Source organism: Spongiibacter taiwanensis (assembly GCF_023702635.1).
GTDB lineage: Bacteria > Pseudomonadota > Gammaproteobacteria > Pseudomonadales > Spongiibacteraceae > Spongiibacter > Spongiibacter taiwanensis.
The window spans coordinates 3,102,255-3,217,597 of record NZ_CP098455.1 but is presented as its reverse complement, the minus strand read 5'-3'; the positions used below and the strand labels follow the sequence as shown (position 1 = coordinate 3,217,597).

At 56.5% G+C, this 115,343-nt stretch carries 106 protein-coding genes and 1 tRNA gene (2 of these 107 cut by a window edge); 37 read left to right on the top strand and 70 right to left on the bottom strand.

Features of this window, described 5'->3' with window-relative positions; genetic code table 11:
- The 5 genes from NCG89_RS16895 to NCG89_RS14595 form a co-directional block, all read right to left on the bottom strand.
- Positions 1 to 956 carry the 5' portion of a methyl-accepting chemotaxis protein gene (locus NCG89_RS16895; RefSeq protein WP_285236379.1) on the bottom strand. Its footprint begins 1,870 nt before the window's first position, so 956 of the gene's 2,826 nt are visible here — the first part of the coding sequence; it begins with the start codon at positions 954 to 956; the stop codon falls past the left edge of the window.
- A 263-nt stretch (positions 957 to 1,219) separates the two neighbouring features.
- Entirely contained in the window at positions 1,220 to 2,059 is an 840-nt protein-coding gene (locus tag NCG89_RS14610) for a CheR family methyltransferase (protein WP_251087299.1), read from the bottom strand.
- 107 nt (positions 2,060 to 2,166) lie between these two features.
- On the bottom strand, positions 2,167 to 2,556 hold the full coding sequence (locus NCG89_RS14605) for a YbaN family protein (RefSeq protein WP_251087298.1): 390 nt from the start codon (positions 2,554 to 2,556) through the stop codon (positions 2,167 to 2,169).
- A 7-nt stretch (positions 2,557 to 2,563) separates the two neighbouring features.
- On the bottom strand, positions 2,564 to 3,031 hold the full coding sequence (locus NCG89_RS14600) for a hypothetical protein (protein ID WP_251087297.1): 468 nt from the start codon (positions 3,029 to 3,031) through the stop codon (positions 2,564 to 2,566).
- A 48-nt stretch (positions 3,032 to 3,079) separates the two neighbouring features.
- Positions 3,080 to 3,439, bottom strand: coding sequence for a response regulator (locus NCG89_RS14595; RefSeq protein WP_251087296.1), 360 nt, complete (start codon positions 3,437 to 3,439; stop codon positions 3,080 to 3,082).
- A gap of 168 nt (positions 3,440 to 3,607) precedes the next feature.
- Between NCG89_RS14595 and NCG89_RS14590 the strand changes: the two genes are divergently transcribed.
- Entirely contained in the window at positions 3,608 to 4,459 is an 852-nt protein-coding gene (locus tag NCG89_RS14590; protein ID WP_251087295.1) for an HDOD domain-containing protein, read from the top strand.
- A 158-nt stretch (positions 4,460 to 4,617) separates the two neighbouring features.
- On the opposite strand, the gene cheD is transcribed toward NCG89_RS14590, so the two are convergent.
- From cheD to NCG89_RS14555, 7 genes are all read right to left on the bottom strand, one after another.
- Positions 4,618 to 5,202 carry a chemoreceptor glutamine deamidase CheD gene (gene cheD, locus NCG89_RS14585; protein WP_251087294.1) on the bottom strand — a complete coding sequence of 195 codons (585 nt, stop codon included), beginning with the start codon at positions 5,200 to 5,202 and terminating at the stop codon, positions 4,618 to 4,620.
- Between the two features lie 26 nt (positions 5,203 to 5,228).
- On the bottom strand, positions 5,229 to 5,705 hold the full coding sequence (locus NCG89_RS14580) for a hypothetical protein (protein ID WP_251087293.1): 477 nt from the start codon (positions 5,703 to 5,705) through the stop codon (positions 5,229 to 5,231).
- Positions 5,695 to 6,117 carry an STAS domain-containing protein gene (locus NCG89_RS14575; protein WP_251087292.1) on the bottom strand — a complete coding sequence of 141 codons (423 nt, stop codon included), beginning with the start codon at positions 6,115 to 6,117 and terminating at the stop codon, positions 5,695 to 5,697. The genes NCG89_RS14580 and NCG89_RS14575 overlap by 11 nt, the downstream gene beginning before the upstream one ends.
- A 32-nt stretch (positions 6,118 to 6,149) precedes the next feature.
- A complete protein-coding gene (locus NCG89_RS14570) occupies positions 6,150 to 6,674 on the bottom strand; it encodes a chemotaxis protein CheW (RefSeq protein WP_251087291.1) in 525 nt (174 codons plus the stop codon).
- Positions 6,675 to 6,689: 15 nt separating this feature from the next.
- Entirely contained in the window at positions 6,690 to 8,771 is a 2,082-nt protein-coding gene (locus NCG89_RS14565; protein ID WP_251087290.1) for a chemotaxis protein CheA, read from the bottom strand.
- A 1-nt stretch (position 8,772) separates the two neighbouring features.
- Positions 8,773 to 9,147, bottom strand: coding sequence for a response regulator (locus tag NCG89_RS14560; protein ID WP_251087289.1), 375 nt, complete (start codon positions 9,145 to 9,147; stop codon positions 8,773 to 8,775).
- A gap of 181 nt (positions 9,148 to 9,328) precedes the next feature.
- On the bottom strand, positions 9,329 to 10,087 hold the full coding sequence (locus NCG89_RS14555; RefSeq protein WP_251087288.1) for a sulfite exporter TauE/SafE family protein: 759 nt from the start codon (positions 10,085 to 10,087) through the stop codon (positions 9,329 to 9,331).
- A gap of 383 nt (positions 10,088 to 10,470) precedes the next feature.
- Here NCG89_RS14555 and NCG89_RS14550 point away from each other — a divergent pair, with 383 nt between their 5' ends.
- The 3 genes from NCG89_RS14550 (at position 10,471) to NCG89_RS14540 (ending at position 14,285) form a co-directional block, all read left to right on the top strand.
- Positions 10,471 to 10,617, top strand: a complete 147-nt coding sequence (locus NCG89_RS14550; protein WP_251087287.1) for a hypothetical protein — start codon at positions 10,471 to 10,473, stop codon at positions 10,615 to 10,617.
- A gap of 167 nt (positions 10,618 to 10,784) precedes the next feature.
- Positions 10,785 to 13,394 carry a hybrid sensor histidine kinase/response regulator gene (locus tag NCG89_RS14545; RefSeq protein ID WP_251087286.1) on the top strand — a complete coding sequence of 870 codons (2,610 nt, stop codon included), beginning with the start codon at positions 10,785 to 10,787 and terminating at the stop codon, positions 13,392 to 13,394.
- A 3-nt stretch (positions 13,395 to 13,397) separates the two neighbouring features.
- Positions 13,398 to 14,285, top strand: coding sequence for a GGDEF domain-containing response regulator (locus tag NCG89_RS14540; RefSeq protein WP_251087285.1), 888 nt, complete (start codon positions 13,398 to 13,400; stop codon positions 14,283 to 14,285).
- A 172-nt stretch (positions 14,286 to 14,457) separates the two neighbouring features.
- Here the strand turns inward: NCG89_RS14540 and NCG89_RS14535 are convergent, their stop codons facing one another.
- Entirely contained in the window at positions 14,458 to 15,150 is a 693-nt protein-coding gene (locus NCG89_RS14535; RefSeq protein ID WP_251087284.1) for a ChrR family anti-sigma-E factor, read from the bottom strand.
- Positions 15,147 to 15,716: a sigma-70 family RNA polymerase sigma factor gene (locus NCG89_RS14530; protein ID WP_251087283.1), complete on the bottom strand. Its 570-nt coding sequence runs from the start codon at positions 15,714 to 15,716 to the stop codon at positions 15,147 to 15,149. Before NCG89_RS14530 ends, NCG89_RS14535 begins: the two co-directional genes overlap by 4 nt.
- Before the next feature lie 226 nt (positions 15,717 to 15,942).
- On the opposite strand from NCG89_RS14530, the gene NCG89_RS14525 reads away from it, so the two are divergent.
- From NCG89_RS14525 to NCG89_RS14510, 4 genes are all read left to right on the top strand, one after another.
- Positions 15,943 to 16,953, top strand: coding sequence for a cysteine synthase A (locus NCG89_RS14525; protein ID WP_251087282.1), 1,011 nt, complete (start codon positions 15,943 to 15,945; stop codon positions 16,951 to 16,953).
- 81 nt (positions 16,954 to 17,034) lie between these two features.
- The gene (locus tag NCG89_RS14520; RefSeq protein WP_251087281.1) at positions 17,035 to 17,607 is read left to right on the top strand and encodes a LemA family protein; all 573 of its coding nucleotides are present in this window, start codon (positions 17,035 to 17,037) and stop codon (positions 17,605 to 17,607) included.
- A gap of 14 nt (positions 17,608 to 17,621) precedes the next feature.
- Positions 17,622 to 18,509 carry an E3 ubiquitin ligase family protein gene (locus NCG89_RS14515; RefSeq protein WP_251087280.1) on the top strand — a complete coding sequence of 296 codons (888 nt, stop codon included), beginning with the start codon at positions 17,622 to 17,624 and terminating at the stop codon, positions 18,507 to 18,509.
- 13 nt (positions 18,510 to 18,522) lie between these two features.
- Entirely contained in the window at positions 18,523 to 19,128 is a 606-nt protein-coding gene (locus NCG89_RS14510) for a TetR/AcrR family transcriptional regulator (protein ID WP_251087279.1), read from the top strand.
- Positions 19,129 to 19,144: 16 nt separating this feature from the next.
- Here the strand turns inward: NCG89_RS14510 and NCG89_RS14505 are convergent, their stop codons facing one another.
- Entirely contained in the window at positions 19,145 to 19,594 is a 450-nt protein-coding gene (locus NCG89_RS14505; protein WP_251087278.1) for a DUF2489 domain-containing protein, read from the bottom strand.
- 92 nt (positions 19,595 to 19,686) lie between these two features.
- On the opposite strand from NCG89_RS14505, the gene mtnA reads away from it, so the two are divergent.
- From mtnA to mtnC, 4 genes are read left to right on the top strand one after another with little or no spacing between them, the layout of a single operon-like run.
- The gene (gene mtnA / locus NCG89_RS14500) at positions 19,687 to 20,745 is read left to right on the top strand and encodes an S-methyl-5-thioribose-1-phosphate isomerase (protein ID WP_251087277.1); all 1,059 of its coding nucleotides are present in this window, start codon (positions 19,687 to 19,689) and stop codon (positions 20,743 to 20,745) included.
- The gene (locus NCG89_RS14495; protein ID WP_251087276.1) at positions 20,742 to 21,374 is read left to right on the top strand and encodes a methylthioribulose 1-phosphate dehydratase; all 633 of its coding nucleotides are present in this window, start codon (positions 20,742 to 20,744) and stop codon (positions 21,372 to 21,374) included. The genes mtnA and NCG89_RS14495 overlap by 4 nt, the downstream gene beginning before the upstream one ends.
- Positions 21,375 to 21,398: 24 nt before the next feature.
- Positions 21,399 to 21,944, top strand: a complete 546-nt coding sequence (locus NCG89_RS14490; RefSeq protein WP_251087275.1) for a 1,2-dihydroxy-3-keto-5-methylthiopentene dioxygenase — start codon at positions 21,399 to 21,401, stop codon at positions 21,942 to 21,944.
- 2 nt (positions 21,945 to 21,946) lie between these two features.
- Positions 21,947 to 22,642 (top strand): acireductone synthase, encoded by a 696-nt coding sequence (gene mtnC / locus NCG89_RS14485; RefSeq protein ID WP_251087274.1) that lies wholly within the window; start codon positions 21,947 to 21,949, stop codon positions 22,640 to 22,642.
- 19 nt (positions 22,643 to 22,661) lie between these two features.
- Here the strand turns inward: mtnC and NCG89_RS14480 are convergent, their stop codons facing one another.
- The 5 genes from NCG89_RS14480 to NCG89_RS14460 form a co-directional block, all read right to left on the bottom strand.
- Complete coding sequence (locus NCG89_RS14480) at positions 22,662 to 23,003, bottom strand: hypothetical protein (protein WP_251087273.1); 342 nt, start codon at positions 23,001 to 23,003, stop codon at positions 22,662 to 22,664.
- A gap of 214 nt (positions 23,004 to 23,217) precedes the next feature.
- Complete coding sequence (locus tag NCG89_RS14475; RefSeq protein WP_251087272.1) at positions 23,218 to 24,555, bottom strand: MFS transporter; 1,338 nt, start codon at positions 24,553 to 24,555, stop codon at positions 23,218 to 23,220.
- A 114-nt stretch (positions 24,556 to 24,669) separates the two neighbouring features.
- Positions 24,670 to 25,722, bottom strand: a complete 1,053-nt coding sequence (locus tag NCG89_RS14470; protein ID WP_251087271.1) for a 2-oxoacid:ferredoxin oxidoreductase subunit beta — start codon at positions 25,720 to 25,722, stop codon at positions 24,670 to 24,672.
- The gene (locus tag NCG89_RS14465; protein WP_251087270.1) at positions 25,719 to 27,578 is read right to left on the bottom strand and encodes a 2-oxoacid:acceptor oxidoreductase subunit alpha; all 1,860 of its coding nucleotides are present in this window, start codon (positions 27,576 to 27,578) and stop codon (positions 25,719 to 25,721) included. The genes NCG89_RS14470 and NCG89_RS14465 overlap by 4 nt, the downstream gene beginning before the upstream one ends.
- Positions 27,575 to 29,362, bottom strand: a complete 1,788-nt coding sequence (locus tag NCG89_RS14460; RefSeq protein ID WP_251087269.1) for an FAD-dependent oxidoreductase — start codon at positions 29,360 to 29,362, stop codon at positions 27,575 to 27,577. Before NCG89_RS14460 ends, NCG89_RS14465 begins: the two co-directional genes overlap by 4 nt.
- 310 nt (positions 29,363 to 29,672) lie before the next feature.
- On the opposite strand from NCG89_RS14460, the gene NCG89_RS14455 reads away from it, so the two are divergent.
- Positions 29,673 to 30,503: an alpha/beta fold hydrolase gene (locus tag NCG89_RS14455; protein ID WP_251087268.1), complete on the top strand. Its 831-nt coding sequence runs from the start codon at positions 29,673 to 29,675 to the stop codon at positions 30,501 to 30,503.
- Positions 30,504 to 30,536: 33 nt separating this feature from the next.
- On the top strand, positions 30,537 to 31,682 hold the full coding sequence (locus NCG89_RS14450) for an epoxide hydrolase family protein (RefSeq protein ID WP_251087267.1): 1,146 nt from the start codon (positions 30,537 to 30,539) through the stop codon (positions 31,680 to 31,682).
- 47 nt (positions 31,683 to 31,729) lie between these two features.
- On the opposite strand, the gene NCG89_RS14445 is transcribed toward NCG89_RS14450, so the two are convergent.
- A complete protein-coding gene (locus NCG89_RS14445; RefSeq protein WP_251087266.1) occupies positions 31,730 to 32,443 on the bottom strand; it encodes an SDR family oxidoreductase in 714 nt (237 codons plus the stop codon).
- Positions 32,444 to 32,547: 104 nt separating this feature from the next.
- On the opposite strand from NCG89_RS14445, the gene NCG89_RS14440 reads away from it, so the two are divergent.
- Positions 32,548 to 33,360 (top strand): queuosine precursor transporter, encoded by an 813-nt coding sequence (locus tag NCG89_RS14440; RefSeq protein WP_251087265.1) that lies wholly within the window; start codon positions 32,548 to 32,550, stop codon positions 33,358 to 33,360.
- A gap of 10 nt (positions 33,361 to 33,370) precedes the next feature.
- On the opposite strand, the gene NCG89_RS14435 is transcribed toward NCG89_RS14440, so the two are convergent.
- Positions 33,371 to 34,936 carry an AMP-binding protein gene (locus NCG89_RS14435; RefSeq protein WP_251087264.1) on the bottom strand — a complete coding sequence of 522 codons (1,566 nt, stop codon included), beginning with the start codon at positions 34,934 to 34,936 and terminating at the stop codon, positions 33,371 to 33,373.
- A 457-nt stretch (positions 34,937 to 35,393) separates the two neighbouring features.
- Here NCG89_RS14435 and NCG89_RS14430 point away from each other — a divergent pair, with 457 nt between their 5' ends.
- Both NCG89_RS14430 and NCG89_RS14425 read left to right on the top strand, forming a co-directional pair.
- Positions 35,394 to 36,617 (top strand): acetyl-CoA hydrolase/transferase family protein, encoded by a 1,224-nt coding sequence (locus NCG89_RS14430; protein WP_251087263.1) that lies wholly within the window; start codon positions 35,394 to 35,396, stop codon positions 36,615 to 36,617.
- Between the two features lie 92 nt (positions 36,618 to 36,709).
- Positions 36,710 to 37,876 (top strand): acyl-CoA dehydrogenase family protein, encoded by a 1,167-nt coding sequence (locus tag NCG89_RS14425; protein WP_251087262.1) that lies wholly within the window; start codon positions 36,710 to 36,712, stop codon positions 37,874 to 37,876.
- Positions 37,877 to 37,987: 111 nt separating this feature from the next.
- Here NCG89_RS14425 and NCG89_RS14420 read toward each other — a convergent pair whose 3' ends face one another.
- Positions 37,988 to 38,488 (bottom strand): MarR family winged helix-turn-helix transcriptional regulator, encoded by a 501-nt coding sequence (locus NCG89_RS14420; protein ID WP_251087261.1) that lies wholly within the window; start codon positions 38,486 to 38,488, stop codon positions 37,988 to 37,990.
- A gap of 282 nt (positions 38,489 to 38,770) precedes the next feature.
- Here NCG89_RS14420 and NCG89_RS14415 point away from each other — a divergent pair, with 282 nt between their 5' ends.
- Positions 38,771 to 39,682, top strand: a complete 912-nt coding sequence (locus NCG89_RS14415; RefSeq protein WP_251087260.1) for an SDR family NAD(P)-dependent oxidoreductase — start codon at positions 38,771 to 38,773, stop codon at positions 39,680 to 39,682.
- 472 nt (positions 39,683 to 40,154) lie between these two features.
- Here the strand turns inward: NCG89_RS14415 and NCG89_RS14410 are convergent, their stop codons facing one another.
- Both NCG89_RS14410 and NCG89_RS14405 read right to left on the bottom strand, forming a co-directional pair.
- The gene (locus NCG89_RS14410; protein WP_251087259.1) at positions 40,155 to 40,946 is read right to left on the bottom strand and encodes an enoyl-CoA hydratase-related protein; all 792 of its coding nucleotides are present in this window, start codon (positions 40,944 to 40,946) and stop codon (positions 40,155 to 40,157) included.
- Between the two features lie 37 nt (positions 40,947 to 40,983).
- Positions 40,984 to 41,754, bottom strand: a complete 771-nt coding sequence (locus NCG89_RS14405) for an SDR family NAD(P)-dependent oxidoreductase (protein WP_251087258.1) — start codon at positions 41,752 to 41,754, stop codon at positions 40,984 to 40,986.
- A 428-nt stretch (positions 41,755 to 42,182) separates the two neighbouring features.
- On the opposite strand from NCG89_RS14405, the gene NCG89_RS14400 reads away from it, so the two are divergent.
- The 5 genes from NCG89_RS14400 to NCG89_RS14380 all read left to right on the top strand — a co-directional run bounded on the left by NCG89_RS14400 (position 42,183) and on the right by NCG89_RS14380 (position 49,994).
- Entirely contained in the window at positions 42,183 to 43,643 is a 1,461-nt protein-coding gene (locus NCG89_RS14400; protein WP_251087257.1) for an HAD-IB family hydrolase, read from the top strand.
- Positions 43,644 to 43,691: 48 nt separating this feature from the next.
- Positions 43,692 to 45,170 carry a wax ester/triacylglycerol synthase family O-acyltransferase gene (locus NCG89_RS14395; protein ID WP_251087256.1) on the top strand — a complete coding sequence of 493 codons (1,479 nt, stop codon included), beginning with the start codon at positions 43,692 to 43,694 and terminating at the stop codon, positions 45,168 to 45,170.
- Positions 45,171 to 45,174: 4 nt separating this feature from the next.
- Positions 45,175 to 46,692, top strand: a complete 1,518-nt coding sequence (locus NCG89_RS14390; RefSeq protein WP_251087255.1) for a DUF3336 domain-containing protein — start codon at positions 45,175 to 45,177, stop codon at positions 46,690 to 46,692.
- Complete coding sequence (locus NCG89_RS14385; RefSeq protein ID WP_251087254.1) at positions 46,689 to 47,522, top strand: alpha/beta hydrolase; 834 nt, start codon at positions 46,689 to 46,691, stop codon at positions 47,520 to 47,522. Before NCG89_RS14390 ends, NCG89_RS14385 begins: the two co-directional genes overlap by 4 nt.
- A 117-nt stretch (positions 47,523 to 47,639) precedes the next feature.
- A complete protein-coding gene (locus tag NCG89_RS14380; RefSeq protein ID WP_251087253.1) occupies positions 47,640 to 49,994 on the top strand; it encodes a 1-acyl-sn-glycerol-3-phosphate acyltransferase in 2,355 nt (784 codons plus the stop codon).
- Positions 49,995 to 50,137: 143 nt separating this feature from the next.
- Here the strand turns inward: NCG89_RS14380 and NCG89_RS14375 are convergent, their stop codons facing one another.
- The 4 genes from NCG89_RS14375 to NCG89_RS14360 all read right to left on the bottom strand — a co-directional run bounded on the left by NCG89_RS14375 (position 50,138) and on the right by NCG89_RS14360 (position 55,900).
- A complete protein-coding gene (locus NCG89_RS14375; protein WP_251087252.1) occupies positions 50,138 to 51,292 on the bottom strand; it encodes an acyl-CoA dehydrogenase family protein in 1,155 nt (384 codons plus the stop codon).
- 217 nt (positions 51,293 to 51,509) lie between these two features.
- Entirely contained in the window at positions 51,510 to 53,213 is a 1,704-nt protein-coding gene (locus NCG89_RS14370) for an enoyl-CoA hydratase-related protein (RefSeq protein ID WP_251087251.1), read from the bottom strand.
- A 300-nt stretch (positions 53,214 to 53,513) separates the two neighbouring features.
- Positions 53,514 to 54,617 (bottom strand): NAD(P)-dependent alcohol dehydrogenase, encoded by a 1,104-nt coding sequence (locus NCG89_RS14365; RefSeq protein WP_251087250.1) that lies wholly within the window; start codon positions 54,615 to 54,617, stop codon positions 53,514 to 53,516.
- A 215-nt stretch (positions 54,618 to 54,832) separates the two neighbouring features.
- Complete coding sequence (locus tag NCG89_RS14360) at positions 54,833 to 55,900, bottom strand: NADH:ubiquinone reductase (Na(+)-transporting) subunit F (RefSeq protein WP_251087249.1); 1,068 nt, start codon at positions 55,898 to 55,900, stop codon at positions 54,833 to 54,835.
- A 313-nt stretch (positions 55,901 to 56,213) separates the two neighbouring features.
- Here NCG89_RS14360 and NCG89_RS14355 point away from each other — a divergent pair, with 313 nt between their 5' ends.
- From NCG89_RS14355 to NCG89_RS14340, 4 genes are all read left to right on the top strand, one after another.
- Positions 56,214 to 57,095, top strand: a complete 882-nt coding sequence (locus NCG89_RS14355) for an SDR family oxidoreductase (protein WP_251087248.1) — start codon at positions 56,214 to 56,216, stop codon at positions 57,093 to 57,095.
- A gap of 36 nt (positions 57,096 to 57,131) precedes the next feature.
- Complete coding sequence (locus tag NCG89_RS14350) at positions 57,132 to 57,923, top strand: enoyl-CoA hydratase/isomerase family protein (protein WP_251087247.1); 792 nt, start codon at positions 57,132 to 57,134, stop codon at positions 57,921 to 57,923.
- Positions 57,924 to 57,950: 27 nt separating this feature from the next.
- A complete protein-coding gene (locus NCG89_RS14345) occupies positions 57,951 to 59,522 on the top strand; it encodes a long-chain-fatty-acid--CoA ligase (RefSeq protein ID WP_251087246.1) in 1,572 nt (523 codons plus the stop codon).
- Between the two features lie 126 nt (positions 59,523 to 59,648).
- The gene (locus tag NCG89_RS14340) at positions 59,649 to 60,881 is read left to right on the top strand and encodes a thiolase family protein (RefSeq protein WP_251087245.1); all 1,233 of its coding nucleotides are present in this window, start codon (positions 59,649 to 59,651) and stop codon (positions 60,879 to 60,881) included.
- A gap of 82 nt (positions 60,882 to 60,963) precedes the next feature.
- Here NCG89_RS14340 and NCG89_RS14335 read toward each other — a convergent pair whose 3' ends face one another.
- From NCG89_RS14335 to NCG89_RS14315, 5 genes are all read right to left on the bottom strand, one after another.
- Positions 60,964 to 61,443: a hypothetical protein gene (locus NCG89_RS14335; RefSeq protein WP_251087244.1), complete on the bottom strand. Its 480-nt coding sequence runs from the start codon at positions 61,441 to 61,443 to the stop codon at positions 60,964 to 60,966.
- A complete protein-coding gene (locus tag NCG89_RS14330; protein WP_251087243.1) occupies positions 61,440 to 62,594 on the bottom strand; it encodes a phosphotransferase family protein in 1,155 nt (384 codons plus the stop codon). The genes NCG89_RS14335 and NCG89_RS14330 overlap by 4 nt, the downstream gene beginning before the upstream one ends.
- Complete coding sequence (locus NCG89_RS14325) at positions 62,591 to 63,535, bottom strand: DUF7064 domain-containing protein (RefSeq protein ID WP_251087242.1); 945 nt, start codon at positions 63,533 to 63,535, stop codon at positions 62,591 to 62,593. The genes NCG89_RS14330 and NCG89_RS14325 overlap by 4 nt, the downstream gene beginning before the upstream one ends.
- Positions 63,536 to 63,657: 122 nt before the next feature.
- Entirely contained in the window at positions 63,658 to 64,365 is a 708-nt protein-coding gene (locus tag NCG89_RS14320) for a response regulator transcription factor (RefSeq protein ID WP_251087241.1), read from the bottom strand.
- A gap of 123 nt (positions 64,366 to 64,488) precedes the next feature.
- Positions 64,489 to 66,534, bottom strand: a complete 2,046-nt coding sequence (locus NCG89_RS14315; RefSeq protein ID WP_251087240.1) for a TonB-dependent receptor — start codon at positions 66,532 to 66,534, stop codon at positions 64,489 to 64,491.
- A 655-nt stretch (positions 66,535 to 67,189) separates the two neighbouring features.
- On the opposite strand from NCG89_RS14315, the gene NCG89_RS14310 reads away from it, so the two are divergent.
- On the top strand, positions 67,190 to 67,804 hold the full coding sequence (locus NCG89_RS14310) for a TetR/AcrR family transcriptional regulator (protein ID WP_251087239.1): 615 nt from the start codon (positions 67,190 to 67,192) through the stop codon (positions 67,802 to 67,804).
- A gap of 33 nt (positions 67,805 to 67,837) precedes the next feature.
- Here the strand turns inward: NCG89_RS14310 and NCG89_RS14305 are convergent, their stop codons facing one another.
- The 12 genes from NCG89_RS14305 to NCG89_RS14250 all read right to left on the bottom strand — a co-directional run bounded on the left by NCG89_RS14305 (position 67,838) and on the right by NCG89_RS14250 (position 78,846).
- Positions 67,838 to 69,688 (bottom strand): AMP-binding protein, encoded by a 1,851-nt coding sequence (locus NCG89_RS14305; RefSeq protein WP_251087238.1) that lies wholly within the window; start codon positions 69,686 to 69,688, stop codon positions 67,838 to 67,840.
- Between the two features lie 22 nt (positions 69,689 to 69,710).
- Positions 69,711 to 70,490: a fumarylacetoacetate hydrolase family protein gene (locus tag NCG89_RS14300; RefSeq protein WP_251087237.1), complete on the bottom strand. Its 780-nt coding sequence runs from the start codon at positions 70,488 to 70,490 to the stop codon at positions 69,711 to 69,713.
- An 18-nt stretch (positions 70,491 to 70,508) separates the two neighbouring features.
- Positions 70,509 to 71,021 (bottom strand): aromatic-ring-hydroxylating dioxygenase subunit beta, encoded by a 513-nt coding sequence (locus NCG89_RS14295; protein WP_251087236.1) that lies wholly within the window; start codon positions 71,019 to 71,021, stop codon positions 70,509 to 70,511.
- 2 nt (positions 71,022 to 71,023) lie between these two features.
- Complete coding sequence (locus NCG89_RS14290) at positions 71,024 to 72,280, bottom strand: aromatic ring-hydroxylating oxygenase subunit alpha (RefSeq protein WP_251087235.1); 1,257 nt, start codon at positions 72,278 to 72,280, stop codon at positions 71,024 to 71,026.
- A gap of 55 nt (positions 72,281 to 72,335) precedes the next feature.
- Positions 72,336 to 73,025: a class II aldolase/adducin family protein gene (locus NCG89_RS14285; RefSeq protein WP_251087234.1), complete on the bottom strand. Its 690-nt coding sequence runs from the start codon at positions 73,023 to 73,025 to the stop codon at positions 72,336 to 72,338.
- 3 nt (positions 73,026 to 73,028) lie between these two features.
- Positions 73,029 to 74,057, bottom strand: coding sequence for a 4-hydroxy-2-oxovalerate aldolase (gene dmpG, locus NCG89_RS14280; protein WP_251087233.1), 1,029 nt, complete (start codon positions 74,055 to 74,057; stop codon positions 73,029 to 73,031).
- 14 nt (positions 74,058 to 74,071) lie between these two features.
- Positions 74,072 to 74,968, bottom strand: coding sequence for an acetaldehyde dehydrogenase (acetylating) (locus tag NCG89_RS14275; protein ID WP_251087232.1), 897 nt, complete (start codon positions 74,966 to 74,968; stop codon positions 74,072 to 74,074).
- Positions 74,969 to 75,006: 38 nt separating this feature from the next.
- The gene (locus NCG89_RS14270; protein ID WP_251087231.1) at positions 75,007 to 75,837 is read right to left on the bottom strand and encodes an alpha/beta fold hydrolase; all 831 of its coding nucleotides are present in this window, start codon (positions 75,835 to 75,837) and stop codon (positions 75,007 to 75,009) included.
- Between the two features lie 33 nt (positions 75,838 to 75,870).
- Positions 75,871 to 76,236 carry a non-heme iron oxygenase ferredoxin subunit gene (locus tag NCG89_RS14265; protein ID WP_251087230.1) on the bottom strand — a complete coding sequence of 122 codons (366 nt, stop codon included), beginning with the start codon at positions 76,234 to 76,236 and terminating at the stop codon, positions 75,871 to 75,873.
- Positions 76,237 to 76,248: 12 nt separating this feature from the next.
- On the bottom strand, positions 76,249 to 77,004 hold the full coding sequence (locus NCG89_RS14260; RefSeq protein ID WP_251087229.1) for an SDR family NAD(P)-dependent oxidoreductase: 756 nt from the start codon (positions 77,002 to 77,004) through the stop codon (positions 76,249 to 76,251).
- Entirely contained in the window at positions 77,001 to 77,909 is a 909-nt protein-coding gene (locus NCG89_RS14255) for a VOC family protein (protein ID WP_251087228.1), read from the bottom strand. The genes NCG89_RS14260 and NCG89_RS14255 overlap by 4 nt, the downstream gene beginning before the upstream one ends.
- Positions 77,910 to 78,327: 418 nt before the next feature.
- Positions 78,328 to 78,846 (bottom strand): MarR family winged helix-turn-helix transcriptional regulator, encoded by a 519-nt coding sequence (locus NCG89_RS14250; RefSeq protein ID WP_251087227.1) that lies wholly within the window; start codon positions 78,844 to 78,846, stop codon positions 78,328 to 78,330.
- A 292-nt stretch (positions 78,847 to 79,138) separates the two neighbouring features.
- On the opposite strand from NCG89_RS14250, the gene NCG89_RS14245 reads away from it, so the two are divergent.
- A tRNA-Pro gene (locus tag NCG89_RS14245) sits at positions 79,139 to 79,215 on the top strand.
- Between the two features lie 176 nt (positions 79,216 to 79,391).
- Here NCG89_RS14245 and NCG89_RS14240 read toward each other — a convergent pair.
- From NCG89_RS14240 to speA, 16 genes are all read right to left on the bottom strand, one after another.
- Positions 79,392 to 79,850 carry a Fur family transcriptional regulator gene (locus tag NCG89_RS14240; RefSeq protein ID WP_251087226.1) on the bottom strand — a complete coding sequence of 153 codons (459 nt, stop codon included), beginning with the start codon at positions 79,848 to 79,850 and terminating at the stop codon, positions 79,392 to 79,394.
- Positions 79,851 to 79,878: 28 nt separating this feature from the next.
- Positions 79,879 to 80,682 carry a siderophore-interacting protein gene (locus tag NCG89_RS14235; protein WP_251087225.1) on the bottom strand — a complete coding sequence of 268 codons (804 nt, stop codon included), beginning with the start codon at positions 80,680 to 80,682 and terminating at the stop codon, positions 79,879 to 79,881.
- Between the two features lie 36 nt (positions 80,683 to 80,718).
- Positions 80,719 to 81,624: a carbon-nitrogen hydrolase gene (locus NCG89_RS14230; RefSeq protein WP_251087224.1), complete on the bottom strand. Its 906-nt coding sequence runs from the start codon at positions 81,622 to 81,624 to the stop codon at positions 80,719 to 80,721.
- A 10-nt stretch (positions 81,625 to 81,634) separates the two neighbouring features.
- Positions 81,635 to 82,681, bottom strand: a complete 1,047-nt coding sequence (locus tag NCG89_RS14225) for an agmatine deiminase family protein (protein ID WP_251087223.1) — start codon at positions 82,679 to 82,681, stop codon at positions 81,635 to 81,637.
- A gap of 37 nt (positions 82,682 to 82,718) precedes the next feature.
- Positions 82,719 to 83,993 carry a saccharopine dehydrogenase family protein gene (locus tag NCG89_RS14220; protein ID WP_251087222.1) on the bottom strand — a complete coding sequence of 425 codons (1,275 nt, stop codon included), beginning with the start codon at positions 83,991 to 83,993 and terminating at the stop codon, positions 82,719 to 82,721.
- Positions 83,994 to 84,086: 93 nt separating this feature from the next.
- Positions 84,087 to 85,220 (bottom strand): carboxynorspermidine decarboxylase, encoded by a 1,134-nt coding sequence (nspC, locus tag NCG89_RS14215; RefSeq protein WP_251087221.1) that lies wholly within the window; start codon positions 85,218 to 85,220, stop codon positions 84,087 to 84,089.
- A gap of 15 nt (positions 85,221 to 85,235) precedes the next feature.
- Positions 85,236 to 86,114, bottom strand: a complete 879-nt coding sequence (locus NCG89_RS14210; protein ID WP_251087220.1) for a sugar phosphate isomerase/epimerase family protein — start codon at positions 86,112 to 86,114, stop codon at positions 85,236 to 85,238.
- Positions 86,114 to 87,403: a DUF6005 family protein gene (locus NCG89_RS14205; RefSeq protein WP_251087219.1), complete on the bottom strand. Its 1,290-nt coding sequence runs from the start codon at positions 87,401 to 87,403 to the stop codon at positions 86,114 to 86,116. The genes NCG89_RS14210 and NCG89_RS14205 overlap by 1 nt, the downstream gene beginning before the upstream one ends.
- A 49-nt stretch (positions 87,404 to 87,452) precedes the next feature.
- Positions 87,453 to 88,721, bottom strand: a complete 1,269-nt coding sequence (locus NCG89_RS14200; protein WP_251087218.1) for an AMP-binding protein — start codon at positions 88,719 to 88,721, stop codon at positions 87,453 to 87,455.
- Positions 88,708 to 90,609: an IucA/IucC family protein gene (locus NCG89_RS14195; protein WP_251087217.1), complete on the bottom strand. Its 1,902-nt coding sequence runs from the start codon at positions 90,607 to 90,609 to the stop codon at positions 88,708 to 88,710. The genes NCG89_RS14200 and NCG89_RS14195 overlap by 14 nt, the downstream gene beginning before the upstream one ends.
- Entirely contained in the window at positions 90,599 to 92,479 is a 1,881-nt protein-coding gene (locus NCG89_RS14190; RefSeq protein ID WP_251087216.1) for an IucA/IucC family protein, read from the bottom strand. The genes NCG89_RS14195 and NCG89_RS14190 overlap by 11 nt, the downstream gene beginning before the upstream one ends.
- Positions 92,480 to 92,600: 121 nt before the next feature.
- Positions 92,601 to 93,956, bottom strand: a complete 1,356-nt coding sequence (locus NCG89_RS14185; protein WP_251087215.1) for an MATE family efflux transporter — start codon at positions 93,954 to 93,956, stop codon at positions 92,601 to 92,603.
- Positions 93,953 to 94,729: a 4'-phosphopantetheinyl transferase family protein gene (locus NCG89_RS14180; RefSeq protein ID WP_251087214.1), complete on the bottom strand. Its 777-nt coding sequence runs from the start codon at positions 94,727 to 94,729 to the stop codon at positions 93,953 to 93,955. The genes NCG89_RS14185 and NCG89_RS14180 overlap by 4 nt, the downstream gene beginning before the upstream one ends.
- Positions 94,726 to 95,481 (bottom strand): outer membrane protein OmpK, encoded by a 756-nt coding sequence (locus NCG89_RS14175; RefSeq protein ID WP_251087213.1) that lies wholly within the window; start codon positions 95,479 to 95,481, stop codon positions 94,726 to 94,728. The genes NCG89_RS14180 and NCG89_RS14175 overlap by 4 nt, the downstream gene beginning before the upstream one ends.
- Before the next feature lie 44 nt (positions 95,482 to 95,525).
- A complete protein-coding gene (locus NCG89_RS14170; protein ID WP_251087212.1) occupies positions 95,526 to 96,734 on the bottom strand; it encodes a saccharopine dehydrogenase family protein in 1,209 nt (402 codons plus the stop codon).
- A gap of 35 nt (positions 96,735 to 96,769) precedes the next feature.
- Entirely contained in the window at positions 96,770 to 98,755 is a 1,986-nt protein-coding gene (gene speA / locus NCG89_RS14165) for a biosynthetic arginine decarboxylase (protein WP_251087211.1), read from the bottom strand.
- Positions 98,756 to 99,133: 378 nt separating this feature from the next.
- On the opposite strand from speA, the gene NCG89_RS14160 reads away from it, so the two are divergent.
- From NCG89_RS14160 to NCG89_RS14135, 6 genes are all read left to right on the top strand, one after another.
- The gene (locus tag NCG89_RS14160) at positions 99,134 to 99,391 is read left to right on the top strand and encodes a hypothetical protein (protein WP_251087210.1); all 258 of its coding nucleotides are present in this window, start codon (positions 99,134 to 99,136) and stop codon (positions 99,389 to 99,391) included.
- Positions 99,388 to 101,007, top strand: coding sequence for a PepSY-associated TM helix domain-containing protein (locus NCG89_RS14155; protein WP_251087209.1), 1,620 nt, complete (start codon positions 99,388 to 99,390; stop codon positions 101,005 to 101,007). Before NCG89_RS14160 ends, NCG89_RS14155 begins: the two co-directional genes overlap by 4 nt.
- Positions 100,998 to 101,330, top strand: coding sequence for a DUF3325 family protein (locus tag NCG89_RS14150; protein ID WP_251087208.1), 333 nt, complete (start codon positions 100,998 to 101,000; stop codon positions 101,328 to 101,330). The genes NCG89_RS14155 and NCG89_RS14150 overlap by 10 nt, the downstream gene beginning before the upstream one ends.
- Before the next feature lie 2 nt (positions 101,331 to 101,332).
- Entirely contained in the window at positions 101,333 to 102,031 is a 699-nt protein-coding gene (locus tag NCG89_RS14145) for a response regulator transcription factor (RefSeq protein WP_251087207.1), read from the top strand.
- An 81-nt stretch (positions 102,032 to 102,112) separates the two neighbouring features.
- Complete coding sequence (locus tag NCG89_RS14140) at positions 102,113 to 103,456, top strand: histidine kinase sensor domain-containing protein (RefSeq protein ID WP_251087206.1); 1,344 nt, start codon at positions 102,113 to 102,115, stop codon at positions 103,454 to 103,456.
- 110 nt (positions 103,457 to 103,566) lie between these two features.
- Complete coding sequence (locus NCG89_RS14135; protein ID WP_251087205.1) at positions 103,567 to 105,645, top strand: TonB-dependent receptor plug domain-containing protein; 2,079 nt, start codon at positions 103,567 to 103,569, stop codon at positions 105,643 to 105,645.
- 178 nt (positions 105,646 to 105,823) lie between these two features.
- Here the strand turns inward: NCG89_RS14135 and NCG89_RS14130 are convergent, their stop codons facing one another.
- The 3 genes from NCG89_RS14130 to NCG89_RS14120 form a co-directional block, all read right to left on the bottom strand.
- Positions 105,824 to 106,759 carry a LysR family transcriptional regulator gene (locus NCG89_RS14130; protein WP_251087204.1) on the bottom strand — a complete coding sequence of 312 codons (936 nt, stop codon included), beginning with the start codon at positions 106,757 to 106,759 and terminating at the stop codon, positions 105,824 to 105,826.
- A 94-nt stretch (positions 106,760 to 106,853) separates the two neighbouring features.
- Complete coding sequence (locus tag NCG89_RS14125; RefSeq protein ID WP_251087203.1) at positions 106,854 to 107,594, bottom strand: SDR family NAD(P)-dependent oxidoreductase; 741 nt, start codon at positions 107,592 to 107,594, stop codon at positions 106,854 to 106,856.
- 4 nt (positions 107,595 to 107,598) lie between these two features.
- Positions 107,599 to 108,024 (bottom strand): nuclear transport factor 2 family protein, encoded by a 426-nt coding sequence (locus NCG89_RS14120; protein ID WP_251087202.1) that lies wholly within the window; start codon positions 108,022 to 108,024, stop codon positions 107,599 to 107,601.
- Between the two features lie 222 nt (positions 108,025 to 108,246).
- On the opposite strand from NCG89_RS14120, the gene NCG89_RS14115 reads away from it, so the two are divergent.
- Positions 108,247 to 109,566 (top strand): protoporphyrinogen/coproporphyrinogen oxidase, encoded by a 1,320-nt coding sequence (locus NCG89_RS14115; RefSeq protein ID WP_251087201.1) that lies wholly within the window; start codon positions 108,247 to 108,249, stop codon positions 109,564 to 109,566.
- 71 nt (positions 109,567 to 109,637) lie between these two features.
- Here the strand turns inward: NCG89_RS14115 and NCG89_RS14110 are convergent, their stop codons facing one another.
- Complete coding sequence (locus tag NCG89_RS14110) at positions 109,638 to 110,675, bottom strand: hypothetical protein (protein WP_251087200.1); 1,038 nt, start codon at positions 110,673 to 110,675, stop codon at positions 109,638 to 109,640.
- 12 nt (positions 110,676 to 110,687) lie between these two features.
- Complete coding sequence (locus tag NCG89_RS14105) at positions 110,688 to 111,959, bottom strand: sulfotransferase family protein (protein ID WP_251087199.1); 1,272 nt, start codon at positions 111,957 to 111,959, stop codon at positions 110,688 to 110,690.
- Positions 111,960 to 112,232: 273 nt separating this feature from the next.
- Between NCG89_RS14105 and NCG89_RS14100 the strand changes: the two genes are divergently transcribed.
- Positions 112,233 to 112,856 carry a TetR/AcrR family transcriptional regulator gene (locus NCG89_RS14100; RefSeq protein ID WP_251087198.1) on the top strand — a complete coding sequence of 208 codons (624 nt, stop codon included), beginning with the start codon at positions 112,233 to 112,235 and terminating at the stop codon, positions 112,854 to 112,856.
- A 5-nt stretch (positions 112,857 to 112,861) separates the two neighbouring features.
- Here the strand turns inward: NCG89_RS14100 and NCG89_RS14095 are convergent, their stop codons facing one another.
- From NCG89_RS14095 to NCG89_RS14085, 3 genes are all read right to left on the bottom strand, one after another.
- The gene (locus NCG89_RS14095; protein ID WP_251087197.1) at positions 112,862 to 114,070 is read right to left on the bottom strand and encodes a hypothetical protein; all 1,209 of its coding nucleotides are present in this window, start codon (positions 114,068 to 114,070) and stop codon (positions 112,862 to 112,864) included.
- A gap of 108 nt (positions 114,071 to 114,178) precedes the next feature.
- Complete coding sequence (locus NCG89_RS14090; protein WP_251087196.1) at positions 114,179 to 115,303, bottom strand: NAD(P)H-dependent amine dehydrogenase family protein; 1,125 nt, start codon at positions 115,301 to 115,303, stop codon at positions 114,179 to 114,181.
- Positions 115,304 to 115,320: 17 nt separating this feature from the next.
- On the bottom strand, positions 115,321 to 115,343 hold the 3' end of the coding sequence (locus NCG89_RS14085; RefSeq protein WP_251087195.1) for a TonB-dependent receptor. The gene runs 2,305 nt beyond the window's last position; the window shows 23 of its 2,328 coding nt (coding positions 2,306-2,328); the start codon falls outside the window, past its right edge; it ends in the stop codon at positions 115,321 to 115,323.

The following is a 115,343-nucleotide window of genomic DNA, read 5'->3' as shown; positions in this document are numbered from 1 at the left end:
GGCAGGTTGGCCGGGTCTGCCAACATTTTGCGCTGATGCTCGGGGCGCTTGTGGAAGATATCGATACAAGTGCCGACAATGTTATCGACATCAAAGCCGGGGTATACCGTAGCCAGCGCCTCGCGGTGACCTTCAAGCAGTGTTTGGGTGGAGGCGTTGACGTAAGTCACATTGAAGTCGCGATCGATCATCATGATGGCGGTCATCGCGCTGTCAACCGCAGTCTGCAGTCGGGCGACTTCAGTCTCGCGCGCACGTTGCTCGGTTACATCCAGCCATTCCAGCGTGTTACCGATGTAATTGCCTTTGCTGTCCACCTGGGCGGTAACGTTAATATTGAACACCAGCTCGCCAACATGAATATCTGCCGAGTGGGGCAGGTTAGCCGGATTGGCCAGCAGACCGCGCTGATGGGCGGGATTTTTGTGGAAGATATCGATACAGGTGCCGACAATCTGGTTGGCATCAAAGCCGGGGTAGACCGCCGCCAGAGCCTTGGCGTGTTTGCCAAGCAGCGCTCGTGTGGATTCGTTAACGTAGGTCACGTTAAGATCGCGATCCACCATCATGATGGCAGTCATCGCGCTGTCTACCGCCGTTTGCAATCGGGCCACTTCGTTTTCCTTGGCCCGCACGGCCGTCACATCCAGCCACTCCAGGGTATTGCCAATGTAGGCACCGCTGTCGTCGATCTGCGCGGTGACATTGATATTAAAAATCAAATTGCCCACATGAATATCGGCTGAGTGAGGCAGGTTGGCCGGATCGGCCAGCAAACCACGCTGATGGGCCGGATCTTTGTGGAAGATGTCGATACAGGTGCCAACAATGTTATCGACATTAAAGCCGGGATAGACCTTCTCCAGCGCCTCTTTATGCTGATCCATCAGGGATTGAGTGGCGTCATTGACATAGGTGACCACCAGCTCCCGATCTACCATCATGATCGCCGTCATGGCCCCGCCTACCGCCGTACGCCAGCGCGCCAATTCCTGTTTCAGCGCATTGGCACTAGCAGCCGTTGACCTAGCCGCCCTCGGCTTTGCCGCAACCGCCTTTACAGCGCTGGTTTTGCGCGGCGCCGCGGTTTTTTTGGTTGTACTTACCCGAGCATTTGCACCCCGCCCTGCAGCGGCTTTTTTCGCTGAACCCACACTGTTTGACTTTGCTGCCATGACCTTACTCCAATACCAACTATGTCAGCGAATGACGCTGATCGTTATTTCTTCTGATAAATCGTTCTACCGACAATGCGATAGTCGTCCGATACATTTGCCAGATTTTCCGAGTGGCCAATCACCAGATGGGCACCGGAAACCTGGCGCTGAGAAAATTTCTTGAACAGCTTTTTTTGCACTTCCTTGTCGAAATAAATCACCACGTTGCGGCAAAAAATTACGTCGAATGCGGCCTTCATCGGCCAATCGTGCAGTAGGTTTAGCTGGCGAAAATGAATCAGGTTGGCGACTTCGCTGCGCACCTTTACAAAACCGGCATTGGCACCGCTACCCTTCACAAAACCCCGGCGCTTTACCTCCAGCGGCAGGTTCTGCAGCTTTTCCAGCGGGTAGCGCCCTTCCGCCGCTGTTGCCAGCACTTTCTTATCGAGATCCGTGGCCAGAATTTTGCAGTCATAGCGACCGATATTGGGCACCGCCTCAAGCAAAGTCATGGCAATGGTGTAAGGCTCTTCACCGGTGGAGCAACCCGCTGACCAAATACGCAGCTGGGATTTCTTCGCGAGCAGTTCCTTAACATGCTGCTTCAAAAATTCAAAATGGTGGGGCTCACGAAAAAAGCCGGTAAAATTCGTAGTGATGGCAGAGATAAAATGATCAAGCTCGGCGCTGTCTTCCTGCTCGACCAAGCACAGGTAATCATCAAAATTATTCAGGTTCAGCGCGCGCAATCTTTTGGCGTAACGCCCATAGGCAAGCTGCCGCTTTTCCTCGGTAAGATGAATGCCGGTAAGCTTCAGCACCAAAGCCCGAATACGCTGGAACTGACCTGAGGTCAGGTTAAACTCCGACGCATGGCTTGCAGTCTCGACAGCATTCACAACAACGCACCTCAACGAGGGACAGTCCCTCCACTGTGCTAATACATCATACAAATTGCGGTGAACGTATACGGACTCACCACTATAATTATTCGTTATATTTTAAATTACACCCGCGCCGGCGAATCAACCGAGACCGGGCAGCGCTTAAGACGCAACACCACCACCGCGCCAATCAGAATTAAGGCAATGCCAAATAAGCGCAGTCCGGCACTCATGTCGTGAGCGCCCAATGAGACAGATCCGCACACTAGCATGCTGCCAAGAGCCACCCATTTGGTTCGACAGTTGACACAGCGCTGAGACTCCCAGCGACTCAAGAAGGGACCAAACAGGCGGCTGCTAAGTAGCCATTGATGCCAGCGTTCGGAGCCTCTCGCAAAGCAAGCCGCCGCGAGCAGCAGAAATGGCGTGGTCGGCAACAGGGGTAGAACGACACCGAGTGTGGCGAGCAGCAAAAATAACGCACCGAACACCCGCATTAGCAGGGCTGTCATGGCGGCGTTACTTGGTAAGGAAGAACAGCTGTCCCTTGCCATAGCGAGGGATAGCAATATCAAAGGCGCGCTGCAGACGCGGCGCACCCAGCTCGGCGATCTTGGCCGGCGTATCGGCCTGCTTGTGCACCGCGCTGAGCTTGAGATGCGGAGAACTGTCAGACATGAACAGTCGCGAGCAGACATTCATGACTTCATAGAAGTTTTCCAACAGGGTTTTTGAGAGGTCATTTTCGTCGATCATGTCTTTTGCGGCACCGGCTGGCATCATCGACAGTGCTGCGCCGGAATAGCCCACGAATGGCAAACTGGCAACACACAATGAAGTCAACGCACCGCCGTCATCAATAAAGCTGCCGCAGAAACAATGGGCATCGGGTGTCGCTGTGATTGGAGTTGCATCAACGTCGCCGCCGAACAACATGCTTAACATCTCTACAACGTCGTCGACGTCGGGCACCAGAAAACCAGCCATGATACAACCTCTATTATTCGAATTACCGCAATGCCTCGACCGAGACGCTTACATCACTGCGCCGAGCACTTTTTCAAATGACTCAACAGAGAAAGGTTTTGAAATCAGAAACTTTGCACCCCCTGCGGAGGCTTTGGCCCGCATTTCAGCGGTGGCTTCTGTGGTAATAAATCCAAAGATGGTTTTGATGCCCTCTTCCTTGAGCGCCTCAAGCAATTCAATGCCGGTCATATTTGGCATATTCCAGTCGGCAAGCACCAAATCTGGGGTAGACTTGCGAATAGCCTCCAGCGCAATCGCGCCGTCTTCTGCCTGACTGACATCGTGACCGCCAAAACCCGCCTGACGCAATGTTCTGATAATCATGTTGCGCATGGCTGTACTGTCGTCAACAACTAGAATATTCATAAGACTATTATCACTCGTTAGATCAACTTTAGTTACTTACCTACCGTGCATCATTGGCTAGCAGTGATCTAATTCAAATCGCTAATACTACCTATTGTGACCAGGTCCTTTTCACCACATTCTCTAAGGCGTCTCGCGACACTTAGCATTCCATAACAGGCACGGCCAATGACATCGCTGGATGAACTGCTACAAGACGTTCCCAACCTGGTATCTCTACCCCACGTTGCCCTGCGCATCGATAAGGTTTTAGCAGATGAAAACGCCTCTCTCGATGACGCCGCCAGAATTATCGAAGCTGACCCGGCACTGACCTCCAAGTTACTTCAAGTTGCCAACAGCGCCCTATTTGGCGGCGGCGGTGATATCGACACACTGAATCGGGCGATTTCCCGGGTCGGCACCCGCCAGGCGCGGCAAATTGTCATGGGCCTCGAATTGGCTTCCAGTTTTGCTGGACTGCCGAGCGAATTGATCTCAGTGGAGGATTTCTGGCGCCATAGCCTTTATTGCGCCACCCTCTGCCGACTCGTGGCAGACCATTTAAAGCTCCCCGGTCGCGATGCCGCCTTTACTGCGGGTTTGCTGCACGACATTGGTCAGCTGGTTTTATTTATCCGCTGCCCAGAGGAATCGCGCCAGGCGCTGTGGCGCAGCCTGGATGAATCCGACGGCCGCGAAACCTTTGCCGCCGAGTTTGCAGAGTTTGGCTTCGACCACACTGATGTCGGGCTCGCCGTGGCCAGGTTATGGGGCTTTCCCGACATTCTGCAGTGCTGTATTTACGGTCACCACCACCCCGAACGCATCGACAATGCCCCGTCACTGGTATACCTGGTTCATTTGGCAAGCAGCCTGGCGGTGCTGGTGGAACTGGAGACCGATGATTGGAGTTCTGCGCCGCCGGTGGCGCCCGAGACCTGGACCGTGCTCGGCATACAGGCTGATGCGCTTGGCCATTTTCTCACATCGGCTAAGGAAGACACCCAGGAGTTACTCGCCCTGTTTACTCAGCAATAAACCAGCAACACGTCTCTTCTGGGGCCATAGTCGTACTTTCGCCCGACGCACATTTATTCGAAGTCATAGCACGTCGGATGCTTCACCCCGGCGCGCTTCGACTACGCCCGCTATCAGCATGCGCAAAGTGATACGCAAGTTCTGACACCCAAGTGCGATCAGGTGAACAGCTCGATATCGCCGCCGCTGGGCTGCTCTTTCAGGGTCTTCGAATAGGCCTGCTCTTCGGCCTGAATCGTGGAGGCATGCATCGAGCGAAGCCGCTTTACCAACACCCGGCCGGTGGTGGGAAAGTAATTCACCTTGCGAGAGAATTCGCCACCAAGATCTTCCGCGGCAATGTTAAGCCCTTCTGTGGCAAGGAATTGCCGAACAAACACAATATTCTTGTTGCCAATATCGGTCATGCCGCGGAGCATTTTTCCCCCGCCGAAGACTTTAACTTCAAGATTTTCCCGGCGACCGCCGAGCTTGAGAATATCGTTGATCAGGTGCTCCATCGCATACAAGCCATAGCGGGTTGCCGCGCTGTCATCCCCGCCCGACTCGGGCAGCATAAAGTGATTCAGGCCACCAATGTTCAGCCGGGTGTCGCGAATACAGGCCGCGATACAGGAACCCAGAACCGTGCTGATCATCTCGCTGTCGGATTGGGTGACGTAATACTGCCCCGGTAACACCCGCATGGCGTAGACGTTATGGAGTCCATCCCAATGCTTGTGTATCCCCGGATAATTTGACACCGCTTTACCGCTACCTATTGAACCCTTCAGTTGATATCAAATGAAAGGGATGGGAAATCATCATCTGCCAAGCGGCAGCCCGCAGTGCGATTGGTGAGAAAAGCCTTGTGCAGATTCTGCTCCTGGGCGCAGCTATACTGTTGTTTGAGCAGTGCAACCAGTACATCAAAGCTGGGCAGCATCTCCCCCGGCAAGCCGTCAGCGCCGGCGATAGCATCAAGCACATTGGCAATATGCTGAATACGCTGGCTCAGCAAATCGAAGAACTGTAAGTGACTGATCATTTGAAATGCCACCTCGGTAAGTTCCGGTGATTCATCATTGCCGGCTTGCTGTGCCATTAACGACTCCAGCAGCGCGGACATCGCGCCAACATCCCCGGATGCGTCAGTCACCGCCGCCCGCAACTGCTCAGCCATCAGCTCGGTGGCCATGGTTGCCGACGGGCAGTTACCGGGAACACCGGTTTCCCGCTTGCACTGATATCGCACTTTAGGCTGCATGTTGATCGCCGCCCTCCTGCAATAATTGCGTGGCCACAGCGATGCGCTCGCAGACATTGACCATAGCCGGACTTGCTTCAACAATGCGGTAAGGCCGAGACAATTGGGCGCATTTTCTGCTGGCCGCCATCAGCAGCTGCGCAAAGGCGGTATCAAACTGCTCCACTTCGGCGCCATCAAGGACCACTTCATGGCCAGCTTCAATGTGCTCCGCCAGCACCTGATAAAAGGCGCTGACTTGAGCGATGGTCGCCGATGCCGGCAAGGGCAGGCTCGCGCTTTCAGTGGTTTCACCCGGCGCCTCGTCGAGAAGAATGACGAACTCTTCTGCAGGAGCAGCTACCGATGCTTCTGCAGCCGGCGCGTTGCTGTCTTCTTCGCCGAGCAAGATCACAAACTCTTCTTGCGCCATGGATTACCTCCGTTACCGCTGGACGGTATAACTTAGACCAGCGCCGCCGACAGACTTCTCTGCTCAGCGGCGATATCTCTGATCGATAGCAATTTATCGACATCGAGCAGGATCAGCATCTTGTCATCAACTGTAGACAACCCTTTGATAAAGTCGCTGGTCACCGCGGAATTGATCTCGGGAAAATCCTGAATCGATTCCTGATCCAGCCGATACACTTCCGATACCGCGTCAACGACCATGCCAATCACCTGGGATCGGTCATTGTTTTCTACTCGCACCACGATAATCACGGTGGTTGGACCGACATCCAGGGTGGGCATATTAAAGCGCTTGCGCAGATCAATAATCGGCACGATAGCACCGCGCAGATTCATGACCCCCAGCACGTAGCCAGGGGAATTGGGAATGGGCGTAACGTTATCCCACCCCTGAATACCCTGTACCCGCAATATCTCAACGCCGTACTCTTCGCCATTGAGCAAAAATGTCAGATACTGATTGCTGTCCGCATGAAGCATATCGCTCGCCATGGTATTTCCGGATTCCTGTGTCATTGTCTATTCCTCTAGCTACGCCGCTTTAATTTGCGTGCCGCGGCTGGCGATCGATTGATGTACATCTTGAATCAGGCCGGGTACATCGATAATTAATGCCACATTCCCGTCGCCGAGAATGGTCGCACCTGACAGGCCTTTGACGGCAATGTAATTCTCCTCAAGACTTTTGATCACCACTTGCTGCTGTTCCAGCAACTCGTCAACAAAGAGCCCCATTTTTTCGCCATCGCACTCGACCACCACCAACAGCTCACCGTCGATCCCCTCCCGGGTACTCGCCGCTTGGCCGGCAACGCTGGCAAAGGCCTCCCGCAAGCTGATAACCGGGATATATTCATCCCGCAGGCGATAAACATCGCCCTTGCCCACCACGTGACTGACATCTTTCGGTGACGCCAATACGGTTTCAACAATCGACAACAGCGAGAAGATGTAAATATCCTCGCCAACACGAACCAGCTGGCCATCGAGAATGGCCAGGGTCAGCGGCAGGCGAATTTTCAATGACGAGCCCTTGCCGGGCCGTGAGTTGATATCGATGCGACCGCCAAGATCGGTAATATTGCGACGCACCACGTCCATCCCTACACCACGACCGGAAACATCACTGACTTGCTCGGCGGTGGAGAAGCCCGGTTGGAAGATCAGGTTGTACACCTGCTCGTCATTGAGCAACTCGCCCTCTTTTACCAGACCACGCTCAATCGCTTTACTCAAAATGCGATCGCGATTGAGACCGGCGCCATCGTCCTCAACCAGAATCACGATATTGCCACCCTCGTGGTAAGCGCTGAGGTGCAAGGTACCGGTTTCGGGTTTGCCTGCAGCCCGGCGTACATCGGGCATTTCAATACCGTGATCCAGGGAATTGCGCACCAGATGGACCAGCGGGTCGCTCATCTTCTCCAGTACGGTTTTGTCCAGCTCGGTGTTTTCGCCAGACAGTTTCAGCTCGACTTTTTTACCCAGTTTGGTGCTCAGGTCTCGTACCAGGCGTTTAAAGCGGCTGAAGCTGGCACCAATGGGCAGCATGCGAATTTGCATGGCGCTTTCTTGCAACTCCCGGGTATGCCGCTCCAGCACCAGCAAGCCATCGCGAAGGCCCTGGGTTTTGGGATCGTTTTGATCGCCGTCGCCGAAGCGGGCCAACATGGATTGGGTAATGACCAGCTCACCAACCAGATTTAGAAGTGCGTCTATCTTGTCGATACTGACCCGGATAGAACCCGCGTCCTTGCCAGCACTTGCCTGCTTTGCCGGTGGCGTATTGGCGGGCACTGTATTCGCGGCAGCATTGATGACCGTCGTTGCCTCCTCGGAAGCAACAGCAGGTGCTGAGGGGGGCTCGACAGAATCAGCTTGCTCGATCACGCCATCGAGGGGCTCAACCGCAAGCTGACACTGCCCAGTAACCCAGTCAAAGGCCTCCATCACCGCGGCCTTGCTGACCTCACCGCGCAATTCAAGGTCCCATTTGAGGTAACACTGTTCCGGGTCGAGCAGATCAAAGTCGGGTAGGGCCTCGGTATGACAGCATACCGACAGCTCGCCGAGGGATTCCAGCTCCCGGAAAATGCGAGCTGGCTCATTGCCGGTGACCAGTACATCGACGTTGGGAGCAAATTGAATTCGCCACCCCGCTCCGCCTGCTTTCGTAACCGCTTGCTGCATTTCCTTCTCTGGTGCTGCCGACGCATCGGCCGCCAACAGTGCGTCAATACGAGCCTGGGTTTGGGCGATCGCATTCTGGTCAAAATCCTGACTGCCCTGCAACGCATCCACCATGCTGCGGATACCGTCCACAGAAGCGAGCAACACCTCAACCAGCTCTTCGCACACCGAGCGTTGGTTGTTGCGCAGCTGATCCAGCAGAGTTTCGACGCCGTGGGTAAAACTGGAAATGGCGGAGAAGCCAAATGTGCCCGCGCCGCCCTTGATGGAGTGGGCCGCACGAAAAATGGTGTTAATTCCTTCGGGGTCAACCGCTTCGCCGGGGCTGAGCGTTAACAGCCCGGCCTCCATGATTTCCAGCCCCTCGGCACACTCCTCGAAGAAGATGCTGTGGATTTCTTTCATGTCCATATCGAGTGCCATATCAACCCCTCGCCGGTTCCAGCACCCGGTCAAGCACCTTGAGCAAGGCATCGGCATTGAACGGCTTTACGATCCAACCTGTTGCGCCAGCTTCTTTACCTGCCATTTTCATGTCACCCGCCGACTCGGTGGTTAACACCAGGATGGGCGTAAAACGATAGCTCGGCATGCCGCGCAGCTCGCGGATCAAACGAATCCCATCCATCTGGGGCATGTGAACGTCGGTAATAACCAGATCTACATCCTGGTCTGATGCGACCCGAATGGCATCCAGGCCATCTTCGGCAAGAACGACATCGTGGCCGGCGCGCCGCAGCGTCATGGCCACCAACTGACGCATAGAAGGAGAATCATCGACTGCAAGAATGCTGGCCATGAGGTTGTGCACCACCCTTTACCTTGCAGCAAAAACCGACAACCACTTACTCTAATTGTTAGATTTTTTACCGCATTTTTAGATGCCTCTAGTAGATATTCCGGGCCGGTTTGGTCCTATTCGTAATTGTACTGAGCGATCTGCGCCATTGGCGGGGCCACGGCGCGGCGAGGACAGATAATCAAAAAAACATGGCCGCGGCGGAGGCGACCAGCGTCATAATGAACAGAAACCATTTCAGGTACTTCTGATCAATTTTGACGGCCATCGACACGCCGAAGCGCGTCCCGATTACACTCCCCAAGCCCAGCACCAAACCCGGCCCCCAGGCCACCAGGTCTTGCCACACGAAGACCACCAATGCCAGGGCAGTCAAGAATCCGGTGCACAGCATTTTCAGCGCGTTAGTTCGGATCAAGTCATAGCGCAGGCTACCAGCCAACGCAGCAATCAAAATAAACCCCACCCCCGCCTGGACGAAGCCGCCATAGACCCCGGCCGCAAACAGCAAGCCCTTGGACTGCCAGGAATCGGCCACACGACGCACCGGCGTGCCCGGCTCGGGAACGACCACCGCGGGAAAGAACAGAATGATTGCCGCCATAGACAGCATTGCCAGTAGCAATATCGGCTTTAGCACACTTACCGGCAGGGCAACCGCCAACAGAGCACCGAACAGGGATCCCGCCAGCGTCAGCAGCACGATGGCTTTCAGGTCAGTCGTGGGCAGTCGGCCATGTTCGCGAAAGCCTCTTACCCCGGCAATGGATTGCAGCAGCACCGCCACCCGATTGGTCGCATTGGCAATATCCGCGGGCAACCCCATCACCATCAGCGCGGGTAGCGTCAGGTTGGAGCCTCCCCCAGCAAGGGTATTCACCACGCCGGCGATGCCGCCAACCACCAAGAGCATCACCACATAAGCGGGATCAAGCTGCATATTCATCTCTCAATAAATCCATCGGTATCGCCGCGTTTCGTGCACTCTCTAAATGGCAACCACAGTGGAAAGTGCAACGCAAATCACAACAAAACCACTATGACACGAGCATTATTTTCGTGACAATCCGCCCTAACAACGGCAGTATAAATCGTGCCGATGATTATTTGAGTGGCACTCAAATAATCATCGGCACGGCTGGCGAGAGTGCGCATTGAAAGGGGTTGCGCACGATCAACAAAGCAGGACGCGGGAGCCGCCCAAGTTTAGGGCAACTCAACTAAACATGAAAAGGATACGTATAACTTCGCATCGCCCATTTGCCGGTACCTAATACAATAACGGGTGTTCACCGAACACTTTATAACAAGGTAGGGAAAATTATGACCAAGTCTCGCAGCGTGAACCTGTTTGTCCCCCTGATTGCAAATATCGCCCTGGTTGCGGCCTCCAGCAGCAGCATCGGCCTCATGCCTGCCCTCGCCCTGACCGTGGTACTCCTTCTCAGCGCCGCCGCACTCAGCCAATGACAGGACCGGCCACAGCAGCCCTGTGGCCTTTCTCATCCGCTATCGCCAAACCCGTCTGCAAGCACCAGTAAGGGCATTTACTTAAGCTCCTTCGGCAAGCCCCAGCACTGCTCCCCTGCACTTTACATTACCCTAGGCAAAGCCTAACCGCCGGAGTTGTTCACTGCATGACGCTGTTCAGAAAACTGGTGCTCAGCCTGAGCTTGTTCGCGCTGTTGCCGATTATTTTCCTCGGTGTTCTCAACTACTCCAACACCGTGACCGTGCTGAAAGCTGGTGCCATTTCCGAGCTCGAGTCAATCTCTGAAGTCCAAGGGCACAAACTGGAAGCCGCCCACAACAGCGTTGTCAGTGCCCTTGCCCACCTTGCCGAAAACGACGATTTACACGCGCTCATCCCCGACCTTTTCAGCGAGGCGCCTACCACCACAGCCACTGCTATCGCGCTGTTCCAGCGTGAGCTGGGCACCCTCAATCCCAGCTTGGTTGCGCTGCTCCACTCCGCCGATGGCTCCCTAATCGCCAGCAGCAGTCCTGTCAGCTTTAACGCCGCTGCATCCTCAACATCCACTCAGGCGATCATCCGCAAGAGCGAGGAAGGCAGTCATTACATTGTCCAATCGCGCTCTCTGGGTGACGGTAGCTTGCAAGTGCAAAGCAACATCGACCACCTGCTCCTCCACGGAGATGCACTTCATTTCGGCCGCTCAGGCGAAGTGACACTGGTCAGCCAACAGCCGGACACCTTCGAAAGCACCTCTTCGACAGCTAAACGCCCAAGCCAGAAGGAGGAAACCGGGAAGGTATTTCGCGTTCAGTACGCCCTTCCTTCACTGGGGGCCACCGTGGTGGCCAGCAAGAGTCTGGAGGAAATCATCAGTCCAGCCAAGGGCCAACTGGCGCAAATGGCCGGACTGGCAGTGTTGATTGCCTTAATCGCGCTGGGCATGGCACTGGTATTTTCACGGCGGATACACGCACCTTTAACCGCACTGGCCGAGATTGCAGAGCAGATTGACAATGGCCACATGGACCGACGTTTGCCTGAAAGCGCGCCCAGCCAGGAGCTGGTTACCCTCGCGACCACGTTCAACAAGATCATGGACCGTCTGTGTGGCTACAATGCTACGCTGGAAGAAGCCGTTGCCGAGCGCACCCGGGAGTTGGAAGAAGCGCGTGTCCGCGCCGAAGAAAAAAGCCGGGTACAGAGTGATTTCCTGGCCAACATGAGTCACGAGATTCGCACCCCCATGAACGGCATTTTGGGGATCAGCACCCTGTTGGGCAACACCCCCCTGGATGCTCGTCAGCAGGAATATCTCAACATCATTCGCCGCTCTGCCCGATCACTGCTGGTGATCCTCAACGACATCCTGGACCTGTCCAAAATGCGGGCAGGCAAACTCTTCATCAATCCGGCGCGTTTCAACCTGAGCGAGCTGACAAAAGACTTGATTGAAGAAGCCAAGACAGCCGTGAGTGAGCGCCCCATTACTGTGACCCGCAAAAATCAGGGGCCGGTTCCCGACTGGGTCGTGGCAGATCCGGTGCGCATCAAACAGATTCTGAACAACTTGTTGGCCAACGCGGTAAAATTTACTGAGCGTGGCAGTGTCACCCTAGAAGTATCCTACACGCGGATAAATGACGATCAGGGAGATTTGCAATTCTGCGTCGCTGACACCGGCATTGGCATTCCGCTTAAAAAGCAGAATTCCATTTTTGAAGCTTTTTCTCAGGCCGACAACAGCACCACACGCCGTTTCGGCGGCACCGGTCTGGGGCTGACCATCGTCGCCAAATTGAGCGAACTGATGAAAGGACGGGTGTGGCTGGAGAGCCAGGTCAGTAAGGGAAGCCGCTTTTTCGTGGCCATCCCCGTTCAGGCCAATGCTCACATTGGCGACAACCCGAAAGCCACTACCAATAGCGCGCCACAGGATGCCAGCGACGAGCTGTTTAACAGCCGCATTCTCCAGTCAAGCACTAACTTGGATGATCTGGCGCCCGTGCCCCTGTCGATTCTGGTGGCCGAAGACAACAAGACCAATCAGCGGGTGCTGTTGGATCTTTTATCCGCCAGAGGGCACCACTTGACGGTGGTCGACAACGGCCTGGCCGCCGTACAAGCCTTTCGCAACGGCCACTATGACCAGATCCTGATGGACGTTCAGATGCCGGTGATGGACGGCTTTGAAGCAGCAGAGAAAATTCGTGAAATTGAGGGAAAAACCGGGCATCCTATTCCTATAGTGGCGTTGACGGCGCATGCGCTGCGTGGCGATGATCAGCGCTGCTTTTCCGCAGGAATGAGTGATTATCTGGCCAAGCCCATCGACCCGGCGCAGCTAATAAACAAAATTGAAGGTGGCACGATGGATTATGTATCCGAAACCACCCGCGCTCAACGCCCTGCAAATGAGGAGACTGGTCGGAACAATATGGTCCTTGATAAAAGCCGTTTAATTGACATCACCCGGAACAACACCGCATTGATGCGGTCCATTGCCCAGCTGTTTCTGGACGAACTACCAGAAATGCTCAGTGGCATTGAGGACGCCCAGAAGGAGGGTGATCCGCAGGCACTGTCCCAGGCTATTCATCGACTGAAAAGCGCGTTAGGGAACTTCGTCATCAGTGACTATTACAAAGAGATAGCCCACTTGGAATCACTGGCGATTAGTGCACCCACACAACAATGGCAGGAGAGCTGGCACGACAGTCAACTTCGTCTCAATCAGCTAATCACTGAGCTTAAAGAAGCGACTGGCCTGTAAACTATGGATGTTTTGCTTGTTGATGATGACCCCATCACCCGCCTGGCAGTCTGTGCCGCGCTAGAGGAATGGGGCTTTGTGCCAGTAGTCGCAGAAGACGGCCACCAGGCGCTGAAACACCTAGAAGGAAAAAACCCCCCTCACTTGCTGGTTATCGACTGGTCGATGCCTGGCATGACCGGCCCGGAATTGTGCAAGAACATTCGCGATCGCAGCGACGGACAGTTTTTCTACATCCTCATGCTAACGGGCAAAGAAGGTAGCGAAGCCATTGTTGAAGCGATGGAGTCTGGCGCCGATGATTTTGTCAGCAAACCCTTTGACCACCGGGTATTGAAGGTTCGTATTGCTGCCGGTAGCCGCATTGTCAGACTGGAGCAAACCTTAAACCAGCTCGCATCACGGGATGCGCTGACCCAATGTTGGAACCGCCGCATGATCGATGAGCTGTTCCACAAGTCGATCCTTGAATCCCGCCGCAAGAGCACTAACCTGTCGCTGATGGTGCTCGATATCGATCACTTCAAGAAAATCAACGACACCCATGGCCACAGCATCGGCGATATCGCCCTGAAGCATCTGGTCACGGTCCTGAACAACAATCTGCGGGAATATGACCAGGTTGGCCGCTATGGTGGTGAGGAATTTGTGGTGGTGCTGCCCAACACCGGCATTGAAGAAGCCTGGGGCATTGCCGAACGGGTTCGCTCAGCGGTGCAATTCCAGCCGGCCTTTGTCAACCGCGACCTGAGCATCCCGCTCACCATCAGTATCGGTCTGGCCCAGTGCAACCATGCGGAAAAAGAAGATCAACACCGCCTGTTCCAGCGCGCGGATGAAGCCCTGTATAACGCCAAGGCCTCGGGTCGGAATCGCATCGTGACGATCTAACGCCGATCACCCCCGATTCAATCAGCCACCGCTTGCGGTGCGCGTAGCACCCTGTGAAGGGTGACACTGGATCACAACAAAAGCCGAGGAAGCATGCCGGGGAAAAATCGCCAGATACAAAAAGGGCGCCCAGAATTTGAGCGCCCCCTGAAACACCGCTGATAATCAGAAATTACATGCCAACGAACGGCTGCATCAATTTCGCGATCCAGCCCTGGAATTTCAACGGTGCATCCATTCCCGCCAGGCAGATACAATCTTCGTCCGCATCAGCTATCGGCTGATGCTCTACACTGGCGTCCAGATCGGCCACGTCTCCAGCATTAAATTTACCGATAACGTCGCTGTAACCGCCCCGCAGAATCATCGTTAATTCACTGCCCCGATGGCTGTGCACCGGCATCTTGCGACCAGCGCCAATTCGCAGCAGCCGCGAATTGCCTTCCCCTGTATGCAACACGATCTGGCGGACCCCCGGCCCTACCGTCTTCCAGGGCAATGCATCCAGATCATCGCTGCCCGTCAGTTTGGCAAGCAATCGCGGAACGCTGCTTGGCGCCACCGGCTTCTCGGCACGGGTATTTTCCCCCGCGCCGTTGCCATCGAGGTCGCCACTGCCAGGAAAGCCTTCTGTCTGCTCATCCAGCAGCGCCAGCATTCGCGCCTTCGCTGTTTCCGAAAGGGGTTTTGGCGCAAGCGCAGAGAGCAGCTCACCGCCGACACCATCCAGGGCGCTCAGTTCTCGCCGACACCGACCACACTCCTCCAAATGGCACCCCACCACCAGCGCCAACGCTGCCGGCAGCGCGCCAGCGCTGTAGCTGGCCAGGGTATCGTCACTGGGGTGATGTTGTATTTGGCTCATTCGCCCTGCTCTCCAAACTGCTCTCGGAAGGCCTTGATCGCCAACCGCAAACTTGATTTTACGCTGCCCAGTGGCATGCCGGTTTCCGCAGCAATTTCACTGTGGCTTTTGCCTTCGTAGTACGACTTGAACACCACTTGCGCCTGATTAACAGGCAAGGCTTCCATCGCCGCTCGCAAACGATCGCCATCGGGTGCCATGGTTGGCTCTTCCGTCAGCTCATCTGCCAGCCGATCGTCCTGCTCATAGGCAATGCCGCGCTGCTTACGCAATTTATCTATCCATAGATTTCGAGCAACGCGAAAAAGCCAGGTACTGACGGCCGCCTTTTCCGGGCGGTATAGATGCGCCTTGTTCCACAGTGCCAAAAGCGCTTCCTGCGTGATATCTTCGGCGGTGGCACTGTCCACCCCCTGCCCCAGTAAATAGGCGTTAACCCGGGGAGAAAAGTGGTCGAACAGCAACAAAAAACTGCGCTTATCCCGCTCCTGCGCAATCTTTTCCATGCACTCGGCCCAGAACTTTCCGCTGGGAGCTTGCTCTTGTCCGGTGGCGTTATCTGCCATCAATTGACCTCAATAACCAGAAATACGTTCCTGCACAGCGGGTGGATCAGCAGGTATTTACCGAAGGCCCTCCCGACTCAGGCTTTGAGAAAATATCAGACCTGCGCCGGTTTCTGTAGCCCTGGGGCTGCGATAGCGCCGCAAAATCATTCACTTAGCATGCCTAGGTCGTTGCCCCTGCCACAGTGCGGATATACCATTGAACTATAAGTGGATGGAGTACCCCATGACCCTCAGTCTCGCCAAGTCGATGCCGGACCTGATCGGCAACACCCCCCTGATCTACCTCAAGTCGGTCTCTGAACTCACTGGCTGCGAAATTTACGGCAAAGCGGAGTTCCTCAATCCGGGCGGGTCCGTTAAAGACCGCACAGCACTGGGTATTATTCGCCATGCCGAAGCAGATGGCAGCCTGCGCCCGGGTGGCACCATTGTGGAAGGCACCGCTGGCAATACCGGCATCGGCCTGACCCTGATCGCCAACGCCCTTGGCTACAAAAGCGTGGTGGTGATGCCCCAAAGTCAGAGCCGGGAGAAGATTGAGCTGCTCGATTTGTATGGCGCTGATCTGCGCCTGGTGCCCGCTACCAACTACAACGACCCCAACCACTACATTCACACCGCCCGCCGCTTGGCTGAGCAGCTCAACGAGACCGAGGCCAATGGCGCGATCTGGGCACGTCAGTTCGACAATCTGGCTAACGCTCGCATTCACGAGCAGACCACCGGCCAGGAAATCTGGGCCCAGACGGACGGCAAGATAGACGGTTTTATCTGCGCAGTGGGTACCGGCGGCACCCTGGCTGGGGTGAGCCGAGCGCTCAAAACCCACAACCCCGATGTCACCATCGGCATTGCTGACCCCCAGGGTTCGTCGCTGTTTAGCTATTACACCACCGGCGAGTTGGCCGGCGACGGCCGGTCGATTACCGAGGGAATCGGGATCAGTTTGATCACCGACAATCTTCGCCAGGCCCAGGTTGATAAGGCCTACCAGATCAGCGACCGCGATGCCCTGCCATACATTTTCGAGCTGCTTCGCCACGAGGGCCTGTGTCTTGGCGGCTCTTCGGCAATCAATATTGCCGGCGCGGTGTCCTTGGCCCGGGAACTTGGCCCCGGCCACAAGATCGTCACGATCCTTTGCGACTATGGCGACCGCTATAAGAGCAAGCTGTTCAACCCGGTATTTCTGGAAAACATGGGACTGCCGGCCCCCGACTGGATGCGCAATTGATCGCGCTATCCGCTTTCAACCAAACTCAGGCGCACAGACGGCACCATTGCGCCGCCCCAGCATAACCGAGGGAACCCGCCCATGCTGATCGGACTCGCTGTTGTATCGGGAATTATCATCTTTTTGCTGATCTACGTGATCACCATTTATAACGGGCTGGTCAACCTGAAGCACAACGTGTCGCGCAACTTTGCCAACATTGATGTGCTCCTCAAACAGCGCCACGACGAACTGCCCAAACTGGTCGAAACCTGCAAGCAGTACATGGGCTACGAGCAGGAAACCCTGACCCGGGTGATCGAAGCCCGCCAGCAGGTCGCCAGCGCCCAGGCCAGCGGCGACATCAAAGCCCTCGGCGCTGCGGAAACCCAAATGCGCCTGGGGCTGGGTAACCTGTTTGCCGTCGCCGAAGATTACCCCGAGCTGAAAGCCGACGACGCCTTTGCCAAGCTACAGCAGCGAATTTCCGGGCTGGAGAGCGCCATCGCCGACCGTCGCGAGGTCTATAACGAAGCGGTAAACAATAACAATGTCCGCATTGAGCAGTTCCCCGACGTGATTGTGGCCCGACTGTTCAACTTCCAGGCCTTTGACCTGCTGAGCTTTCGGGAAGAAGAACTGGCCGACGTCGATATCAAAGCCCTGTTCAGCTAGGCGGTTCATGGCCGATGGATTACCTGGCCTTGGCCTTCAGTGGGGTGGTTGCCTTAGCTAGCGGCGGCGCCAGTTTTGCCCGCCTGCGCCGGGCACGAATTATTGAAGACACCCCCACTTCCAAAATTCGCTCAGCCCACCAGGGCTACGTCGAACTGATCGGTATTGCCAAAGAAGACGGCGGCGTTCCCGTATTCAGCCCGCTAAGTCAGACCCCCTGCTTGTGGTACCGTTTTAAGGTGGAGGAATATCGCCGCAGCGGCAAAAACAGCCGTTGGCACGTACTCCGCAAAGGCAGCAGCGACGCGCCCTTTATGATGGAAGACGGCACCGGTACTTGCTTTCTGTTCCCAGAGGGGGCGGAGGTCCGCAGTCACCGCCGTAAGCAATGGCGGGGTAGCAGTCGCCTCCCCGTTGCATCGGAGGCTGCCGAGAGCCTTTTTTCCCTCGGCGGTCGCTATCGCTTTACCGAGGAGCTGCTTCAGCACGACGATCCAATCTATGCACTGGGCGAATTCGGCAGCCATCACCCACCCAACCCGGAAACCCTGGCCAGTGAGGCCCAAGGCCGCATTCTCAACGAGTGGAAGCAAAACTATCAGTCGCTGCTGAACCGTTTTGACCGGGACGGCGACGGCCAACTCGACCTGGCCGAATGGGAACTGGCGCGGGCCGAAGCCCTGCGCAAAGTTCGCCGGGAGCTCGATAACAGCCCGCCCATAACCGTCATTCATAGCATGGCCGCCACCGGTGATCGCCGCCGCCCCTATATTATTGCCACCTCCGATCCGAAGGTACTCAGCCGCCGCTTTCGCTGGCAGGCCCTCGGCCTGTGCCTGGTCAGCCTTGCTGCACTGGCGGCGCTTGTGTGGCAAATTAGCCAGGCAACCTGGGGGGCATAACGCCGACATCGTCATGAGCCGAACCAACACCAAAACGCAGATTGTGGCCGCGGCGGAAAACCTCTTCGCCCAGCAAGGTTTTGCCGCGACGTCGGTGAGCGAGATCGCGGCTGCGGTGGGGGTTAGCAGCCCCGCCATCTACAAGCACTTCCGCAATAAACTGGCGATTTATGAAGCGGTGTGCGACTCCCTGTTCACACCCCTGGCCGAGGCGACCAAACACCTTAATGCCGCTGCCGACTTCAGCGAAACCCGCCAGCAATTGCAGCAGGTGCTGGCGTTATTGGCAGACAACCCCAACGCCGCGCGGCTGGTTCAGTACGCCACTCTGGCCAAGGACGAAACGTTGGAGCTCATCAGTGAAAAATGGTATCGGCGCTTTTTTGCCTTTGCCAGCCGCGCCGCCGATGATCCCAGTGTGGAGTGGCTGACGGCACCAACGGTGATGGCCTTTCACTGCATGATTCTGGGCTACGTTACCCTGGCACCGCTGCACGAATCCATTTTTCACACCAATCCGCTCAGCAGCGAAAACAGAGAAGCGCAAATGCAGTTTCAAGAGAATCTGGTAAACGGCCTCAATGCCCTTTACCAAGCCGGCAAGCTCTCGACCAAGTGAGCTGAAAGCCACTGCACTAGTCCTGGCCGAGCACCGCCAGCAGCTCTTCAGCCGCTCCCTTTAACGCGCTTTGATAGCGCGATTCCAACGTTTCCATTTGCGCCCTGAATGCCCGGCGCTGATCAGCGGGCAGGTCTTTCCAGGCCTGATGGGTGGGAATATGTGCCAACTCCCCAGCCAGTCCCACAAAGGGCTGACCCCGCTGCTTTACCTCGTTGGCAACGCCGGGTTGATCTAACAATACCGCAATGCGCAGAGACACCTCGCTGGATTCCACTTGTCCGGCAAGATAACTCCCTGCCAGCACCCGGATGCCGTCCTGTGCCTGCAGCGCGGTTTCGTTTACCCGCTGCTGCTGGGCCCGCTGCTGCACGCGCAATTGCCATAACAACCGCCCGGCAATCACCGCCAGGACGCCGACCACCGCCACTGCTGCGGCCAGCAGCCACCACCAATTCGTCACCATTACTCTCCACATACTCAGTAAATATCCCGACTGCCATCGGCAAGCCGCACCCCCTGCATTATAATGGCCGCCCTAAAAATGGGAGAGACCATGTGAGCACACCGGAAGCCATCCTTTGGCGCGACAATCGGCTACACCTGCTGGATCAACGCATCCTGCCGGGCGAGGTTACGTACCTGCCCTACCGCGATGCGGCAGGTGTTGCCGCGGCCATCAAGGATATGGTCGTCCGCGGCGCGCCCGCCATTGGCATCAGCGCCGCCTACGGTATGGCCCTGGCAGCCCTCGCCGCCAGCGAAGGCCCGGGGGAAGCGGGTTGGCAAGCCACCCTCGCCCCGGCCCGACATCTTTTGGCCGAATCCCGGCCCACCGCCGTCAACCTGTTTTGGGCGCTGGCCCGCTGCGATGACACCATTGCCCGCCACAATACCAGTACGGCGCTTCCCCGCCACTTGATCGAGCTGGCTCAGCGATTACACCGGGAAGACCTCGACATTAACCGCCGCATCGGTGACCACGGCGCCACCCTACTCGACCACCCCCAGCAGGTCTACACCCACTGCAACGCGGGCGCGCTGGCCACCGGCGGCTACGGCACTGCCCTCGGCGTCATTCGCTCGGCCTTTCGGGACGGCAATATCACCGGGGTGTTTGCCGGTGAGACCCGGCCCTGGCTTCAGGGTGCACGGCTCACCAGCTGGGAGCTCATGCAAGACAATATCCCCGTGACCCTGGCCATTGAGGGCGCTGCGGCCCAATTGATGCGCCAGCATAAACCGGGCTGGGTGATTGTCGGCGCTGACCGCATTGCTGCCAACGGTGACGTGGCCAACAAGATTGGCACCTACAATCTGGCAATCATCGCCCGACACCACGGCGTAAAATTCATGGTCGCCGCGCCAATTTCAACCTTTGATGGCGAGATTGATGGCGACGCCATTCCGATCGAGCAGCGCCCAGCAACAGAAATCAGCCACCAGGGTGATCGGCCGATTGCCCCCGAGGGGGTGAACTGCAGCAACCCCGCTTTTGACGTCACCCCAGCCGAGCTGGTCGATGCCATCGTCACCGAGCATGGCGTGATTCGCAGCCCCACCCGCGACAAGGTGCTCGCCCACTTAGCGGCAGCGCGACAGGAAACCGATCAATGACGGCGATAGACAGCAAACGCTTTTACCAGCAGGCCATTGCCCTCGCCGCTGCCGGTGAAGCGCTCTACCAGCGCGGCTGGGTGCCGGCAACCAGCGGCAACTTTTCAATGCGCCTGAGCGACAGCAGTGCCACCCTGACGGCGTCGGGCAAACACAAGGGGCGACTGGCGCTCACCGATTTTATTGCAGTGGATCTGGCAGGAAAACCGCTCAGTGAGGGCAATCCTTCCGCCGAAACCCTGTTGCACACCCAGCTCTATGCCCGCTTTGCCGACATTGGCGCTGTGCTTCACTGCCACTCGCCCAAAGCCACGGTGTTGTCGCGCCTACTGACTGGTAAAGCCGAAGTAGTCCTGGAGGATTACGAGTTACAGAAGGCCTTTGCCGGGGTCACCACCCACGAGGGCCAGCTAGTCATCCCGATATTTGAAAATACCCAGGATATTGCCGCCCTCGCCACCGAAGTGGATGGCTACCTGGCAAATCAGCCAAGCTGCCCCGGATACTTGATTCGCGGCCACGGCATTTACTGCTGGGCAGATACACTGGATAACTGCATGCACCGCCTGGAAGCGCTGGATTTTCTGCTTACCTGCGAGCTGGAAACTCTGCGACATCGCCCGCGTTAATCGCCCGTCTCAACAGGAGCCCCCATGACCACATTGACCATTTTTGTTGATACCAATCACCAGGACGCAATTTGGCAAGGTAACGAGCCTGAGGCTATCGCCGCCCAGTTGGGTGAGGTTGGTGTGCGCTTTGAACAATGGCAAACCCGGGACGATATCGTCGCCGGCGCAGAATCCGACACTGTCATCGCCGCTTATCAACGGGAAATCGACAAACTGGTCGATGAAGAAGGCTACCAGACCGTAGATGTGATCAGCCTGGACGCCAATAATCCCCAGAAGGACGCGCTGCGGCAAAAGTTCTTATCAGAGCACACCCACAGTGAAGACGAGGTTCGCTTCTTTGTTCAGGGTCAGGGCCTGTTTGCCCTGCACATTGGCGATAAAGTATTTGAAGTGCTGTGTGAAAAGGGCGACCTACTCAGCGTGCCGGCGAACACGCCCCACTGGTTTGACCTGGGACCAGCGCCCGACCTGGTGGCCATCCGCTTCTTTAACAACCCCGACGGCTGGGTTGCCCACTACACCGGCAGCGCCATTGCCGATCACTACTCACGCATTGAGGCCTGAGCGTGGTCAGGGCCATTGTCACCGATATTGAAGGCACCACCAGCGCCATCGATTTCGTTCATAACGTGCTGTTCCCCTACGCCAAAGAGCGGCTCCCCACCTTTGTGAGAGCAAATGGCGAACTGGCGGCGGTGTCGCAGGCACTCGCCGATACCGCCGAGCTCAGCGGCCTGCCCGCAGATAATCACGACGCGCTGATTACCCAGCTACTGCAATGGATTGCCGAGGACAAAAAGGTCACGCCCCTTAAATCACTGCAGGGTTTGATCTGGGAGCGGGGCTACCGGGAAGGCGATTACCAGGCACACATCTACCCGGATGCAGCAGAACGCTTGCGTCAGTGGCATGATCAGGGCTTGGCGCTGTACGTATACTCGTCCGGCTCGATCTATGCGCAAAAGCTGTTTTTTGAGTTTAGCCTGGCGGGCAATTTGCTGCCGCTATTCAGCGGCCATTTCGATACCACAACCGGCCCCAAACAGGCCCCGGCGTCATACCGGGCCATCTGCAATGCGCTTGGCCTACCGGCCGAAGAGATATTATTTTTATCAGACGTGGTCGCTGAGCTGGATGCCGCCGCAGCCACCGGGATGCAGACAATTCATGTGGTGCGCCCCCAAGACGGCACCCTGGCCAACCCCCGGCAACAACACCGGAAGGTGGCCTCCTTTCGCGAGATCGATGTGGACGATCTCTAGGGCCTGCGCTTAAACAGGGCTAGCCGGCGTTGGCCAGGGAGCCTTTCTGAAAGGCCGCCAGGCGCGACAGCGATTCGTGCAAATGCTCCCGGTACTCAATTTCGAGCACCCGAAGAATCTCGATGGCCCACACGGACAGCTCCTCATCAAAGCCGTATTTTTTGGGCTCGCCAGCATCAACAACACTCAATACCCCGCCCGACACCAGGGTGTCCAGGGTGAGTCGGATGCCATCATCGCTGAGGGCGAGTGCGGCCTGGAGCTCATCGTTATGCAGTTCTCCTTCCCGAACGATGAGCAAACCCGCCAACAATCTGTCGTTGGCTGACATAAGTTCAAAAAACTGCTCTGGATTTAACATATTAAACACCTGCTGGTCGTAGTTTAGTTACCACGGTCCATGCGAGCCCCTTTCTTCGTCGTGGACAGCTTGTTATTTATTTCTTTTTACTTCACTTCTATGGCCCCCTGATCATACCGCACCGGCGCCCCGTCACCCCCATCAGCACCACGCTTTGTTCTTATATTTTGCAAAAAATCAGAAAAATTGCATTTTGGGTCTGCAGACACTACACCTAGTCCGACTGGGAGTCGGCAACCAGGGCTTGTTCCCGCCTTACCAGCAAAAAAATCACCGCCATGCCCGCCAGAAAGGAACCCGCTGCCATCACAGCAGCAACAACCGACAGGGACAGTCCCGCGGTAAAGAGAAAGCCGGGAATCATCGGGCCAAGCACCGCGCCGCCACGGCCCAAGCCAAGCACCAGACCCGACCCGGACCCCAGATGAGACGAGGGAAAGGAGACCGCAAATAACCCGAAAAATCCGGAAATGGCGGCAAAGATAAAGGCCCCTGTGGCAAAGCCCAGCATTTTCATATTCGTCAAGCTGTCTGTGACTGCGGGAAACAACGCCACCCCCAGAGAGGCCAGCACCAGGCTTGCCACCATCAGCGGCCGAATTGGCAGATAGGCCGAAATAATACTGATCCCGATCGACCCGATAACCCCACCCAAACTGATAATGCCAAGCACCTCGGTGGCCAATGAGGCCGAATGACCGAGATCCGCGACAATGGTGGGCATCCACTTCACGAAGTAGTAATAGGTACCCACATTGGCAAAATAGGCAAAAATCAGAATGCCCGTGACCAGGGCCAACGGCCCATTAAACAGGGTTTTTACCCCGGGCGCCGCGGCAGAGGCATTATCGAAGGGAGACAGCGCCGTGGGTTCGGGGTGGCCGAGGCGGCGCATCACTGTCTGCAGCTTCTCCAACACGCCATCTGGCCGTTTGCGCTCCAGAAACGACACGCTTTCCGGTACAAAGCAATACACTAGCGGCAGGAACACCAGGCTCAACCCAGCACCGAGTAAAAAGGTAATTCGCCAGTCAAATTCCTTGAGCAGGGGTGCGAGGAAAGTGGCACCAAGATAAACCCCGAGAGGAAAGCCCCCCGCCACCAAGACAACGGCCAGGGCCCGGTTCTTGGCATTGCAAAAATCCGACGACGTTGCGGTCGCCGTCGCCAGCAAACCGCCAATACCGATCCCGGTAAATACCCGAGACGCGCCGAGGATATACACATTCGGCGCCAATCCAGCGACCAGCATACCCAGGGTCAGAATCACCAGCCCCACCAACATGGTGGGACGGCGCCCGTGCGAGTCCGCAAAGGCGCCCATGAAAATCGACCCCAGCGCCATGCCCACCAACTCGAGCGGCAAAATCATGCCGAGCACCGCTTTTGACAGCCCCCATTCAGCGGTCATACCCGGCGCGGCAAAGGCGATGGAAAGGACGTCGTAGCCGTCCAGGGCGAGCACGCCAATGCAGATGGTCACCACCAACCACTGGGCCCGATTCATAGGGGATTCTTGCAGAATCTGCAACGAACTCTGGTGAGTACTCATAGTGTTATTCTCATTATTCAGTGTGTTTCGGTATGCAATACCCTGCCCCCACTGGCACAGCCAACCCGCCAGCAACCGGCAATGTCCAGGGCCTCAATAGCGGCCAAATCAGGTTTAACGCAGACTGTCGTTCAGCTTGTCGAGCACATTCTGGCCCGGGCACAACTCGGTCTCGGTCAGCGACCGAAGGGGCGTCTTGCAAGTGCCGACAATGTCGTGGAGGTCCTGGGAATCCTCATCCATAAACAGCAGACCGGTGAGAATCTGATCCTTGGCTTTATAGTCTTTGATCAAACGCAACGCACTGCGGCGGCTCGCCAAATCCAGGTGCGGATCCGCCTTGTGCAGATGCACGACTGAGCCATCATGAAGGGAGACTTCCTTGGACTGCCCCGGGTCATAGCTGGTGGTGATTTCCTGCTTGAAGGGCACGTAATCCACCGTGCCGGTGGCCGCCAGGTGATCACGCACATAGGCATAACCCTTGGTTGATCCGGGGTTATTGTTAAAGGTCACACAGGGCGATATCACGTCAATAAAGGCAAATCCCCGGTGGCTGATTGCGGCTTTGATCAGCGGCACCAACTGCTCCCGATCACCGGAGAAACTGCGGGCAACAAAGGTCGCGCCGAGCTGCAAGGCAACGCTGACCAGGTCAATGGGTTCAAAGGGATTGGGCTCCCCTTTCTTGCTGGTTGACCCCCGGTCGGCGGTAGCTGAGTCCTGGCCTTTGGTGAGGCCATAGCAGCCGTTGTTCTCCACCACATACATCATATTTAAGTTGCGGCGCACCGCGTGGGTGAACTGGCCCATGCCGATGGAGGCGCTGTCGCCGTCGCCGGAAACCCCCACGTAGATCATGTCCCGATTGGCCAGGTTGGCACCGGTGGCCACCGAGGGCATGCGCCCGTGAACCGAATTAAAGCCGTGGGAATTGCCAAGAAAGTAGGTGGGTGTTTTTGAAGAACAACCGATACCCGACAGTTTGGCCACATTGTGAGGCTCAATCGACATTTCAAAACAGGCCTGCACAATGGCGGCACTGATGGAATCGTGGCCGCAGCCGGCGCACAGGGTCGACAGGGCGCCCTCGTAGTTCTTGCGGGTGTAGCCCAGCGCATTGACCGGCAGCTCGGGGTGACGGAAATTGGGACGGACGTAGGTCATCGGTTTGTCTCCTTGCTGCCAGTCTTCTTATGCAGGGGCGTGACGTTATCGCCCTTCACCACCGCGGCGATTTTTTCGCGAATGAAGCGGGCGGTGACCGGCATGCCGCCGTAATGCAGAATGGGTAACAGGCGCTTGGGGTCGATTTCGCACTCATTCACAATCAGCGAGCGCAACTGGCCATCCCGGTTTTGCTCCACCACAAACACGATGTCGTGACTGTCGATAAAGGCATCGACCACCTGGCTGAAGGGAAAGGCGCGAATCCGCAAGCTATCCACCGCCACCCCTTCATCGGCGAGCATATCAATCGCCTCCAGCGTCGCGTCCCGGCTGGTGCCAAAGTGAATCACCCCAACGCGACTGCTCTGCCCGGCTTCAATCAACTCGGGTGCCGGCACTTCTTGCTTGGCCGTTTCCCACTTCAGCAACAGACGCTGCATGTTGCGCTCATAGGCCTCGCTGTCTTCGGTGTAAACCGCGTACTCATCCCGTGAGGTTCCCCGGGTGAAAAAGCTGCCCTTGGTGGCATGGGTGCCGGGATAGGTGCGATAGGGAATACCGTCGCCGTCCACGTCCAGATAACGCCCAAAGCGCTCAGACATCGACTCCAGTTGTTCTTCGGTCAACACCTTGCCCCGCCGGTAGTGGCGTTTATCGTCCCAGCGCAGGGGCTCGGACATATTGTCGTTCATGCCCAGGTCGAGGTCGGTCAGCATTATCACCGGTGTTTGCAGCACTTCGGCCAGATCAAAGGCCTCGGCGGTCATGTCGAAGCACTCCTTGGGTGTGGCCGGAAACAGCAAGACGTGTTTGGTATCGCCGTGGGAGGCATGGGCGCAGGCCAATATATCGGACTGCTGAGTGCGGGTTGGCATCCCAGTGGAAGGCCCGGCGCGCTGCACATCAATCAGCACCGTCGGGATTTCAGCAAAGTAAGCCAGGCCGAGAAACTCACTCATCAGCGAAATGCCGGGACCGCTAGTGGCGGTAAAGGAGCGGGCGCCATTCCAGGCAGCGCCGATCACCATGCCGATGGCGGCCAGCTCGTCCTCGGCCTGCACGATGGCGTAATTCTTGTGGCCGCTGCCCGGATCGATTCGCAGGCGTTTACAGTATTTTTCGTAGGCATCCACCACCGAAGTCGATGGCGTTATCGGATACCAGGCAGCCACCGTGGCACCACCGTAAATGGCCCCCAAGGCGGCGGCGGTGTTGCCGTCGAGCAGAATCTGGTCGCCCACCGCATCCCGGCGCTCTACCCGGATGCCCAACGGACAGGTGAAATGCTCCCGGGCGTAGTGAAAGCCCAACTCCAGGGCGTGCACGTTCGGGGTAATCAGCTTTTCCTTGCCGCGAAACTGATCGGCCACCAGGTCCGCCAGCACCTGAAATTCAATATCCAGCAGCGCGGCCAGGGCCCCGACGTAAATCACGTTGCGAAAAAGCTGCTGTTGGCGAGGGTCCTTATACTCCCGCTGGCAAATATCTTTTAGCGGGATACCAATAAAGTGGATGTCATTGCGCATCAGACGCAGGTCCAGGGGCTTGCTGGAGTCATATAAAAAATAACCGCCGGGCTCGACCTCGTTGATGTCCTTCGCCATGCTCTGGGGGTTAACGCAGACCATCATGTCGATGCCGCCCCGCCGTCCCAGATACCCCTTCTCGCTCACCCTCACCTCATACCATGTCGGCAAGCCCTGAATGTTAGAGGGAAAGATATTTTTGGGGCTGACCGGCAGCCCCATGCGGAACAGGGACTTGGCAAACATATTGTTGGCACTGGCCGAACCGGTGCCGTTGACATTGGCAAACTTGATAACAAAATCGTTAACCGCCTTGATCTTCTTCACAGCGCGCCCCCCTGCTGCCCGGCCTTGGTCACCGAGTAATAAAATTTCTGCATGTCCCAGGCAGAGGTCGGACAGCGTTCGGCACACAGACCGCAATGCAGGCAGACGTTTTCGTCTTTGATCATCGCCCGGCCCGTGGGCAGATCGGTCGACACATACAGATCCTGGTCAGTATTGCGGGCGGGCATTTTCAGCTTGCTGCGAAGCGCGGGCTCGTCTTCATTGGTGGTGATGGTCAGGCAATCGGTGGGACAAATATCCACGCAGGCATCGCATTCAATGCAGCGGTCTTCGGCGAACACCGTTTGCACATCACAGTTCAAACAGCGCTGGGCTTCGTTAAAGGCTGTTTGAGCGTCAAAGCCCAGTTCCACTTCCAGTTTGCGGTTGCTCAGGGTGTCTTTCAATTCCGCCTGGGGGACGGCATAGCGCTGGTCGTCAGCCACATCGCTATCGTAGCTCCATTCGTGAATGCCCATCTTTTGACTGACCAGGGTCACTCCCGGCGGCGGACGCTTGGCCACGCTTTTGCCCTGGCAAAACAGGTCTATGGATATAGCCGCCTGATGGCCATGGGCCACAGCGGTAATCACGTTTTTGGGACCAAAGGCGGCATCGCCACCGAAAAACACCCGGGGATGACTGGACTGGAAGCTCACCTCATCGACCGTGGGCATATCCCACTTGCCAAACTCAATGCCTATATCCCGCTCAATCCAGGGGAAGGCATTTTCCTGACCAATGGCCACCAGGACATCGTCACAGGGAATCACCACTGGCTCATCGTCAGTTGGCACGAGGGAACGCTTGCCATCGGCATCATATACCGCGGTGACCTTTTCAAAAACGACCGCGCTCAGGCGCCCGTTCTCGATCAAAAATTTCTTGGGCACATGGTTATCCAGAATCGGAATGCCCTCGTGTTGGGCGTCCTCCTTTTCCCAGGGCGAGGCTTTCATTTCAGCGAAGGGGCTGCGCACCACCACTTTGACGTCTTCACCGCCCAGGCGCCGGGCCGTTCGGCAACAGTCCATAGCGGTATTGCCGCCACCGAGCACCACCACTCGCTTGCCAATGCTGTCGATATGACCAAACGCCACACTGGAGAGCCAATCAATACCGATATGAATATTGGCGTCGGCCTCAGCGCGCCCTGGCACATCCAGATCCCGTCCCCGGGGAGCTCCGCTGCCGACAAACACGGCGTCGTATTCTTTAGCCAGAATGCCTTTCAAGCTGTCGATGTAGGTATTGAAGTGGGTCAGCACCCCCATATCCAGAATCAGATCAACCTCGTCATTCAGGACCGATTCGGGCAGGCGGAAGGCGGGAATCTGACTGCGCATAAAGCCACCGCCGGCGGGCTGATCATCGTAGAGGTCAATGCTGTAGCCCAGTGGCATCAAGTCCCGGGCCACCGTCAGCGAGGCCGGTCCAGCACCAATCAACGCGACGCGCTTGCCATTTTTTTGCCGGGGGATCACCGGCAGGCGCTCGAGAATATCGCCTTTATTATCTGCTGCAACACGCTTCAGGCGGCAGATCGCTACCGGCTCTTCTTCTACCCGGCCCCGTCGACAGGCAGGCTCGCAGGGTCGATCGCAGGTACGGCCGAGCACACCGGGAAACACATTGGATTCCCAGTTAATCATGTAGGCATCGGTGTAGCGCTGAGCGGCAATCAAACGGATGTATTCAGGCACCGGCGTATGGGCCGGACAGGCGTATTGGCAGTCAACGACCCGGTGGAAATATTCCGGATCTTGGGTATTCGTCGCTTTCAATTTAACTCCCGCATTTTTATTTTTAGCTCGGAGAATTCAGTGCCGTCCCTCTGGTTCCGCAGCGACGGGCACCAAAACACTGCCCCGGATTACACCATAAGAAACGCCAAAGTTCAGCATAAAAAGTGTGGACTGTTTGTCTCTGTTCCCCGACGCGCGCTGCGCTGAGCAACGACGATATCGCAGGCACAGACACAGGCATCCAACTGACAGGCATCGAGAAAATCGCTGCAAGCCGGGCCCGCCCTGAGTAGACTTGCCTGCAGGAAATAATAATGGCCCGGCGGGCAATCAGCAGGAGAGGATCTGCGTGACCAGAAAGATCAAAGGACATGGCGGCATCGGCCTGGCGGTCGACACTGCGGGCAACCCTGCCGACCGGTCAGTGGTACTACTACATGGTGGTGGACAAACTCGCCATGCCTGGGGTGACGCACTGCACCTACTTGCCGACCAAGGCTACTACGTTATCAGCGCCGACCTGCGCGGCCACGGCGACAGTGACTGGGCCCCCGACGGGGGCTACACCCTGGACCACTTTGCCGCCGACATCAGAATACTTTGCGAACATTGCCAACAACCGCCAGTATTGATCGGCGCCTCCCTGGGCGGCCTGGCGGCACTGGCCGCACAAGGCACCGCCGCTGAGCCCCTGGCGAGGGGACTCGCCCTGGTCGATATCGTTCCCCAAGTTAATCCCGAGGGTGTCGGCCAGATTCTGGCGTTTATGCAGGCCCATCCCCAGGGTTTTGCCAGTCTCGAGGAAGCGGCCGATTCCGTCGCTCAATACTTGCCCCACCGGGGACCTCGGCGCAATGTGCAGGGCTTGCAAAAGAACCTGCGCCTGCAGGAAGACGGCCGCTACTACTGGCATTGGGACCCCAAATTTATTGGCTCCGACGACTTACACTCTTCCATTGACCGTCTTGAACAGACCACCGCAGCGATCAACGTACCAGTGCTGCTTATCCGCGGCAGTGATAGCAACGTGGTGGACCAGGCCGGCATGGACCACTTGCGCGAGCGTATTCCCCACGCGAGATTTCGGGAAATCCCAGGCGCCGGCCATATGGTCGCCGGCGATTCCAATAACGCTTTCACCTATGCCGTACTGGAATTTTTATCCGAGCTCGAATCGTAAAAACCGACCAAACTAATGACAAGGAAAATAACCATGACCACCGACATTCGCCCATTTAAGGTCGACATCCCTGAGGTCGCACTGGAAGACCTCAAGCACCGCCTGACGATGACACGCTGGCCGGAATCCGAAACCGTGTCTGACTGGACCCAGGGCGCCCCGCTGGCCAAGGTGCAGGCCCTGTGCGAGTACTGGCAGCACCATCACGACTGGCGGCGCTGCGAGACAATGCTCAACAGGCACCCGCAATTCACCACTGAGATCGATGGTCTGGCGTTTTACTTCCTGCACATTCGCTCCCCCCACCAGGACGCCATGCCGATGATCATGACCCACGGCTGGCCTGGATCGGTGCTGGAATTCATGGAGGTAATCGCGCCCCTGACCAATCCTACCGAACACGGCGGCAGGGCCGAGGATGCCTTCCATTTGGTTATCCCCGCGCTGCCCGGTTACGGTTTTTCGGGCAAGCCCACCGCGACAGGTTGGAGCGTGCAGCGCACCGCACAGGCCTGGGACACGCTGATGACCCGACTCGGTTACGACAGCTACGTTGCCCAGGGCGGCGACTGGGGGTCGATTGTGACGCGGGCGCTGGGCGAACTGAATCCACCGGGATGCAAGGCTATCCACCTGAATATGGCGCTGACTGTCCCCACCGAAAAACAGGTCAGCGAAGCCACTGAATGGGAACAGCGATCGTTAGCGAGTATGCAGTTTTACATGGACTGGGACTCGGGCTACTCCAAGTTACAGAGCACCCGCCCCCAGACCTTGGGCTATGGCCTGGCGGACTCACCGGCGGGTCAGGCCGCCTGGATTTACGAGAAGTTTTACGCCTGGACCGATAATCAGGGCAACCCCGAGGATGCCTTGAGCATTGACCACATTCTCGACAATATCAGCCTGTACTGGTTCACCAACAGCGCGGCATCATCGGCCAGGCTGTATTGGGAGAGTTTCAACACGGCCCTAAGCGGCGGATTCAACAGCGACATCCCGGTGGGCATTTCGATTTTTCCGGATGAGATTTTCCGCGCCTCAAAGCGCTGGGCAGAGTCGGTATTTCCGGGCTTGATGTATTGGAACGAGCTGGATCGCGGCGGCCACTTCGCCGCCTTTGAGCAGCCCGAACTGTTTGTTAATGAGCTGCGCAGCTGCTTTGCCAGCTTGCGTTAGAACGAGGTTAAGCTGCACCCAGGCTGCCCACGCGGCCTGGCTACACCCTACTCGCTGGCAATATGCCCCACCTGGGGCCGGAGTATCATCTCCTCCACCACCACATTGCGATCCATCTGGTACATCTGCAAAAAGACCCTGGCAATGTCCTTCGGGGGCATCAGCCGCTTGGCATCAATCCCGGTGCCCTCCCAGGAGGGTGAGTAGGTCGGCCCCGGCGACACGGTGCACACCCGAATATTTTTGCCCTTCACCTCCTCCCGCAAAGCCCGGCTAAAGCCCAACACACCGTGCTTGGCCGCGCAGTAGGCAGACACCCCGGCGTAGCCCTCGTAAGCCGCAGTAGAAACCATATTGAAGATATCGCCCCGCCCCGCCGCCAGCATGCCCGGCAGCACCAGGTTCGACAGCAAGAAGGTGCTGCGCAGATTGGCCCCCAGAATATCGTCAAACTCAGTTACGCTCATCTCGGTAACCGGTTTACCCAGCCAGCGACCGGCATTGTTGACTAACACATCTACTGGAGACAGTTTGGCTTTCAGCGCCGCCACCTGCTCAGGATCACTGGCATCTGCGGGAAATATCTCCACGCTGGCCGCCCCGCTGCAGCGCTCAGCTGCCGCCCTCAGACCAGCCTCATTGCGGGCGACCAGGGCCAAATGCACTGGCGTATCCGCGTTGGCAAAAGCCTCGGCGATGGCCGCCCCGATACCCTGGGAGGCGCCACTGATCAATACACGGGGGATTGCTGAATTTGTCATTACCGGTCTCTTTTCCTCGTGTCTTATCAAATAAAAAATATATTGCCACACCATAGCAGCAACAGATAATTCCCTGCGCCGGGCGGCCCCGTTACACTAGCGCGATGACTGCTCAAAACCTCGATAACAAAGCGCTCCGATTATTTGTCCTGTTGGGCGGCTTTTTCGTTGCTAACGCCCTGCTGGCCGAGCTAATTGGCGTCAAGATTTTCTCACTGGAGCAGTCACTGGGCCTGCCGCCTGCTGATTTTCAGCTCCTTGGCATTGACCATCTCGCGTTTAACTTAACCACCGGCGTGCTGCTATGGCCGGTGGTTTTTGTGATGACCGACATTATCAATGAGTACTACGGCAAGCGCGGCGTTAAATTTTTGTCCTATCTGACCGTGGCCCTGGTGCTCTACGCCTTCGCCATGGTGTATGCCGCAATAGAGCTGGTGCCCGCCGACTTCTGGCCCCGTTCGCATATTTCTGCCGACCTTCCCGCCGCCGAGCAAGCATCTATGGCCGCAGAGGTCGGCAACCTGAACAGCGCCTTCCGGCTGATTTTCGGTCAAGGCCTGTGGATTATCGCCGGTTCTCTGGTGGCTTTCCTGATCGGGCAGATTGTCGACGTCACTGTATTTCACCGGGTGAAACAATTGACCGGGGAGCGAATGATCTGGCTCCGGGCCACCGGCTCCACCCTAGTCAGCCAATTCATCGACAGCTTTGTGGTGTTGTTTATTGCCTTTTATGTTGGCGCAGGCTGGGACTTAAGCCTGGTGATCGCTATCGGGCTAGTCAATTACACATACAAGTTAGTGGTGGCCATTGCCATGACACCGCTACTCTATCTTGCCCACGGCGTGATTGATCGCTACCTGGGCGAGCCCCTGGCCAGCAAAATGAAGGACGACGCGCTGGCCGACGACTGACCCGCGCCCGCTAGATAATCCGCGAACGGCGCCCCTGCCAGTAGCGATCCCGCAGCACCCGCTTGAGCAATTTCCCGGCTTCGCTGCGGGGCAACTGTGCCACCACCTCTACCGATCGAGGGCACTTCTGCGGCGCCAGGTGCTGTCGACAATAGCCAAGCACCTCCGCTTCAAATGCACGAAGATCGGTGACTGGCTGATGGGTTTCTACCACCGCTTTTACCGCCTCGCCAAAAACCTCATCGGGCACCCCCACTACGGCGACATCGGCAATCGCCGGGAAGGTGTGCAGGACATTCTCGATTTCCCGGGGATACACATTTACCCCACCGCTGACGATCATGTCTGACTGCCGGTCGGTCAGATAGAGATAGCCATCGTTATCCAAGTAGCCAATGTCACCGAGGGTTGCCCAGCCACCCTCCAGAAACACCTCCCGGGTTTTATCCGTATCTTTGTGGTACTCAAAATGTTTACCGTTGCGCATGTATACCAGCCCGGGCTCACCAACGGGACAATCGGCGCCCTGCTCATCCACAATACGCAGCTCGCAGTTGGCATCGGGCCGACCCACCGAGCCCTTGTGTTGCAACCATTCCGACGAGGTGATGAAAGTGTGTCCCACCGATTCAGTGCCCGCGTAGGTCTCACCGATAATCTCCCCCCACCACTCGATCATCCGCTCCTTTACCGGAATCGGACAGGGCGCGCCAACATGGGCAACGCAGCGCAGGGAATCATGGCGATACTGCTGGCGGACGGCGGGCTCGAGGGCCAGCATGCGAATGAACATGGTTGGCACAAACAGGCCGTGACTGGCCCGGTAGTGATCGATCGCCGCCAGGCAACGCTCCGCGTCAAACTTCTTAAAAGCCACCACCGTGCCGCCCAGGCGCTGCAAACTGATCATAAAGCGCCCCGGCGCAGCATGATAAAAGGGACCGGGATTGACCAACACGGTGTCGCAGTCGAGTAAGTAGTGAGATTTCAGCATGGCCAGGCGCGGCGGCGGCTGCTCCGGGGGCGCATCGGGCAGCGGGGTCTTAATGCCTTTTGGTCGACCCGTGGTGCCAGAGGAATACAACATGGAGGGCCCACGGCGACGCCCACCGACCGGCATCGGCGGGCAGCGAGCCAGCCTGGTGTCGTAATCGTCAAAGGGCGCCACCGCGCCATCCACCATCAGCAGCACTGGCTGGATTTCGCGGTCGACTAGCCTGGCGGCGACCTCACAGGCGCGATCCGCCAGTGTTCGGGAGGTCACCAGCAAACTGGCATCGCAATTTTCGATAATGTAGGCGGCATCGTCCACCGTCGCCCCACTGGGTATGCAGGTGTAAATCAAACCAGAATTTTTTGCCGCCCAGCACAGCTCAGGAAAGCGAATATGGTTCTCTAACCAGATCGCAACCGTGTCGCCTTCGACCAGGCCCGCACTAGCAAACAGCTGGGCGCAGGCATCGGCCCGCTCAACCAGCTCCCGATAACTCAGCTGCTCGCCACTATCGGCAAAGACCAGTGCCAGTTTGTCTGGCGATACCTCGGCGACCTGGCGTGGATGGGTTGTTTCGCTCAACGTGTACCTCAGGGTCTGTTAACACTAATTGAATTGCACCTGCTGGAGGGGATTTTTGCCTCCACCCAGCGGTACGCGGCCCGGCCCTTCCGGTTGTGGCTAAAAATCCACCACTCGTCGTCATTCGGACCCAAAGCACTCGCTACGCTCGCGGGGCCAGCTTTCGTTCATTTGGAATAACCAAACCTCTCTCCTCATTGCTAGATTGGCGAATTTTTAGCCACAACAGGCGTAATCCAAGTAGTGTTAGCAGGCCCTAGCATCAATCGATTTCCGTCGATCGAAAAGCGAATTCATTGAAACCAACAGAGTAGATTGCTAGCATACTATTTGGAAGCAAAGTCACCGATCAGAAGCTATGCTCTGAATTTGCCTGACCTCGCTACGAATCTGACCCCCACTTTTCCCTCCCCTATTCGCCTGGGGACGGGTGCGACCTCCAGAGGCATTAACGCTTATGAAGCCTGTTTCCCTGCAAGAACTCGTCGGCATGCTCACTCCCGGAGAGCGGGTTTTCGTCTCCGGTAGCGCAGGGGAACCCACCGCCTTAACCGAAGCCATTGCCACCACCGAAGGTCTGCCCGCCTGCCATTACTACTGTAGCTTCATCCCGGGCGTGAACAAATTCAACCTGGCAGGCAGCGGCGAGATGACCGTCAACTTTATGCAGCCCGGCTTTGCCAAACCCGGCGCCGGCAAAGTCAATTTTGCCCCGATGACCTACTCCCAGATCGGTCTGCAGCTGTCTCAACCCGGCGCCATCGACACGGTGCTGGTACAAGTTGCACCACCGGATGCACAAGGTCGCTGCAGCGTGGGCCCACAGGGCGAGTTTCTGCCCGGCATTCTGGCAAATAAACCGCGCATCCTTGCCCTGATCAACCCTAATGTCCCCAGCCTGGCCAAGTCAGCCAGCATTGCCCTTGAGGATATCAGCGCCTACGCCGAGGTCGACACAAAGCTGGCCTGCTACGACGCAGGCAACGACAATGCCGTTTCCCAAGCCATCGCCGACAGTATCGCCTCCCTGCTGCCCGATGGCGCCGCCCTGCAATGTGGCCTGGGCAAAGTACCCAACCAATTGATGAAGGCGCTGGCCAACCACCGCAATCTCCGTATTCACAGCGGCATGGTGAGCGACGGCTTGCTCGGCCTGTTGGAAAGTGGCAGCGTCGACATGAGCCAGCCCATTATCAGCACCGTGGCCCTGGGCAGTGAATCCCTCTACCCCGAACTGACCAACATCGAGCAGCTGGAAATTTGCGGTGTCGAGCGCAGTCACAGCGCCGCCATTCTGGCCGCTACCCCTAAGCTGTTCGCCGTTAACTCTGCCCTCGAGGTGGACCTGACCGGTCAGGTGAATGCCGAAATGCTGGGGGGGCGCTCCCTGAGCGGCCCCGGCGGCCTGCCGGATTTTGCCGCCGCCGCCAGAGCCCAGGCCGATGGACTATCTATCATCGCGCTGCCCGCCGCGGACCCCAAGGGTGAGATTTCCCGCCTGGTCGCCAAGCTGCCCGCTGGCACGCCGGTGTCGGTTCCCCAGTACAACGTGGATGTGCTGATAACCGAATTTGGCATCGCCCACCTGCGGGGCGTTGATCTAAAGACCCGCGCCAAACGCATCATCGATATTGCCCACCCGAATCACCGGGCTAGCCTGGAGGAGGCGTTCTTCCAGTAGGGAAGCGACTTCCTTCGCTTTATTATTGTTTTGTAGCGAACTATTTCGTAAAATCTAACGTATCAAAACCATCAACATTGAGGAGAATCGCGATGGACTTTACTTTCACCGACCTGCAGAAAGAAATTGACGAGAGTGTGCGGAAAGTCTGTTCCGAGTTCACCGATGAATATTGGATGGAATGCGACGACAAAGCCCGCTTCCCTGAAGAGTTTTACAACGCCATGGCACAATCCGGCTGGCTGGGCATCACCATGCCAGAAGAGCTGGGCGGCGCCGGCCTGGGCGTAACTGAAGCAGCCATTATGATGCACGCGGTTGCCGCCAGCGGTGGCGGTCAGTCGGCGGCTTCTGCCATTCACATCAACCTGTTTGGTCCCCACGCCATTGTTGTTCACGGCAGCGACGAACAGAAAAAGCGCTGGCTCGAGCCCCTGATTCAGGGCCAACAGAAAGCCTGCTTTGGTGTCACCGAGCCAGATGCTGGCCTGGACACCACCAGCATCAAAACCTTTGCCAAGAAGGTCGATGGCGGTTACATCGTTAACGGTCGCAAAATGTGGACCTCAACTGGCCAAGAAGCCCACAAAATTGTGCTGCTGGCTCGCACCACTCCCAAAGAAGACTGCAAGCGCCCCACCGACGGCATGACCCTGTTCTACGCCGACCTGGACCGCACCAAAATTGAAGTGCGCCGGATCAAGAAACTGGGCCGTAATGCGGTTGACTCCAACGCGACCTACATTGACGACTACTTCATTCCCGACTCTGACGTGATCGGCGAAGTTGGCAAAGGTTTCTACTACCTGCTGGACAGCTTGAACCCCGAGCGTGTTCTGGTCGGCATCGAAGCCATCGGCATCGGCCGCGCCGCGCTGGACAAAGCCGCCCAATACGCCAAAGAGCGGGTGGTATTTGGTCGCCCCATCGGACAAAACCAGGGCATCCAGCACCCGCTGGCTGAAGCCTGGACTTACCTCGAGTCGGCCTACTTCATGTGCCTGCGCGCTGCCAACCTGTACGACAACGGCCTGCCCTGCGGCGCCGAAGCCAACGCAGCCAAGTTCCTCAGTGCCCGGGCTGCCTTCGATGCCTGTACCAAGTCAGTACTGACACACGGCGGCATGGGCTATGCCCGCGAGTACCACGTTGAGCGTCTGTTCCGTGAGTCTATCCTGCCGCGTATCGCGCCAGTGACCGAGCAGATGATCCTCTCCTTTATCGGCGAGCGCGTACTAGGCCTGCCCAAGTCTTACTAAGACAGGTGAGCGTTTCGAGCCCCTTCGGGGGCTTTTTTTATGCCTGAAATTTATCGCTGGGAAAATCAGAAGGGAGGTAAGCCCGCACAGAAAGCGCGGGCCAGAGGGCGCTTAGTCGCTGGCTTTGCTGGCAACCGGCAAGGCTTCCATCTCAATGAGGTTGGACTTCATCTTTGCCAGCAGCTGGGCAAATTTTTCTTCATCTTCCGGCGCAATTTCTTTCAAAATCTCATTGTTCAATTTGCGCGAGACTGACTCAATCTGCTTGAGGACCTCTGCCCCTTTGGGCGAAATCAGCACCCGCTTGGAACGCCGGTCATTTTTATCGGGCACCCGGATAACAAACCCGCTGTCTTCCAATCGATCGATCAATCCACCCAGGGTGACCTTGCCCACATCGAGCAATCGCGCGAGCTCGACCTGCATGTAGCCATCACCATCGTGACGGGACAGGTTACTCAACACCCACCACTGGGAACGGGTAATACCAAGGGGCTTCAAATGCTGATCATAGACGGTGCGACGAAGCCGGGACACGTCGTGAATAAGAAAACCCACCCGCAGGTGGCGCCGCTGCTCCAGTTCTTCGCTGGATGTCGTTTTATTAGCCATTAGCCTTTCTTTTCCCTAAATCTGGACCTTTACTATCAGCAAGGATACCAATTTTTTCGATTTACAGAGCGCGAAAAAATTGCGGTTAATACCGATATTAGTGACAGCAACATCGCCTCAATACCGGGCCTCTGAACGCACCCAACATCACCGGCAAAGCCCGCCACTCGCTGGACATATTAGCACAACTTATCGTATGCTTTGTTACTTTTAGATAGTGAAGCTTCTACTATCTCCAGCATATCCAGTTTGACCAACGCACAAGCAACGGAGAGTTCCAGCATGTCCAACCTATTGGAAGACAAAGTTATTATCGTCACCGGCGCTGGCCGTGGCGTGGGTGAGTGCATCGCCCATTACTGCGCAGAGAAAGGCGCAAAAGTTGTCGTCAATGACCTGGGCAAAGACGAAGACGGTAACAGCACCGCTGAGCAAGTGGTTGCCGCCATCAAAGAGAACGGTGGCCAGGCGGTCGTCTCATTGGACAACATCGCCCAGTACAGCGGCGCCGAAAACCTGGTTCAGATTGCCATGGACACCTGGGGCAAAGTGGATGGCCTGGTGAACAACGCCGGCATCCTGCGGGATCGCATCTTCTTCAAAATGTCTGAGGAAGAGTGGGACCAGGCCCTGCTGGTCAACCTGAAGGGCTGCTTTAACACCGCCCGGGTACTTGCCCCACACTTTAAAGAGCAGGGCAGCGGCTCCATGGTCCACATGACGTCCACCTCCGGCCTGGTAGGCAACTTCGGTCAGGCAAACTACTCTGCCAGCAAAATGGGTGTGGTTGGCCTGTCTAAATCCATCGCCCTGGATATGCAACGCTTCAACGTTCGCTCAAACTGTATCGCCCCCTTCGCCATGACACCGATGGTGATGAACGGCATTCCCAAGGAAACCGAAGAAGAGAAAGCGCGCTGGAAGATCATCGAGCGGATGGAGCCTAAAAAGGTTGCACCGCTGGTTGCTGCCCTGCTGTCTGACTCTGCCGCCCATATCACCGGCCAGATCTTCGGCGCCCGCGCCAACGAGGTCTACTTCTTCAGCCAGCCCCGCCCCGTGCGCACTGCCCATATCGGCGACGAAGGCGGCATCTCCGCCGAAGCGATCATCGACCGGGTATTCCCCATGTTCAAAGACGACTTCTACGCATTGGATCGCTCCATGGACGTGTTCACCTGGGATCCAGTGTAAGCGGATCGCAGGCGCCAAGCGCAGTATTAAAGCCGACCTTAGCGTCGGCTTTTTTGTGGCCGGATGGGAGACGGGAGACGGGAGACGGGAGACGGGAGACGGGAGACGGGAGACGGGAGACGGGAGACGGGAGACGGGAGACGGGAGACGGGAGACGGGAGACGGGAGACGGGAGACGGGAGACGGGAGACGGGAGACGGGAGACGGGAGACGGGAGACGGGAGACGCTACAAAGTATGAGTCAACGACTCGCTAACGCAAGGGCTTTTCTCTTTTCCTCGCTCGAAGCACATCGCAAGAGATGGCGAAGCCGCAAGCACTAGCGTCTCCCATCTCCCGCCCAGCGTTTCCCAGACAGAACCGCGCCTTCGATACCGCTTTCGCGTCGAGCCCCCAACGCCAAACCCAAACGCCACCCCCAGAAGCAACAACGCCGGCACTAGGCCGGCGTTGGAGCAACTCAAAAAGAGTCTTACACGAACTTGCGGAAGTCTGGCTTGCGCTTTTCGTTGAAGGCGTTAACACCCTCACGAGACTCAGCAGTATCGTAGTACATCTTCACCGCGTTCAACGCCAGCTGGCTCACACCGCGAATAGACTCGCTGTCGCAGTTGAAAGAGCGCTTGGCCAGCGCCATCGCAGTGGGGCTGTGAGACATCATGGTTTCGCACCAGCTGGTCACTTCCGCTTCCAGTTCAGCAGCGGGAACCACCTTGTTTACCAGACCCATTTCCATCATTTCGGTAGAAGTGTAACGCTTACACATGTACCAGATTTCGCGGGCTTTCTTCTCGCCAACGATACGCGCCAGGTAAGCAGTACCCCAGCCCGCGTCAACAGAACCCACTTTAGGACCAACCTGACCCATTTGGGCAGTGTCGGCAGCAATGGTCATGTCGCAGATCGTTGCCAGTACGTGACCACCGCCGATGGCGTAGCCGTTAACCGCCGCAATAACTGGCTTGGGAATGTCGCGAATCGCAGACTGCAGTTCGTCGATGGGCAGACCCACAACACCACGGCCGTCGTAGTCGCCATCGTGGTTGGACTGGTCACCGCCGGTACAGAACGCTTTGTCACCAGAACCGGTCAACACGACCACACCCACTTCTTTGTCGCTGGCAGCAGTCAGGAAGGCGTGAATCAGCTCTTCAATGGTCTTGCCGCGGAAGGCGTTGTAAACCTTGGGACGGTTGATGGTGATCCATGCAGCACCGTTACGATTTTCGTAAGTGATGTCTTCGTAGGGAAGTGAAGCAAACATAGTCAATTCCTTAATTAAAGTCGTAGAGTTTGAGCGATTAGCTCATTGTCAGACCACCGGAGATGGAAATCGACTGACCAGTGATATAGCCAGCGTCGTCGCTACCCAGGAAAGCAATCATGCCGGGGTAGTCATCAGCCTGGGCCATACGACGCAGAGGAATACCGCGGGCCATAGACTCTTTCCACTTTTCGGCTTCTGGACCAGTACCAACAACAGCGGCCATCGCTGGTGTGTCAGTGGGGCCAGGACAAACCGCGTTTACCAAGACATTGTTACGGGCCAGCTCGCGGGCCATCGACTTGGTGAATGCAATAGTGCCACCTTTACAGGCAGAGTAAACCGCTTCGTTGCTGGTACCCACGCGACCGGCGTCGGAAGCAACGTTGATAACGCGACCCTCGTTGCGAGCAGCCATACGCTTGCACACAGCAGAGTGCAGGTTAATGGGGCCCATCAGGTTCAGCGCAACGATTTTCTGCCACAGGTCAGGACCGGTGGACAGGAACGGCGCAGGCTTGTCCCAACCCGCGTTGTTCACCAGCATCCAGATCGGACCGAGTTCGTTTTCGACTTTCTCTACAGAGGCTTCAACCGCTTCCAGGCTGGTAATATCGGTCACGAAGGGCGTGACGGAGCCAGCGGCACCACTGTCTTGAGATTTTTTGGAAACGCCTTGCGCCGCTTCGAGGTTGATATCAAAAAGCGCGACTTTACAGCCTTCTTCAGCCAAACGTAGAACGATGGCCTCACCAATTCCGCTGGCACCACCAGTAACAATGGCTACTTTTCCGGTCAAACCTTTCAAGATACACCTCTCTCTGCTCTACCAATCTAGGATCGGGATTTACGGGTAAACGCTACACAGTAAGCCGGGGGCTTTGTCGCAGGACAAAGCACCAGCAGAACTGGTACCGTCAATTTGCATTAGCATGCGAACATTATAGCCACAGCCACATGTTACATACAATATGCTTCCTTCCTATTTGCTTGCTTAACGTAAAGTGCGACACCATCTCACTCGGCGATATTATCTCACTGATAAAGATACCGACTCGAAGCCCGCTGGGCCGTCGAAAGTTATTAACAATCATGCAATTATGCTAAAACTACGGCGAGGGAAACCGACCGTCACACCGCTCATGGACGGCCACCTGAAACCCGTTTTCAGAGCGCCTGGTTCGCGCTTCTCCCGTACTGCTCACAAATCATAAATCAGACAGCAGAGAGGGCCGCATGGCCATTATTGATGCCGCTTTAACCGCCATAGCCAAAGCGCCAAAAGGCGCAAAAACCCTTGCCATCTTTGACTTCGACGGCACCATCATCGCCGGCTACTCCCCGCTGTTCACTCTGCGGGAGCAATACAATCGGGGCGATATCGACAAGAAAGCATTGTGGGATATCGTGATGCAGTTGTTCGCCCACCGGGCGGGCCTGATTGACGACCAACGACTGATGGAGATTGGCGCCGGCCTGGTCAAAGGCTGGTCCGAGCAGGACTTCCTGGAGCTCTGCGATGCCATCTATCGCAAGCATATTTTCCGTCGCATTTACCCCGAAATGCGTCAGATCATCGCCGCTCACCAAAAGCAGGGTCACACCGTGATTCTGGCGTCGTCCTCCCCCGAGCAGATGCTGATCGCCACCGCCAAGGAGTTTGGCATCAAGTATGTGCTCAGCTCCCATTACCAGATCGAAGACGGCGAATTCACCGGCGAAGTGGCCATGCCGGTGTGCTGGGGCTATGGCAAGCGCCTGGCCGTTGAGCGCCTGGCAGCCGACCTGAAAGCCCCCTTGAAGAAAGCCTTTTTCTACAGCGACAGTGACGATGACCTGCCCCTGCTGGAAAAGGTCGGCCACCCGGTTCCCGTCAATCCGAATCAAGGTCTGGAAGAAGCGGCAAACAACGCCGGCTGGCGTCATTACGCCTTTGCCAGCAGGCGCTCAGGCCTGACCGAATTCATGCGCTGCCTAGGGCTTTACGGCTCTCTGTTCGGCAGCTATCTGGTGGCAAAAGTGATCGCTCGTCTGGCCAAGGATCAGACCGAGGGCCGCCGCTACATGGTCGCCAGCTTTACCAACTCGTTGTGCGCCATCACCGGTATCAAAATCGAGTTAAAGGGTGCGGAGCACCTGCGCAATTACAAACCCCGAGTGGTGATTTTCAACCACCAGAGCCAGGCCGATGGCCTGATTGTGATGAAACTGCTGGGCGAGAATTTTGCCGCTATCGGCAAAGATGCCTTTGGCAAACTCAAGCCACTCGCCGATGCCTATAAATATGTGGGCATCATTCCCATCGACCGCTCTAACAGCAAGAGCGCGATAGAGGCGATGCAACCACTGGTCGATGCGATTAAGAAAGAAGGCCGCTCGGTCGCAATTGCCCCGGAGGGCACTCGCAGCACGTCGTACCTGCCCGGGCCGTTCAAGAAAGGCGCTTTCCATTTGGCCCTGGACGCCGGCGTGGAAATTCTCCCCATCGTCTTTCACAACAGCGCCGATGCCCAACCCAAGGGGGATATACTCTTTCACCCAGCTACTGTAAAAGTAGAAGTGTTGCCGCCGGTAAGCACTGCAGACTGGGAGCGGGAGAATATCGACTTTCATATCAAGCAAGTCAGAGATCAGTTTATTGCCACCCTGAACGCCGAGCGACCCGCTCTCCCCGGCCCGGTCGCGGTAAATCTGTAAGCTGCTGTAAACCTGTAATCGGACAATCGCCATGGAGTGCGACAGTCAATGAAACAATTGAAACCTCAGGATGCCCAGTTTCTGTACATGGAAACGGAGAACAACCTGTCCAATGCCACCATGGTTTGCATTTATGCGCTACCGGATACCCCCGGTTTTGACCCTTTCGAGGCAACCTTAGAACAGCTGGATGCTCATCTGCATATGAGCACCATATTTACTCACCATATCAAGCAACTGCCGGGCAACCTGGACTATCCCTACTGGGTCGTCGACCCCTACTTCTTGCTTCAGAACCACGTTTTCCATGCCCCTGCCGAGGCCCCGGGGGACTGGAGCACACTGCGTAAAATGGCCGCAGGCATCCACTCCCAAGCGCTGGACCTGCGCCGCCCCCCCTGGGAAGTCCACGTGATCACCGGCCTTAAGAACCTCCCCGACTGCCCCGACCCGTGCTTTGCTCTTGTCACAAAAATCCATCACGCCGCCATCGATGGCACTTCGGCAATGCGGTTTTTCCGCGCCCTGCATGAGAACGGTGCGACCGCGACAACCAAGCCCGTGGTCGAAGCCAAAGTTCACGAAGCCCCCGGTCGTGGCGCCCTGATGGGCAACGCCACCCGAAACTTTGCGCTGTCGCCGATCAAAGCCATTGCCAAATTACTCAGCCAAAGTAAAAGCATCGCCGCTGGCAGCGAGGCACCCCAGAGCAATCCCCGCGATACCCGCAGCCCGGTCCCCCTCACGCGTTTCAACGGTGAAGTGGGTGCAGAGAAATCCTTTTCCGGTGTGCGCTTCCCACTGGCGGAGATGAAGTCGCTGCGCAACCTTGCCCCTGGCGCCACCTTGAACGATGTGGTGATGGCAATTTGCGGCGGCGCCCTGCATCGCTATCTGGATGCCCACAACGAACTGCCCAACACGCCGCTGGCTGCCTGGGTGCCGATCAACGCCCGACCGAAGGGCTCCCGCGACATCGACGGCAACAATATTTCTGCCATGGCGATCAAGATCGCCAGTCAGATCAGCGATCCGGTTGAACGCCTGCAACGCATCAGCCTGGCCACCCAAGATGCCAAACTGGGCCGCTCCGGCACCACCGCCCGTTTGATCACCGACCTGACCCAGCACATTCCCGCCGCGGGTATGGCGGTGTTGACCCGGGTGATTCTGGGCTCTTCAATGACGGCCAAAATGTGCAACCTGGCAATTTCCAATGTCCCCGGTGCTGCCGAATCCCTTTATTTGAAGGGGGCCAAGTGCCTGCAGCAATTCGGCATGGTCCCACTAGGTGACGGAATGGGCCTATTTGTCGTTGCGATGAGTTACGATGGCTACATGAGCCTCAGTATCACCAGCACCGAAGCCATCCTGCCCGACATGGATTTTTTTACCGAATGTCTGCAAGCTGAGTTCGACGCCCTGCTGGCCACCGCCAGTGCAGCGGCGGCTACCCCGGCAAAGAAGCCAGCCCGGCGCGGCAGAAAACCCAAAGCTGAAAAAGCCAACTCAGGCGCGAGTGAGTAAAATTATGCCATTCTCCTCAATGAACCTCGAAAATGTCGGCAAGATATTAACTGCCCCAGACGATGAAATGGAGCAGGCGCAGACCTACGAGGAGTGGCAAGCTGCCGCCATCGCCAAAGACCGGGCGCTGGGGCTGGATTTCTGGAAGCAGGCCGACCGCAGCCGACTTTACGACTATCGCTCCATCCGCAACCGCCTCACTGTGTTGGCAGAGAAACGCGCCAGCGGCGACGAGCGCGGCCTGCTGTTTACCTTGAACGAGGGTATCCACGGCAATATGGGCGGCATGGGCAAAGACGCCCTGTATCGCAAAGCCAACTTCGGCACCAAGGCACTGATCGAAGAGTACGTCTATGAAATTGGCGAATCGCTAAAATTCATCGCCAGCGATCAGGCAAAAAACATCAGCTTGGAGGAGAAGTTCAACTTCTTCCATCGGGCCAGCCATTGCTTTGGTCGCTCGGCATTGATGCTCAGCGGGTCAGGTAACCTGCTCTACTTTCACCTCGGTGTGGTGCGCGCCTTGTGGAAAGAAAACCTGCTGCCAAAGACCATTTGCGGCTCCAGCGGTGGCGCTTTGGTTGGCTCGTTAGTGGGCACCCATTCCCACAAAGAGCTGGAAAATATCTTTGACCCCGAGTACATCCGCTTTGAAGTCGAACGGGAGAAAGGCCTGTTTGGCAAGTTTGGCGTCCTCGGTAGTGGTCCGGTGTCACTGGAGTCGGTGCGCAAACTGTACTCACGACTGATTCCAGAAATGACCTTTGAAGAAGCCGAGGCCAAAACCGGTTACCAGATCAACGTATCAGTTGCGCCCGCTGAAAAGCACCAGTCATCGCGGCTGCTTAACGCCATCGCCTCGCCCAATGTGCTGATCCGGGATTCCGTGGTCGCCTCCTGCGCCTTCCCGGGCTTTTTCCCGCCGGTTACCCTACAGGCCAAAGACGAGTTCGGCGAGATTCGGCCCTACCTGAAAGACCGCAAGTGGATTGATGGCTCCATCAGTGATGACATGCCGATCAAGCGGATTACCCGGCTGTATGGCGCAAACCACTTTATTGTCAGCCAGACCAACCCGGCGGCCTTGCCCTTTATCAACCGCAATCAGAACCCCAGTGGGCTGGGCATCCTGCGCCTGGCCATGAAGAACAGCACCCGGGAATGGCTCATGGCCGGCAACAAATTACTAGGCCACTCATCCAGCCAGACCACCGTTAACCGGTTCAGCAACATGCTCGGCCGCGTGCTTGCGCAAACCTACACCGGCGATATCAATATCCTGCCGCCCAAGCGCCTGCACAATCCCATTAACCTGCTATCAACACGCTCGACCGATGAGATTCTCGAGCTGATCAAAGCGGGCGAGCGGGCAACCTGGCCACACATTGAGCGCATCCGTATCCAGACCCATATCAGCCGATTGCTCGACACCTTGATTGCCGACCTCGACCACGAGGTACTGCACAACAAATCAGGACGGGCCACACAACCCAAGAGCTATAAAGGCACTGAATCGCAATGAAGACCGAGACCTCTACCTTTACCAACGCTCATGGGTGCAAAATATTCACCCAGTCCTGGTTGCCGGAGGCAGACGGCAAAGCCAATGTCTTTATCATTCATGGCCTGGGCGAACACAGCGGACGCTATGCGGAAATTGCGAGTTATCTAGCGCAGCGCAGCTTTCGAGTTCATGCGCTGGATCATACTGGCCACGGCCAATCCGAGGGCCTGCGCGGTTACATCAGCCAGTTCTCCATCTTTGTCGACACCGTGAAGGACTTTATCCTGCGCTGTCAGGCCGAAACCCCTAACCTACCCAGTCTGATCATCGGCCACAGCATGGGGGGGGTGATCACCAGCAACCTGCTCATCGACCATCCCACCCTGGTTCAGGGGGCGGTTCTCTCGGGCCCAGCCTTGACCACCGATGATGCCGTCAGCGATACGCAAAAATTCATCCTGAAAACCATCGCCAAGATCTTGCCCAAGCTTCCGGTGCTTCAACTGGATGCCAACCTGGTTTGCCGTGACAAGAAGGTGGTGGACGATTACCTGGCCGACCCGCTGGTAAATTCTGGCAAGATTCGCGCTAAACTCATTGTAGAGATCCTCCTAGCGGGCGAGCGGGCGCTATCCCGAGCGGCAGAGATCAAATTGCCAATGCTGTTTTTGCACGGCGAAGAAGACGGGCTGGCCAGCCCCAAGGGCTCACAGCTGATGCATGCAGCGATCAGCTCGGACGATAAAGAAATCGTCCTTTACCCAGACCTGTACCACGAAATATTTAACGAAGAATGTAAGCAGGAGATCTTTGCCACCGTCGACAATTGGTTAAATGCCCACTGTTAGGGAAGCGTTGCACAGCTTGGTCATACCTCACACTTTGCCTTAAAGCTCGAGGTACCAGCAGCCTGTGCAGAGGCTCCCAATTGTAAATAATTTATAGCATTGCCTTAGGACTTATCGATGACATCTACTCCAGGGATTGTGTGGCCTGCCACTGACAGCGCTCACGTCGTTTTAATTGCCGATTGCACCAGCCATAGAGAAACCAAGCTCTTGCGCGAGTACGTTGAGGGCAACCCGCCACCCAACGGCAGCTACAGCATGGTTTTTCGGAGTTTTCGCAAGGACAAGCGCGGCCTGACCAAGGGTGACTTGAAAGCCATTCTGGAGCTGAACCCCGACAGCTACCTCATTCCCCTGCGGCTGCACTGGATTCCCAAAGCCACCAAGGAAGGCTCCAGCGTAACCCTTGTCGATATGATGATGGGCAATACCCCCAACCCCAACAGCTTGCAGCAAGCCGTTTCGGGCATCCTGGGCCGCCAGGAAAATCGCGTTGTTCAGGGCAAAGGCGCATCGCTAGCCCAACTTAAGTGTGACTACGAAAAGTATCGCAGCCGCGGCTATGACTACAAAAACCTCGAGGCTTTCATTGAACGCTCCGCCCTGCTCGCCTTGGAAAAAGCAGAGCGCGACGTCAGCGGATCGCGCTACCGCATTCCGCGCATGCTGGACAAAGAAGTGCTCAATCGCCCGGCCATGCAGGAAGCGCTGAAAAAAATCAGCGACACGTCAGGGCGCAGCATCGACCACCTTGTTCGTTACGCCAAAGCCTGCCTGAAAGAAATGGCCGCCACACCGACACCGGTCGGCAATGACCTTGCGGCGGCACTGGGGCGCTTCATGTACACCCGGGGCTTTGACCCTGATATCGATTTTGCCGACGGCGATATCGAGCGCATCCGCCAGCTCCTCAAAGAAAAGCCGGTCGCCTTCTTGTTTACCCACAAATCTCATATCGACGGCTTCTTGCTGATCTGGTTGTTCCACCAATACAACCTGCCCCCCGCCCACGTGTTTGGCGGTATCAATATGAGCCTGCCTGGTCTGGGCACCCTGCTGCGCAGCTCGGGCGCTATTTTTATTCGCCGTAGCTTTGGCGATGACGATGTCTACAAAGCGGTATTCAAAAACTACATCGACTATCTGGGCGAGAAGCGCTTCCCGGTTATGTGGGCCCTGGAAGGCACTCGCTCTCGCACCGGCAAGCTGATGCCGCCACGCTACGGGTTGATCAACTATGTCGCCAGCGCCTATGCCAGGGACGACGCCCAGGACCTGGTGTTGATGCCGATCTCGATTTGCTATGACCAGGTCCCCGAAGTTGCCGATTACGACCACCTCCAGGCGGGGGGCGCCAAACGCCCCGAGTCAGCCTCCTGGTTTATGGAATACCTGAGCGGCCTGAAGCATCCCCACGGTAAAATCCACGTCCGCTTTGGCGAGGGCGTTCCCCTCAGCCGCCATCTCGACAAATCCGCACCCAAGGTCGACCCGCGCGTGGTGCAAAAGCTGGCCTTTGACCTCGCCGTCGACGTTAACCGGGCCACACCGATTACCCTGAACGGCCTCATCTGCTACGTCCTGCTGGAAAACGGCCACCGGGCCGTCAACTACAAGGAGCTGGCCGAGGGTATCCAGGGCCTGTGGAGCATTGCCAATGATCTGGGCTTCCTGCTCAGCAGTGAAGCCAAACAGATTGACGAGGCGTCCATCCGCCGCAATCTGGCCCAGCTTGGTGAAACCGGGGTGATCAAAATCATCAATGACGGCATCGAGTCGGTCTATATGATTCCCCACGATAGCGGCCGCATGGCGGCGTACTATCGCAACGGGATTCTGCACTTCTTCACCACCAGCGCCATTGCAGAGCTGGCACTGATGGCAGTACGCAGTGAGGGCCAGGCAGGCCTTGATGAGTTCCGTGAAGAAGCCCTACGTATTCGTGACATTCTGAAATACGAGTTCTTCTTTGAGGGGTCCGAAGCTTTCCTGGAAAGCATGGAAAAGGAAATGGACCAGCGCTTCCCCAATTGGCAGAAGGCCGTGAAGAAAGGGCAAGCTGAAGCCCGGGCCATTCTCACCGAAATTCGCCCGGTGATTGGCCACGGTACCCTGCGTCCCTTCATCGAAGCCTACCTGCTGATGGCTCGCTCATTGCGAATGGAAAACACCGTTGCGACTGCCGACAAACGGGCGCTGATTGATCGCGCGCTGACCCTGGGCAAACAGCGGGTGCTGCAGCAGCGCATCCACTGCGAGGAATCGGTGTCATCAAATTACTTTGAAAACGCCATCAAGATCGCCGAAAACCTGAACCTGCTGGAAATCAGCGCCGACATTCAGGAACGCCGTCAACAATGGCTGGACGAGCTGCGCCAGATTACCGCCAATATCCGATACCTGGCCTCACTCAGCGAAGCGAAACGGATTTCCGAGCGCAACAAGCTCGAGTCGGTAATGGCTTACACCTGATACGTTAGCCGGTATCAGCTGAGAATAGCCGGGCATTGCCCGGCTTTTTTGTAAGCCAACGTATTGTCGCCAGGCGGCAAAACGTAAAGCCAAAAAAAAAGACCCCGGCTTGCGCACGGGGCCTTTCAAGTACCACCCTGAAATTACTTTTTCAGGTTCTTCATCATGTCTTTGGCGATGATGGTCTTCATGACTTCGATCGAACCACCCGCGATCTTCACGATACGCGCATCGGCGTAGGCGCGACAAATCGGGTACTCCCACATGTAGCCCCAACCACCGAACAACTGCAGACACTCGTCGACGGCCTTGCAATGCAGGTTACTCAACTGCATCTTGGCAATCGCTGCGGTCACGGAGTCGAGCTTACCTTCCATAAACAGCTCAATACACTTATCGGTAAACACACGACCTACCACAGCTTCAGCTTTCAGCTCAGCCAGTTTGAACTGGGTGTTCTGGAAATCAGCGATGGTTTGACCAAAGGCTTCGCGCTGAGAGGTGTACTCCAGAGTCCACTCAATCACGGTTTCGGTTACGGTGGCGCTACGGATCGTCTGAGCCAAACGCTCCTGGGCCAGCTTCTGCATCATGATCTTGAAGCCTTTACCCTCTTCGCCCAGCATATTGGTGGCCGGCACACGCACGTTCTCGAAGAACAGCTCAGAAGTGTCCTGGGCCTTCATGCCCAGCTTGTCGAGGTTAGTACCGCGCACAAAGCCTTCCATGTTGCCTTCAACAATGAACAGCGTAACGCCGTTGGCACCCGCTTCAGAGTCAGTCTTAGTGGCACACACCAGGATGTCGCACATCTGGCCGTTAGAGATGAACACCTTTTGGCCATTGATAATAAAGTCATCACCATCGCGTACCGCTTTAGTACGGATCGCTTTCAGGTCACTACCGGCGTGGGGCTCAGTCATCCCCAATGAGCCAATCCACTCACCTGCTACCATCTTGGGCAGAATGCGCTTCTTCTGCTCTTCGGTGCCGAAGGAGTTGATGTAGGTTGCCACCAGGTCGGTGTGAATCAGGAAGCCAGGACCGGAGAAGCCTGAACGGAACAGTTCTTCAAAAACGATTACGTCGTACAGGTAATCGGCACCCACACCGCCGTACTCTTCGGGGATGGTACAGCACAGAATGCCGGCCTCACCCGCCTTCAGCCACAGTTCTTTAGGAACGATGCCGTCTTTTTCCCATTGCTCGTGGTAAGGGGCAATTTCCTTCTCGATGAATTTGCGCACCATGGTGCGAAACATTTCATGGTCTTCATTAAAAAGCGTTCTTTCGATCATTCCCAAACCACCTTTACGCTAATAGTCGAACGAATTACCCACCATAACGCATGCGTCGATGGCGGAGCTTCAAAGCCTTCCGGTCACCAGAGTCTGGTGACGCTCACTATACCTACTATCTTTACTGGCCGTTGTTAGCCGGCCGCTATCCGCTGGCCTAATCTGGCGACCATGATTTTCTCGTCGAGATCAGGCGGCAATTACTTCTAGGTCGCGATCAGGCGACCTTGGCAACCTGATATCCCAGAGGACCTTTAAAGGCCAGGTCCGCCGCGCTGGTATCTACCGAAGATGACGTCAGTTCGCCGCGCTGGAACATGGTCAGGCAAGACAGCGGACCGCCGGTCCATTTCGGGAAACCAACACCGTAAACACTCAGCAAATCGGTACCGGCCAACATCGCCACGTCCCGCGCTTCGTCGCCACTCAGGGCACTCTTGGCGAATTCAAAACCGGTCAGACTCAGCTGGGCCAGCAAGTCGATACCCGCAGCCTTGTCTTCTTCACCCCAGGCCACGTCGCTCTGCGGCGTAAGCCCCATGGCGCTAATCATGGTGTCGCTCAGACCAACCGCGACGGCTGCTCGCAGCAGCGCCGCTGAATCGCCATCCTTGCCCAAGCGCGCGCAGGCATCCAACAACAATCCATTAACACTGACCGCTGAATCCGTCACCACAACGGGCTTGCCGGACTTCAGCACCAATGCCAGGGCAGCCGCGCCAGCCTGCTCGCTCTCGCCGCGATACAGCTCAAAGGCTTCGTTCCGCTTCAGTTCGCCAACCACCCGCAATTCGGGTGTCGCGCCAGATGCATCATTGGCCTCGAGCAAATTGCGCACCAGCAGATCTGCGCTTGCGCCCACTGGGCCGACGGTAATCGCCGCGTCATCAGCGCCGGTCTTGGCAACCTTGCGGAAGGTCTTCTCATGTAACTCCAGACCACCCACTGTCGCATACGACGCCGGCGTCTCGGCCTTCGGCAGCGCTGCCATTGAAAGCTTTGTTGCTGCGGTCTTGGACAAGAAACAGGTTGTTACCATATTAGACGCGATTGGGTGGCTCATTAGATCAACAAACACATCCCATTCCACATCAGAGCCAGCGTCGATGTCCAAACTGAAACCGTCGCCAACACATTTCAAAATCGCATTATAGGCGGGATAAAGCGCCGCCGTGTTGGCGTCGATGCCGCACTGTTCCAAGGCCCACTTATTGAAGTTTTCTCCCAGGAAAGCCAAATCCTCGGCGTCCTGCTGATACTCAGCCTTGTCCCAGGGCGCGCCAGCACCCAGCTCAACCGCCAACTGTTTTGCGGTGTCGATCAGATCATCGGCACTGCTCAGCTTGTGCACCAGACCTGCTTCCAGCCCTTCGACGGGACTCAACGGCGCACCAATCAGCAACATTTGCAGACCTTTTGACAGACCTACCAGGCGAGGCGCTCTTTGCGTGCCGCCTGCGCCGGGCAGCAGCCCCAGGATAATTTCAGGCAAACCCAGCTGAACTTGGGGGCCGTCGATCGCTACGCGACCGTGGGATGCCATGGCCAGTTCCAATCCGCCGCCCAATGCCAGTCCATTAATGGCCGATACCACAGGGACCGGCAGTTTTTCCAAACGGCGGAACAATTTACCCAGATAGCTAAAGCGATCACGCATTTGCTGCCAATCGGCACGAAAACGCATGGCGCCGAAATCCTGGATCATGCCCAGATCAGCCCCAGCAACAAAGGTCGATTTACCCGACGTCAAAATCAGCCCTTTCGGCGCATCACCCGCCGCGCAATCCGCAGAGACTTGATCGATCACGGCGGCCAAATCGGCCATCATGTCTTCCGAAAAGACATTAACGGGGCGGCCGGGCATATCCAGCACAGCAACATAGAAACCGTCTTGACCCTTGGTCAGGCTGATATTTTTCATCGTTCACCTTCAATTCTTACTAACCGCAGCTCACTGCGGGAAAGCGGCGCTCCAGACTCCCCTAAAGCACCTGACTCAGGGCTACACAGCGACCTCGCAACCCAGCAAACGGGCGAGCCCCAAACTCAACTTTTGCGAAATTAATTAGGAAGTATACCGAGCAGTTTGCAAATGTAAAGTTAGCTTGCTTCCTTTTTTTGCCCTCTTCTCCCGGGCCAGCTCCAGGGCCAAAAAGGGTGAGGCAAGCACCATAAAAAATGCCGGCGCATGGCCGGCATTCAGGTTTTTTGTCGAAAACCGTTAGAGTTTCAGAATAGCCTTCACACTCTTGCCGCTGTGCTGATCAGCCACCGCGGTGTTGATCTCGTCGAAGGCGTAGAACTGGCACAGCTTATCGAAGGGGAATTTGCCCTCCATGTACAGGTCGACCATCACCGGAATAAACTCCGCCGGGCTGGCATCGCCCTCGCAGATCCCTTTCACGTTGATGCCCAACAGCAGCATGCTCAGCACATCCAGTTTCAGCGTGGCGTCGTCCTCACTGCCGGGCACGCCGACAATACCGATGCTGCCGCCAGCTGCCATCGAAGCTACCAGGCCCTGAACCACGACGTTCTTGCCCGTGGTATCCAGCGCATAGTTCACGCCATTGGGAACGATGCCGCGAATTTGCTCAGCGACATTGCCCGCCATGGGATCAATCACATGGGTAGCACCCACTTCCTTGGCCAGCTCACGACGATTGGCGTGGGGTTCAATAACGATAATAGTGCCGCAACCCTGCGCCACTGCGCCCAAGACCGCAGCCAAACCCACCGCGCCGCCACCGGCAACCGCTACCGCCGAACCCGCTTCGCAGGCAAATGAGCGCATGAATGTACCCGCACCCGTCTGGATGCCGCAGCCCAGCGGTCCGAGCAATTCCAAAGGCGCGTCATTGCGAACTTTTACAACATTGTTTTCATAGGCCAGCGCGTAGCTACCGAAAGAAGACTGACCAAAGAAGTGGCTACCAATCTCACCACCTTCGCCTTTCAGCGCCTTACTGCCATCACCGCGAACACCGGCGAAATTCAGCATGCCAAACTGCTGGCAGTAGTTCTCGTGATCATGCTCGCAGGGAGAACATTGCTCGCAGAAGGTGTAAGACAGCACCACGTGATCACCGGGTTTTACCGAAGTGACTTTGGCACCCACCTTTTCTACTACGCCAGACCCCTCGTGCCCCAATACGATGGGCAGACCCGCGGGAACCTGCTGATCGCGGGCCGCGATATCCGTGTGGCAAACGCCGACGCCAACGATGCGCACCAGAACCTCATTATCACGAGGATCTTCAATCTCCAGTTGCTCAATTTTAAAATCGGCACCCGCTTCGCGGGTAACAGCGGCAGTAATTTGCATAATGGAATCCCTACTATGTCTTTAGCTCGCGAAAATGAAAGGACAACTCGCCCAACCGGCAACCATCCTCGATAAATGACTTTATTGCTTTATTCTTCGCGTCCGAACTGAGACAGGCACATCCCCTTCCCACCCCAGCATCGGACGTCTTCGAGCACTGGCCTGGCCCGCGCTCCATTGAAACCAACCTCTCTTACACCAACAGCCTGCAGGGCTTAATCTTGACGCGAAATACCGTGACTGGCATCCAGGAATTTATCTGCATGGATGTTGCCCTCTTCAATACCCAGGGCCAGCACTGTCTCGGTCACTGCGTCGATCATTGGCGGCGGCCCACACAGGTACACCTGCGTTTCAGAGGACAGATACTGACCAGCAGCCCCCTCGATAGCGGTATTCACAAAGCCGCGCAACCCCTTCCAATCACTGTCCTCCGGCTCATGGGAGAGCACCGGCACAAACTGGAAAGCACCATCCCACTTTTCGGCAATCTGGTTGATTCGCTCAAGGCAGTACAGATCGTCCTGGGTCCGGGCGCCGAAAAACATCACACAAGGGCGACCATGATCTGACTTCGCCGCATGCTCTAGCAAACTGACGATCGGCGCCAGTCCACTGCCACCACCCACACAGATAATCGGGCCGCGGCCGTCGCGCAGCCAGAAGTTACCCGCCGGACCGTGGATGCCAACTTCCGCCTGTTCAAGCTCATTGGCAAACAGTTTGCCGGTGAACTCACCACCGGGCACCTGGCGGATAAACAATTCGATCTCGCGGCAACCCTCTTCCGCAGGGGGCATGGCAAAGGAATAGGAACGCGCACCGTAGATGTCGTTGTGATGCACCTGAACATACTGTCCAGCATCAAAATGCATCGGCCGATCCAAGGCAATGGTGACCTTTTTGGTGTCGTGGGTAAGGTCTTCAGTGGCGATAATTTTGCCTTTGAAGTCCTCCGGCGGGGTCAAGTGCTTCAGCTCAAAACCGGGAATATTCAACGTGACATCAGACTTCGCTGCAGCCTGGCAGGTCAGAATAATATCGCTTTGCAGTTCTTCCGCCTCGAGCACATAAGCAAAATTGGTCAGCTCGCGCACCCGACCATCACTTAGCTTGCATTTGCAGGTGCCGCAGGTACCCACTGTGCAGCTGTGGGGCATGGCGTAACCGGCTGACAAACCCGCCTCAAGGATCGACTGACCGGGCTTGACTTCAAAACTCACACCTGCAGGTTCTATGGTAACCTTCTTGTTGGAAGGCTTGAGAAAGGAAAATAACGCCACTGGAACTCCTGGAAACCACCCCCGAACGGGAGATTCATTTTTAGTTATAAATCGATAAATTAAGCATGCGTACTTTCAAAGTCAAGCACGGCAAGCCCTATCTTCTCGAGCGTTCGAATGCACCACTACAAGGGAAGGCCGACGCCAGCACAAAAGTGTATATCAGAATTTATCGACCGGCCTACCCCGCAGGTAAAGGCCGACCTCTCAAATAGTAATTGATGTTTACTAATTCATTTCGCACACGTACTATTTATGCGGCATTAACGCCGAGAGCAACGTTCCAATCACACGCGATTATTTGAGGTGACACATGTTCAGTCCTACTACCCTAGAAAATAAGAGAATTCTGGTTACCGGCGGCGGAACTGGTCTCGGCAAGGAAATTAGCAAAGGTTTCCTGACCTGCGGCGCAGAAGTGTACATCTGCGGTCGCCGGGAAAGCGTTTTGCAGGAGACCTGCCAGGAGCTCGACGCCATTAACCCCGGCAAGATTCACTATCGCACCTGCGACATCCGCTCAGCCGATTCGATCGACGAGATGATCGATTCCATTTTCGCCGAAGGCCCGTTGACCGGCTTGATCAATAACGCCGCCGCCAACTTCATCGCCCCCACTAAAACCCTGTCACCCCGCGGCTATGAAGCCATCCGCTCCACCGTGATGGACGGCGCCTTCATGACAACCCTGGCCGTGGGCAAGCGCTGGATTGAAGCCGGCCTGACCGGCAGCATCGTCAGCAACCTGGTTACCTGGGTATTTACTGGCTCGGCCTACGTTGTGCCCTCAGCCATGTCAAAAACGGCTATCGACTCCATGACCAAATCACTGGCCGTCGAGTGGGGAAAATACGGCATTCGCCTGAACGCGGTTGCGCCCGGCCCCTTCCCCACTGAAGGCGCTTGGGACAAACTCAACCCAACTGGCAAATCCTCTGGCGCGACTGACTCTGCCAGCGTACCCATGGGCCGCTACGGCGATATGCCCGAGCTGCAAAATCTGATGATTTTCCTGCAGGCGGACGGCTGCGCCTACCTCACTGGCGAAACCATTGCCATTGACGGTGGCCACCACCTGGCCGCGCCCAGCACTTTCGCCAGCCTGACTGACCTGAGCGACCAGGATTGGCAGGATATTCGCGAATCCATCAAGGCCTCCGCCGAAAAAGAAAAATCCCAGCGTAGCGTCGGTTAATCCGACGCTTCAGCTGTAGCTACCTGGAGAACACTAATGGAACTGCAATCATTCAAGTTTCGCATTGAGGACAATGTCGCCTATATCACCCTGGCACAGGGTGATCGCGGCAACCCCTTCGATGCCCGCTTCACTGAAGAATTTAACTACCTGGCAACCGAGTGCGACAGCAACCCTGAAATTCGCGCCGTGGTTATGGATGCGGAAGGTCGTTTTTTCAGCGTCGGTGGCGACCTCAAAACCTTCACCAAAGGTGACCGCACCGACTTGCCGCCTTTCATTAAGATGGCAACTGGCAACATGCACATGGGTGTATCGCGCCTGTCGCGGATGGACGCGCCATTTATCGTCAAGGCTGATGCGCTTATGGCAGGCGGCAGTATCGCCTTTGCCGCCGCTGCGGATTTTCTGATGGTCGGCCCCAACGCCAAGTTCTACGGCGCCTTTGCCGGTATCGGCTTCTCCTGCGACTGCGGCAACTCCTACTTTTTGCCGCGCCGGGTCGGTGTTCGCAAAGCGTTCTCGTTCTTCGCACGCAATGAGACCTGGACTGCCGAACAAGGCCTGGAATACGGCCTGGTCAGCGAGATCCACCCCTCCGACGAGCTCGACGCAGCAACAGAAAAGCTTGCCAAAGAACTGGCCGCTGGCCCCACTTTCACCATTGGTCAGTACAAGCGATTGATGCTGGAATCTCTGAACACACCGCTGGAAACCCAGCTGGAGATGGAATCCCGAGCGCTAACTGAGTGCACCCGCACCGATGACACATGGGAAGCGGTTCTTGCAGTAGCAAGCAAACAAAAACCCGTGTTTAACTATAAGTAATAAGACCGTATTGAGGACGATATTGCTATGTGGGCATACCCAGAAATAAAAAACGTTGCTGACATTGTTCGTTACAACGCTAGAAATCATGGTGGCGAAATTGCCACCTACTTTGCCGGCCGGGAATTGACCTGGCTGGAGATGGACAGCAAGTCCAGTCAGATGGCCAACCAAATGGCCGCTGCCGGTGTCGGCGCCGGCGACCGGGTGCTGTACTACGCAGGCAACGCAGACGATTACTTCATCACTATCTACGCCTGCGCCAAACTCAATGCGGTATTCATCCCCATGAACTGGCGTTTGGCTGCCGCTGAGGTTGCGCTGATCGTGTCTGATGCCGACCCCAAACTGGTTCTCATCGAAGACACCTTCGCCCCCCTGTGGGAAGGCGCGCAAAAAGAACTCGGCCGCACCATTGATTCGGTGGACGTAAAGCTGGGCAAAGGTGACGAAAACCCGCTGTGGCAATGGTACGCAGAAGCCTCCTCCGAGGACCCGATGGCCCCCACGGCACTAGACGACACCGCATGGCAGATTTACACCTCCGGCACCACCGGCCTGCCCAAGGGCGTGCAGATGACCAACGGCGGCATCATGCTCCAGCGTTTGTGCGAGCACCTGGAACCCGCCTACACCTGGGATCACAACGACCGGTACCTGTTCTGTGTACCCAGCTTCCACCTCCTTGGCCTGGGGCTGTCAATGCAGGCAATGTACAACGGCGCCACCATCGTTGTGGCTTCCCGCTTCGACCCCAACGAGGTGTTGCAACTGATTAACACCCAGCGCCCAACACTGGCAGGCCTAGCACCAGTGATGATTCAGATGCTGCTGGAAAACCCAGAAACACCCAACACCGACTTCAGCAGCATTCGGGAAATCATGTACGCTGGCTCCCCCATCGCTATGGGTCTGCTCAAGCGAGCGATGGAAAAAATCCCCTGTCGCTTTATGCAGTTCTACGGTTCAACCGAATCCGGCGGCGCGATTACCCTCCTGCGCCCGGACGATCACGACCTGGCCAACGAGAAGCGCCTGACTTCCTGTGGCAAACCGCTGCCGCTGATGGAAATTAAGGTCGTCGACGGCAAGGGCAACGCCTTGGGCGCCAACGAACCCGGCGAAATGCTGGCGCGCCTGCCCTCTATCACCAAAGGCTACTGGAACAAGCCCGATGCCTGGGCCGAGGTGTTTGATAACGGCTGGTACCGCACTGGTGATGTGGGTTACTTTGACGACGCCGGTTACCTGTACATAGTGGACCGGGCCAAGGACATGATCGTCTCCGGCGGCGAGAACATATACTCGTCCGAAGTTGAGAACTGTTTATCCCTCCACCCCGACGTTGCTGCCGTCGCCATTATCGGTGTGCCCAGCGAGAAATGGGGCGAAGAGGTCAAGGCACTGGTCATTCCCAAGCCCGGCACCAACCCGGACCCCGAAGATCTGATCAACTTCAGCAAGCAACGCCTGGCCCAGTACAAATGCCCGAAGAGCGTGGAATTTGTTGCTGACTTCCCTCGCACCGGCGCCGGCAAAGTCTCCAAAAAGGACCTGCGCGCCCCTTACTGGGAAAACGTCGAGCGCGGTGTCGGCTGATTTGCACTGAGGTTTTGACATTTAAGCCAGTACGCCATCGTACTGGCTTTTTTTTCGTTGCAACCGAATTACAATAACGCCTCGAAAAGATGACGTTATCGGTCGCAGCAAGCACAGGAGAGTAACATGGCAACAACTTATGATGACGCGTGGTTGATCGATGGTCGCCGCACCGGTTTTGGCTCCCTCAACGGCACCTTGTCCCAGATTTCTGCCACCGATCTGGGCATCGCTGCGGTAAAAGGCCTGCTCGCCACAGGCAATTACGACACCGAAGATTTTGACTGCCTGTTTGCCGCCAACCTGGCGCCTTCAGACTTTGATGCCGGGTACCTGCCCCGCCACATCGGCCTGTATTCCGGCCTGCCACAACGCATGCCTGCGCTGATGTTGCAGCGCCTGTGTGGCTCCGGCTTTGAGTTGATTGCCCACGCCGCCGACTATCGCCAGCTGAACAAAGCAGATGCCATGGTCTGCGTTGGCGCCGAATCCATGTCCCGCATGCCCATGTGTAACTTCACTGCTCGAGGCGGCTTCAAGCTCGGTCAGGTGGATTTTCGCGATTACCTAATGGAACTGCTGTACGACGCTGCCGCCGATATCCCTATGGGCTGCACCGCAGAAAACCTGGCCAAACGCTACAACCTGAGCCGGGAAGAAGTCGACGCTTTCGCCTATGAAAGCTTTGAGCGCGCGCTGGCCGCCCAGAAATCCGGCGTATTGAGCGACGAAATTTTGACCCTCACCAATCAGACCTTTGAGTGCGAAGGCCTGAAAACCAAGCAGTTCAAACTGCCCCGTGGCGTCGAAAGCTTCAATACTGACGAGCACGTTCGCCCCACAACAAAAGAAACCCTGGCGAAGCTTCGCCCCTCTTTTGCCAAAGACGGCGTACAAACCGGCGGCAACAGCTCCGGTATCGTCGACGGCGCTGCCGCGGCCATCGTTGCCAGCAAAGCCTACGCTGACAAGCGCAGCGTTCAGCCCCTGGCCCGCATCGTTGCCTCTGCCGCAGCGGCTGTTGACCCCCATGTAATGGGTATCGGCCCCGTACCAGCCATCAAAGATATGCTGGAAGCCACCGGCCTGAACCTGAGCGACATCGGCCTGTTTGAAGTGAATGAGGCGTTTTCTGCCCAGTGTTTGGCGGTTGCCAGAGAGCTGGACATCGACCTGGCGAAACTGAACGTTAACGGTGGCGCCACGGCCTACGGTCACCCACTGGCAGCAACGGGTGTTCGCTGCACCACCACTCTGGCAAAAGAGATGAAGCGTCGCGGCATCCGCTACGGCATCGCCTCTGCCTGTGTTGGTGGCGGTCAGGGTTCTGCTCTGCTGATTGAGAATACTGAGGCGTAAGCTTCGTTTTCTCTCACGCCTAGCCACAAAAAAGCCCGGCCAAATATGCCGGGCTTTTTGTGGGCGTTAAAAGGCAATCAGGTTAGCCGAGCTGTTCTTTGACCGAAGGCAGGCCCGCAGACGGACCATCAAAGCCCATCGGCATAAACCAGGCACGCCCCAAATTGGTGTGGGCTTTAGCATAAGTCATCGCAAGCTTGGCAGACGCTGTCTTAAAGGACTCGCTCGCCTCGGTATTGGCTAGCATGGCCTCCACCGCAAAGCTCAGGGCCGAGGCATCCGTCGCCGCCAGGACATTGCGAGTGGCCTCAGCACTTTCCGCCAGCGCCGCGTCACCCGCGGCCGCATCGAGCAGCTTCGCCGCCAAGTCCGACATAAGCTGCCATTCCCGGGCCACCACAGCATGCTCCTGACCGTCCTGTTGCATCATGGCGGCCAAATGCCCCATGAGCAGGCCCACTTGCTCTTTGGCCAATGGTGCATCGTCCCGAATCGCGGGCATGATGCTCTCCTGGATTGCACGAATCATGGTCGCCAGACGCAATTGGTTCGAGGGGTTCATAGGGATTCCTCCAGCAAGGCAGCCAATTCTGCAGAAAATGCGTGGCCAGCCGAGGTCAGCCAGCTCAATAAAATATCCTGATGGCTGTGCTTACGGCCCGCCGTTTGGGCAGAGGTTGCCAGGCAAATGACCACACACTTGTAAACGCTCAGCACGCGATAAAAATGCAGGGCCTTCTGGTTGACCTCCCGACCGGTCATCTCGGTATAGCGCTGGCACAGCTCCTCGGGTGTCATCAGCCCTGAGGCCATCACCTGCCCCTCGTCGGTCACCCCTTTGTGACAGATGATCCAGGCGAGATCCTCATGAAAGTCACCGATATGGGCCAGCTCCCAATCGAGAATGGTGGTGATCTCTTTGCTGGCATCATCGAACAGGTAATTGCCAGTGCGGTAGTCGGCATGCACTACCACCAAATCCCCGGTTTCGGGAAGATTGTCACGCATCCAGCGCTCGGCAAGCCCCATTAGCGGGGAGCCCTCTGAAGCATCGTCTCGCCAGGCGCTGGTCCACCAGTTCACCTGCCAACGCGCGGCCTGAAAGGGGTCCTGATTGGGGACCTGAAATACCTCGGTATCGAAATCGACCGGCACGGCGTGCATTGCTTCAAGGTACTTCATGAATTGTTTGGACAGCGGTTCGCGGTAGGCCTCGGGCATCAACGTACCCAGGCCAGAGACATTCCCGGAATCCGTCGCGGGTTTGGTAATTCCCCCGATAAAGCCGGTGATTAGCGCAGGACGTCCGAGCTGCTCGCCATCAAAGTCGGCCCACAGTACCGGCGGCACCGGGAGCACGTTGAGCATCCTCTGCATTACCGAGAATTCTTTGCGCCGATCCGAGACCACGGCACTTTCCAGCGGGTCGAGGCGCAATACGCACTTTTGGGGATCGGCGCCATCGCACTGCAGCTCAAAAACAAACTGCTCCTTGGATGCACCGCCGCCCATGCGCTTGAGACCAACAATCTTGGGCGACTTCACCCCCTGGTTTTCTAGAAAGGCGATAACCCGGGGCTCGAGCTCCGCCTCAGATACCGAGGAATAGGCCGGCTTTTCACGCTGGGCCAACGCACCATCGAGCATATCGACAATACTGGGCTCTACATCGACACCCCGGGTGTGCCGATGCGCTGAACTAAGGGCACTCACGACGCACTCTCCTTTTTGCCACGAACGTAATCCAGCAGACTGTTGGTCCACATGACCTCACAGCAACCGCCACCCGGCTGACCATCAATATGTGCGGTAATGGGTGACTCAAACAGGGTAATCATTGGGTCAGGGCTGAGGTAGAAGGTAGCGAAGGGCACCCCCTGAAAGCGCGTAATTCGGCCAGCGGAATCGACAATATCGGCATTCACCACCCGGGTGGTCATGTCATCATTCATGGCGAACTCCACATCCACATCAGTGACCTGAGCAATGTGGCCGTCTTTGTCGACATAGCCCCGGAGTAAGGTCTGCCCCATGGACTCGAGCTTCCAGAAATGCACGCTCAATTCCGGGCCTGCGGAGGCGTGAATCCATTTCCAATGCTGGTTTACGCCCCAGTCACGGGTACCCCAGGAGTGGTCGCGCTGGGTATAACCCCGCAGGGGAATTCTCCGACCTTTGATAACAATATGCCCGGACTGTACACCTTGCTGCTCGAAGCGGTCGTGGGCAATCCACTGGGGACAGCCATCCTTATGGGAGCTGTAGGCGTAGGCGGGCTGGGTGGCAGTGAAGGTGAAATCGATTTCAAAATCATCCGACTTGTAGTGGATGTGTGCTGTTTTCAGTAGCTCACCCAGCTTCAAATGCAGACGCTCCACGCGCCAGTCAAAGAAGTCCATGTCCTCCGGCACGGAAATCCCGTCCAGTTTGTCAACCAGGGGCTCAGGCCCGATGCCGGGGCCAAACAAGGTAACAGCGCAGCCCGCCAGGCCCTGGCCGTTGACCCAGGTGTAGACAATTCCACCAATCCCCTCTTCCGGCAATTGCAGAAGGTAGGCAAGGGACTCGCGGGCAAAAGGTCCAGATTCCAGTTTATGGCGATTATCGTGGACGGGGTCGAGGGCAATAATGTCTGTGGTATATCGACGGTTCATCAGATCATCCTTATTAACAACCGAGCTTTATTTTCGGATATAGGATGACAAGGCTAACAGCGGCGGGAAATTACACAATAGACCAAAAACAGCTAGACAGAGGGAGAGAGAGTATTTTTTAATTAAATCAATGCCATAGACTGGATTTTACTCAGCAGCTCGGTGCGATTTCGCACATCGAACTTGCGAAACAAGCGCTTAAAATGATTCTGCACCGTAAACTCGGAAAGCGCGAGCTGGTCGGCAATCTGCTTGTTGCTTTTGCCCTCACGCAGGGCGAGTACCACCTCTTCTTCACGGCGTGTCAGATTCAACAACGCTGCGCTCTGATCGCTACTTCCCTGCCCCACCGCAGGAAACAGGCGCATGAGGCTTTCGTTAAGGATGGTGCGTCCGCTCTGCGCTACCAGGGAATCGAGGGCCAATAACGCACCATCACGGCGGGCACCCCCGTCTCGCCGGAGGCCCATCATCGCGCCGATCAAGTGAATTTCAGGGGTAAAGGGGTGTATGGAGGCGATAATATCGCCGTAACCAATTTGATCAATAAAATGCCAGTAGGGTCGGGCGACCGCCTTATCTTCCAGTTCACGCCGTTCCCGAACGAAGGGCCCTGCTTTTGCTTCTGGGTCTTTTACCGAAAGCAGAAAGGGATCGTGTTGCCACAAACTCGAAGTGTAGTCTCGGCGAACCTTAGAACTCATTCCAGCATAACTGAGAAAATTGACCGCCCCTTGCTGGCGGTCGGCATGGAACATCACCAGGCAAAAACTCTCCGCGCCGGCGCGAAACATCAGCTCCTGGGCAGATTGCTCAAATTCAGTTGCCAAGTGGTGCATTCCAACCTCAGTAAAGTCGTTATTTTCGACAACAAGATGCCGGGGGAAAGCGCCTTTGTCAATCGCTAGCTCACACCGGGGGGCTGACGCCACCCAGTGTGAACGCACCGCGACCTAAAAGCGATACTCGACTTCCACACCGTAGGTCCGTGGTGGTGCTGCTGAGACAAAATCGCCGAAGGAGCTTTGCTGGGAGTAATAGGAATACTCAGAGTCCAACAAGTTCCGGCCGAAAATTCTGAAGCGCCAGTTCTCATCCTTTGTGGTAAAGGCAATCTCGGCATTCAGCACATCGTAGGAATCCTGCTCAGTACGATTATCTGGCTCCCAGAAGAATCCATCGTTGTAATAATAGGCGATGTTGTAGCTCAGCTCGCCCATCCCAGTCTGCTGGCGATAGTTTGCACTCAGGCTGTAGGTGAACTCAGGAGCCCGGGTCATTTCGTTACCCGCTAAGTCGCCAGAGGTGGTCACGTTGCCTGGGCCTGCAGGGTTTGGCGAAATGATCGGCCCGTCGGGAAACTCAACATACTCGGTATCCAGGTAGGCAACCGAAAGATTCAGGTCGAGATTTTCCGTCACGAAATAGGTGGTTTCGACTTCGGCCCCCTGCATTTCGGAATCACCCACATTGAACAGGAAGATGGAGCCAGCATTGATTTGCTGCAGTTGTAGGTTTTCAAACTCGTAGAAGAAGATAGCAGTATTCACCCGCAGGCTGTTGTTGAGGAAATCCCCCTTCAAACCGATTTCATAAGCATCCAGAATTTCCGGATCAACCGGGTCAGGAATCGCACCGTTATTGGTCAGCGTATTGAACACACCGCTCTTGAAGCCACGGGCATGGTAGGCGTAGACCAATACTTCGTCATTCAGCTGGTGGTCAACCCCCAGTCGCCAAGTCGGCTCCTCCCAGGACTCTTCCTCCTCCAGGTACGGTTCAGCCGGGTTTACCGGCGCGCCGGAGATCGTATTGGTGGTACGGCCACTGAACTCCCGCTCATCCAGGGTCCAGCGCAGCCCCAATGTCACCTTGGTCGCGTCGCTAAAGTCGTAACTCACCTGACCATAGATAGCCTGCGACTCGGTCTCCTGCTCAGTATCCATGGTCACGTTGAAGGCCGGATTGGCAGAGGTCGTTTGGGTGGGATCATTCTGCGACAGTGCCGCCATATAATAGACACCGGCCGTCCATTGGAACGGCCCTGCACCGGTCGAGCTTAATTGAAATTCCTGAGAAAATTGCTCGCTGCGCTCGCGCACCAGAAAGTTAACCACGTGCGCAGGACCACTGTCCTGGTCCAGCAACAGGAAGGAATTAATATCATTGTAGCCCGTAGTGGCGATTAACTCTGCGCCCTCAAAGGCATGGGTCACCTTCAACGAATAGCTACGCTGGTCCGCCTCTGCCAGCGGTGTCCAGTCGGAGTTGATATCTTGAAAATCACCGGTGTAGGCGGCGCCAAAATTGGCGTTACTCCCTTTGGCCGGCTGCCGGGCGATACCCACATCGCTTTCCCGAGTTGCGTAAAGTGCCGATGCGAGAATGGAGGTCTGCTCACTCATATCAAACAGCAGCTTGGAGCGAATTGAACGATCCTCTTCGCCGGGACGTTCCCGCGGGTTGCCGGTAAACCGGTTATCACCGTAACCGTCCTCGCGCTTGGTATAAAGCACAGAGATATCGCCAGCCACCTTCTCAGACAACCCGGTAGTCGCATAGCCACCGAATTTGTATGTGTTGTAACTGCCGTAACCCGCTTTAATCTTGCCTTCAGTCTCAAATTGCGGGTCTTTGGTGATGACGTGAATCAAACCACCGGTAGCGTTACGGCCAAACAAGGTACCCTGCGGACCGCGCAGCACTTCGATGCGCTCGATGTTGTTAAATTCCATAATCGAGGCAACCATGGAAGAGTAATAAACCCCGTCCACGTAGGTTGAGACACTGCTTTCTTCACCGGCGGAGGAGTTCTTGGTACCCACGCCGCGAATAAATGGGGTTGCCGACGCCAGCTGCCGACTGAATTGCAGGTTTGGCACTACCATCGATAACTCATCACTGCCGGTAATCCCGGATTTTTCCAACGCCAATTCCGTCACCGCCGTAATAGCGATTGGTACCTCTTGGGCGCTCTCCGAACGCTTCTGGGCGGTCACGACAACCTCCTCCAGCTGCGCCACAGCCGAATTGCTTACGAGCATTGTCCCCGCAGCCGCAATGGCTGACACCAGTGGTAAAGGAACACCGCGAAATTTCCTAGACGTCATTTTTCTCTCCTGAATACACGTTCGCATGTCATTTAGCTACCTGGAGGGATCGGCCAAGGCAGTGAGAACCTTGACACGCCCACCGCGGCGCATATTAAGTGCTGCTCAATCGACTGCTTTAGGTTGCCAATAAAAGGGGCAATACAAAAAAACACCCCGCCACTATGTCACTGCAAACTCGAATCTTATGATCCAGCCAGCTGGCTAAACTTATAATTTTTAACTATCAATACAAGCGTTGACATCGAAAACTAGCAACAAAAAAATCACTACTACTCACTCAGCCAAGTATGCATTATTTTCACTGACTGACACTCAAGATAGTATTTTCTCCGCCCATAGGCGTCAACAAAAAACCCGCTAAAACCTGCCTTCAAATTGCAGTCTAGGCCAAGTTACCCAGGACTCAAGGTATCCATCACCGAGAAGTAATTAATACCAAATGTGGATCTGCAATAGTCGATTGAAAATCACTGTCGTCATATAATTTGACATTAGCGCGAACCATTCGCCAACACGTTCCACTGCACCAGAGGCAGCGATTTTGACAGTAGAAAAAAAGAAAACCCGCGTCCCCCAGGCGGAACGCACAGCAATTATGCGAGAGCGGCTATCAAAGGCCGCCTTCGAAGTTATTCGCGATAACGGATTTGCCAACTTCAGAACCTCAGCCGTCGCCAAAAAAGCGGGGGTATCCCAGGGCGCCCAGTTACATCACTACCCTACGAAAAACGATCTAACGTTAGCCGCGATGGAGTACGCCTACGAGCGCTCCCAACAAATTTTCATTAAAAACATCGCCGCTTTCTCTGCCGACGAGGACCCCGTCGAGGCCGCCATTAAAGATGCGGAGGACTTCTACCTCTCGGAGTTTTTTATGGTAGCACTCGACATACTGATAGCTGGCGGAAAAAATGAGGAGTTGCGGGAGCAACAGATCAAGCTGGCCTTGAACAGCCGCAGCGCGGTTGAAAAAGCCTGGATCAGAAAGCTAATCGACTTAGGCTGGAACGCAGACGCCGCTGAAGACACCTTACAAATGACTTTCTGTCTGGTGAGAGGCTACGCGATCAAATTGCTGATCACCGACAATATGGCCACCTATGACAAAATGATGGCCACCTGGAAAACGCTGGCAGCGCAGATCAAAGCCGACTGACAGCAGTAACGCTGTCAGCCAGCGCTGTTGCTACTAAGGAAACAGCTTGGCTTTGATCTCTTCCAAAATAGCAGGATCATCAATGGTTGCAGGAATTTTATAAGATTCGCCGTTGGCGATTTTCTGCAAGGTCGCGCGTAGGATTTTGCCAGAACGAGTTTTCGGCAGACGTTTCACGACAACCGCTCGCTTAAAGAAGGCCACCGGCCCCACCTCTTTACGGACATGGGCAATAGCTTCTTCTGCAACATCCGCATCGTCACGTTCGACACCGGCATTCAGCACCAGCAGCCCTAAGGGCACCTGCCCCTTCATGTCGTCGTTTACGCCAAACACTGCACACTCAGCAACATCCTTTAGCGATGCCAGCACCTCTTCCATGCGACCGGTAGACAAACGGTGGCCGGCAACATTGATCACGTCATCCGTGCGGCTCATGATGTGCACGTAACCGTCTTCATCGATAAATCCGGCATCGCCCGCATTGTAAAACCCAGGATGCTCACTGAGATACTTTTCGACAAACCCCTGATCGTTCTTATACAGACTCGGCAGTGTTCCCGGCGGCAGGGGCAGGCGGATCGCCAACGCGCCCATTTCGCCCGCGGCCATCTCTTTGCCAGCCTCATCCAGTACCACCACATCAAAACCCGGCACACATTTACCTGATGAACCGTACTTCACCGGAAACAGACCCAGCCCTGCACAGTTGGCAACCGCCGGCCAGCCCAGCTCGGTTTGCCACCAGTGATCAATAACAGGAATATTCAGCTGCTTTTCCGCCCAGTGAATGGTATCGGGGTCAGCGCGCTCCCCTGCCAGAAACAGATTCTGCAAGCTCGAAAGGTCAAAGCCGTCCGGCCCCTTCCCTTCCGGGTCTTGCTGCTTGATCGCGCGGATTGCCGTGGGCGCCGTAAACATCGCTTTAACCTTATGCCGCTCAATCAAGCGCCAATAGGTAAAGGCATCCGGCGTACCCACCGGTTTACCCTCGAACATAATAGCGGTGGCGCCACGAATCAGGGGGCCGTAAACAATGTAGGAATGGCCGACGACCCAGCCAATATCCGAGGCCGCCCAAAATACATCGCCGGGATCGATGCCGTAGATATTCTCCAGACTCCAGTTCATGGCCACCATGTGGCTACCGTTGTCCCGCAACACACCCTTCGGCGCCCCGGTAGTACCCGAGGTGTAGATGATATACAGGGGATCTGTCGCAGCCAGAGGCTCGCATTCTGTTGGCGTGCCCGCCGCTTCAACCTCGGCCCAATCCAGGTCGCGCCCGTCCGTCATTTCCGCAGCGAGTTGGGGCCGCTGTAGGATGATGCATTTCTCGGGTTTGTGTTTGCAGTAGTTAATGGCTTCATCGAGCAGGGGTTTGTAGGCAACCAACCGGCCTGGCTCAATACCGCAGGACGCCGAAATAACCACTTTGGCTTCGCAATCATCGATCCGGGATGCAAGCTCATTTGCCGCAAATCCGCCGAATACCACTGAGTGCACCGCACCGATCCGCGCACATGCCTGCATGGCCACCGCGGCTTCCGGTACCATCGGCATATAAATCACCACCCGGTCGCCTTTGCCCACCCCCAAACCTTTCAGTGCGCCGGCAAAGCGAGATACCCGATCCAGCAGAGCCTGATAGCTGATATGTTCTACGGTGTCAGTTACCGGGCTGTCGTAAATCAACGCCGTGCGATCACCGTTGCCCGCGGCAACATGGCGATCGAGACTGTTATAACTGGTATTACAAATGCCATCACTAAACCAGCGGTACAGGGGAGCAGCACTCTCGTCCAGGGTGACGGTGGGCTTACTAAACCAGTCGATTGCGTCCGCGGCGTCGCGCCAACGACGAATATTTTCCTGTTGATCCATACTATATTCCTTCTGCTGGGAACTACACGAACTCGATGGAGAGAGAACCAATCCCGCTAATTTCCAGCGACATCTTATCGCCGGGCACCACGTTCTCCAGCGGAACGAGAGACCCTGACAAAATAATATCGCCCTTATTCAAACTGATCCCGTACTCGCCAAGAGTATTGGCGAGCCAAGCTACGCAGGTTAAGGGATTCCCCAGCGCAGCCGATCCCAGGCCTCGACTCAGAAACTCGCCGTTTTTATACACCACCATCTCACAACCGACCAAGTCGACTTTAGTCGGGTCTTTCATATCATCGCGATTAATGGCAAACAGGCCGCAGGAGGCGTTGTCGGCGACGGTGTCCTGAATTTTGATCTTCCAATCCGCAATGCGGGAATCGACAATCTCAAAGCAGGGCATCACCGCTTCGGTCGCTGCCAGCACGTCGGCCTCGGTGACCCCCGGCCCCTTCAAGTCTGCAGAGAGCAGAAAGGCGATTTCTCCCTCCGCCCGGGGGGCGATCATGCCATCAAGGGAGATTTTCCCTTCGCCGATCATGCGGTCGGTCAAAAACCCGAAATCAGGCTGACCCACTTTAAGCATGTTCTGCACGGCTTCGCTGGTAACACCAATTTTCTTGCCAATCAGCACTTCGCCATCGGCCTTGCGCATTTCCAATAACGCGAGAGAGACCGCGTAGGCGTCGTCAATACTCAACTCGGGGTAGCGATCGGTTAATGGCGGTACCGCCTTGCCACTGCGCAGGGCTTGATACAGCTCCACGCTGATTTCCTGAATCTGCTGATCTTGCATGGTTAACTTGTTATCCCCTTAGAGAATGATACTGATCTTAGCCTGAGGGCGCAGACCGTTGAGGGCCAGGTTACAGGTCTTTCTCGATATCTTCAGCTCGTCGCCCTGCTCCTTGAGCACGTAAACATAATTGCCCATAAACGTATCGGTGATACCATTTTTGGAGCGATAAACGGTGAACGCAGCCTTAACAGTAATGGTGCCGTCGGCGGCAACATCATCAATCAGGATATTGCTCACCAGGCGCTGAACCTTTGATCTTGGGTACTCAGAGTGACAAGTCTTTTTATCCAGCCGAATCACTCGCTCCGTAAGCCGGTCATGGTTGTCCGCGATGTAGTAGAGATGCTTTGCCGGATCGGCTTCCTCGGCGGGCACATCCGTTGGCGGTACAAAATAGCTGCCATCGTCGGTAAACAATGCCAACCACTCCTGTAGCTGCCAGGCGTCCAGCAAGCTCGCCTCTTTGAACAGCAACTGTTGTACACGGTAAAAACGAAGCAGCTCAGCCATTGCGTTTTCGTTACTCATGATCAGCCCTCCTCCGATGTCATTCGGCGATTCCATTCTCGCCAGAAAGCACGCATCTGAACCTCATCATCAAAGGATGGCGTTTTCGCCTTCATTCCCTTTGAAATATCATTCCACGGCACATTAGCCGCCGACTGAAAGCCACGCTGACATTGCTCCAATGCTTCAACATCATCCGGGGTGGCAAATCCCCCTGGACCGATAAACTCCAGAAAGTTGGACAGACGGTATTCCCGACGCCAATCACTTTCGTCGATCACGCCAAGAGCAAAGCCATTGACCATCATTTCGTTAGGGGCAGTGGGGTAGAACGTCCGCACAGTGATCGCCATAATGTCGTTGATCACTAGGTTCGGGAAAATAATCATATTGCGATTGAGCGTGGCCATCTGCTTGGCTTTGTCTTCGCCCAGGCGCTCTACCAGCTCGGCATAAACACGGTCCAGTTCGGCCTTGCCTGTCTCACCCCACATTGGAATCCATTGGGCGATGGGCCGGCCCCAGGGCGCGCTATACTCGATTACCGCATGACCATTACCAAGATCATGCCCTTTACCGGCCAGACGCGTCGCCGTCAGACTGCCATTAGTGTTCATCAAGTAGTCGAGGTAGGTCGCGTGGGTAGCTTCCGCGTGGTAGCCATCAACGCTGTTTTCAACCAGCAGTTTCCAGTTGGCGCCGATGGAATACTCCTGGGTACCACCGATAATCTCCATCCCGGCGGCAGACTGATTGGCAACAATATCCAAATACTCTTTAGCACCGGCAAGATAGTCAGCCAGTGGCTCTATCTCTTTCTTAAAAGCGACAAAATAGAAACCCGCATACTGATCAAAATGGGGAACGTGGCGAAGATCGCAGTTGCCGTCGTCCTTAAAATTGTCTTCATACGCTGGCTCACCAGACAGGTGCGCAATCTCGCCGGTGTTTTTAAATACCCAGCCGTGATACATGCATTGGAAGCTTTTTGAATTACCCTTTTTCTCACGGCAAACGGTAGCACCGCGGTGGGGGCAAACATTGAACAGGGCGCGAATGACCCCATCCCGTCCCTTAACAAACAACAGGTTCTGCCCAGCCACCGAGCGGGCGACAAAATCCCCCGGCTTACTCAGTTCCGACTCATGCCCGAGATATAGCCAGCAATTTTGGAAAATGCGATCGCGTTCCTGCTCAAAAACTTCCTGACTTGTGAAGGTGTTGCGCGCCACTTTAAAGCGGCCACCTTCTTGATCGTCAATGATGTAGGGAGTATTCACCTTTCCACCTCTTCTGTTCGTTATTTGATGGACAACTGCAACCAATTATCCGTTATTAAAGGGCTGCCTCGGGGTCTTCGTGGGTAAGAAACTGCCACATTCGACCAAATACATTTCCAGTTTTGACTTGCCGATCCCGCACTTCATCCTCGCTCAGCAAACCTTGGTCTGGTGCAAACCCTGCCGACCTGACAGCTAACTCTAGACGCGCCGTATCCTCGAGAAACCAAGCATAGCTAATGGCTTCTTCAATTGACTCGGCGGCCACCACTGCGCCATTGCCCCGCATCACCAGCGCCACGCGATTTCCCAACATGTCACCCAGTGCCTGGGCAGCTTCATCGTTGCGCAATAAACGCGGGTCCTGCCACAGCGGAATGTCATTGGCAAAATAAGCACTCAGCCCATGACGACACTGGGGCGTTAGGCCCTGCGTAGACAGGGCCATCACCGCCGGTGACATAATTCGGCAAACGGCCCTCACCTCGGGGCGACGCTGATAAATCGCCTGATGAATCCGCACTTCGCCCAAAATCCCCTCTGGCAAAGGACCCTCTACCGGTACCTGACTGTTGGGTTCATCCACCGGGATACAACCCATGGGTTGGGCTGCACAAACCCAGAACGACTCCGCGCTGTCGAGCATACTGCAATGGCCAAAGGCATGAACCAGCCCCGCCCGGCCAAGGGCTCTGGCCGCCATACGCAGCTTGCGATGAAACTGAGCGCTACTCGATTCTGTCATTGCCTAGGACACCATGGTCTTTTGCTTCGACATGGTCAGCGCCAAGTCCTCGATCATATCTTCCTGACCACCCACCGTGCCACGGCGACCCAACTCGACCAAGAGATCCCGGGCAGAGACGCCGTAGCGTTTCTCGGCACGCTTGGCAAACAGCAGGAAGGAACTGTAAACACCGGCATAGCCGAGGGTCAGCGCGTCCCGGTCGATACGAATGGGGTGGTCCATCATCGGCACCACCAGATCTTCTGCCACATCCATCAACTTGAACAGATCGATGCCGGTTTCCATATCCATACGGTTCATCACCGCCAGCAATACTTCCAGCGGGGTGTTGCCGGCGCCGGCACCAAGGCCCGCTGCGGAGCCGTCAATGCGCGCAGCGCCGGCCTGAATAGCCGCAATCGAATTCGCCACCCCCATCGCCAAGTTGTGGTGGCCGTGGAAACCGATTTCCACTTCTGCGGGAAAGGCCTGACGCAAAGTGGTAATTTTTTCGGTCACCTCGGCAGGCAGCATATAGCCGGCTGAGTCGGTGCAGTACACACAGTTGGCGCCGTAGCTGACCATCAATTTAGCCTGCTCAAGTAGCTTTTCCGCCGACACCATATGAGCCATCATCAAAAAGCCGACGGTGTCGAGGCCTTCCTTTGCCGCAAAGGCGATATGCTGCTGGGATACATCAGCCTCGGTGCAATGCGTCGCCACACGAATGGTGCTTACGCCACAGCGCTGGGCCATGCGCAGGTGGTCGACGGTGCCAATGCCCGGCAACAGCAGTGCGGAGATCTTGGCCTGTTTCATCTCAGGTACCACCGCAGACAGGTAGTCTTCATCAGAGTGGGCTGCAAATCCGTAGTTAAGCGACTCCCCACCCAGGCCGTCGCCGTGGGTGACTTCAATCAGCGGCATACCCGCCTCATCCAGCCCTTTGGAGATAGCCACCATCTCATCGATACTGATCTGATGGCGCTTCGAATGCATGCCGTCACGGAGGCTCATGTCGTGAAGTTTGATCTTGCGATTAGTGGTCATGAATGCTCTCCGGGTTAAACTGCAACGGACTGATGTTCGCGTTCGGCGATCACCTCGGCGGTACGCAAGGCCGCCGCGGTCATAATATCCAGGTTCCCTGCATACTTGGGCAGGTAGTCACCCAGACCTTCCACTTCCATAAATACCGATACCCGATTACCGTCAAACACGGGGCCATTGACCAGCTTGTAGCCGGGCACATAACGCTGAACCTCTTCTAGCATTGCCGTGACCGAGGCCTCAATTTCAGCCTGCTTCGGCTCACCTTCCACCAGGCAATGAATGGTGTCGCGCATGATCAGTGGCGGCTCAGCAGGGTTAATGATGATGATCGCCTTGCCTTTCTCCGCGCCACCCACTTTCTCTACCGCGCCGGCAGTGGTGCGGGTGAATTCATCAATATTCATTCGGGTGCCTGGGCCAATCGAGCGCGAGGACACGGTAGCGACAATTTCGCCGTATTTCACCGGTTGTACTCGCGATACCGCGGCTACCATTGGAATGGTCGCCTGACCACCGCAGGTCACCATATTGACATTTTGGTGAGCGTCGGCGAGTAACGATTGCAGGTTAACCGGCGGAATACAGTAGGGACCAATTGCAGCCGGGGTCAGGTCGATCATGGTGACACCCAGCTCGGTCAGCTTGCGGCTGTTTTCCGCATGAACATAGGCTGAGGTCGCATCAAAGGCTAATTGGATTTGATCGCTCTCCACATAAGGCAGAATGCCATCGACCCCCTCCGCGCAGGTCTTTACGCCCAAGTCCGCAGCGCGTTGCAGGCCTTCAGACTCGGGATCAATTCCCACCATCCACACCGGCTCGACCCATTCAGAGCGCAACATTTTTATCAGCAGATCGGTGCCGATATTGCCCGAGCCGATGATGGCTGCCCGCATTTTCTTACTCATAGATCACCTATCTAACGAGGCTGTTAATTGCTCAGATTTCAACTCAGGAAATTGCGCACCAAGGTGGCAAATTCATTGGGTTTTTCGACCTGAGTCCAATGACCGCACTCACCAAAAATATGCAGCTCAGAGTTCTTCAGTAGTTTGTGGCCGCGTACCGAATTCTCCATCGGCACAATCACGTCTTCGCGACCGTGAACCAAAAGCACTTTGTGGGGAATGGTCTTGATCACCTCTTCCGGCGTTGCCAAACCATCAAGCTTTTCCTGCATTGGCTCCGGGAATAGTTGGGAGTAGGCTTCCTGATAACCCGGGCGAATACTTGCCTCGTACCGCGACTTGATAATTTCGTCGCTTACCAGGTCCTGACGGTAGGCAAAAATCGACATCAGGCTGCGCATATTCTCTACCGACGGGGTATAGCCCCAGACTTCGCGCAGGCCTTCGGTCATTTCAAAGCGAACACCGGCAGCCCCCATCATCACCACCCGCTCTACGCGATCGGGATGTTGGGCGGCCATCGCCAGGCTCAGTGCGCCGCCGAAGGAGTTACCGACAAAGTGGGCCTTCTGCACATCGACGGCATCCATAAAGTCGCACATAAAGGTAAGCCAGTTGTCCATGTTGTAAACGAAGCCCTCGGGGTGATCGGTATAACCGAAACCCACAACGTCGGGCGCCAACACATGAAACTGGGACTCCAGCTGGGGCATTAACAAGCGCCAGTTGGCATAACCGGTCACACCGGGGCCAGAGCCATGCAGGAGGATCACCGTGGGGTTTTCGCGACTGCCAGACTCGAGGTAGTTCGCACCATAGCCGCTGCGCAGTTCGGCACGTTTTCCAATTTCGGGGTTCGTTGTGGTCACGTTTGTCTCTCCAGAATCATTTTCTTATGGGCGTTAGCTTTGCTGAAAACGCCGAGGTTTGGGGTTGATATACAGCTTGCCGTCGTCAACTCGGGTATCAAAGCTGCGCAGTGGCGTGCGACAGGGCATGGTCAAGGCTGCGCCGGTGCGAATATCAAAGGTACCGTTGTGCCAGGCACACTCCACGACATAGCCGTTTAACTCACCCTCGTCGTAGAGGGAGGCCGCGCCGTGGGTGCAGCGATCAGAGGTCACAAAATACTCGCCTTCCACCTGGTAAATTGCCAGATCCAAACCACCCGGGTGCTTGGCCGTGGCGATTTCTCCCTCATCCAACTCGGGCAGGTCGCACAGCAGTGCCCACTCAGTTTCGGTGCTTGCTATTACATCGCTAGTCATTAACTTCTCCGCTTACAACATGGTGCTGCCGCCATTGACACTGATCACCTGACCAGTGACAAAGGCCGCATCTTCACCAGCCAAGTAAGTCACCATCGAAGCGACCTCGCTTACCTTGGCGGCGCGTCCAACCGGGATAACCTGTAAAAATTTTGCTGCGGTTTCCGGATCTTTCTCCAGAAACTCATTCAGAATTGCCGTCTGCACGGCGCAGGGAGCAACCGTATTAACGGTAATATTGTCCGGCGCAAATTCTCTTGCCAGCCCCGTCGTCATGCCATGCACACCGCCCTTGGCCGCGTTATAGGCAGCGTGGGCGGCCAGACCATTGCGCACGGAGTCGGCGCCAATATTGATGATTCGACCAAATTGCTTGTCCCGCATCTGAGGAATCGCATACCAACAGCACCACAGGGCGGTCCATAAATTGCGATCAACCGTCGCCGCCAGGGTCTCGGGGGTGTGATCGAGAAAGGGCTTAATGATCCCACCACCCGCATTGTTAACGAGGATATCGACTCCCCCGAGCGCCTCCGCCTGAGCCATCAACCCGGCGACATCATCCTGCTTGGACAAGTCGCCAGCGCAAGTGGCTACCGTCAAGCCAATACCAAAAAACTCGTCGGCTAGCCCAGCCAACTTCGCCTCATCCAGATCGGCCAATAACAGACTCGCCCCTTTTTCAGCCAGGGCAAAGGCAATGCCCCGGCCAATATCGCTGCAGGCGCCAGTAACGACAGCCAAACGGTCAGCCAATTCAACACTCATGATCTGTCAGGGCCTGCGATTTCGCCCTTGCTACTAAACTCTGGCTTGGGTCGCCCACCCCACAAGTCCATAGTTTGCAGGGTATTGGCTAGCATGCGCGGTTGACGCGCCCCCTCTGCGGGGAACTCTTCCATCCCAAAACTAAATTCGGCCGTCATGCCATCTGGGTCCAGGAAGTAGAGAAACACACTGCCCGAGGGCTTATGGCGACCCGGACCAAATACAATATCGACCCCGGCATCAAGCAGACGATTGCGCGCCCGACCAATGTCATCAATCTCGCTGACCATAAAGTTAACGTGGTGCAGCCCGTCCTGATCACTGCCGACCAAGGCAATGCTGTGGTGAAGGGGGTTGGGGAAGCAGCGTGCCCATACCGCTTTATCCGGAACATAATCCGAGGACAGCAGGCCGAAGTTTTCTTCCAAAGCCTGCCAGCAGGCGTCCAGCTTGGTGGTGCGAAACACTACGTGACCAAGGCGCTGAATTTTTGCAAGAGAGGGAACATAGGGCGAACCGGGCTCGAGAATATCGTCGATCATCTCGAAGGTCACGCCGGTGTTGGGCTCGAAAACCCGAAATGCATTACCCAGCTTCAGTTCGTCACGCTCCGCCTTGGATACATCCCAAAGCTCCAAACCCCGCTCCTGAAAGTGCGCCTTGGCCACTCTCAAATCCGCCGGGCTAGCCACCTGAAAAGCCACTCGACGCAGCCCCGGCGCGCTCGACTGATACAGCGCCAGACTCATAATATGAGTATCGCAGCGCAGCGCCGCAAATCGGCCCTCTTCAAAGGTGGACAGCTCCAACCCCATCATGTCCCGATAGAACTCTACCGAACGCTGCAGATTAGTCACGTTCAGCGCGACATAGGCCAGGCGCCGATATAAAAAAGGAATGCTCATGTGCTGCTTCCTACAGGAATTAGAATTTTTGTAGGCCGACGCCAATGGGCGAACAAGCCCCCAAAGCGATAAACATACAGTGTAGACGCATCGTAAGTTACTTAAACTTTTACGTCAATAGCCACAGCAACAAAGTCAGATCGACACCACTCAAGACCTGAAGAAATCAAAAATATTTAGATTCAGATAGTTATCATTATTCAATCAAGGTGGTCGCACTATCCAGATGCAATTAACCACCCCTTCCCGAACCGCTTGCGCAACCGCGCCAAGCATTTGAGACCTCGTTTTACCAGAACCCAGCTTACTTACACAACTGCCCTAAAGGTGAACCAATCGCGAAACTTGGGTGAGCTGGCAGAGGGTAACAACAACGGGCGCGACAGCATAGCCGCTCCCAGAAAGGCCGAGGCCAGTATTAATCACGCGACACCGTGCGGGCTTTCAATGCTTTCAAATTACGATTCAATTTGCGCAGGGTCTCTACCGTGTTGAAAACCTCCTGCGCATCGAGACCTTCCAGCATTTTGTCATTACACTCTAGCGTAAGCTGGCGCATCTCCTTAATCACCCGACGCCCCTCTTTAGTAATAAAGATGCGCTTGATACGCCGATCTGAGGGGTCAGGCCGGCGCTCGACCATACCGACATCCTCAAGCCGATCAATCAGCCCGCTGAGCGTAACCTTCCCCAAACTCATATCATCAGCGAGATCAGATTGGGTTAAACCATCGCGACGCGATAAAAACGCCAGCGCCCAGGCCTGGGAGCGGGTCACCCGGAGTGGCTTGAATACTTCATCAATCACTGTCCGCCGCATTCTCGCAGCATCGTGAATCAAAAAGCCAAAGCGAAGCTTTAGATCCTCATCTGAAATCTGGAAGTCATTTGAAAGCGCCACATCGTAGCCCTTCGAACTGCCTTGCTTTTCAGCCATTTTCTCACCTAGCCCAACTGCTATTACACGTAATTATTAACTATTCACATCATAACAGTATTATCGGCAAATTCATCCGGGAGTGTTGCGGATACCAGTAGAAAACTGCTCGCCAGCGAGGCTGTTTCACCAATAAACCGGGTTAAAACAATATCCTCTTCAACGAGCAACGGCCGCGCACCCTCTCCCCCCCTAAACAACCACGCAGCACAGGACCAGTAAGCCGGCCCAGCAACGGTTGAGGCAAAATCAGGGCTTTGCTATATTTGTGCGCCCAAAATCTGCGGGACATCGGAATGTAGCTCAGCTTGGTAGAGCACTGCCTTCGGGAGGCAGGGGTCGGAGGTTCGAATCCTCTCATTCCGACCAGACAAAAACAAAAATCCCTTCGACAAGCCCAGGGAAATTCACTTTTCCGCGGAGCAGCGCTGCGATTTCGCCGGCAAAAACTCACCACTCTACAGACCGCTGCCGCGCTCGAGGAAGATAAATGAACAACGGCGCCGCACGACACTGTACGGTGAGACCCGCCGCTCAATTACCCCTTAGGCAAGGTTCGGGTTGATATAAAATTCGATGTGACAGCTTTCGGGACTGACCCCTTTGGCGTGGGCAATTTCGCACTTCAAGCGTTCGATGGCCTCGCCCTCCAGGGTCTCGACTTCACCTGTATCGACCGAGATGAGATGGTCTCGCACTGCGGCAACTTGCGCCAAGGCAAAAACCCCCTTTTGCCCCTGAAAGCGGCGATACTCCAACACTCCAGCCTCTTCCAGTCGGCGGACATTTCGGTATATCGTGGTGATGGAGGGCTTCTTTCCGCGTTTGCAAACTTGATAATGAATTTGCGGCACTGAGATAAAGCCCGCCACCTCAGAAAGGATTTCCACAATTTGTTGTTGATAGAGAAGAGAGCTGCGCCCACCGCGGGAGGATCGCTTAACCAGATTTTTCAGGTTTATGCCCGACCCCGCTGACGACGAGTTTTCAATCACCGCAGACATTGCTAAATCTCCTTCTATGGCCATTTTTTTATTCTTCAGCGGCGTGGGCGAGAGCATCTCGTTGCTTGGCAACTTTATGCTCGTCTTCTGAGTGCCCCGCTTTCCAGTAGCTACTGACATAAAGGTCGTTGCGGGAAACCAGACGTTCTTTCTTGAAATAGCTGCGCAGCAAACGCATGTTGCTGAACTCACAGGCAGCCCAGATAGACGGTCTGCCCTCACGCCAGGGTAGATTTCGCACCGCATCGGCCAGCATTGTGTTTTCTGTATCAGGGGCGGAATTGACCACCCACACCAGCTCGATACCCGGGGGTTTGCTCAGGGCTTGGCGGTCATCATCACTGTTAATCTCGATGACCGCGTAGCCTTGGGCGTCACCTGGCATTTGCTCCAGATTACAGCTCAACGCGGGCAAAGCAGTCATGTCCCCCGCCAGTAAAAACCAGTCTGCGGTCATGTCTACCAGCTTTTTCGGGCCGGGCCCATAGATGGGCATATTGTCCCCAACCCGGGCGGTTTCAGCCCACCGGGAAGCGGGACCACCGCAGGCGACACCGCCGTGTAACACCAGGTCCAGGGTCAACGCTGGGGCAATTGGATCAAAGGCCCTTACCGTGTATGTCCGCAGCTGGACCGGTGCGCCGTTGTCAATTTCGTCGGGGCTGGGCAGGGGCTCCCCCTGCACCAGCGGAAACACCAATTTGATATAGCCGCTTGCCTGATCAGCTGGAAAGTCTTCCAGATCCGCCCCACCCAATACCATTCTCTGCATGTTGGGTGTTAGGCGCTCAGAGCTGATCACCGATAAACAACGTAGGTCAGATTTAGCCATGTAAAATCCTGTCAGGTAATGTGGGCCTAATACCCTTTAGTCCCGGAACAGTTTCTGTAAGTCGGCGTAAGAATCCACACGCCGGTCACGCAGATAGGGCCAGATTCGGCGCACGGTTTCGCTGCGGCCCAGATCAACATCGGCGAAGAGTATATGCTCATCCTCGGTTGACGCCTGGGCAAGCAGTTCTCCCTGAGGCCCGGCAACAAAGCTGTTGCCCCAAAAGCCTATCCCCGCCCCCGCTCTGCTGTTGTCACCATTCGGGCCCGGATCGGGCTCAAAACCCACTCGGTTGCAGCTCAGTACCGGCAGGCCATTGGCCACTGCGTGGGCTCGCTGACTGATGATCCAAGCGTCAATCTGACGCTTCTTCTCAGCGACATCATCAGTAGGGTCCCAGCCAATAGCCGTGGGATAGATCAGCAACTCCGCCCCCGCCAGGGTCATCAGCCGGGCCGCCTCAGGGAACCACTGATCCCAACACACCAGCACGCCCAGCTTGCCCAAGCGGGTCTGTATAGGCTCAAAACCCAGATCACCCGGACTGAAATAGAATTTCTCGTAGAACCCCGGATCATCCGGTATGTGCATTTTTCGGTAACGCCCGGCGATAGTGCCATCACTGTCGAGCACCACAGCCGTGTTGTGATAGAGCCCGGCCGTGCGTTTTTCAAACAACGAGCTCACTATCACCACCTCGTGCTCTGCGGCGAGCTCGGCCAGCGCGCGGGTGGAGGGGCCGGGAATGGTTTCGGCCAGATCGAAGCCATTTACATCCTGCTGCTGACAGAAATACCGGGAGCGGTGTAGCTCTTGCAGCACCACCAGTTTTGCCCCGCCGACGGCCGCCTCGGTCACCGCCCCCAGGCTGCGCCGAAAATTCTCCTCGCTATTCAGTCCAACGGTTTGTTGAATCAGCGCGACCTTTACGACACGACTCATAAAACAGCACTCACTTCAAAAACCCTCTGGGCACCTGCATGCTGATGCAGTGCAAACTGCCAAACTGATGAATCAGGGGCAGGCAATCCATGCCGATAATGCGGTGATCCGGAAAGGCCTCCCCCACACAACTGAGCGCCCTGGCATCATTCTCTCGCTGACGGTAGGTTGGCACTAGCACCGCGCCGTTAATCACCAGAAAATTGGCATAGCTGGCAGGCAGGCGTTCCCCCGCCCTGTTGTAGCAGGCGGTTGGCCACGGTAATGCCAGCAGCCTGAATGCCTTTCCGTCTTGTCGGCGCAGGGCCTTCAATTCGGCAGCCATATTGAGCAACTCTTTATAATGACTGTCGCTCGGGTCGTCACAGGCGGTATAAACAATGGTGCTATTGGGCGCAAACCGCGCCAGCGTGTCGATATGAGCGTCGGTGTCATCGCCTTCGAGATGACCATGCTCAAGCCAGAAAACCGTATGAATGCCAAATGCGCCGCGTAGACACGCTTCAATTTGCGCCCGGCTGAGTTGGGGGTTGCGATTGCTATTTTCCAGACACCGGGAGGTGGTCAGTAAATGTCCATTGCCATCGACATCAACGCCGCCGCCCTCCAACACCAGGCCCGCCGATTGATAGCCTGCGGCGAACATTGGCCGGGGCAACAGTGTCCGGTTCACCGCGTTATCGAGACCGCCATCGTATTTGCCGCCCCAGCCTGTAAAGGTAAAGTCCAGCGCCCGGCAGCGCCCCTGGGCATCGACCACGGTAAGGGGGCCGTAGTCCCGCACCCAGGTATCGTTGTAGGGCACCACCGCGGTTAACAGGTTTTGTGGCACTGCACCGGGCTCTGCCAGCAAGCGGCGTACCCGCTGCTCCAGCTCCTGGTCATGGCACAAGACCAACACCCCCTGCACCTTGAGTATGGCACCGGCAACGGCGGTATATACCGCTTCCACCTCACTCAGCATGGCGGCCCAATCCGTGTCAGCATGGGGCCAGCTGAGTATCACGGTATCCTGAACATACCATTCCGGCGGCAGATAATGCATTGCCGCGCCCATTAGCCCCGCCCTCGGCAGCGCCGCCGCTGGCATAATTTCATGACGACGCCACCGCCATCACTTGGGGTTCCAGGTCTTGCTCGGGAATCTCACCCGGTTCGCACTTCTCGGTGGACAAGCCCATCGCAGCCAGCTCCCGGAAAAATGGCAGTGGGTCCAGCTCTTCCACATTGACCATGCCCTTCACATCCCAGTCGCCGGTGGCCACCAACACCGCCGCCGCCACCGGTGGCACCCCGGCAGTAAAGGCAATCGCTTGCGAGCCCACATCAGCAAAGGTCTCCTGATGGTCGCAGATATTGTAAACAAACAGCTCTTTTTCCTGGCCGTCCTTATGCCCCTTGATCAGGGTACCAATGCAGGTTTTACCCCGGTAGTTCGCCGCCAGGGTTCCGGGGTCGGGCAGGCAGGCTTTCAGCACATGCAGGGGCACCACGTTCTGGCCGTCACTGGTGGTAACCTTTTCGTGATTGAGCAGGCCCACCTTTTCAAACACGTTCAGACAGTTGAGGTAGTGCTCGCCAAAGCCCATCCAAAAGCGCACGGTTTTAACGCCCTCAATGTTCACCGACAGCGAGTGCACCTCGTCGTGCCCCATCAGGTACAGGGGATGCTCCCCCACCACCGGAAAGTTGTAACGCATGGAACGGCTATGGTGGGGGTAGCTGCGCCACTCTCCATCTTCAAGACAACCGGCATCCTCAATGATCTCCCGCAAATTGATTTCAGGATCAAAGTTGGTGGAGAAGAAACGCCCGTGGTCACCGTCGTTTACATCCATGATGTCGATGCTGTCGATACTGTCAAACTCGTGACGCTGGGCGTAGGCACAGTAGGCGTTGACCACCCCCGGATCAAAGCCGCAGCCCAAAATGGCGGTTACCCCCTGCTCGACACAGGCCGCTTTTTTCTTCCACTCGAAGTTGGCATACCAGGGATAAGGCGCGTTCATCACGTGGTAATCCTCGTGGACGGCGGTATCGATGTAGGCGGTTTGGGTGGCCAGACAGGCATCCAGAATGGTCATATTCACAAAGGCGGTGCAGACATTGATGACGATGTCGGCGCGGCATTCTTCGATCAGCGCGACCAGGGACGGTAAATCATCGGCCTGCACCGCCTTGGCAGAAAGCCCAAACTCAGCCTGATGGCGATAGGCCTTGTCAGAAACCGACGCCACAATGGCGTGACACTTACTGATATTTTTCGATGCGATACAAAGTGAAGCAAAAACATCGCTGCGCTGGGCACATTTATGGGCAACCACGGCGCCCACCGCGCCGGCTCCAATAACAAGAACATTTTTTTTCATGATCAACCCCACAACATCTAATGAGCAATTGCGTGTTCACCGGACCGCATGATCGCGTCCGCGTTAGCGCATCGGCCTGGGCCGGTGCGTGTATCAAGACAGGAAGTCTCGAAAATCCTCATAGGCAAACTCCCGAACGATCCGGGTTTCGCCGTTGAGGTTTTTGTAATGAATGCTCGGCATGCGAATGCCATTGAAAAAATTCTTCTTGACCATGGAATAACTGGCGACATCGGTGAAGCTCAGGGTTTGCCCCAGGGCAACCGGCTGTTCGAAAACATAGGTGCCAAACACGTCACCGGCCAGACAGGTGCGACCGCTGACCCGGTAAACCGGCTTGCCAGAGGCCACGGCATCTTCCACCTCACCGTCTTCCAGCGGGGTTGCCCCCGCCAGCGCGGGGGCAAAGCGATACACCAGAACATCGAGCAGGTGGGTCTCCACCCCGGCATCGACAATCAGGGTGGGCAGGCCGTTATCGACAATGTCCAATACCGATACCACCAGGGACGTGGACTGGGTGACCGAGGCCTCGCCGGGCTCCAAATAGACCTGCAAACGGTATTTTTCTGCCAGTTCAGCCAAGCGATTGGAGAATTCGTGCAGCGGATAGCCGTCTGAGGTAAAAGCCACGCCACCGCCCAGACTCAGCCAGGACAGCTGTGGCAACAACCAGCCGAACTGGCGCTCGATCTCGTTTATCTGCCGACACAGGTCAGTGAAGTCGTGGTTCTCGCAGTTCATGTGCAGCATCACGCCATCAATCTGCTCACCGATATCGGCGGGCAACTTGTCAGCCGTTACACCCAACCGGGAATACTGGCAAACGGTGTTACTGAGTTGATAGCCTGAGTAGCCAATGCGGGGGTTGAGTCGCAAGCCGCGGGAGACCAATTGCGCACGGTCTTTGAAACGTTCGAATTGGCTCAGGGAGTTGAAAATCACCTTGTCGCAACAGCGAACCACCTCATCAATTTCATCGTCGCTGTAGGCCACACTGTAGCCGTGGGTTTCGCCGCCAAATTTCTCGTTGCCCAGGCGCGCTTCATACAGGCTGCTGCTGGTGGTCCCAGCCAGGTAGGGCCGCATAAAATCAAAGGCACACCAGGTTGAAAAGCACTTCAGCGCCAGCACGGATTTGGCGCCACTGTGCTGCTCCACATAGCGAATCCGCTCCATGGCTTTTTGCATGCGACTTTCGTCAATCAAATAATAGGGGGTCGTCATTCCCACGGCTTCCTTTTAAACAATGCTGGCCAGCGTCTGGTTGGAATCAATGCGCCCTTCATTCACGGCGAGCTGCAATTGCATGATCGATTCCAGGTCTTGCTTCAGGGTGGCGAAGGCCTCGTGACCAAACCACTCCAGGGAGGCATCCATTTTTTGCCATTGCTCGGGGTACTGATTCAGCAGAAAATTCAGGAAACCCCGATAGTCATAGGCTCCCTCAAACAAAGGTGTCATGCCGTCTCGAACCCCGGCCGGGGCATACACATTGCCGGGTGCGAAAATATCCAGCAGTCGGCGGTCACTGACATTTTTGAAATGCATATGCACAATCAGGGGCGCCAGAAGAGGAAATACTTCAACGGGATCACTGCCCATTTCCCAAACATGAATAACGTCGTAGTTAATTTTCAGCGCCGGGTGATCAACCTCGTCAATCAGCTGCAGCGTCGACGCCAGGGTATCCGCCAGGGTATTGGGATGGGTTTCCACCACCATCTGCAATCCGTGGTCCTGGGCAACGGCGCACAATTGTTTGAGGCGTTGGGTCCACTGGCGGCGCTCTTCCGGGCCGACCGCCGCACTGCCCTTACCGCCGGAAAACGTGCGCAATTTTTTAGCACCCCACTCTTGGGTGAGACGGCAGAGCTCGGCGGTGCTGTCCAGGGCCCGTTTGGGGTCTCCATCCAGGGGCAAGTAGTCGCTGACCATGGACACCGACAACCCCAGCGAGGCCAGCCAATCCCGATCGTAGTCCGGGAAATTCTTGATGTTTTTGGCGTGCACGCCCCACAGTTCAATGGCATCAAAACCATTACATTTTGCCCAATTGGCAATTTGGCCAAGGGAAATGAGCTGATGCCGGAAGGTGATGGTGCAGGTTGAAAGATGCATTACTCGACTCCTATCGGCGCTTCTCGGGTGGATGCTGACTGGGCAGCGGTATACCAGTGCTGCTTAACCTCGCACAGGCGTTTTTTAAGGGTGAACTCCCGCTGATCCTGCTGATCAAGCAATGTGAAAATCTTGTCAGCCAGGCGCAGGTCCCGGGTGGCGGACAGCTTCATGGCCTGGTACTGGATAAGTTTGTAGGTTTTGGCCAGCTCATCGATCACATCGCACCATTGGTCAAACTCCGCCTCATCCAGGCCCAGCTCGCGCCAGAAAAAGGCAAAGCCATGCTCATAGGCATACTTGCGCGGCGACATCACCGGCACTTCTTCCACTGCCTTCATCAGGTTGTCCAGGGGTAGCGGCTGGCCGGTTTTATCAAGCCCCTCCACATGGGCCTGAACCACGCTGCGGATGGCATCGGTGACCGGATTGTGATCGAGCTTTACGCTCACATCGAAGTAGGCACTGACCTGCTCTGGCCGCGACGGCTGCGCGTCCCGGTCCGAGAAGAAATAGCCTCCGGCTACGCTGGGTTGCCGCACCGCCTCGAGGATTCGTTCACGGCGCAGCACACCCTCCCAGCGGTAATCCGGGTCATACATAAACCACAAATCAGAGTCATGGGTGGGGCCGAGCATCACGTAATGGGGAAACGGGTCTTTATTAAACTCGTTCACCCGCTCGGGCAAATGATGCATGTCCAGCATCACCATGATGTGTTGTCCGGGGCGGCGCTGACTGACTAACGAACATAGTTTGGCGATATTTTCATCCTTGCTGGCACCCCGGTCGTACCAGGACATCACCCTCATGCCGTAGAGCTTTTCGTACCAGTCAAAGAAAAAGTCGTGTTTGATGTTGTCGTCGTGATAGGAAAGCACGTAGCGATCATTCACGCAGACCTGGGCATCCCACACAGCAAAGTACAAAATGCGGTGATCCAGGGCAGGATTGCGTTTGACGATTTCGGATAAGCAGCTGGCGACGCAATGGATCTTGAGGTCTTCATAGACTTCAAGACCCTTCTCGACCTTTGGGAGGTCTTGGGCCTCATACATAATCTGGGCAACACTGCGCACCGTTTCAAAGTCCTTGTTCATCAAGGCGTCTTCGGGCATATCCAGACCGTTATCCAGTTCCAGGAACATCAACATCTGCAACACCTGGGACGAGTCCAGTCCCAAGTCCTCCAGCAGCCGGGCATCACTTTGAAAGCGCTCCAGCCCCGAGGGTTTAATTTTTTCGCTCAACACCCTGAACATGGCGTCGATAATTTCTTGCCTTGTCATACACTCTCTCTAAACACTGAAATTGGTGACGTCTTGTGGAAAGGAATCGCTAAGCGAAGGCCTCGCTCAAGGCCTTGCGACTGATTTTGCCGTTGGCCAGACGTTGAATCGATTCCACCCGGCGAATCACAATCGGCACCTGATGGGCAGACAAATGCTGTCGGCACCACCGCCGGATTCCTTCTGGCGCGACCGCCTCGCTGGCAACGTAATTCAGGCAGACCTGATCATTGCCAAAGCCCTGACTGCGCTTGTACACCACCGCATCGGTGATCTCGTCCATGGCCAGCACGACGTCTTCAACCTCGGCCGGATACACGTTCAGCCCACCTACATTGATCATGTCGTCCAGGCGGGACAGAAAATGCAGACGGCCCTCGTCATCCAGATAGCCGGAATCCCGGGTCTCAATTCGTTTGCCACTGGTATCGGTAACCCGAATTTCCGCCGGTGCCAGCGGTCCGGCTCCCGCCTCCACCCGCAGGTGGGGCAGTGGCCGGCCCACATCATCCAGCGCGCTCAGGTCTCCCCCTAGCGAAATGCAGCCCACTTCCGAGCAGCCGTATTGTTGATAGAGCCGCTCCACTTTGTTGCCGATCTGACCAAACCACTGGGCCTGAAGCTGGGTGCCCGAGGTCATCACCGCATGGAGGGGTTGGTCGGGGCTGGCCATCATGGTCACGGCGGTTATCAATGCCGGTGAGCAATACAGCAGCGGTGCGTTGGCCTCGTGGAGCTTGCGCAAAATGAACTTGGGGTTGAGGTTTTGCACAATGACGGGCTCAAGACCCCGTGCCAGCGCCACCAAAAAGCCGCAGATCAGGCCGTAGGAATGGCTCACCGGGCACGCCACCACTGGCGTCATGGCATTGGCTTCAGGGAAGTGGCCCACGTAGCTTTGAATTTCCCGCTCAATACTTGCCCAGCTGCGCTCAATGACCTTGGGTGCGCCGGTAGTGCCGGAACTCATTTGCACCAGTACCGCCTCGGTATCTGCCTCGCCCTCGGCAACATCCTCGGCAATGACCTCGATATTGGCCAGCACCTCATCAAGGGTCGTGCCCAGCAACAAATAATGGCTGCGGCTTTGCCGTGCCCGATGTCGCGCCGCCTCGGCGGGTGTGTCCACCGGAAGCGGAAACACCGAGCCCCCACGTTCTCGCAAGTACAGGCACAGAGACAGCCACAGAGCCGCATCGCCAATACAGGCCGCAAAGCGCCGCCCGCGACAGTCGCCAAGAATGGCATGCTCGGCAAAGGCCCGCTGCCACGCCGCAACCGCGTCGCGGTCACAATAGTTGTCATCAACGTAGAACATAGCTTTCCTGTCTTTCCTCAGGGACGATTCTTTCCTCAGGGCGATGCAAGGCGTTACTCACGCGGTGCTCGTAGTAATCCAATACCCCACCATCCAGAATCTTTTTCTTCAGCAGGGATTCAACAATGATGTGCGCATGCTCGGTGCCGAGGGCATCTATTCGCTCAGCGGCAGTAACTCCGGATGCCCGGTAGCGGCCCAGCTGTTGGCACACTTGCTCCCAGAACTGCGCCTCGCTGTAACCGCAGTCGCGCGCCAGCAGAAAGGACAGGTCCGCCAGGTTGAACACATAGACCGTATCCATAAACAGCTCCCGCAGGGCATCGACCGAGGCCATGCTGAACCCCTCGTCCAGAGGAATGCTGTCAAAGTAGGGATCGATGTCAGAGAGCTGCAAGGGCGCGACCCCCTCGGCGAGAAAGTCCGCCACAAACTCGGTATCTTCATGGAAGTCCCGCAGCACAATTTTTTCCGGCCAGCCGTCCCGGTGAATCAGCACCAGATTCTGGGCATGGGCCTCGAACGCAATACCGTGGTGACAGAGCAGGTGCCAGATGGGCAGCAGCATCACCGCCAGCAGACGGTCCACCCAGGCCTGCACGCCGTAGCGCTCGAGCCAGGGCGCGATAAAGGGCTGACCATCGGATTCCACCAGCATCAGCGCGGTAAAGGGCAGCGCGCTCTGCCCTTCCGTCAATTTGGCGAGCACGCTTTCTCGAAAAATGACACCCAGCAGTCCCTCCATACCCAGCTCCCGCTCGGCCTCGCTGGGCTGGTAGAGCAATCCGGCATACTCACTGAGCAAGACGGGGGTATCGCCGCCCTGCAAATAGGCATCACCCGCCACAATGCCTTGCAACCAGGCCGACACCGCCGGCGCGGTACAGACAAAGTGATCCTGCAAATTGCGGTGCGATGAAGTGCACACCACGTTCAGGGGAATCTTGATATTGGCCTTTTCAGGATGAGACACATTCACCAGGGTGCGCAGCGACTGGCTGGGCTGGTAGTAATCGCCGCCCTCCCCTAAAAACAGCAGATCACCCTGCGCCAGGGCAGCTGCCGCGCCTTGCTCCTGTACTGATCGCCATTGCCAGGGGTGTACCGGCAGCAGGGCAAACCCCTGCCAGTCACCACCGGCTTTGGCCAGCCGCTGGCCGAGCACATTCACCAGCCCATCGCCAACTTCCCGGCGCCAGAAATCCAGCATGTCGCCGTTCAAACAGGATTCCAGCTTGTGCTTCTTCACCGCCAGCCACATCAACTGAAAGGGCAGCCCTGCCTCGGGGCCATAGCGGCAATGATCTGCCAGCGAAAAGCCACTGCGGGTCTTGAAACTAGGGTGATAAAGGTGGCCCTCGGTGATGGCGGATTCGAGGGCCTGAAACCCGAGCCCCCGCCTGGGGCTGAGATGATGGCTGAGATTGTCGGCATTCCACCGGCACAGCGCGATGGTTTGCGATAACTCACCCAGTACCCGCTGCCGCGCCCCCGCATCCATTTCCAGCTTGCCGAGCAGATCCAACAGGCCCGCTTCGCGAAAGCCCGCGTCCGTCTCACAGGCGACAGAGCCGCTGGCAATACGAATGCGATCAAACACCCGGCGACTGCCGATGCAGCGAAAACGGCATCCCGACAGTTCAAACAGCAGTGCGCAGTCATACACCGGGTTAACACCATCGCTGGCAATCCCCGCCTCGGCCAGGGGAATCTGCTGAAACGCCACAATGCCTTCAAACAGCAGCGCTTCGGTCAATTGCCGCAGTACCCGCCGCTCGCTGTCATCCACACCGTCGCGCAGGGCGAGGTAGGGCTTGAGGTCCGCGCATGCCAGGGCATGCACCCCCTTGGCCAGGTCAGCGGCTGCCAACACCGTGCTATGCAACATGACAGTCTTCCTTTTCTTGCCAGCGGTAGCCGCAATCCGCCTCGGCGGCGACATACAGGGGGTTGTCGACGGGGGCATAGACCGCGTGTTCCATTCCGTCATGGAGTTCGTCAATATCATTGATGCGGGCCAGAAAATTGGTCTTGGAGGACAGTTGGGGGCTGGTCAGCAAGAAGCGAATAAAGTCCCGCCCCACGCCGGTCATTCGTTCCTGCAGCCCATGCAGGTGGCGGCGACACTGGGCCAGCAGGCTGGGCTCATCCACCAGCCCATCCGCACCCAGGCGGTAAATCACGGCAAACAGTTGATTGATAAAGACATAGTAGGCAATGGCGGAAAAAATCTTGTCGTCCTGGTAGAACATCTCCGACATGGTGAGCATGTCGTCGATTTCATAGAGGGTGTCCTGATACTGGCGAGACAGATAAAAACCCTGATTGTCCCGATAGTAATAGCGACTGGGGTAGCCTCCGGAAACCTCCAACAGGCTGTTTTGCTGGTGGGCCTCCAGGGCAATGCCATAGCGGTCGTAGAGCAGAATCAGCGACTCAATGGCGCAGCGCCAGTAGGCGTCAAACCAGTCCAGCGCCACCGCTCGCCGGGGCCGCCCTTCGTCCTCAGCCAGGCCCAGAATGATTTTTTTAAGCAGGCTGGTACCGCCGCTGGCCAGAGTGGCATCGTAGGGCGCCTGGGCAAGCGCCAACACCGAGCACACTCCCTGCCCCTTGTCGCCAGCGAAGCAATTGCGCCTCAGCACCACCTCAAAACCCGAGGCCTCGTCTTCGGCGCCGGGGCGCTGCACACAGATGTAGCCAGGATCATCAACCAGACCGAACTGGGGGTTGGCATCGAGAAAGCCCGACTTGCGCAAATAGCGCTCCACCGCCATACCGTCTTCCAGCTCGTCGCGCTTGTTATTGCGCAGGGAATTGGTGATGCGCACCGGAATGGAAAACTTCAGCATCCACTCGGCATCGTTGCGAAATACCGTGCGTACGGAAGAGGTTGCGGTGTAGGGGGCGCCGCGCTCACCCAGATAACTCATCAAGCCCTCTGCCAGCAACGAGCGCACCCAATCCTGCAGCAGCAGAAAATGCGCTTGTAAAGGGTGAACCGGAATCAACACATGCCCCTTGGGAAGGGTTACTGCCTCGACCCGGTTCAGCTCCGCCAACAACACCGCGCTGGTGGCTTGAGGCAATACAGAACCCTCTTTCACCAGCGACGGGGCCACAGAAAAATAGTGCAGCTTGAACTCGCCGCGCAGCTCGGGGCTGTAGTGGGCCTGCTGCCAAAAGGCCATGCCCTGCTTGCTCTTGGGCGTGGGGTTCAGCCAATGGCCAAACAACAGGGCCTGCTCAGAATCGATGAAATCAATGCTGGCCAGGGCGGGATCGCTGAGCCGCGTTTCCAGATAGCGGGTCATCAACTGGTAACTGTCCAGCAGGCGGGACAACAGCTCCACCTCGTTACACTTGATCGCATCGCCGGTAAAGCTCGCCCCACGATGAGCCGCGCCGGTCTGGCAGAGGTAGACCTCACGCACTAGGTTAATGAGCAGATACAGCGGCTCCGCCGCTTGCCATTGCGCCATATCGTGATTGTGGCGCAGGAAGGCCGCATAAAAATGATGGCGCCCTACCTGCGAGCGATACGCCACATCCAGCACCAGCTGCATGCCCTGTGCGGGCAAGGCCAAGGCCAGCAATTCCCGGCCCTGCAAGGTATTTCGCAACCAGCGCGGCACCGCATGCCGGGAACACCAGAGTTCACTGACCTCCCAGTGACCGCCGTCCACTTCGCGGAGGTAGCCATTGATAAAGGCGTGAAAAGAAGCGTCTTCTGCAATTGCCCTGGGAGTGAGTAACATGAACGCGCCCAACAAGTCTCAATAAAATCTGAATACGAAATTATATGATAATGATTCGCATTAGTATTCAATTTACACTTGTTACACTCACCCCTGAGCAAATTGATTGGAGAAATGGCGTTTACGCGCTCGGCTGGAGCCGCAACTGGGAGGGCCTGGCGGCCAAAAACAAGGCCAGGGCCAGCAAGAAGGTCAGACCTTCAGCAATGGGAATGGCGTAGATAAACTGTCCGCCCGGCAGCAGCAGACTCATGCCCACCACCAGCGCAATTGGCAACACCAGTGATCTCGACAGCGCGATAACACTGGAGTGCAGCGCCTTCTCCACCGAGGTGAGATAAGCGCAGATCAGTACATTAAAGCCATTAAACAAAAATATGGGCCAGATCATGCCGACAAATTGCCGGGTGAGTCGCTCGGCCTGCTCGGCCCCCTCCTCCAGAAAAAAAGTCACAATCCCGCCCTGGAACACGTGCAAAAAAATCACCATTGCCACACTCAGCGAGGCAATACAAAGGCCGGCAATATTCATAAAGCCGACGACCCTGTGCATCAGACCGGCACCAAAGTTCTGTCCCAGCAGCACGTGCATGGCGTCGACAATGCCGTAGTAGACCATCAGACTGACGAAAATCAGGTAGTTCACCACACTAAAGGCCGCAATGCCCTCTGCGCCACTGTGGCGATTGATAATCCAGTGAAACACCAGAATCACAATGCCGATGGAAATTTCATTGATAAACTCGGAAAAGCCGTTAAAGGCGCTAAACGCCAACTGCCGCCAATCCATGCGGGGCCAGACAAAGTGGAGCTGATTATTGCCGGAGCGAAAATACCTCAGCAAATACAGCAACTGGACCGTTTGTGAGCTCAGGGTTGCCAGCGCCGCCCCCTGAATTCCCCACTCAAAAACATAAATAAACAGCGCGTCCAGCACAATGTTCAGGCCCGCGCCCAACAACAGGGCCTGCATCCCCACCTCGGGATGGTTGTCGGCGCGAATAAAGTAATACAGCACCAAACCACATAGCTGCACCACCATGGCCACGCAGAGAATAGTGAAATATTCCCCCATCAACGGGAACAGGCTGGCATCCCCCCCCAGCCCGGCAAACAAGGCGTCACGAAACCACAGCGCGACGGGAATCACCGCAAGATTCAGTGCCAACACCACCAGCAACACCTGGCTGAATACCTGAGAGGCCGCCGCGTGCTCCTGCTTGCCAATACAGATACTGGCCTTGACCGAACCGCCGACGGCCAGCATCAACGCAATGCCAAACAGCAGCGAAAAATACGGCATCAGCAGATTGACCGCCGCCAGCGCATCGGTGCCCAGAAAGTTGCCAACAAAGAAGCCGTCAACCACGCTCGCGGTAGAGATTGCCAGCAAGCTCAGGGTGGATGGGATCACGTAGCGAAAAAATGTCGGTATGACAGCCCCCTGATCAGGGCCCTTGACCGGCTCGGAACTCATAAAGACTCTCTCAAAATTGCCGGGTTAATCGTAAGCTGGCGCCGGCCTTCCAGGGCATTCATGTTGACCAGCGCCGCTGGCATCAAACGATGCTGCTCTATGTCACAGGGCACGGTCTCGCCCTCATTGGCCAGCACCAGCGCCACCTGATAATCGGCTTGTGGGCGCAGCAGCCAGAGACGGTGGGCGGCCAGGCCGGGTGCGGGGTCAGCACATCGCACCACGCCCCCCGGATCATCAAAGGCAAAACTGCAGCGGCGCAAAGGCAGACGCAGCCCCAGGCCCTGAGCCTTGAGAAAGGCCTCCTTCAAAGTCCACAACTCGACCACTCGCTGCTGTTGCCGCGCCTGGGGCAGCTGCTGCAGCGCCGCGTGCTCCGCCGCACTAAAGTAATGCCGGGCCAGCTGTTCGGTCAGCGCCGGGTTGTGATCCCACTCCACATCGACCCCCACCGGGCCGCAAAAACTGACCGCCAGTACCGTCAGCCCGCGACTGTGGGACAGATTAAACTGCGGACACGGCGATAGCGGCGCGGGCGCCAGCGCAGGCTTGCCGTGCTCGTCTGCGGAAACAACCCAATCAGCGGGCGCCACCCCCGGCGCGTAGTACGACAACACGGCCCGCAGCAATACGCGCCCGCGCAAATACTGTCTCTGCCGCGGCGGATCGCCATAGCCCGCATGGCGCACTTGCTCTTCCTCACCAAGCCAATGGCGATAGGCTTCCAGTTCAGCGTCGTCAGGGAGGCACCACAGCGCCAACTTGCCCCTCATTGCAGATACACCATCAATAACAGGCTGACCGCACTCTCATCCGTGTCGAGCCCGGCAATATTCTTCAGCCCGTATTTGTTGTGCCACCAGGAGTACTCAATACCGGCTTCGATAGATCGCGGCGGCAAGCCCCACCAGCGGCCCACGTCCATTCGCAGCTGGGGATTAAACCGAAAACTGGCCGCCTTATCCGCCTCGGCAGAAGACCAATCCGCCAGACCGTCGATAATCAGCACCTGATTGCCCAGCTCGAATACCCGGCCGTAGACCAACTCCAAACGCACATCTGCCTGACCGTATTCATTGTCGGCATAAAAAACATTGGTCTGAAAATAATCCAGACCGGGAACCGCAATATCCAGGCCGAGGCCATACAGATGGTTATTAAAATCATAGTCCGGCGCCCGGCCCAGCTCTTCAGTGAATGCCAGATGCACATCACTTACCGGACCAACACTCAGCTTGCGCCCGCTGAGATTGCCCAGACTCAAGCGCCCCACCAGCTCCATGTAAGATTCTTCATAGTCCCGGTTATCCCGCAGGTGCTCCAGTAGCACAAACACCATGCCCCGGTGATCGCTGCTCAGGTGTTCGAGGCGGTAATTCCAAACAGCCTCGTCCGACACCACTTCGGCCTTGCCATGCAGCACACTCAGCGCCGTGCTGGACCAGGCTTGTGAGGCCGCATCCTCAAGCTCCTCAGCCCCTGCGCCCGGCGACAACAGCAGCCAGGGCAGGCAAGCAGCAGCCAAGGCCGGGCCGCATCTATGGCGGCCACCAAAATACAACAATGGCATCACAGCAGGTCGAAGTCGGGCTCTTCAACCACCGTCCAGGGCAGGCCGTGCTCGTTCATGTCCACCATAAAGGGGTCGGGGTCCAACTGCTCCATATTCCACACCCCCGCCTGCATCCACTTGCCCTCCATCATCATTTTGGCGCCGATCATGGCTGGCACCCCGGTGGTGTAGGAGATGGCCTGGGACTGCACTTCTCGGTAGCAGTCCTGGTGGTCCTTAATATTGTAGAGATAGACCCGCCGCGCTTTGCCATTTTTAACCCCGCTCACCACGCAGCCAATACAGGTCTTGCCCTGGGTTCGCGGCCCCAGGGTGGAGGGATCGGGAAGCAGTTTTTTCAGAAACTGAATGGGGACAATGTCCACACCGTTGAATTCCACCGGTGCGATGCCCGTCATGCCCACATTGCCCAGCACCTCCAGATGCTTGAGATAACTGTCGCCAAAGCTCATCCAGAACTGGGCCTTTTTCAAGCTGGGGAAGTGGGTGGTGAGGGACTCCAGCTCTTCGTGGTACATGCGGTAAATATTATAGGTGCCCACCCCTTCAGGGCAGGAAAAGGACTGCTTCAGAGACATGGCTGGCGTGGTAACAAAGCCGCCGTTCTCCCAGTGACGGCACTCGGCGGTGACTTCCCGAATATTGATTTCAGGATTGAAATTGGTGGCAAAGGGATAGCCGTGGTCGCCACCGTTAACATCAATAATGTCGAGGCCGTGAATCTCATCAAAATAGTGCTTGGCGAGATAAGCGGTAAACATGTTGGTGGCACCGGGATCAAAGCCCGAGCCCAGCAGTGCCATCAAACCGGCCTGCTGGAATTTTTCTTGGTAGGCCCACTGCCATTTGTACTCAAACTTTGCGGTATCCAGAGGCTCATAATTGGCGGTATCCAGATAGTGCACCCCCGCCTCCAGACAGGCATCCATAATGCTGAGATCCTGATAAGGCAGTGCAACATTGATCACCATAAAGGGCTGCTCGCGCCGCAGCAGCGCCACCAGCTCGGGCACCACATCGGCGTCTACCTGGGCGGTAGCGATATCCACCCCCAGACTCGTTTTTATCTGCGCAGCAATGGCCTGGCATTTGGACAGGGTACGACTGGCCAGAACGATCTCAGCAAATACCTGGGGCAACTGGGCGCATTTGTGGGCGACCACCTGACCAACGCCACCGGCACCAATAATCACAACTTTTTTCACAACACGATCCTATATTTTCCTGACAGATTTCTTGATCACAGCAAGACCGGTGCAGCCTCTGCCCGGCCCTCGGCGACCGCAGTCGCACTGCTTAACAGGGATTGATGCTCTTTTTCGTAGTAGGTATAGCCCCGCAGGCTGGCATCAAAGGTATTGAGCATTTCCTGGCGCTCTCGGGCGCTGATGCGGCCGCTCTTCACCGCGGCCTCCACCCGATTGCGGTAGCGCAGTTTCAGATCCCAGGTTTGGTATTCCACGTAACCCAGCACATCGGCGATGGTGTCGCCCTGGATCTCCTTTACAAATTCAAAGCTGGAATCCTCGTTCAGACGAATGCTCACCACATTGGTATCGCCGAACAGGTTGTGCAGATCGCCCAGGGTTTCCTGGTATGCCCCGACCAGAAACACCCCCAGGTAATATTCCTCACCGCTATTCAGCGAGTGCACCGGCAGCGTGCTTTCAAAGCCGTGGTCAGACACGAAGCGATCAATCTTGCCATCGCAGTCGCAGGTAATGTCCGCCAGCACCGTACGCCGATCCGGGTACTCGTCCAGGCGCTGCACGGGCATCACGGGAAACAGCTGGTCAATGGCCCAGCTGTCTGGCAAAGACTGAAACAAACTGAAATTGCCGTAGTAAATATCCGCCAGTGAGGCCTCCAGGTTCTCCAGGTCACTGGGCACCTGCTCCATGCCTGCCAGCACTTCTTTGATCTGGCTGAGCACTTCCAGAAACAGGTTCTCTGCCACCGCCCGCATACGCAGACCAATCTGGCCGCGCTTGAACAGCTCCCGGACCTCGTCCCGATAAAAGTGCGCATCGTTGTAGCATTCCTGCACCCGCTTGGGTTGCAGGTAATCCTGAATGTCGCGCATATTGCGGATCAACTCGTGCTCGCCTTCCGCAGGCGCCGCAATGGGCAAGGCCTCAAAGCGGGCAACATCCACCACGTTGAACAGCAGCACCGACGAGTAGGCCACCGTGGCACGGCCCGACTCGGTAACAATGGTGGGGTGATCCAGACCATAACCGTCGAGGGTGGCCATGATGGTATCCACCACGTCCTCGCAGTATTCCTGCAGGGAATAATTTCGGCTTTGGCCATCCTGGGAATGCGCCCCGGTGTAGTCCACCGCCAACCCACCGCCCAGATCGATATAACCCATGGCCGCGCCTTCCCGGCACAGGTCTGCATAATAACGGCAGGCCTCCGACACCCCGCCCCGCACATCGCGGATATTGGGAATTTGGGAGCCGAGGTGGCAGTGCAGCATCTGCAGGCAATCCAGCATTTTGTTCGCCCGCAGCGTATCGACCACCTGAATAATCTGACTGGCCGACAAGCCAAATACGCTGCGATCACCGCTGGTGGCATTCCAGTAGCCGCCGATGGTGGAGATCACCTTGGCACGAATGCCAATAAAAGGCGCGATACCCAGGGCCTTGCTGCGCTCGATGATAATTGGCAGTTCCGCTGGACTTTCAATCACCAGAAAGCAGCGGATACCCAGCTTGACCGCCTGCAAACTCAGGTCGATAAACTCCTGGTCTTTGTAACCATTGCAAATCAACAGGCCCTCCCCCTGGGCCATGGACGACAGCGCGGCAATCATTTCGGGCTTGCTGCCCACTTCAAAACCATGCCCGTACTGGGCACCAAACTGGGCAACTTCCTCAACGATTTGCGCCTGCTGGTTGACCTTAATGGGGAAGACCCCCTGATAGCCGCCCCGATACTCCGCGCGGCCAATGGCGGCACGAAAGCTCTCATTGAGCTGGCGAATACTTTGATCAATGATATTTTCGATGCGCAGCAGCACCGGCATCTGTAACTCCCGATCCCGCAGGCCGCCAATCACATCAAGCAGCGACAGGGGCGGCGCCGCTTTGTTAAGGGGGTTAAGCACCACCACTTCGCCCCGTTCATTGACATCGAAATAGCCGTTTCCCCACCCGTTGATGCCATACCGCGCTTTGGCGGCGAGAACATTCCAATCACCGTACTGGGCTGCTGTCATCACCTACTCTACTCACTTCAATCCAATCCGATTGAGGCCAACACCCTGCGGCACGGCCCCGACACCATCGTCATCATTACTCAAATGATAATGCTTATCATCCACATTATCATTTGGCGCAATTATGATCTCAATGTCTATGCAAAGTGCAGTAGATTTACATTTGTTACGGTCGCCCCAAAAAACCTCCGGAATGCCTACGCCGTGAGGGACACGCAAAAACCGGAACGAGGGCCAGATGGTGACGCGCCCCCAATCCCGATAGCAGGACCGATTGCGCACTCAAACAATAATGATTATCATCTTCACCCAAAATCGAAGGTAATTGTTTTCCACCGCATGAAGCAGGCCCGCTATCACTGGATAGCACGCGTTTTGATGGCCTCACTATTGGCCTACATTGTCGCCCTTAGCGCTGCCCTTCTGCTTAGCCAGACACTGATACAGTTGTTACATCTCCCCCTGGGAGACAGCGTCCTAATAGGCGCCATGGCTGGACTGGCTGTTTTTATCGGCACCAGCCTGTGGTGTTTTGCCACCCCCAACGCCGCTCACCTGACGTGGATTCTGGTTGCAATCTGCCTGACCAATGCCGGGCTGACCCAGGCACTTGGCTTTAGCTGGGGCGGCGCATGAGTCAGCGCATTCGACAACGACTCGCTCCGGTTCACAGCTGGCTGGGATTGCTGTTGAGCTGGCTTATGTACTTTATTGTGCTCACCGGCACGGCAGGTTACTTCGATGCTGAACTGGACCACTGGATGCGCCCGGAAGCCCCTACCTACCACACAGCTGAATCCGCGCCCCCCGCTGGTGGGGGGCCAAAAGACAGCGCCACCGCGGCATGGCTCAATATGGCAACCATGCAACTTGAACAGCACGCTGGCGCAGCGACCTACTGGAGCATCGATTTCCCCCTGGCCCGCTACCCCTTTCTCAGCATTTCCTGGGAGCATCCAGAGCAGGGTATGAAAACCGCCTGGCTGGACCCCAATAGCGGCGAAGTGCTACCGGTTAGAGACACCGCTGGCAGTCAGACCCTCTACCGGATGCACTGGCGCCTGCACTACCTTCCCGAAACCCTGGCCTACTGGTTGGTTGGCATCTGCGCTGCGGTGATGTGCCTGGCCACCCTCAGTGGGGTAATCATCCATCGGCGTATTTTCGCTGACTTTTTCACCTTCAGGCCCGGCAAGAAACTGCGCAGCTGGCTGGATGTTCACAACCTGCTCAGCGTCACCACGCTGCCTTTTCAATTAATGATCAGCTACAGCGCCCTGGCATTTTTTGCCTTTACCTACCTGCCTACGTTGATCCCCGCGTTTTACGGTAGCGATGCCGCGGCCAGCGAACGCCTGTATCACGATGTATTTAACGAAATGCCCCACACCCACCCCAGCGGGCAATCTGCGCAACCCACTCCGCTCGACCGTCCGCTGGCCCACGCCCAGGCCCACTGGGGGGCCAATCAGATTCGCTATATCAGCATCGACAACCGGGGCGATGCTCAGGCACGCATCACCATTGCGCCCGTTGAGGGACGGGACATCAAGGCCGACAGCCCCCTGATCTACAACGGCATGACGGGAGCCTGGATACCACCGGCAAACACCTCCAGTCGCACCGGCCTGAACGCCTACCACTGGCTGACAGGCCTGCACGAGGGACTGTTTGCCTCACTCCCCCTGCGCTGGCTCTACGCCTTGTCGGGATTGATTTTGGCCGGCATCATCGCCACCGGCTGCATCCTGTGGGAACAAAAGCGCCAGCGAAACCTGCCGCCAACCCGGGGCCTTCGCCTGGTAAAAGGCATGAATGCGGGCACGTTGATGGGCCTGCCTGCCGCCATTGCGTGTTATTTTCTGGCCAATCGCCTGCTTCCCACCCATCTGGCAGGCCGCGCAGAGCTGGAAGTTAACTGCTTATTTGCCGCCTGGGCCGCCCTGACCCTGCACGGGTTCGTGCGCCCCGCCCAACGGGTTTGGCAGGAGCAGTGTTTTATCGCCGCGACCCTCTATGGCCTGCTGCCGCTGATCAACGCCCTGACTACCGACCGCGGCCTGGTATCCAGTGTTGCAGCAGGGGACTGGACCTTTGTCGGCACCGACCTCTTTTTTCTTGCGGTTGCAATGGGCGCCGCCTTCACCGGCAAACACCTGCGCACATCCGCCGCGGGACAACGCCGAGCCAAGCTATTTGGTCAACGTAAACACACCGCCGCCACACCCCAGGGGAACAACTCGTGGCGCTGATTATCGCGCTGCTCACCAGCGGTTTGAGCGCGCTGTGCTGCGCTCAGTCCCGACACGCAAAACGGGTTCTGCCCTGGGTTCTCGTTCCCACTAGCAGGCGAGTCTTATTGTTGTTACTGGGCTGGACGGCTCTGGGCCTGGCGCTGTGGATCGCCATCGAACGCGCTGGCGCCACGCTGGGCACGGTGTGGATTCTGGCCCTGCTACCGGTGATCACCACCGGCATCACCCTAACCATCAACCACTTGCCACGGGTGATGCCGTGCTTGATGGGATTGCCGTTCGTGGCCTGGATGGCCGATCTTGTGTACAGGAGCTTTTAGCGGTGCCCACCAGCAAAGCCAATACTCATATCCTTATTATTGAGGACGACGTTAGCCTTAGCGAACAACTGGGCGATCGACTGCGCGAGCACACCTATGAAGTCAGCCAGTGCTACGACGGCGAAAGCGGCCTGTCAGAAGCCATTCGAGCCCAGCATCAGTTGATACTGCTGGATGTCATGCTTCCCAAAAGAGATGGCTACTCCGTGTTGAACATTCTGCGCAAAACCTGCAACACCCCGGTGATTATGCTCACCGCACGGGGCGCAGAAGAGGAGCGTATTCGCGGCTTTACCGAAGGCGCCGACGACTACCTGGCCAAACCGTTCAGTACCACCGAGCTGCTGTTGCGCATCGAAGCCCTGCTTCGCCGCTGTCAGCCCAGCCCCAGCTTCAGCGAACCGCGCCTGTTAGGCCTGGACAACCTGCAACTGGACAAGCAGCGGCAACGGGTCGCCATTAACAACATCGAACTGGAATTGACTCCCATTCAGTTCAAACTTTTGTGGACCTTATTGGCCCAGCGCGGCGAAGTGCTCAGTAAGGCCTACCTCTACCAGACCGTACTCAACCGCACCTTCAGTGCGTATGACCGCAGCCTGGATATGCACCTGAGCAGAGTCAGGCGAAAGCTGACCGAAGCAGGCTGGCGCGGAGAACGCCTGGAAACCGTGCATGGCAAAGGCTACCTGTTGTCATGAAGTGGGGGTTGTCATGAAGCAGGGGTTGTCATGAAGCGGGTGTTGTCGTGAAGCGAGTGCTGTCATGAAGCGGGTGCTGTCATGAACCGGCGGCTGCTGTGGAAGCTGTGCCTGATTATCGCCACCGGCACCGTCGCGCTGTTTTACGCCATTAGCATCCTGAACTCCCGCGCCGAAGACGGCATGAGCTTTCTGGCTGATGAGGATCGGCATCAGCTTACCCAGTGGGGGCGCGAGGCCGAACAACTGTATCTCAAGGGCGACGAAGCGGCGCTGAAAACCTGGCTGGACAGGCTCAAGGCAGAAGAAGACACCTGGGCGGCGATGATTCAATCAGCAGTGGTGGGCGTTGCCGGCAGCGAGTTGAACGACCGGTTTTATGAAGGGTACTGGTTTGGCCGCAGCGTCGACTGGAAAATCCACCTCCATTTCGAATACAACCCCATTATGGAGGTCACCTTCAAGCACGATCGCCACCTTCACTTTCTCATCGTTCTGCCCGAGCGAATGCGGCCCGGGCTATACCGGGGCTACGCCAGCGCCGCGCTGCAAGTCCTTCTGCCCATGATATTGCTAACCCTGCTTTCCATCGTGCTTTACCGGCACATCATGTCGCCTCTGCGTCAGCTGGAGCAGGCCACCCGCCATTTCAGCGAGGGCCGCTTTAACGTGCGCGTGCGGGAAAAGCTCGGCAACCGCAGTGATGAGATGTCGGAACTGGCCAACACCTTTGACCAAATGGCCGCCCGCATCGGCGAGCTAATTATCAGTCAGCGCCAGCTTATCGCCGACCTGTCCCACGAATTGCGCACGCCGCTGACCCGGCTGGACATGGCCATCGAACGACTCCAGCCCGATGGCGACAATGCCGACAACATCGCTCGCATCAGTCGGGAGTCGCAACATATCCGCCGGCTGGTGGTAGACACCCTCACGCTGGCGTGGCTGGAAAATGAACGGCCCACCCTGAAGCAAGAATCGCTGGATCTGGTCGATTTGCTGGACGTGCTGGCAGAGGATGCCCGTTTTGAATTTCCAGATCGCCAGCTCCTTATGCAATTGCCAGATCAGGCCCCCATCGACAACAGCAACCACCGCGCCCTGGGTCAGGCACTGGAAAACATCGTCCGCAACGCCCTGCGCTATACCCCGGCGGGAGACACCGTCACCGTTGCCCTGTCTGCAAGCGACACCCACTACACCATTAGCATCAGCGATCGAGGGCCGGGAGTACCCGAGCAAAGTCTGGATACGATTTTTCAGCCCTTTTATCGGGTCGACGCCTCCCGCCACGCCGACACCAGCGGCTTCGGTCTAGGACTGGCACTGGCGCGCCGGCAGGTGGAAGCCATCGGCGGCAGTCTGGTCGCCACCAACCTGACCCGGGGCGGACTACAAATGACGGTGACCTTGCCTCATCAGTAACGACAACTACTCCGCTCCCACCCTCCCGCCAAATGTAACAATTGCAAAGTCCCTTTTTACCCAAACACAAATGAGTATAATTCTCATTTATTTTATCTAACGAAAAGGGTATGAACCACATGAGGATACTAGGCAAAACCACGCCACTGGCGGCAATGATCGCGGCAGCCAGTAGCCTGTCCGCACTGGCCAACGAGCCAGCGGCCAAAGAGAGCCCCAAGCAGCTGGAGACCATGATTGTGGTGGGTGAAGCCACCAACGCGCTGATTACCGCCGAAGAGCTGGAAAACTTTCAGGCCAATGACCTGGGCGATGTTTTCATGAAAGACCCTTCCATTTCGGTAGGCGGCTCAGTGGGTGTGGCCCAAAAAATTTACATCCGCGGCCTGGAAGATGCCTTTATTAATGTCACCGTGGACGGCGCCCCGCAGACCTCTACCCTGTACCACCACATTGGCCGCGTCACCATTGACCCTGCCCTGCTCAAAGAAGTGGACGTTCAGGCCGGTGCCGGTGAAGCTACCGCAGGCTTTGGGGCCATTGGCGGCGCCATTCGCTTTAAAACCAAATCTGCAAACGACCTTCTCGCAGCTGGCGAAAAATTTGGCGGCAAGGTCAAAGTCAGCAACTTCAGCAACGACGGCGAGCAATACAGCCTGAGCCTGTACGGTCGCCTCACCGACGACTGGGGCTTGGTGGGTTACTACAACAATCTGGAGCGCAACGTCGCTAAAGACGGCGATAACAATGATATTCACGGTTCAGGCGCCGACCAGACCCTGGGCTTTATTAAGCTCAGCGGCAACATCAGCGACAATCAAAGCCTGTCCATCAGTTATGAAGATAGAGATGAAGATGGCAGATTCACTGCCCGCCCCAACTGGGTTTACGTGCCCGGAAGAAACGATCTGTTCGACAGCGAAGCCAAACGGGAAACCCTGACCGCCAACTACGGGCTGTTCCTGAATGAGGCCATCAACCTGGAAGTGACTGCCTACGACACTGAATCAGCCTTCCGGGGCGGTCGCTTTGACTTTCTGGCCACCATCGAAAGCTACGGCTTTGATATCCGCAACACCAGCCGCTTGGGCATTCACCGTTTCACTTACGGGGTGGAATACCGGGACGATCAGGTGGAAAGCGGCTACGCCATTCCTCAGCCTGAAGAAGATCATGGCGAAAATGGTGACGTCCTCGGCATTTATGCCCAGGCACACTCGCAAGTGACCCCCCAGCTCTTGCTGAGCTACGGCTTGCGCTACGACAAGTATGACTACCAGCAGGAAATCCGCCTGCCGGACTACTACGGTGACCCCATCACCGACGAAGCCATTGCCATAGACAGCTCCGAAGTCAGCATCAACGCCGGCTTGCTGTACGACATAAACGACGCCTGGACCTTTGGCCTGGGCTACGCCGAAGCCTCTCGCGGCAAAGAAATCGGCGACGGTTTCACCCTTGACGCCTACCTGTATGACCGCAGCAGCGAGCCGATGATTGACCCTAATCTGAAGCCTGAAAAAGTGGCCAACATCGAATCGTCGCTGCGCTACCGGGTGGGCAGTCTGGATGCTCGCCTGGCGGTATTCCAATCAGAAATTGACGACACCATCCTAGAACACGACGTGGACAGCGCCCGCTTCGAGAATATCGGCACAGTGAAAAGTCGTGGCCTGGAACTGGATATCGCCTACTTGTGGAACGACTTTGAGTTCTATGCGGGTTTCGCCACGGTAGACTCCGAACTGGAACCCGCTGCAGGCCTGTACGCAGCCAACTACAGCGCGGTTGACCTTAGCGGCTACGAGTTTGACGGCCTGGGTAACTCTCGCGGTGACACCTGGAACCTGGGCGTGGAATACCGGCCAATGGCCAACCTGAAATTTGGCGCCAACCTTACCTACGTAGAAGAGCTCAATATCAAAACCCTGTACCAGGACCTCGACAAAGACTACGTCGACGAACTATACAACCTGGAAAAGCCCTCCTACTCCACCGTCGATCTCTTTGCCCAGTGGATGCCTACCGATGCACTGACCATCAACCTGTCGATTATCAATGCCTTTGATAAACTCTACCGGGATCACTCCAGTGTTGGAGATTATTCTGAGGTACCTGGCTACGGCATGGTAGTAGGCCACTATGAACCAGGTAGAGACATTCGTCTGTCCGTCACCTATCAGTTCTAAACTGAAGCAAACGTGAGCACGCGCCCGCGTGCTCACTGTTCTGCTGCCTTCGTGACGACAACTACCAATCACACTCTCAAAGCGTTTCCGCCCCTCATTGTCCAGCGGGCTACTTATCACTGAGTCAGGAAATGCAAATCGACGAGCCGAAGTTAACTCATTGCTAGGCGATTCGTTTTCACCCAAAAGGCGTAGCGTTAGCCACCGCCTCTTTGAGTGACTTAAAGGCATCACGTATCAATTCATGGACTTTGTCCGACTGGTGCACGGCATCCCACATCAGGCAGAAGGAAAAATGGATAGGCGGATTAATCGGCCCCAGTATTTGCCCATCAAATCTGCCCGCCAGTTTTTCCGCTAATCGATTTGGTAGTATCACTACCGCATCGCACTCATCTGCCAACATCGGTAGCAGCGAGAATTGCTGTACCTGAAGCACCCGCTTGCGGTTCATTTCCATCACTGACAGGGCGCGCCGGGTTTGCTGGGAGGACCGCTCTTCACCCAGGTTGTAAGTGATGAAGCGCATCGATTCCAAGGCTTGCTCAGAGACATTCTGCTCATCCGCCAGTGGATGATTCGCGCCAACGTAATAAACCATTTGGTCATCAAACAGCGGCGTGTACTTATAGTCTTGAAACGCGGGAGAGTTACAGATTGCATCTGGCACCAGGTAAAAATCCAGCTCATTCTCCCGATTGATCAGCCGGCGACTCTCCGACACGTCCACAAACTGCACGGTAATGCCTGGTGCCAGTTCTTTGAGCTTGTTGTAAAGCGGGCCCGCAAGCATCGCCGTACCGTAGTCGGTACACCCCACCAGAAAGTGTCGCTTTACGTCCTGGGGTTCAATGACATCGGAGCCCCACAGTTGATCCACTGCAGCAAAAATATCTTCCAGGGGCTCCACCAAGCTCCGACCTTTTGCGGTGATCTCCATCTTATTACCGATCCTCACCAACAGCGGGTCGCCAAACTCGTCCCGCAATTGCTTGAGGGCCGAGCTGAGGGTGGGTTGCGATAAGCCCAAAATTTCTGCCGCCCTGGACAGGTTTGGCTCGCGCAGCAGCACGGCCAGTATCCGCAACTGATTGAGGTTGGTTTTTTTATTCATTGTTGTTTTTAGTCACTGATTGTCCATCATCCCTGCGGCGCGCAGAACGGCGCGTCGCTACCACGGGTTTACCGGTGAGAAGCACAGCTCTGACTTACAGGGCCGTCATGCCACCATCAATCAGCATATCAGCACCAGTAACAAAACGAGACTCATCACTGGCCAAATATAAAGCCAGGTTGGCCACCTCTTCTACCTCGCCTAAGCGCCCGGCAGGGGTGTGGGCTTTGGCTGCCGCGACGATGTTCTCGTCAATATGGGCAATCAGCGGCGTGGCGATGACACCCGGGCAGATAGCATTGACCCGAATGCCGTGACGGCCATACTCCGCGGCCGCGGTCTTGGTCATCATTCTCACCGCCCCCTTGGAAGCGCAGTAGCCAACCATGCCGGGGAAGGCAATCATCCCTGCCGCCGAGGCGATATTGATAATCGAGCCACCACCCCCGGCAATCATCAGGGGCAAAGCATAACGCATCCCCAAAAACACACCCCGGCAATTCACCGCCAGTAGGTTATCAAACTCCGCCTGATCGGTATCGGCAGTCGGCACCAAGCGGCCCTCAATCCCGGCGTTGTTGCACAGTATATTGACCGCGCCGAAGGTCTCCATCGCGGCCGCCATCATCGCTTCAACCTGATCCGCTTCGCGCACATCCACCTGAAAAGGCAGACAGCCCTCGCCCAGCTCTGCCGCCAGGGCATTCTGCCCCCCGGAGATATCGGCCGCGACGACCCGGGCTCCCTGACCATGAAAACAGCGCAAAATTGCTTCGCCAATGCCTGATGCAGCACCGGTCACCACAGCAACCTTACCCGCCAATCTATTCTGCATAATGTTACTCCCCACGATGCTGAGCTGACGCCATCAAGCGCTCGAGCTTGGGCATGATCTCGATCACCCGAGCGGTATTTAAAAATTCCCTTACTTCGTCAATGAGCCCACCCTTAAACAACATCAGAAAGTGGTATTCATTATCGACAGGACTACCGTCGATCAGCTCGGAGGAGGACCGGCAGTAAATCGCCACCCGATTTTCCTCCGCCGTCACGTGCTCTATCCTGAAACGTGGCGGATACTTATACAAACCAAATACCCGGCCCATGGCAGAAACCAAATCGGCAATGGCGTAGTCCCCACTCAGCGGGCAACCCTCAACGACCCGCCAGCGGGCATCATCGGTAAAGTAAGAGCGGATATCGATTCCACTTTCGATGGCCGATAAAAGCGCGACGGCCTGCTGCTTATTGTGTTCAATGCTCAACGTTCAACCTCCCTGATTTTATTATTCAGTCTGACCCGGGAACTGCCTACTCACCGATGTGTGCAACACACAGCATCAAGTCAGGGGCGGTATGAGAAATCGTCGGTATCGACGAATTAAAGTGGCCATTGGCCAAAAGGCAAGGCGATTACCGCTATTGGAGAATTTTAGTGCGCTCAGGCGCGAGCGAGGGCCATAATCCAAATCAAAAAGGCCCTATCCATGACTGCACATCCTCACGTTGCCATTGTTGGCGCGGGCCCGGCCGGCTTGGCCTGCGCTTACAAACTGCAGCAGCGCGGCATTTCCACAGCGGTGTTCGAACAGGGAGAGGCACCCGGCGGACGCACTCGCTCAATTCATCAACAGGGGTACACCTTTGATCTCGGCGCCGCCACCCTGGCCAGCAGTTACCACCAAACCCTGGCACTGCTGAAAGAGGTTGGTGCCGACCACTTGCTATCGCCCGGCTGCTCCACCATCGGCTTAGTCCGAGACGGCACACTGCACGAACTCGACCTGAAGCAACCTGCCAAGGCGGCACTGTCTCCCGCGCTGTCACTGTCAGCCAAACTGCGACTCCTCGGCCTGGCTCCAGAGTTAGCCCGCGCCTGGCGCCTGTCCGGCTTCGATGGCATGGCCCGATTAGCCAAGTTTGACAGTGAGAGCTGCCAACAATTTGTATCGCGGCGCTGCGGCAAAGAGATACTGGATTACCTCGCCGACCCGCTGATTCGCCTGAACATGTTCACCTCGGCCAAGGTGTCCTCACGGGTGGACCTGCTCTGGCTGATGCGAATATTTAGCAGTGCGGACATAATTCAAGTCGAAGGCGGAATGGGCGCGATCTGCCAGGCCATTGCCAAGTCCCTGAACATTCAGTACCACAGCGCGGTTGAGTCGGTCCGCCAGGACGGTAATCAAGTCACCCTGACCGTGGCGGGTTCCCAGCAGCGTTTCGACGCCTGTGTTGTGGCGGTGCCCGCGCCACAAGCCGCCGCGCTCACCCAGCAGACGCACTCTCCCCAATGGCAGTGGCTACAATCCCGGGAGCCGGTGACCAGTGTGAGCGTTCATCTCGGGCTGGCCCAACAGCCAGATAGTCGCGCCGGCTTTTGCCTGATACCCTCCTGCGAAAGCGAGGACGTGGTCGCCTTTATCTATGATCACAACAAAGCGGCCGATCGGGCACCGGCAAACAAGGGGTTGCTGTGTATTCACCTCAGCGCCGATTGGGCCTCTCGACACCGTCATCTCAGCGACGAACCCGTTGCCCATCTGGCCGCCCGAACCCTTTCGGCCCGGCTTCCCTCCCACTTAAATGTCTCGCCCGAGGATATTGAAACCTTCCATGTGCATTATTGGGATTATGTTGATCACCATCGGCCAGCGGGAACCTATCAAGCTTTAGCGCAAGTGGCAGATCACTTCAGCGAGGGACCAATCAAGTTTGCCGGCGAATTCATTTCTGCAGGCATCGAGGGAGCCATCATCAGCGGCCAGCGCTGTGCGGAGCAATTCATCAGGGACCTGGCTATTTGACCCAATTGCGATATCAGACCTTTCCTCCCGATAAGAAAGAGAGGCCTTCCAGGTTCACTGAATAAGCCAGATTAAAGGGCGCTGTGGCGCAGCGGCCCCAGACTGGAAAGGGGCTGAATACCCGGCGGCGCATTAATCACATCGGGAATGCGATTAAACAGGCTCGCTACAGACATAAAGGCGGAATCCTTTCTCTCCACCCGCACCGAACACTCCGGTTCGCCATCGACCTTCCAGGTCATATGCTCCACCTCACCGGGCGCAAACAGGCGCACTTCGATGTCGGCGCGGGCAGTGACACCTTCTTCGGTTTTCACCTCTGCCACAATCCGGGTACCCGCGCTCTCCCCTGCAGCCACCTCCCGGCCCAGGGCATTGCTGTAGATGGCGTGGTCTAGCAGCACAGGTTCACGTCGCTCACTGGTTTCGGTAACGGTATAGCCCAGCGCCGTCAAAACATGGTGCGGAATACTCGGGTAGAGCCCCCCCGCCGTGCCCGCCTGCTGGACCAGTTTTTCATTGAACTCAGCTTCACTAAAGCCAATACCCACCGCTTGGGCCAGGGCCTCTCCCCAGGCATCGCCATCGGTAATGCTCTGGTGATAGAGGGAGCGCAGCTCGGTGCAGGGGCCCGCCGCCATGATGCCGGACCAGATACGGGACAGATCCCAGATACCACCGCCAGTGAAGGTCAGGCCGCGCTCAGTGGCATAGGCGTTCAGTTCCTCCGCCACCTCGGCATTGGTCGCCAGAGGAAAGTAGGACTCGGTGCCGTGGCAAAGAATATTGCAGCCGGCGTCCAGGAGTTTTTTGTAGGCGGGCAAGTTGGTGGCCAGACGATCGGTGCTGGCAACAATGGCGATATCGGCATCCAACTGGCCAAAGCTGGCCTGCTCGCAATCCTGCACGAGCACCCCAAGGGGCTTGTCGAGTCCGGCGAGTTGGCCAATATCCTGACCGACTTTGTCACCCGCGCGATTAAAGGCGGCGACCACCGGCCAGCCTTTTTTGTCGGCCAGACGGACCACCGCCAGCCCCACTTTTCCCGTTCCGTAAATAAGCAGTTTCGGTGCCGGGTTTTTCGCGATGTTGTTCATGACTTGGCTCATAGCGCGGCCCCCCTACACTTCATTTGGAATGTGAAAGTAATCCTGATAACGCTTGAATAGCTCCCGTTCCCGGGCGATCTGTTCATCGCTGCCCATATCAAATTTATGGGGAGGGCGATTTTCCCGGGGGTTATCCGCCAGGTATTTGGCAATGACTCCCCGCTCCTCCCCACTCATGGGTAAATCAAAGTAATCGTAGATCTTATCGACGGTGCTCAGGGGGTCGGCAACCAAGTCTTTGTAAAGAACGTTGAGCACCCGCTCCTTGGACACCACCCCGCCCTCCATCAAATCAATGATGGATTCCAGGCGTTTAGCCGAAGTTTCGGCGCTGATAATAAAATCCCAGGCATTACTGCTCAGGGGGTTGTCGGTGCGCGCCCACTGGGCGGTGCCTATCAAATTCAGGCTGGAAGCCAGCGCCTTGATGGGGTCGCGGTTCATCAACACGATACAGGCATCGGGATAAACCTTGAGCAGATCGGTCAGGTGGTCCAAATGCTCGGGTGCTTTCAGTACCCAGTGCTTTCGTGGGTTCTTCCACTGCAGCAATTTCAGGATGCGCTTGTGATACGCATAACACTGGGTCCAGTCGATCTGGGGCGCGTACTGAATGTAGCTGGGCACCTGGCCCAGAAGATTGAGCCAGGTCACCGACATGAAATTGATCGCCATGATATGGCAGCACTCTTCTGGAATGCGACCATCAAACTCGTGCATGGCGGCGATTTCCGGGGTGACCCGATTCCACTGGTCTGCAATCTGGTGGCCCGCTTCTACCCGGGGGTCGCTGTGATAGCTGTCTTTCTCCGGCGGTGGGCAGGGATAGATGGATTCCCAGGTCGATAGCGCGCCATTACTCGGCGCCGCTGCCAAAGTATTGAGCATAAAAGAGGTGCCCGAGCGCCCCTGACCAATCACCACAATCGGCTGCTTAATTTCCTCGTCAGCGATTTCCGGATGACGCTTGTACTCCTCTTCAATACGCAGGCGAGCACACAAAAACTGCAGAATTTCCGAGCGGGTGCGGATGCGCCCTAACAGGTTCAGTTCCGCCTCTTCTTCCAGCGCCTTAATGTAAACCCGAAAAGGCTCACGCCAGTCATCCGGGCCAAAGTCACTGAGCCCGGTAGCTTTCATGGCGGAATTGAGTAGCGACTGTTCATCCAGCGGCACAATCCCGCCAATGTCCATCCAGCGACCCTCTTCGTTGATGCGTTCAACCCATTCAGGGCGCGGCGCCGGCCGCCAGTTTTCTCGCCGTTGTGAGGTGATATTGCTCATCGTGTTCCCTTCTTATTTTGACACGGGTTTAGGTTTTGATGCGGGCTTAAGGTAGTCATGACGTTCCCTGGGATCTCGCCCGGTATCGGCGACAGATCCGACAGGGCAAGCCCACTCGGCTGGTGCAGCCATAATACAAGCTGTTACACTTTTTAAATCTGTAACTCTGAGTGTATGCCCAGCATGAAAACGATGCAAGGGCCAAACTGAGCTCCGAGTGTTAAGCTCAGCGCTAGCGCAGCACCCTAATGCAACACAGGCAGCCACCCCCCTATGCAGGCACCCGCCACTACCAAAGAATTTGAAGACACGCCCCTGTCACCCCAGCGCCAAGCGGTGATCGCCGCTGCCCGGGATTCCATCTGCCAGCGCGGGATGAAAAAAACCACCATGCTGGCCCTGGCGGCCGATATGGCGCTGTCTCGGCAAACCCTCTATCGCACCTTCGACAATCGGGACGAGTTGCTGGCCATTATCTATGTAAGAGAGTTCGATGATGCGGTCAGCCAGGCATTGGCACCCACCCTCCGCGACAAAGCCTTTGCCGAGGCGGTGGCCGACAGCGTGGTACTCGCCATTGGTCTGGTGGATGACAACCCCATTCTCAACGACATGATGCTGGGCTCCGGGGCGCCCTGGTTTCAGTCCCACATTCTTGATCGCCGCTCCCTGCTCCACGGCAAGTTAATGGCCCTTGGCAAACGCCTGTGGCAAGAGCCCTTGGCCCAGGCCCGGCAAAAGCAGCAGCTCAACCCGGCCCTCAGTGATGAAGAGATTGTGGAGTGGCTGCTGACCAACCATTATTTGACCCTGGTTCGCCCGAAGGAAACCCGGGCCCACCATATCGCCATGCTGCGTAAACTGGTGATTCCTGCTCTGCTCAATGCCTTTGAATAAATGTGCTACCCAAACCGGGTCAGGTAGTCCGCCCGGCGCTGATCGAGCTGGATCTGGCGCTGGCTTGAAGCCATAGGATCAACAGTGCCCGCCATCATTTCGGCCAGGGCGCTTTGCTTGACGATGTCTCCCGAAATCTCCGGTGCCTGAGTCATGGCGCCGCCCTGCCAGCGGACCATCAGCTTGGTCTGCTCCAGCCCGCCAGTATCGAGCCAGTTGGCCACCCCGGGATCGGTGTGGGACACCACAATCCAACGCTCGCCCTCCGCATTCTGCGTCAGCTGAGCCAGGTTGAGAGAGGTCAGCGAATTGCCGGGATTCAATGAACGCTGCCACCAGTCCATCAATACGCCGCCCAGGTAGGGGCTTTGATTGCTGGGTATGCGCAGTACAAAGGCCTCGTCAGGTGCCAAGATCAAGGACGCCATACTGATCCAGGCGGTATTCATCCCGCCCACATCGCCGGTGGGGATGACGGGACTGAGAAAATTAGGGGGCAAACGTCCGGTCATGGCCAACCAGACATACGCGGTGGACACTTCGTTGACGATGAAATGCACGGCGCGTTGCAGAATCTCACTGTCAGTCATCGCCGGTGCGTCCGGCGGGTTCAGGCGCTCAATCTGGTAACGCCCGGGCGCTGACTGCCAATCCGAGTAGGTCTCCCGAATCAGCAGATAGCGGGCATCCCTGGGCAGCGCCGCAGTGCCAACCGCGGAGCCCGCTGGCCCCAGTTCAAGGTAGAAGGTCCGGCCATCGCCAGTTGCAAAATCAGCAAGAGAAAACAGCGCCAACTGGGTCGACAGGGAAGCGTCCCCGCAGACTTGCACCGATACATCCACCCCCGGTGCTGGTAAGGTTCCGCTCAGGGCAAAGTGACCACTGCGATCAACCGGCGCAATGGTGTACAGCGTGTCGGGGTTGTCGCCGCCAAAGCCCCGGTTAGGGAGAATTCCACAATTGATACAGCCCGCACTGAAAATATAGGGCAGCAGCTCGGGATAATTGGGGTCGGAATTAATCGCCTTGAGAGAATAGTTCAGCGCCCACTCGCCCAGCACTGCGGGCAACATGGCCAGGGCTTGTTCGCCGGGACCATTGCCCACCAACATCCGCACGCGGATCTCGGCTTTTTTGAGGGCCGCCTGAATCTCCGCCGTCTCCACCAGACCCGCGGCCCGCTGGAACATTGCCTTGGTCTGGTCGTCACTCATGTCAGAGTTTCCCGCCGATTTTTAATAGCTGATTGCTGTATAGATAGCGTGGCGCATGCCCCAAGCTGGGCTCGCGCCAACCCTTACACAATAGTGAGGCAAACGCCCTTAATCGTACCAGTGCTTGTTGCTCTCGGTGCGCATGCGCATATCCTTGCGCCAGTGAATCGGCGGTAGATCAGTTTGGCGAATACCGGGGCCGTGGGCTACCGCCGCCGGAATACCTTGCAGCAAACATACGGCAAAGGAGAAATAGCCCGGCGCGGCAGGGTCACCTTCAATGGTTTTAATGTCGCTGTTGAAACTTGGCGCCAGATCCAGCACACATTTTGACGAAGGGCGACCTTCGATGGTGATGATCCACTCGGTTTCCCGATTCACATGGGCCGGTTTCATCAGGGGCGTCATATACCAGCCCACCCGCATGGTAATAAAGGGGGTATCCCCCACATAACCAATGGACTCATAGGCCACACTGCCGGTGGTGCCTTGCTTGATGGTCATACAGTCCACAGCGATATCCCGGGGCGCGGGCTCGGAATAACTCGCCGCTTCTATGCGAGACAGCTCAACCCCCATGGAATCGGCCATATGCTGGATCATCTGGAACCAGTACTGGCGTTGGTAGAACAGCGCCGGGCTGGTTTCATCCATGGCTTTGTTGGGGTCACCACCCAGGCCGATAATACCCAGGGTGGTGGCATTTTCTTGGTCTTCGCAGTCAAAATATTCTTCTATTTTTATGCTCTCGACCTCGCTGGACAGGCCGGTTTGCAGCAGCACAAAGCGGTGGCCGATAAAGTCGGGGTTCACACCGCTGGCATAGAAGGTGCCGCCGCCCTGGGCCGCTGCCTCTTCCAAAGCCTGTTTGAATTTGGGGTCGCGGTAGGCGAGATAGGTGTAGGGCAACGACGTCACCACCACTTTGCCCGCCCGCAGTAGAGTCAGAAAATCCTCTTCGGCAGGGCCGCCGGGAAAATCCAGGGCGGTGTACAAAACCACATCGCAGTCAATCGCCAGAAAGGCATCCAGATCACGGGTTGCGTACACGCCGATTGGGTCCTTGCCCACCAGTTCGCCGATGTCCTTACCGTCTTTGTGCTCGCTGTATACGTAAGCACCCACTACTTCCATATCGTTCCGGCGCAGCGCTTCACGAATACACACCGAGCCCACATCACCGGGGCCCCACACTGCCATGCGATAGGGTGTTGTTCTGGCAAGAGTCGCCATTGCTTTTCTCCTTCTTATTAGTAAGTCCAGTTGAGACGCA

What these genes read in the sequence shown, in the direction of transcription:
- NCG89_RS14540 (WP_251087285.1), top strand. Translation starts at nt 13,398, where the DNA reads ATGGATGTTTTGCTTGTTGATGATGACCCCATCACCCGCCTGGCAGTC.
- NCG89_RS14295 (WP_251087236.1), bottom strand. Translation starts at nt 71,021, where the DNA reads ATGAGTAACGAAAACGCAATGGCTGAGCTGCTTCGTTTTTACCGTGTA.
- NCG89_RS14480 (WP_251087273.1), bottom strand. Translation starts at nt 23,003, where the DNA reads ATGTTAAATCCAGAGCAGTTTTTTGAACTTATGTCAGCCAACGACAGA.
- NCG89_RS14475 (WP_251087272.1), bottom strand. Translation starts at nt 24,555, where the DNA reads ATGAGTACTCACCAGAGTTCGTTGCAGATTCTGCAAGAATCCCCTATG.
- NCG89_RS14450 (WP_251087267.1), top strand. Translation starts at nt 30,537, where the DNA reads ATGACCACCGACATTCGCCCATTTAAGGTCGACATCCCTGAGGTCGCA.
- NCG89_RS14550 (WP_251087287.1), top strand. Translation starts at nt 10,471, where the DNA reads ATGACCAAGTCTCGCAGCGTGAACCTGTTTGTCCCCCTGATTGCAAAT.
- NCG89_RS14285 (WP_251087234.1), bottom strand. Translation starts at nt 73,025, where the DNA reads ATGACAGAATCGAGTAGCGCTCAGTTTCATCGCAAGCTGCGTATGGCG.
- NCG89_RS14490 (WP_251087275.1), top strand. Translation starts at nt 21,399, where the DNA reads ATGACCACATTGACCATTTTTGTTGATACCAATCACCAGGACGCAATT.
- NCG89_RS14210 (WP_251087220.1), bottom strand. Translation starts at nt 86,114, where the DNA reads ATGCATCTTTCAACCTGCACCATCACCTTCCGGCATCAGCTCATTTCC.
- NCG89_RS14545 (WP_251087286.1), top strand. Translation starts at nt 10,785, where the DNA reads ATGACGCTGTTCAGAAAACTGGTGCTCAGCCTGAGCTTGTTCGCGCTG.
- NCG89_RS14415 (WP_251087260.1), top strand. Translation starts at nt 38,771, where the DNA reads ATGTCCAACCTATTGGAAGACAAAGTTATTATCGTCACCGGCGCTGGC.
- NCG89_RS14430 (WP_251087263.1), top strand. Translation starts at nt 35,394, where the DNA reads ATGAAGCCTGTTTCCCTGCAAGAACTCGTCGGCATGCTCACTCCCGGA.
- NCG89_RS14250 (WP_251087227.1), bottom strand. Translation starts at nt 78,846, where the DNA reads ATGGCTGAAAAGCAAGGCAGTTCGAAGGGCTACGATGTGGCGCTTTCA.
- NCG89_RS14535 (WP_251087284.1), bottom strand. Translation starts at nt 15,150, where the DNA reads ATGAGCCAAATACAACATCACCCCAGTGACGATACCCTGGCCAGCTAC.
- NCG89_RS14595 (WP_251087296.1), bottom strand. Translation starts at nt 3,439, where the DNA reads ATGAATATTCTAGTTGTTGACGACAGTACAGCCATGCGCAACATGATT.
- NCG89_RS14530 (WP_251087283.1), bottom strand. Translation starts at nt 15,716, where the DNA reads ATGGCAGATAACGCCACCGGACAAGAGCAAGCTCCCAGCGGAAAGTTC.
- NCG89_RS14350 (WP_251087247.1), top strand. Translation starts at nt 57,132, where the DNA reads ATGGAACTGCAATCATTCAAGTTTCGCATTGAGGACAATGTCGCCTAT.
- NCG89_RS14605 (WP_251087298.1), bottom strand. Translation starts at nt 2,556, where the DNA reads ATGACAGCCCTGCTAATGCGGGTGTTCGGTGCGTTATTTTTGCTGCTC.
- NCG89_RS14520 (WP_251087281.1), top strand. Translation starts at nt 17,035, where the DNA reads ATGCTGATCGGACTCGCTGTTGTATCGGGAATTATCATCTTTTTGCTG.
- NCG89_RS14125 (WP_251087203.1), bottom strand. Translation starts at nt 107,594, where the DNA reads ATGCAGAATAGATTGGCGGGTAAGGTTGCTGTGGTGACCGGTGCTGCA.
- NCG89_RS14355 (WP_251087248.1), top strand. Translation starts at nt 56,214, where the DNA reads ATGTTCAGTCCTACTACCCTAGAAAATAAGAGAATTCTGGTTACCGGC.
- NCG89_RS14220 (WP_251087222.1), bottom strand. Translation starts at nt 83,993, where the DNA reads ATGAAAAAAAATGTTCTTGTTATTGGAGCCGGCGCGGTGGGCGCCGTG.
- NCG89_RS14100 (WP_251087198.1), top strand. Translation starts at nt 112,233, where the DNA reads ATGCAGGCACCCGCCACTACCAAAGAATTTGAAGACACGCCCCTGTCA.
- NCG89_RS14575 (WP_251087292.1), bottom strand. Translation starts at nt 6,117, where the DNA reads ATGGCGCAAGAAGAGTTTGTGATCTTGCTCGGCGAAGAAGACAGCAAC.
- NCG89_RS14255 (WP_251087228.1), bottom strand. Translation starts at nt 77,909, where the DNA reads ATGAGCATTCCTTTTTTATATCGGCGCCTGGCCTATGTCGCGCTGAAC.
- NCG89_RS14385 (WP_251087254.1), top strand. Translation starts at nt 46,689, where the DNA reads ATGAAGACCGAGACCTCTACCTTTACCAACGCTCATGGGTGCAAAATA.
- NCG89_RS14230 (WP_251087224.1), bottom strand. Translation starts at nt 81,624, where the DNA reads ATGAGTCGTGTCGTAAAGGTCGCGCTGATTCAACAAACCGTTGGACTG.
- NCG89_RS14140 (WP_251087206.1), top strand. Translation starts at nt 102,113, where the DNA reads ATGAACCGGCGGCTGCTGTGGAAGCTGTGCCTGATTATCGCCACCGGC.
- NCG89_RS14505 (WP_251087278.1), bottom strand. Translation starts at nt 19,594, where the DNA reads ATGGTGACGAATTGGTGGTGGCTGCTGGCCGCAGCAGTGGCGGTGGTC.
- NCG89_RS14380 (WP_251087253.1), top strand. Translation starts at nt 47,640, where the DNA reads ATGACATCTACTCCAGGGATTGTGTGGCCTGCCACTGACAGCGCTCAC.
- NCG89_RS14525 (WP_251087282.1), top strand. Translation starts at nt 15,943, where the DNA reads ATGACCCTCAGTCTCGCCAAGTCGATGCCGGACCTGATCGGCAACACC.
- NCG89_RS14365 (WP_251087250.1), bottom strand. Translation starts at nt 54,617, where the DNA reads ATGCAAATTACTGCCGCTGTTACCCGCGAAGCGGGTGCCGATTTTAAA.
- NCG89_RS14275 (WP_251087232.1), bottom strand. Translation starts at nt 74,968, where the DNA reads ATGAGTAAGAAAATGCGGGCAGCCATCATCGGCTCGGGCAATATCGGC.
- NCG89_RS14555 (WP_251087288.1), bottom strand. Translation starts at nt 10,087, where the DNA reads ATGCAGCTTGATCCCGCTTATGTGGTGATGCTCTTGGTGGTTGGCGGC.
- dmpG (WP_251087233.1), bottom strand. Translation starts at nt 74,057, where the DNA reads ATGACCACTAATCGCAAGATCAAACTTCACGACATGAGCCTCCGTGAC.
- NCG89_RS14095 (WP_251087197.1), bottom strand. Translation starts at nt 114,070, where the DNA reads ATGAGTGACGACCAGACCAAGGCAATGTTCCAGCGGGCCGCGGGTCTG.
- NCG89_RS14345 (WP_251087246.1), top strand. Translation starts at nt 57,951, where the DNA reads ATGTGGGCATACCCAGAAATAAAAAACGTTGCTGACATTGTTCGTTAC.
- NCG89_RS14420 (WP_251087261.1), bottom strand. Translation starts at nt 38,488, where the DNA reads ATGGCTAATAAAACGACATCCAGCGAAGAACTGGAGCAGCGGCGCCAC.
- NCG89_RS14205 (WP_251087219.1), bottom strand. Translation starts at nt 87,403, where the DNA reads ATGACAAGGCAAGAAATTATCGACGCCATGTTCAGGGTGTTGAGCGAA.
- NCG89_RS14565 (WP_251087290.1), bottom strand. Translation starts at nt 8,771, where the DNA reads ATGGCACTCGATATGGACATGAAAGAAATCCACAGCATCTTCTTCGAG.
- NCG89_RS14195 (WP_251087217.1), bottom strand. Translation starts at nt 90,609, where the DNA reads ATGTTGCATAGCACGGTGTTGGCAGCCGCTGACCTGGCCAAGGGGGTG.
- NCG89_RS14180 (WP_251087214.1), bottom strand. Translation starts at nt 94,729, where the DNA reads ATGAGGGGCAAGTTGGCGCTGTGGTGCCTCCCTGACGACGCTGAACTG.
- NCG89_RS14105 (WP_251087199.1), bottom strand. Translation starts at nt 111,959, where the DNA reads ATGAGCAATATCACCTCACAACGGCGAGAAAACTGGCGGCCGGCGCCG.
- speA (WP_251087211.1), bottom strand. Translation starts at nt 98,755, where the DNA reads ATGACAGCAGCCCAGTACGGTGATTGGAATGTTCTCGCCGCCAAAGCG.
- NCG89_RS14400 (WP_251087257.1), top strand. Translation starts at nt 42,183, where the DNA reads ATGGCCATTATTGATGCCGCTTTAACCGCCATAGCCAAAGCGCCAAAA.
- NCG89_RS14570 (WP_251087291.1), bottom strand. Translation starts at nt 6,674, where the DNA reads ATGACACAGGAATCCGGAAATACCATGGCGAGCGATATGCTTCATGCG.
- NCG89_RS14515 (WP_251087280.1), top strand. Translation starts at nt 17,622, where the DNA reads ATGGATTACCTGGCCTTGGCCTTCAGTGGGGTGGTTGCCTTAGCTAGC.
- NCG89_RS14225 (WP_251087223.1), bottom strand. Translation starts at nt 82,681, where the DNA reads ATGGGCGCGGCAATGCATTATCTGCCGCCGGAATGGTATGTTCAGGAT.
- NCG89_RS14590 (WP_251087295.1), top strand. Translation starts at nt 3,608, where the DNA reads ATGACATCGCTGGATGAACTGCTACAAGACGTTCCCAACCTGGTATCT.
- NCG89_RS14155 (WP_251087209.1), top strand. Translation starts at nt 99,388, where the DNA reads ATGAGTCAGCGCATTCGACAACGACTCGCTCCGGTTCACAGCTGGCTG.
- NCG89_RS14560 (WP_251087289.1), bottom strand. Translation starts at nt 9,147, where the DNA reads ATGGCCAGCATTCTTGCAGTCGATGATTCTCCTTCTATGCGTCAGTTG.
- nspC (WP_251087221.1), bottom strand. Translation starts at nt 85,220, where the DNA reads ATGACGACCCCCTATTATTTGATTGACGAAAGTCGCATGCAAAAAGCC.
- NCG89_RS14395 (WP_251087256.1), top strand. Translation starts at nt 43,692, where the DNA reads ATGAAACAATTGAAACCTCAGGATGCCCAGTTTCTGTACATGGAAACG.
- NCG89_RS14115 (WP_251087201.1), top strand. Translation starts at nt 108,247, where the DNA reads ATGACTGCACATCCTCACGTTGCCATTGTTGGCGCGGGCCCGGCCGGC.
- NCG89_RS14375 (WP_251087252.1), bottom strand. Translation starts at nt 51,292, where the DNA reads ATGATCGAAAGAACGCTTTTTAATGAAGACCATGAAATGTTTCGCACC.
- NCG89_RS14260 (WP_251087229.1), bottom strand. Translation starts at nt 77,004, where the DNA reads ATGAGTGTTGAATTGGCTGACCGTTTGGCTGTCGTTACTGGCGCCTGC.
- NCG89_RS14470 (WP_251087271.1), bottom strand. Translation starts at nt 25,722, where the DNA reads ATGACCTACGTCCGTCCCAATTTCCGTCACCCCGAGCTGCCGGTCAAT.
- NCG89_RS14235 (WP_251087225.1), bottom strand. Translation starts at nt 80,682, where the DNA reads ATGGCTAAATCTGACCTACGTTGTTTATCGGTGATCAGCTCTGAGCGC.
- NCG89_RS14580 (WP_251087293.1), bottom strand. Translation starts at nt 5,705, where the DNA reads ATGCAGCCTAAAGTGCGATATCAGTGCAAGCGGGAAACCGGTGTTCCC.
- NCG89_RS14325 (WP_251087242.1), bottom strand. Translation starts at nt 63,535, where the DNA reads ATGAACCGTCGATATACCACAGACATTATTGCCCTCGACCCCGTCCAC.
- NCG89_RS14135 (WP_251087205.1), top strand. Translation starts at nt 103,567, where the DNA reads ATGAACCACATGAGGATACTAGGCAAAACCACGCCACTGGCGGCAATG.
- NCG89_RS14370 (WP_251087251.1), bottom strand. Translation starts at nt 53,213, where the DNA reads ATGAAAAATATCAGCCTGACCAAGGGTCAAGACGGTTTCTATGTTGCT.
- NCG89_RS14510 (WP_251087279.1), top strand. Translation starts at nt 18,523, where the DNA reads ATGAGCCGAACCAACACCAAAACGCAGATTGTGGCCGCGGCGGAAAAC.
- NCG89_RS14305 (WP_251087238.1), bottom strand. Translation starts at nt 69,688, where the DNA reads ATGGATCAACAGGAAAATATTCGTCGTTGGCGCGACGCCGCGGACGCA.
- NCG89_RS14200 (WP_251087218.1), bottom strand. Translation starts at nt 88,721, where the DNA reads ATGTTCTACGTTGATGACAACTATTGTGACCGCGACGCGGTTGCGGCG.
- NCG89_RS14185 (WP_251087215.1), bottom strand. Translation starts at nt 93,956, where the DNA reads ATGAGTTCCGAGCCGGTCAAGGGCCCTGATCAGGGGGCTGTCATACCG.
- NCG89_RS14600 (WP_251087297.1), bottom strand. Translation starts at nt 3,031, where the DNA reads ATGGCTGGTTTTCTGGTGCCCGACGTCGACGACGTTGTAGAGATGTTA.
- NCG89_RS14265 (WP_251087230.1), bottom strand. Translation starts at nt 76,236, where the DNA reads ATGACTAGCGATGTAATAGCAAGCACCGAAACTGAGTGGGCACTGCTG.
- NCG89_RS14445 (WP_251087266.1), bottom strand. Translation starts at nt 32,443, where the DNA reads ATGACAAATTCAGCAATCCCCCGTGTATTGATCAGTGGCGCCTCCCAG.
- NCG89_RS14160 (WP_251087210.1), top strand. Translation starts at nt 99,134, where the DNA reads ATGGCCTCACTATTGGCCTACATTGTCGCCCTTAGCGCTGCCCTTCTG.
- NCG89_RS14410 (WP_251087259.1), bottom strand. Translation starts at nt 40,946, where the DNA reads ATGTTTGCTTCACTTCCCTACGAAGACATCACTTACGAAAATCGTAAC.
- NCG89_RS14300 (WP_251087237.1), bottom strand. Translation starts at nt 70,490, where the DNA reads ATGCAAGATCAGCAGATTCAGGAAATCAGCGTGGAGCTGTATCAAGCC.
- NCG89_RS14335 (WP_251087244.1), bottom strand. Translation starts at nt 61,443, where the DNA reads ATGAACCCCTCGAACCAATTGCGTCTGGCGACCATGATTCGTGCAATC.
- NCG89_RS14340 (WP_251087245.1), top strand. Translation starts at nt 59,649, where the DNA reads ATGGCAACAACTTATGATGACGCGTGGTTGATCGATGGTCGCCGCACC.
- NCG89_RS14130 (WP_251087204.1), bottom strand. Translation starts at nt 106,759, where the DNA reads ATGAATAAAAAAACCAACCTCAATCAGTTGCGGATACTGGCCGTGCTG.
- NCG89_RS14190 (WP_251087216.1), bottom strand. Translation starts at nt 92,479, where the DNA reads ATGTTACTCACTCCCAGGGCAATTGCAGAAGACGCTTCTTTTCACGCC.
- NCG89_RS14495 (WP_251087276.1), top strand. Translation starts at nt 20,742, where the DNA reads ATGACGGCGATAGACAGCAAACGCTTTTACCAGCAGGCCATTGCCCTC.
- NCG89_RS14240 (WP_251087226.1), bottom strand. Translation starts at nt 79,850, where the DNA reads ATGTCTGCGGTGATTGAAAACTCGTCGTCAGCGGGGTCGGGCATAAAC.
- NCG89_RS14440 (WP_251087265.1), top strand. Translation starts at nt 32,548, where the DNA reads ATGACTGCTCAAAACCTCGATAACAAAGCGCTCCGATTATTTGTCCTG.
- NCG89_RS14390 (WP_251087255.1), top strand. Translation starts at nt 45,175, where the DNA reads ATGCCATTCTCCTCAATGAACCTCGAAAATGTCGGCAAGATATTAACT.
- NCG89_RS14110 (WP_251087200.1), bottom strand. Translation starts at nt 110,675, where the DNA reads ATGAGCCAAGTCATGAACAACATCGCGAAAAACCCGGCACCGAAACTG.
- NCG89_RS14425 (WP_251087262.1), top strand. Translation starts at nt 36,710, where the DNA reads ATGGACTTTACTTTCACCGACCTGCAGAAAGAAATTGACGAGAGTGTG.
- NCG89_RS14090 (WP_251087196.1), bottom strand. Translation starts at nt 115,303, where the DNA reads ATGGCGACTCTTGCCAGAACAACACCCTATCGCATGGCAGTGTGGGGC.